We start from the raw sequence: 114,234 nt of genomic DNA, 5'->3' as shown, positions 1-114,234 counted from the left end.
GATCGCGCCACCGATAGACTGGGCACCGACCAGCAGCTGGGTCGGTAACTCGAGACGCTGGGCGACTTCGAACTGGAACGCGCTGAAGGTAATGTTACTGACCGTAATCGAACCGGCGATGAAGGCACCGAGCGCGCCGACAGCCGGGGCGATCATCGGGTATGCGGGCCCGATCACCGTCGCGGTCGCTTCCGCGAGCACGACGATCATGCTCCCGTCAGGGACCGAGGCGGCCGCCACGACGTCAGCTTCGACGTGGGCGTCGGTCTCGAGCATGATCTCGACCATCGCGATGACGAACACGAGCGCGATCAGTGGCGAGACGATCTTGCTGCCGGCGTCACGCCATGCGCCGACGACCTCGTCGCCGTCCATCCGGAACAGCACGACGGCGATCAGCGCGCTGACCACGAGCCAGGTGCCGGGGACGTACGCCCACTCGATCGTGCCGTCCAGTTCGGTCCCGAGAATCGCCGTCCACTCGAGGACCGGACCGATCGAGAGGGTACCGAGGCTGGTTTCGATCGACACGACAGGGGCTCCCTGTAGCCGCTCGGCGATCGATTCGATCACCCGGGTGCCGATCAGCAACACGACGAGGATCAGGTACGGCGACCACGCGCGCAGTAGCGACATCGAGTTCTCGCTGCCGGTTGCGGTGGCCGTCCCGTTACTGCCCGGTTCGATGGTCCCGACCCAGTGGTCGGGCCACTCGTCGCGGGGTGGGAATTCCCAGGCGTCGTCAGGCTCGAGGAAGCCGGCCCTAAGCAGGCCGACGACGACGGCGCCGCCGACCATCCCGGCGATCAGCGACGGGAACTCGGGACCGATGAACCACGCCGTCAGCGCGTACGGGACGGCGAAGACGACGCCGGAGACCAGACAGAGCGCCACCACGCCTCGAAGCGGGGCCAGCGACCGCTCGTCTGGATCGCCGAAGAAGTAGACGACCATCCCGACGGCGAAAAGCGGCATCAACACGCCGAGGATGCCGTTGAACACGGCGGCCCAGCCGGCCGCCGAGGCCGAATAGCCCGCGACCGACATCCCTTCGGCGGCTATCGTCGGCTCGACGCTTTCGAGGGGCTGTTCGTAGCCGACGATGATCGGCGTCCCGACCGCCCCGAACACCGTCGCGACGGCGTGACCGACGAGTGCCGCGACGACAGCGGCAAGCGCCGGAAAGCCGAGTGCGAGCAACAGCGGTGCGACGACGGCTGCGGGCGTCCCGAAGCCGGCGACGCCCTCGATGAAGGTCGCGAGAAAGAACCCGAGCAACACGACCTGGACGCGCCGATCCTCGCTGATCGAGGCAAACGCTTCGTTGATCGTATCGACCGCTCCGGAGCGCATCAACGTGTACAACAACACGAGCGCACCGAAGACGATCCAGAGAATCTCGAGTGCGGCCAGTCCGCCACGGATACTCGCGGCGGCGATCCACTCGACGGGCATCTCCCAGCTCGCGAAGCCAACGACCGCCGCGACGAGCCACGCGACCGGCATCGCTCGCTCGGCCGGCCACAGAAATCCGACCAACAGAACGGCGACGACGACAAGCGGGAGTAGCGCCAGCACTGCACTGCTAAGCATCGCTATCACCGGGATTCGTCCAGGCCATCACGACATCGGGTCCCGTTCCGTCGTGAATTCGATCTGGCATCGTCAGAGGATGATAGCACAGTACACATAATCGTCGTGCAGGCGAGTTCAGAACGGGATACTCGAGCCGTTTTCGGCGGCGCTTCCGGTGGAGGGGTGTCGGAAGTCGGATTCGACTCGGCCGAAATCGTCGACCGGCGTTGGTTGGCCAACATATTTATTCAAAACCATTCTCGAGAAGAGAAGGTGATGCAGCAGAACAATAATCACGATGGGGGCGAACGCTCGAGATATGAGCGCCGAGTCAGGGTCGGTCCGCAACCGATTCGAGGAGGCACTGGCCGACCGCGACGTTGCACTGACCCGAACCACCCCGGCCGCGTTCGAGGCGACGCTACAGGCGGTCGTAACCGAACCAGTCGTCGGAACACCCCTTCCGTTCGGGGACGTCTCCCTCCCCGAGTGGGTCGACGACGAACCGACGCCGGCGACACTCGAGGCGGCGACGACGGGCGTTACCGCCGCCTCGTTTGGAATCGCCGACTACGGGAGCGTCGTCTTGCCGTCGACGCCCGAGGGAAGCGAGCCGGTCAGTCTCTTTCCGGAACTGCACGTCCCGGTGCTCCACGAGCGCGACCTCGTGGCCGACATGCCGACGGCCATCGAGCGGCTCGGTCCGGAACTGCGGGACGGCGGCAGCGCCATCGTCGCGACCGGCCCCAGCGCAACTGCCGACATGGGCGCGCTGGTCGAGGGAGCCCACGGCCCGAACGCCGTTCACGTCGTCTTCCTCGAGACCGACGGTGATGGCGAATGAGCGGTGGCACACGCGAGCGAAAGGCCGACCACATCCGGTATCTCCTCGAGACGGAAGGCGACGCCGTCGAGGCGAACACGCTCGGGTTCAACGAGGGCCGCTACGAGTCGGTCGCCGACCTCGAGAACTACGAGGCGTTGAAAAGCGAGGCCCGCGCGATCAAAGAGGACGCCATCGAGCGACTCCCGGAGCTGATCGACGAACTCACCGAGACCGTCGAGGCCAACGGCGGGACGGTGTATCTCGCCGACGACGCGGCCGACGCCAACCGGTACATCCGCGAGATCGCAGACGAGAACGATGCCGAGCGACTCGTCAAATCGAAGTCGATGACCAGCGAGGAACTCGAGGTCAACGAGGCCCTCAAGGCCGACGGCGTCGACGTCGTCGAAACCGACCTCGGTGAGTGGGTCCTGCAGGTCGCCGACGAAGCGCCGTCACACCTCGTCGCCCCGGCGATTCACAAGTCCGAAGACGAGATCGCTCGCCTCTTCAACGAGCAGTTCGAGCCCGACGAACCGCTCGAGACCGCCGAGGAGTTGACGACGTTCGCCCGGGACCGGCTGGGAGCGCTGATCGTCGACGCCGATATCGGGATGACCGGTGCAAACTTCATCACGGCCGACTCAGGGTCGCTCATGCTCGTGACGAGCGAGGGCAACGCCCGGAAGACGGCCGTCGTTCCCGACACCCACGTCGCGGTCGCGGGCGTCGAGAAGATCGTTCCATCCGTCGAGGACCTCGCGCCCTTTATCGAGCTGATCGGTCGCTCGGGGACGGGTCAGGACATCACCTCGTACGTCTCCCTGTTGACGCCGCCGGTCGACTCCCCCGTCGTGGATTTCGACGAATCCGACGTGGCGCTCGCCGACCGTGACGACGACCGCGACTTTCACCTCGTGTTGATCGACAACGGCCGCATGGCGATGCGCGAGGACGACCACCTTCGGGAGACGCTGTACTGTATCCGGTGTTCGGCGTGTGCAAACACCTGTGGAAACTTCCAGTCCGTCGGCGGCCACGCCTTCGGTGGCGAGACCTACACCGGCGGGATCGCGACCGGCTGGGAAGCCGGCGTCCATGGCCAGGAGAGTGCCGCCGAGTTCAACGACCTCTGTACTGGCTGCTCGCGGTGTGTCGAGGCCTGTCCGGTCGAGATCGATATCCCGTGGATCAACACCGTCGTCAGGGATCGGATCAACCGCGAGGGCGACGACGGCCGCTTCGAGTTCGTCTACGACGAACTGGTCCCCGACGAGGAAGATACCGGGAGCATCGACCCCCAGAAGCGACTGTTTGGCAACTACGAGACGCTGGCGAAACTGGGGAGTGCAACGGCACCCGTCTCGAACTGGCTGGCCGATCTCGGGCCCGTCAGGTCGGTGCTGGAACGGACCGTCGGGATCGATCGCCGCCGCTCGCTGCCCGCGTTCGAACGCGAGACGCTCGTCGACTGGTTCGAGTCGCGCGGGCCCCGCGTCTCCGCCGCCGACGCCGAGCGCGAGGCCGTCCTCTACCCCGACACCTACACGAACTACATCGACGTCGACCGCGGGAAGGCGGCCGTCCGCGTCCTCGAGGCCATGGACGTCCACGTCCGGGTTCCAGCGGTCGGGGAAAGCGGCCGGGCGCCGCTCTCACAGGGGATGATCGCGACCGCCGACACGAAGGCGAGTCGCGTCTACGCCGGGCTCGCCGAACACCTCGATGCCGGCCGCGACGTCGTCGTCATCGAACCGAGCGATCTGGCGATGTTCCACAGCGAGTACGAGAAGTTCCTCCCCGAGGCCTCGTTCGAGCGACTCCGGGAGGGCAGCTACGAGATCCTCGAGTACGTCTACGGCTGTCTCGAGAACGGTGCCAACGGGGCACGACTGCGAACCGGCGACGACGGGCCGGACGTTGCCTACCATTCCCACTGCCAGCAGCGGACGATGGGCGTCGACCGCTACACGCGGGCCGTCTTCGAGACCCTCGACTACGACGTCCTCGAGAGCGACGTCGAGTGCTGTGGGATGGCCGGCTCGTTTGGCTACAAACAGGAATACTACGAGCTGAGCATGGACGTCGGCGACCGACTCGCCGAGCAGTTCACCGAACCGGAGGCCCAGGACCGCCTGGTCGTCGCCAGCGGCACCTCGTGTGAAGACCAACTCGAGGACGTACTCGAGCGCGACGCGGTTCACCCGGTCGAGGTGCTCGATCCACGCTCACGGCTTCGCTGACGCCTCCGGCCTGACTCCCGAAAACGTAGTACCGTTCCACCCGTCGACTGCTGGGTGAACGCAGCCGACCGCCATCGAGTTCACCCAGCAGTGCAGGTGTGGACCACCACTTAGTTGAACGCAGCGGCCACGAGCAGCGGGAAGACGAGCGTCGCCTCGGCTTCGATCTGGGTGTAGTTCTTCTCGGCTTCCTTGATCTTCCCCCACGAGACGGCCTCGTTCGGCGGGGCACCCGACAACGAGCCGTCACCTTCCATGCCCGTCGAGATGTAGACGACGTAGTCGGCACCGCCGCGGAACAGGTTCGTCATGATCGCGTGATGTTTCGGCACGCCGCCGCCGACCGCGATGAGACCGGTCGTATCGGCCAGCATGCCGTCTTCGATCAGCGAGTCGTAGTCGTCTAAGATCTCGATGCCGACCTCCGAGTCGTACCCCTGTCGGTAGTAGTAGAGGAAGTTCCCGACTTCGGCGTCGGTCAGCGCGGGACAGTAGACGGGGACGTCGTTGTCGGCGGCCTGTTTCAACACCGAGTCCTCGTCGTCGAGCGTCTCGCCGAGTTCGCGGGCGAACGCCGTCGGCGTCCGGATCTTCTCCTCCGCGAAGAAGTCGTCGAAGAAGTCATAGAGGTACTCCTCGAGCCAGACGTAGCGGTCGGAGGGGACGAAGATGTTGCCGAGGCGGTTGATTCCACGCTCCCGAAGTTCGGCCTCGTCGGCGTCCCACTCGCCCATCTTGAACGGCTTGGCCGTCTTGATGACGTCCTCGGTGAGCGAGCCGGAGGTGGTGATCAACACGTCGACGTACCCTTCGCGGACGAGCGCGGCGACGACCTCGCGCAGCCCCGAGGAGATGATGTTCGAGGTACAGGTCAGATAGATCGTCGCGTCCTCCGCTTGCATCCGCTCTGCGATGTCGATCGCCTCCGCGAGCTGGGTTGCCTGGAAGCCGGTCGTCTCGTAGGACTCGAGCAGTTCCCGAAAGTCGAACTCACCGCGGAAATCGTAGCCGCGAACGTCGGCCGTCGACAGCTCCTCGTCGCTGCCCGGCACGACGTTCTCGTGGGACTCGTCGTCGGTCATACCCCTAGATACTCGAGCAGGGCTTTGAATGACTCGAGATCGATCTCGGAGTGGGAACGCGTGGCTTGGGGGCCAGAAACAAAACGGGTACAGGAGCGGCGTCGTCCCGTGTTGGTGGCGTTATTTGGCTGCCTCGAGTTCCTCGAGTGCCTCGGGGTTCTCGATGCTACTCATGTCGCCGAGATCCTCGCCGGTGTAGGTGGCTTCGACGGCCCGGCGGATGATCTTGCCCGACTGGGTCTTCGGGAGGTCGTCGACGAACAACACCTCGCGCGGGCGGAACGGTTTGCCCAGTTCCTCGCCGACCTGTGCGCGCAGCTCCTCGCGGAGGTCGTCGGACGGCTCGTAGTCGCCCTCGAGGATGACGTAGGTGACGACGGCAGTGCCGGTCGTCTCGTCCGGGGCACCGATCGCGGCCGCCTGGTTGACGGCCTCGTGGTCGATGAGCGCGCCCTCCACTTCGGCGGGGCCGACCTTCCGTCCCGCGACGTTCAAAGCGTCGTCGGCACGGCCGTGGAGGAACCAGAAGCCGTCCTCGTCCTTCTGGGCCCAGTCGCCGTGGTTCCACATGTCCTCGAACGTCGACCAGTACTCGTCGAGATAGCGCTCGTCGCCGGACCACAGCGACTTCGTCATCGAGGGACAGGAGTCCTTGGCGACGAGGAAGCCACGCTGGTTGTCCTCTTTGACCGACTCGCCGTCGCGGTCGACGATATCGATGTTCATGCCAAGCCCCGGACCACCGAGTGTACAGGGTTTCAGCGGCTGGGTCGGCATCGGCATCAGGAAACAGCCACAGATCTCGGTGCCGCCGGAGATGTTGATGATCGGGGCCTCCTCGCCGCCGACGTTCTCGTAGAACCACTGCCACGATTCGGGGTCCCACGGTTCGCCCGTCGAGCCGAGCAGCCGAAGCGAGGAGAGGTCGTGACCCTCGAGCCACTCGTCGCCGTGCTTGCGAAGCGCCCGGATCGCCGTCGGGGAGATGCCAAACTGGGTCAACTCGTGGCGGTCGATCATCTCCCAGAAGCGATCGGGCTCGGGGTGGTCGGGCGCGCCCTCGTACATGAAGACGGTGCCGCCGAAGGTGTGGGTCCCGATGAGGGTCCACGGCCCCATCATCCAGCCGATGTCCGAGACCCAGAAGAACCGGTCGGACGGCTTGAGGTCCATGCCGAAGTAGACCTCCTTGGCACACTGGACCTGCACGCCCGCGTGTGTGTGGACGATTCCTTTCGGTTTGCCCGTGGTCCCCGACGAGTAGAGCAGCATCGACTCCTGACTCGAGTCGAGAGATGTCGTCTCGTACTCGTCGTCCGCCGTTTCGACGGCGTCGGCCCACCACTCGTCGCGGTCGTCGGTCCACGGAATTTCGTGCTCGTTCGCTCGGTCGCTCGAGCCTAATCGGTCGAAGACGATCGTGTGCTCGACGTGGCCGGCCTCCTCGATTGCCTCGTCGGCCGACGACTTGAGGAAGACCGGGTCACCCCGCCGGAGGAAGCCGTCGCCAGTGAACAACACGGAGCACTCGGCGTCCTCGATCCGAGTCGCGGCCGCGTCGACGCCAAAGCCCGAGAAGATCGGGACGGCGATCGCGCCCACCTTGAAACAGCCATAGAGGATCGAGACGACTTCGGGGACCATCGGCATGTAGAGTCCGACCGTGTCGCCGGTCTCGATGCCCCGTTCCTCGAGTGCGTTGGCGACCTGATTCGACTGCCGGCGGAGTTCGTGGTACGTAATCTCTCGGATCTCGCCGTCTTCGCCCTCCCAGATGGTCGCGACCTTGTTTCGCCGTTCCTCGTCGCGGGCCGCGTGACGGTCGACCACGTTGTGGGCGATGTTGAGTTCCCCGCCGGGGTACCAGTCGGTAAACTGCGGCCCTCCGTGGCTCGCGGCTTCACCGCCCGCGTCTTCCGGGGCGCGTCGCGCCCCGCTGTCGTCTCGGATCTCGTCGTAGTCGTCGTAGAACTCGATGCCGAGGTAGTCGACGAGTTCGTCCCAGAACCAGTCGACGTCGCTCGTCGTTCGCTCGATGAGTTCGTCATAGTCGTCGATCCCGTACTCCTGCATGAAGTCGTAGACGTTGGTCGATTCGACGAACTCCTGGCTCGGTTCGTGGACGATCTCGTCGACGTCCTCGAGAGACGGATCGGTCGTGTTCTCTGACATTGTCATTCGTATGTAAGAGTCATGCCCCCATCAAACATGAGGTCGCCGCCGTTCAGATGGCGACCGAGATCGGAGAAGCCAAATAAAAAGAGGTTGGCGACGTCGATCGGTTCCATCATCTCGTTGACCCGCGACTGGCCGAGCATGACGTCTTCGATCACCTCGTCGACCGAGATGCCGCGTTGCTCGGCGGTATCCGTGAGTTGGTCGGTCACCAGCGGCGTCTGTACGTAGCCGGTACTGACCGAGTAGGCACGGACCTCCCCGTCTCCCTCGGCGGCGATCGACTGGGTGAGCCCGCGCAGCCCGAACTTCGAGACGTTGTAGGCGACCTTGTCGCTGGTGACGTAGTGGCCGTGGACCGACCCCATGTTGCCGACACAGCCCCGTCCGTCCGCAGTCTCCCGGAAGTGAGGAATACACAACTTCGAGAGATACAGCGGCGCCCGAAGCATGATCTCGTGCATCCGGTCGTAGGTCTCCATCGGGAACTCCTCGATCGAGTCGATGTGTTGCGTTCCGGCGATGTTCGCGAGATACTTGATATCGCCCAGTTCGGCCGCCGCCTCGACGAGGCGCTCGAGGTCGTCGTCACGCGTGAGATCGGCGACGATCGACTCGATCTCGCCTTCGAGACCGAGTTCCGCGCCGCGGTCGACCGTCCCTTCTAGTCCCTCCTCGTCGACGTCGGTCGCCGCGACCGTCAGTCCGTTACCGGCGGCCGCCAGCGCGGTCGCGCGACCGATCCCCGAACCAGCGCCCGTCACGAGACAGACGTTCCGGTCGGTGAACGCGTCGTCGTCGATGCGGTGGATGTCGTCCGCCGTCACCGTCGGCGGTGTCACGTCGTCTCGAGTCATGCCGTCTCGAGTATCCCTTCGCTCGAGACGTGCTAATAGTCGTGTGTTAACATGGGGACAAATGATAGCTCTTAATACCGAGTGTGAGGGGCATTACCTAGGGATGATCGATCTCGATATCGACATGCGCCAGTACGACTGCCCGTTTATCGACACGACCGACGATGTCGATATCGCGTTCTCGGCCGTCCAGTGGCAACTCGACACCGACGACGAGCAACTCGAGACGCGTCTCGTCGCGAAAGCCGACTCGACGGACGCACTCGAGCAGGGACTCCACCAGCTCCGGGACCACCCGAACATGCGGGAGTGTTACATCCTCTCGAAGCGCGACTCAGTCGCCCAGATCGGGACGAAAATCGACGAAACCAACGCGATGCGGACGATCCAGGACAACGGCGGCTACATCACTGGTCCCTTCCGGATCGAAGACGGTCGCGAGCGGTGGCACGTCGGCTTCGACGCCGACGACGACGAGGACCGGGCGCTGGCCGAACTCGAGCGCCACAACGAGTACACCGTCGAGGATCGGGACTCGTTTGGCCCGACCGAGCTGTTCGACCTGCTCGAAAACTCCGACAGCGCGATCCGACTGCTCGAGGGGTGTCGGTCACTGACGCCGACCGAACGCGAGACGTTCGCGACGGCCTCCAGGGAAGGCTACTACGAGACGCCCCGCGAGACGACTCTCGAGGAGCTGGCCGATCACTTCGACGTCTCGAAGACGGCCGTCTCGATGAACCTCCGCCGAAGCGAACGGAAGGTGCTCAAGGCGGCGTTGACGGCCCTCGAGAACATCGACGAGAGCACGACGCAGTGAGCCGAAAACAGTACAGCAGTCCGTATCAGGCCTCGAGAATATCGTCGTCTTCGGCTTCTGGCACGACCAGCGAGCCGTCGAGAACGGTCACGCCCAGGCCGCCGACACGGACGTCACCGTCGATTCGGACCCGAACCAGTCCGGGACGGTCGACGTAGTGACCCTGCTCGAGACGGAGTTCGTCGGGGAAGTCGGCGTCGAACGCACCGAACCGATCGAGATAGGCGCCGACGGCGCCACTTGCGGTCCCCGTAACCGGGTCCTCGGGGACGCCGGCACCCGGTGCGAACATTCGTCCGTGGAGGGTCGACTCCCGGCCGAGCGCATCGAACGTGAAGAGATACACGCCCGTCGCGTCGACCGATTCGGTCAGTTCTTCGACGGCGCGCATGTCGGGGTCGGCGTCGCCGAGATCCGAGAGGTACGTGATGGGAACGATCAGGAACGGGAGTCCGGTCGACGAGACGGCGATCGGGATGTCGTCGCTCGCTCCCTCGAGTGCGGCCTGGTCGACGCCGAGGGCGTCGGCGACGCGGTCGTAGCCGACGTCGACCTCGCGAATCCGGGGGGTGTCCTGGGTCATCCAGACCGTCCCGTCCGGATCGACCTCGATCTCGAGCGTACCGACGTTCGTCTCGAGGGAGTACGTGCCGGCTTCGAGGCCCTCGTCGTGGAGGTGGGCAAACGAGCCGACGGTCGCGTGGCCACAGAGGTCGACCTCCTGGGTCGGCGTAAAGTAACGAACGCGATAGTCGGCCTGTTCGCTCGAGCGAAGGAACGCGGTCTCGCTGACGGCCATCTCGGCGGCGATGCGTTGCATCTGGTCCTCGGAGAGTCCATCGGCCTCGGGGACGACGCCGGCCGGGTTCCCGGCCAGCGGGTCGTCCGTGAAGGCGTCGACCTGTACGACGCGAGTCGTGTCCATACGACGGTGGTGGAGCGACCGCCGTATCAATCCCCGGGCCTCGAGTCGGGTCGGCTGCCGACCCCGTGTGGCGATCGGCGGAATATCGGTACAGGGGTCCGTCTCAGTCGTCGCCCGGTTGTTCGACGCCCGTCGGCTCGTCGCCGACCGCCGACAGCCCATCCGAGTCGTGGGTTCCGACGGGCGGTCGGTTGACCTCCGCAGCCGGTGAGGACTCGAGGTCGGTTCCGTCGCGGCCGTCCGTCAGCGACGCCATCTCACCGTCCTCACGTGCGTCCTGATCGATTCGCATCGAACAGAACTCGGCGCCACACATCGAACAGAAGCGAGCGTCCTTGTAGTTGTCTTCGGGCAGCGTCTGGTCGTGGTAGTCACGGGCCCGGTCGGGGTCGAGCGCGAGGGCGAACTGCCGGCGCCAGTCGAACTCGTAGCGCGCTTCGGAGAGGGCGTCGTCCCAGTCGCGGGCGCCCGGCCGTTCGTTGCCGACGTCGCCGGCGTGGGCCGCGATCCGGTAGGCCGCCAGTCCGTCGCGGACGTCTTCCTCGTCCGGTAAGCCCAGGTGTTCTTTCGGCGTCACGTAACAGAGCATCGCCGCGCCCGCCTGGGCCGCCATCGCGGCGCCGATGGCGCTCGTAATGTGGTCGTACCCCGGCGCGACGTCGGTCACGAGCGGGCCGAGGACGTAAAACGGCGCGCCATCACAGACCGCTTGCTGGCGCTCGACGTTCTCGGCGACTTTATGCATCGGGACGTGACCCGGTCCCTCGACCATCACCTGGACGTCGTACTCCCAGGCCCGCCGCGTCAGTTCGCCGAGCGTGTCCAGTTCGGCGTACTGTGCCTCGTCGCAGGCGTCGGCCAGCGAGCCGGGCCGCAGACTGTCCCCGAGGCTGAACGTGACGTCGTGCTCGGCGAAGATCTCGCAGATCTCGTCGTAGACCTGGAACAGTGGGTTCTGTTCACCGTGTTCCTCCATCCACGAGGCCATGATCGAGCCGCCACGCGAGACGATCCCCGTCTTGCGGCCGTCGGTCAGCGGCAGGTGTTCAGCGAGAATGCCGGCGTGGATCGTCATGTAGTCGACGCCCTGTCTCGCCTGTTTCTCGATGATCTCGAGCAACAGCTCCGGCGTGATGGCCTCGGGACTTCCCGCTTGTTTGACGGCCTCGTACAGCGGCACCGTCCCGATCGGAACCGGCGAGTGCTCGATGTGGGCCTCGCGGATCTCGTCTAGGTCACTGCCGGTTCCGAGATCCATCACCGTATCCGCTCCGTAGTGGACCGCCGTGTGGAGTTTCTCGAGTTCCGTCTCGAGATCGCTGGTCGTCTCGCTGTTCCCGATGTTCGCGTTGACCTTGGTCGCGAACTCGCGGCCGATGATCATCGGATCGAGCGCGTCGTGGTTTACGTTCGCCGGGATCACGGCTTGCCCCTCGGCGACCTGTTCCCGGACGAACTCCGGATCGCGGTTCTCGCGCTCGGCGACTCGTTCCATCGCGTCGGTGATCGTTCCATCACGGGCGGCTTCGATCTGTGTTCGTGCCATCGATAACTAGGTTGTAATAGCCGATTATATATTGCTTCTGTTGCTCGAGTGCCCTCCCTCCTGAAGATCGAATTCCTCTGGTACAGCCCTCGAAACGCAAATGAACGATCGTTATGGATCGGATCGTTTCATATGGTTTTTTATAGTACGGTGTTGCCCTCCCCGCAAGGAACGACAATGGCGATGAACCAGCAGACTACTACAGGGGGCAGTCCAATGGACGAACGAACGAACACGTTCTCGGGGGAGAAGAGTCCGACGCTGGCTGTCGTCGAGACCGTCGCGTCAGTTTCGGGACGCGATCCGACGGCGCTTCCACCGCTCTACAACGCCGTAAACCCCGACGCGCTCGACGCGTTGTTCGCGTCGTCCGACAGTCGGGACACGAGCGATCTGCGGGTGTCGTTTTCGTACAACGGCTTCGACGTCGTCGTCGAGGGCAGGGAGACGATCACGGTCCGACTCGAGGACCGAGCGGACTGAACCGAACCGATAGCAGTCGACGATAGGACATCGGGACAGGTATCCGTACCAGTCGCTCCACCCCGTGTTTCCGTCGAATGCTCCTGTCTGCAGTGATACTGTCGGACAGTATGAGTCTCGCTTGCTCGACTCGAATACACACCGTTTAAACACGCGAGTTCCTGAGTTCGTGCTGAGGAACATACGATGTCCGACTTACCGGACGACTTCGACTGTACGATCACTAACTGGGAGTACATCTACGGCCTCTGTCGGGACGTCAGCACGGAGGTTCGCGACGACGAGTTCGAACCGGACGTCGTCGTCGCACTCGCCCGCGGGGGCTGGTTCGCGGGCCGGTGTCTCTGTGACTTCCTCGGTCTGGACGACCTGACGAGCCTGAAGATGGAACACTACGTCGGCACCGCCGAGAAAAGCGGGGAGCCTACCGTTCGTTACCCCATGCCGGAAGGCAGCGTCGCCAATAAAGACGTCCTCATCATCGACGACATCGCGGACACTGGCGGCTCGATCGAGCGCGCCCACGAGTACGTCACCGATCGCGACGCCAACGAAGCTCGAACCGCGACCCTCCAGTTGCTCGGCACCAGCGAGTACGAACCCGACTACGTCGGCGAGCATCTCGAGGAGTGGACCTGGATCGTCTACCCGTGGAACTTCATCGAGGACATGGTCGATCTGGTCTCGAGCGTGATGGAACAGGCCGACCAGGAGACGTTTACACAGGAGGAGATCCGCCACTACCTCTCGACAGTCCACGGGATCGACCGCATCGAGATGGAGATCGCCCAGCCGGGACGGATTCCCGAGGTCTTAAGCGAGATGGAACGACGTGACGTCCTCGAGTCGGCGGGTCCCGGTGAGTGGCGGCTGGCCGACAACTAATACTGTCGAGGCGTTTCATACGGTCTCCTGTAGTCAATTACCGCCGATCGCCGACCTCGTCCTGGCGATCGGCGGTACATCGTTACAGCAGTCCGTATCAGACGACGTCCGACTCTGCGAGCACGCAGTTCGGTCGCTCGAGAGCGGTTGCGCTACGCCATCGCCTGTCGTCAGTACGACGAACGACCGAGTGACGGCGGCACCTCGACAGCGACGACGTCGTGGCGCGTCTCTGTCTGGTGATCGGAGCCGATCACCGTCGCTTCGTCGCGGCCATCGACCGTGTGTTCGAACGCACAGGTCTCACATTTTACGAGGTACCGTTTCGTCTCGTCGTCCGGATCGGTCGGCTCCCTATTCGCGAGCATACCCGCCCGTTCGGCGCGATTTCGCTTGAGGCGTTTTCCAAAAGGATTTGGGTCTCTCACAGCCGGTGAGTCTCTCTCGACGAAACGTTTGGCTGACGTCCAGCCACAGTCTCCCGACTGTCGACTGTCCGAGCACGGACCGATCACGAGCGGAGACGGTCACTGCTCCGCGACGGAATCTGTCTCGCTCGATTCCGTCGGCTCGTCTCTCGAGTCCGAATCAGTTTCCTCACTGTCGACCACTGATTCGGTCCAGGTGCCGCGTGTAAACCACGCGACGGCGGCGAGTGCGCCGACGACGTCGCCGACGACGACACCGGTCCAGATGCCTGTCGTTCCCCAGCCGGCGACGAAGATCAGGTAGTACGTCACGGGGACGCGGACGATCCACAGCCCGAGCACCGAGAAGGCGAGTGCCGTCTTCGTGTTTCCGGCGCCCCGGAACGCACCCAACACGACCTGCATGACGCCCATGAAAACGAAGGCGAAGGCGGCGAACTGGAGGTACGTGACACCGTACTCGAGCGTCTCGGCGCGGCCGGCCTCCTCGGCCGTCAGAAACACCGCGACGAACGGCTCGGGAAAGAGAAACGCGAGCGAGCCGGCGACAGCCATGATCGCGCCGATGACGCCGGAACCGACCCAGGTCGCCGTCGCCGCCCGGTCGGCTCTCCCTGCGCCGAGGTTCTGGCCGACGATCGAGTCCATCGCCTGTCCCATCCCCAGCGCCGGCAGGAACGCAAGCGAGATCAATCGATTCCCCAGGCCGTAGGCCGCGACGACCGCCGGCGGGAACGTGACGACGATCGCCGTCATCGCGACCAGCGCCAGCGCCGTCATCGACTGTTCGATCGCCGTCGGCACGCCGAGGCGCGTGATCTCCGAGACGAACTCGAGTCGCGGGCGGAGATGTCCGAACTCGATCTCGGGGCCAACGTCGGTGTAGTACAGCAGGTAGAAGCCGATCACCGTCGCCAGACCCCGCGAGATGACGGTCGCGACGGCGGCGCCGGCGACCTCGAGGCGGGGCAGCGGGCCGACGCCGAAGATGAGCAACGGATCGATGGCGAGGTTGACGACGACGCTGACGACCATCACACGCATCGGTGCGCGAGTGTTGCCGTAGCCTCGCATCAGTGCGGCAAAGACGAAGAAGCCGAAGACGAAGGGCGTCCCGAGAAAAAAGAGTTGGAGATAGTCGGCGGCAAGCGGGAGGATCGCCTCCTCCGTAGCGCTGTCGGCAGGGAGGACCTCGAGCATCGGCACCGTCGCGACGTAGCCGACGATCCCGAGGGCGACCGCGACGAGCGAGACGAACGTGATCGTCTGGCCGGCGATCAGCCCACCCTCGCCGCTCTCGGCGCCCGTGTGCTGGGCCAGCAGGATCGAGCCGGCCGTCGTAAAGCCGGCGCCGACCGCGATCACCAGAAACAGCAGCGGAAAGGCGAGACTCACGGCGCCGACGGCGTCGGGCGAGAGCGCGCCGAGCCAGAACGTGTCCCCGACGTTGTAGGTAACCTGCAACAACTGGATGACCACGAGCGGCCACGCCAGCTTGAACATCGGCCGGAGGAGCGATCCGTCGGTGAGATCGCTCTCGGGCGACTCCGGACTGGAGGACATACTCGTACAGTATCACCTGATCTACTTGATGGCTCGTGAGGTTTGATAGCCCCGACCAATGAAGGAGCGAGTATTCCGGACGATGGTCCGGTGCACCCAGCAGGTCGCGGCTGTACTGGTACCGACGGATAGCGGTCGGTATCAGTCCGCGATCGCTTCGCTCGCGTCCGTCTCGACGGTCACGTCCTGTATCCAGAGATCGCCGAACAGTTCGTCTTGCTCGAGGCGGACCCGGCCGCGATGTGAAAGAAAGAGCAGGGCGAGGTAGGTCATCACGCGCGAGCCGCCGACGTCGTCGATCTCGGCGTACAGCACCTCCTCGCGACCCGCCTCGTACTGGCCCTCGAGTTCGGCCTCGACGTCGTCGATGACGGCCTCGATGTCTTCCTCGTGGGTCGTGTGAGTGACGTCGTCGCTGGTCGGTTCGTCGTCGACCCGGAAGTCATCGTCCGAATGGTAGTTTAGCTCCTGGACGCCCCGGTCGTACCCCTGCGGGGAGTCGCTGGTGTCGTAGCTACGCGATTCCTTCCACCAGGAGTCACGCTCGGCCGAGCGCAGTTCCCGGACGAGTTCGTCGAGCGTTTCGGGCTTCCCGCGGGCGTGTTTACGCTCGAGACGCCGTTCCATCTCTGCCTCGAGACTCTCGACGGGATCGAAGCCGGGTTCCGATTCGCTGTCGTCGCCACCGCCCATCGGTCCCTCGTCGGCGAAGGGAGCCTCCCAGGGTGGCAGTTCCGTCTCGTCGTCGCCGTCGTCGGTCGCGAACAGTTCGTCGCTTTTCATCCGCAGGAGGACGCTCGCGTAAAACAGCGCCCGACCCGAGGTCCGGAGGTCGACTTCGTCTAACGCCTCGAGGAACTTGTCGGTCACCTGGACGACGTCGATGTCCCAGGGATCGATCTCGCCGTCCTCGGCGAGTTGGACCAGTAGCTCGACGGGTTCGACCTCCTCGTCGTCGCCGTCGTCGGTCGCGTCCTCGTCCTCGCCCTCGAGGTCCTCGTCCTCCGAGAACTCGAGGACCGAGTCCCCGGCCTGGATGTCGTCGTTTCGCTCTCCGCTCGCCCGTTCGGAGCCACTTGCCGGACGTTCCCGTTCTTCGTGGCCGGTGATGTCGAGGGGGATCTCGTCCCCGCCGTCCGTGTAGAACGCAGCCCTGTCGTCGTCTGACTCGGGTGGCTTCGAGTCGTCCGGCGTCTCGTCAGTCACCGACCGGCACCTCCTCTCCGTCGGGCGCCTCGTCGCTTAGATCGATGCCGGTGACGGCGCTGACGTTGTCCTGTTGCATCGTGACACCGATCGCGCGCTCGGAGCGGTCGAGCATCGCCGAGCGGTGGGAGACGACGACGAACTGGGCTTCCTCGGCGAGTTCGTCGACCATCTCGCCGATGCGCTCGGCGTTGACGGCATCGAGGAAGGCGTCGACCTCGTCCAGGGCGTAGAACGGCGCGGGGTTGTGCCGCTGGATCGCGAAAATAAACGCCAGCGCGGTCAGGGACTTCTCGCCGCCGGACATCGCGTCCAGCCGCTGGATCGGCTTGTCGCCCGGCTGGGCCTTCATCGTCAGCCCACCGTCGAAGGGGTCATCTTCGTTCTCCAGGTGGAGGGTGCCGGTCCCCTCCGAGAGCTGCTCGAAGATCTCCGTAAACTGAGCAGCGATCTCGTCGTAGGCGTCCATGAACGTCCGTTTCTTCTGGGTTTCGTACTGTTCGATCCGGTCGCGGATCCCGTCCGCCTCCTCGACTAACGTCGCCTTCGCGTCCTCGAGTTCCTCGAGGTCGGCCTGGACCTCGTCGTACTCGTCGATCGCGAGCATGTTGACCGGCTCCATCGCCTCCATGTCCGCGGTCAAGAGGTCGATCATCTCGAGGACGGTCTCGTGATCGGGCACGTCCTCGGGGTCGTAGTCGCCGACCTCCGACTCGAGGCTCTCGATCTCCCACTCGAGGTCGCTCACCCGGCTCCGACGGTCCTCGAGTTTGCTCTCGACGGTGTTGACCCGATCCTGTTGCTGGTCGCGTTTCGTCCGCGCCTCGGTGAGTTCCTCTTTGAGGTCGCTGCGCTCTGCCTTCAACTCGGCGAGTTCGTCCTCAAGCTCCGCGACAGCCTCGCGTTTTTCCTCGAGGGCAGCCTGCTGGTCGTCGATCTGGGCTTCGTACTCCTCGATACGCTCCTCGTGTTCGGCTGCCCGGTTCTGGGCCGTCTCGATCTCGTCGTGGAGGTCGTCGATGGCGTCCTCGGCGTACTCTTTCTCGAGGCTCAGTTCGTTGAGATCGCTGTCGATCTCGGCGATTCGATCCTCGCGGTCGTCGATTTCAGCCTCCAACTCCTCGATCTGGGCGGTGAGCTCGGGGATCTTCGAGTCGGCGAGTTCCGACTCGAGTTCCTCGATATCGGCTTCGATCTCCTCGATTGTGGCCGTCTTGGTCTCGATCTCACTCGAGATTTCGGTCATCCGCTCGTCGACGGACTTCCGTTCGTCCTCGAGTGCTTCGAGATCGTCTTCGAGACGTTCGATCTCGTCCTCGACCGACGCCCGTTCGTCCTCGAGTCCCTCGAGTTCGCTCTCGATCGAGCGGACTTCCTCGGCCGCGTCCGTCTTGCGGTCGCGGGCGTCGTCGAGTCGTCCCTCGACGTCCCGGAGTTCCTCACGGAGGGACTCGCGTTCCTCCTGGAGTTGGGTGATCTGTTTGGCGACGCGCTCGAGTTGGCCCTCGCCGCCGCCGGTAAAGGAGTACCGCGAGCCGCCGCCGGAGCCGCCGGTCATCGCGCCCGTCTTCTCGACCAAGTCGCCGTCGAGGGTGACCATCCGGTAATCGCCCGTATAGGAGCGAGCGGTCTCTAAGTCCTCGACGACGAGCGTGTCACCGAGCACGTAGGAGAAGACGCCTGCGTACTGGTCGTCGAAGTCGACGATGTTGTACGCGAAGTCGACGACGCCCGGATCACGGGGGGCGTTTGGCAGGCGCCGGTTTTGCATGTCCGTCAGCGGGAGGAACGTCGCTCGGCCGGCGTTTCGCGATTTCAGGTGTTCGATACACTGCTGGCCGACGACGTCGTCGTTGACGACGACGTTCGCGAGTCGCCCGCCCGCCGCAGTCTCACAGGCGACGGCGTACTCACCAGACACCGATCCCAGCTGGGCGACGGCGCCGTGAACGCCGTTGATCCCGGCGTTGAGGATCGTCGTCACCGCACGGCCGAAGGAGGTGTCGCCGCTCTCGCCGGCTTTGGCCTCGAGTTCGGCGTACTCCTGTTGTTTCGCCTGGATCTCGTCGTCTAGCTCGTCGATATCGGACTGCAGGCGCCGTTTCTCGGCCGTGAGGTCGTCGACGACGGCCGCGATGTTCTCGCGGTTTTGCGTTGCCTTCTCGAGTTCCCGCTCGAGATCGTTTCGTCGGGCCTCGAGTTCGGGGAGTTCCTCGTGTTTGGCCTCGATCGTCTCCTCTTTCTCGCTGATCTCGTTCGAGCGACGCCGGGCCTCGTCGAGCAAGCGATCTTGCTCGCGCTGGAGGTCGTTTTTCTCCGTTTTGGCCGCCTCGAGGTCGTCCTTTCGCTCGGCCAGTTCGGCCTTCAGCTCGTCGAACTCGGTGTCGACGGCCTCGATCTCGGCCTCGAGGTCGTCGCGTTCGGCCTCGCGTTCCTGAATCTCGCTTTTGACCTGGGCCTTCTCGAGTTTGTGCTCGCGGATCTCGTCCTCGAGGTCGTCGATCTGTTCTTGTTTGCGATCGATCTGGACGAACGCCTCGCGGCGTTTGGACTCGGCCTCCTCGATCGCTTCCTCGCTGGCCTCGATCTTGTCCTCGAGCCGGGAGATCTCGCCTTTGATCTCCTCGATCTCGCTTTTGATCCGGAGCTGTTCGTCCTCGCCTTTCCGCTCGATCTCGGCGTTTAAATCCTCGAGATCCTCCTGGAGGCGAACGACTCTCCCCTCGCGCTCGTCGAGTTCGCGCTGGAGGTCCGTGAGTTCCGCGGCCAACTCGTCGACTTGCTCCTCGGCGGCCGCGAGCTCGTCGCGTTTCTCCTCGAGTTCGCTGGCCTTCTTGTAGCTCTCGTACTCCTCTTTCTCGCGGCGCAGCCGGCGGTAGCGCATCGCTTCCCGGCGCTCGTCCGCGAGTTGCGCCAAGCGATCCCGTTTCTCCTCGATGCGGAGTTGTGCCTCGTCGATGCGCTCTTCGACGACCTCGAGTTCCTCGAAGGCGTCTTCCTTTTTGGCATCGAACTCCGCGACGCCGGCGATCTCGTCGATGATCTCCCGGCGGGCATGCGGCGTCATGTTGATGATCTCGGTGACGTCGCCCTGCATGACGACGTTGTACCCCTCCGGTGTAACGCCCGCCTGCGCGAGGAGATCCTGAATGTCCGAGAGGTTGACCGAGCGATCGTTGAGATAGTAGTAGGAGTAGTAGTTGTCCTCGGTCTCTTTCACGCGGCGGCGGATGCGGATCTCGTCGACGTCGCCGACGTCCTCGCTGCCGGCGGCGTTGACGACCTGTGACCGGGTCAGTGTTTCGTCGCTGTTGTCGAGGATGACCTCGACGGTCGCCTCCCGCGGGCCGTCTGACGCCCCACCGTCCTCGTGACCGGGATTGTAGATGAGATCGGTCAGCTTCTCGGCGCGGATCCCGCGAGTCCGGGCCAGGCCGAGTGCGAAGAGTACGGCGTCGATGATGTTCGATTTGCCCGAACCGTTCGGGCCCGTGATGACCGTGAAATCCTCGTAGAACGGGATCTTCGTCTTCCGACCGAAGCTCTTGAAGTTGTCCAAAACGAGTGCCTTGATATACATACTCTTACGCGCTCCGTCCCTCCAGGGACTCGTGGTCGCCGGCGCGAATCGACCGCCAGCGCGGCGACGTCACGTAGTTATGCGACAATAATGTCGTCGCTACCTGAGTCTTCCGCTTCGTCCTGAGAATCGTCGTCGGCCTCGGCGTCGGCGGCAGCCTCGGCAACGTCGTCGGGTTCGGCTTCCTGTGTCGTTTCGGGTTCGGCTTCGGCTTCGTCTTCTGCCTCGGCTTCGACGCGGCGGTCGGGAACGCGCGTCGGCGTCTCGGCGTCGAGTTCGGCCTCGAGAACGCGGATCCGCTCTTTGGCCTCGATGAGTTCGTCCGTCAGTCCCTCTACCGTCGACTCGAGTTCCGCGACCGTCGACTCGAGTTCTTCGACACGGTTGTTCGACATATTTCCTAGCGGTCTGTCCGGATATATAAACGTACGTCAGACATTCCTCACAGCGCTGGTAACTTTACCGACACGAGTCGCGAACGCTCTCGAGTCGAGTTTGGGATAGAATCGCGAGTCGAAGACGAGACGTCCGCGCGAACGCGGTCGACAGTGGTACTGCCGGGCAGAACGAGTGTGTGCAGTCGCCGCTTTCTCCGGCGAATCCGCTTCAGTGACTGCTGTCCGGCAGTATGAACCTAGTTATCGTCTTCGCGCCACTTGTACTCACACTCGGTGCAGATGAAAAAGCGCGTCTCGGATTCGTCGGCCGCCCGGATCTGTTGCATATACCAGTAGGCGCGGTCGTTGCCACACTCCGGACAGTTCGCGTCCGTCTCCGGCAGGGACGTCTCCTCGGAGGACTCGATGATCTCACTGGCTTCCTGACTGTCAGTAACGACGTACTGATCGGCGTCACCTTTCGGCTCCGTGTAGCCACAGCTGCCACACTCCCAGATCCCGTCGTCGGCTTTCATCATCGAACCGCATTCGTCGCAGAATTCCATCGTTGTCCGGGCTACGTCCGCCGAGTAACTTAAGCGGCCCGTTTGGGTCCCGTCTGCCGATTCGGTCGGGCCCGCCCGGCGGTACCACGTCTCAAAACGCCGGAGGAGAATCCGATTTTTATATACCCGTTCGTCCTACGACTCGCCTATGTTCGGAACGAGCGGTATCCGCGGAGAAGTCGGTGACGAAGTAACGGCCGAACTGGCACTGTCCGTCGGTCGTGCGCTGGCTGCCGAGGGGTACGAACGCGTCGTCGTCGGCCGGGACGTCCGTGAGAGCGGCGCGATGCTGGTCGACGCGCTGACCGCGGGGGTCCGGGAGTGTGGCGGCGACGTCGTCGACGTCGGGATCGCGCCGACGCCGACGGTCGCCCGCGGCGTCGACTGGCTCGACGCCGACGCCGGCGTCGTCGTCACGGCGTCACACAACCCCGCCACGGACAACGGGATCAAGCTCTGGTCGCCCTCCGGACAGGCATTCGACGGCGAGCGCCGCGAGGCAATCGCCGACCGCGTCGAAAACGAGCGTTACGACCTCGAGTCCTGGGATGGGCTCGGAACGCGACGCCACCACGAGGGACTGCTCGAGCGCCACGTCGAGACGATCACGGACACCGTCGCTGGGCCGGACACCGGTGTCGAAAGCGCCCTCGAAGGGCTCGACGTCGTCGTCGACGTCGGCAACGGCGCCGGGAGCGTAACCGCCGACGCGCTGGTCGAGTTGGGTGCGTCGGTCCGGACGCTGAACGCCCAGCAGGACGGCCGGTTCCCGGGTCGACCCAGCGAGCCGAACGCGGAGACGCTCGCGGACCTCCAGCAGCTGGTCGGCGCGACCGACGCCGATCTGGGCGTGGCCCACGACGGCGACGGCGACCGGATGATGGCCGTCGACGAGCGCGGCGAGTTCGTCCCGAAAGACCTCCTGCTGGCGCTGTTCGCCCGCAAGGCGGCCACGGACGGGACCCGAGTCGCCGCACCGGTCGACACCAGCCTTGCCGTCGACGACACCCTCGAGCACGTCGGCGCCTCGGTGACGCGGACGGCCGTCGGGGACGTCTACGTCGCCGAACGCGCGACCGAAGACGACGTGGTCTTCGGTGGTGAACCAAGCGGGGCGTGGATCTGGCCCGACGAGACGCTCTGTCCCGACGGTCCGCTTGCGGCCTGTAAGCTCGCGGCGATGGCTGCCCACGAGGGCTCGCTCGCCACGCTGGTCGACGACCTCGAGACCTATCCCATCCGCCGGACGTCGATCGAGGTCGACGACAAGGCAGCCGTCATGGACCGCGTCGAGGCGACGGTCCGCGAGCGCGACCTCGAGGTCGACGCTTTAGACGGGGTTCGGATCGACCACGGCGACGGCTGGACGCTCGTTCGCCCAAGCGGCACCGAACCCGTCGTCCGCATCACCGCCGAAGCGCGCGATCCGGAGCGGGCCGAGGCGCTGTTCGAGGACGCATGTGGGATCGTTCGCGACGCGGCCGAGGAAGCCACGCCAGAGGCCGAGTAGTCAGATCGATCAGCGCTCGCCGGAAAGCGCCGAGAAGAGCCGTTCCTCGAGTTCGTCTTTGCTGATCCCGTCGGTGGGGCCGATCCCGTTCATGTGATCGACCGAGACCTGGCCGCCACCCATTCGGGCGTGACCGCCCGCGTCGGCCATCGGGATGTCGCTGGTGGCGTGGCACAGGGCCTCGCCCATGTGAACGCGGTCGTCCCGTGAGCGGCCCGAGAGGTGAATCGTCCCGTCGTATTCGCCGTAGACGACGACCGCTGTCACCCCCTCGAGCTGCATGAGTTCGTCCGCTGCCTGGGGGATCGCGTCGACGTTCGAGATCTCGCCGACGTCGCTGACTGCGAAGGGGCCCTCGACGCGCTTTTCGGTGATCGCCGTCGCTTTGACCTGCAACACGTCGTCGCTGACCTGCGGGTTGGCGATCCGATCGAGCAGGTCCTCGTCGATCCCCCCAAACAGCGTCGCGCAGGCGTCGAACTCGGCGCGCGAGCAGCCGTTGGTCAGGTGGTTCGTATCCGAGAGGATACCATAGAGGAGGCCGGTCGCGAGTTCAGCGGAAACCTCGAAGCCGCTTCCGTCCTCGTCGGCCATCGTGGCGCCGAGATCGTCCAGGTACTCGACGACGATCGTCGACGCGGCGCCGTACTCCGTCCGAACGTCGGTGAACTCCGTTCCGGTGCCGTTACCGGGGTGGTGGTCGACGACCGCGATCGGTTCGACCGACTTCGAACCCGCAAAGCCACGTGGGGTGTTGTGGTCGACCAGAACGACGGCGTCGGCCGCAAGCTGTGTGTTCGAGTCGATCGACTCGAGGTCCAGATCGAGGACGGTCCGGAACGCCCGGTTCTCCTGATGGCGGATCTCGCCGGCGTGTTGTAGGGTCGCCTCCGTGTCGGCCGCGTCGGCGATCCGCGCGATTCCCATCGCACAGGACATCGCGTCGGGGTCCGGGTTCGGATGTGTCAACACGGCGACCTCGTCGTAGTCGCTTAGCAACTGGCGAAGCCGAACGCCGGGCGGTCGTCGGAACCAGCGGACGACCCACCAGCCGCCGACCCCGACTGCGACCGCCGCCAAAACGAGAAGGGAAAGCACCAGCGGCTCGAGCGACTGGAGTTCGTCGACGACGGCCTCGATCAGGAGGGCGCGCTCGCCGAGCGCACTGCCGCTGGAGCCGCTCGCGTCGCGCATACCCTTGTATCAGATCGAGCGATCAAGAAATTTGTCCCTCAGTTTCCCAGGAATGACCAGTCGTCCGTGCTGTCGACGGTCCGTCTCACTCGCTTCGGTAGTCCGCGATCGCGTCCCGATACCCGTCCCGGTAGGTTGGATACGCGAACTCGTAGCACAGATCGCGGAGTTTCGCGTTCGAACACCGCTTGCTCGTCAGAATCCGACGTCTGGCGGCCTCGGAGACGTCGTCCTTGAGTCGGTCGGCTTTCGTTTGCTTGGGCGGGCGCTCGACGCCACACTCGTCGGCCAGCCAGTCGGCGAACGCCCACTTCTCGACGGGTTCGTCGTCGACGACCTGGACGACTTCGCCGCGGGCCAGGTCCTCCTCGAGGAGGTACCGGACGGCGCCGGCGGCGTCGTCGCGGTGAACCATGTTCAGGTAACCCTCGGTCACGGGGCCCTCGAGGTAGCGCTCGAGACGGTACCGGTCGGGACCGTAGAGGCCGGCGTAGCGGGCGACCGTGCCGTCGAAGCCGTGCTCGGGCGGCCGCTCGAGGGCGATCCGTTCGGCTTCTGCGAGCACTTCGGTCTTCTCGGTCGTGGGTTCGATCGGCGTCTCCTCGTCGACCCAGTCGCCGTCGTGGTCGCCGTGGACGCCCGTCGAAGAGGTGTAGACCAGCCGTTCCGGTGGGGTCTCGCGCTCGCCGAAGTGCTCGATCGCCGTCTCCAGGCCCTCGACGTAGACCTCGCGGGCCGCCTCGGCGCCGCGACCGCCGCTGCTGGCCGCGAAGACGATCGCGTCGACGTCGGGGACTGCCTCGAGCGAGTCGGCGTCGGTGATGTCGGCCTGTACGGCCTCGAAGCCGGCGTCCTCGATCCGTTCGATACCTGCGTCGGACCGGCGAACCCCGATCGCGTCGTGGCCGCGGTCGGTGAGTTGGCGACCGAACTCGAGGCCGACGTAGCCACAGCCCAGAATTGCGACGTTCATACGCGACCTCGTGGACGCACGGACATAATTTCGGCGTTCGGAGCGAAAATCGTTCGCGTCCCGTCCGAATCGACGCCGCTTCGTCGTCTCCGACCGGAACCATCGGCCGCTCGCGGTCGAATCGCCGACTGATCCGACATACACCGGTACCAGCTATACGAACCCTGCGACTGTAGAAGATGGGCAGTTGCGATATAATCGCTAAGACTGGAGCTTCTCTCCCCGCAACTCACGAGGAAGAGAACTACAGACCGGCCCAGTATTGGTCGCGATCGCGGGATCGACGCCGAACCGATGGCTGCCCTCCCAGGGACGACGCCGCGGGAGTACGTTCGCTGCTATCACGAACTCGTCGCTGCCGACGCCGTGACCGGTCGGCTCGCAATCGGATCGCTGAAAGGGCACACGACCACGGAGACTGTCGACATTATCACGACGGTACGGGAGGCGATCAACCGGGACACGACCCACGTGAACGGCGAGATTGAGTTGCACGGCTTCAGCGTCGGGCCGGCGACGCACTCGCGAGCGACCGGCTGGCACTCGAGGGCGTGTCGGTGACGTGGCCCGACGACGAGTTCAGCGCAGGCGAAACGGTCCCGATCGATGTCGACGAGGATACCGTCCGGGTGCCGTTCGACGGCGACGAAATCGATACACTCGGGACGCAACAGAAGTTGGTAGGACAGTTCCTCTATTCAGAGCAGATTGTGAAAATAACGGTAAGTACTGTAGACGTACAAAATATTATTAATAGTTCTTAATCGAAAAATGTGGTTCAGATATATAACTTTAATAAACAGTTAGGATGAAAATCCAGTTAGTTCAACATGAACTGAAGAAGCATCATAGCGGCTGTCGGCTCCCTCACAGCAATGGGAACGATTGGCACTGTCACCGCTCAAAACCGGAACGGAGAAAGGAGCAGAAGACAAATCGTGGAAAGCTTTCATGAAGATGGACTAGAAGGTGTGAAGGGCGAATTTGAAAAACAAAACTTAGACTATACTGTAACTTCGACTACGTTAGAGGAAAAACAGTCAGAGGAGTCGGAAGTCACACCAGAATACGGTTATGATGAGGACGAGTCTGAGGTGCAACTAATGCTGGCTGAAAATAGCAACCACCCGGATAGGATTTGGGCCACAGCATCAATGGCACTTGAGGAGGTAGACCCGTTTGCTGATAATTATGATGGCACAGATGATGCTATCGGCATTTCGTTTGACGACGATCATTGGTCAGTTGTTGGTTCAACATCTAAAACAGTTAATTACCCAGACGGTGTTGAAGAAGAAGGAGAAATATCGTTCTACTCTAATAGTTTGGAGGATGGAGGTTTGGCTGCAAACGTTGACTTGCCGGTTGATTTCTATATTAGGGGCGTCCCCTATCCACCAGAGACGACGAATGTGGCATTGATGACAGAGTTAAGGAATCTGGACGGCGTAGCAGGTAATATATTTGCCACCTACGTTCATAATGGTGGCTCAGGGTCTATCGATAGCATCTCTGGAGGTGCTGGACCAATTGACGTTGCGCTTTCCGGATGGGATAGCACTGAGAATTTTGACATAGCAGATGATGAAAATCCAGACCCATATATGTAAATGTCAAACAAACACTTAACAGCATAAAGATTTAAACCCGAGAGAACAATAGTATTTTATATGAAGACTAGAGATATTATAATCTCGGTTCTTGGATTACAGATAACAGTACTGTTTGGAATTTTGTCTTTGATAGGTCAAATAGGATCGGTCATATGGACAGAGGTTATGTACATGGGAATAGGTGTACTTGTGACGATCTTCGCGTTGGTCTCTAGTAGATCCGATCAGTAATGGGTAAGTTGTATTTCAATATAACCATAATTCGATCAATTATTTCTGTATGATGAATATTTCGACTGAGATTACCACAATCGAATAACGAAACCGCGCCTCGAGAGCTCCTAGGTGCCCGCACGCCGTAATGGAGCGCTAGATCGACGCGAACAGTCCCGAGAAAGTCGAGGATTCGAACGTCCTCGGCGTGGACTGCAACGTTGACGACCACATTGCACACATAGCACACATATCGCGTTCGAGAACTTGGAGCGGATTCGAGAGCGGATTAGCGATGGCAAGAAGTTCCAGCAGTGGGCGTTCCGCGAGCTCCAAGAACAAACCGAGAATAAAGCGGAACTGGCCGGCATCACGGTTGAGAAAGTCGAACCGGCGTACACGAGTCAGCAGTGTTCAAAATGCGGGTGTGCGCTTGAAGAAAACCGCGACGGGCAACAGTTCGCTTGCTCGGAGTGTTCGTACACGGTGAACGCCGATGATAACGCCGCAAAGAACGGTGCTCGGAAACTCGCGCTCAAACTCCAGCGGGGGCAGAAGTCCCCTGCTGGAGGGGCGTTCTGTCAGTCCGCCCTGAAGTCGGGGGTGATGACCGTGAACGCTACTGACGTGGCGTCCGACACACCTGTGTCGGCAGAACGAGAGTCCACTGACAAGCCCACCGCCTCAGCGGTGGGTAGCTGACTTCGATCGAATAGACGACGTAGACGTCGTCGACTGGCGCGAGTACTAGTTCAGGGAGCGCCGTCGGCGATCACGTACTGGATGTGGACGAACTCCGCCAGTGTCATCGGCGCGCGCTGTTCGATCTTCTGTTGGATCTCCTTTGCCTCGAGATCGATCTCGATCTCGGTCTCGATTCCGTCGACGTCGAGGACAGCCGTCGACATGCCGAGCAGGAGGTGTTCGCAGGCGATGGTCACCATCTCGTCGGGGTCGGGTTCGCCGTCCTCGAGCGACTGGATCTGGGCGGCTTCCGCGATCGTCAGCTCAGGTGACTCCCCCTCGAGGAGCGCGTCGGCGGTCTCGCGGTCGACGTCGGTCTCCTCGGCGACGGTATCGACGCCGTGTTGGTCGACGACCGCCCGGAGGTCGTCCTCGTACTCGGCACGGAGGTCGGCGGGCGTGTCGGGGACGCTCATCCGCTGTTCGTAGAACATACGCGACGAAACGGGTATCTCGCTGAAAGATATTGTTATCGAGTTCGCCGATCGACCGGTCCGCTCCCAAGAGATCGCCATCACCGGAACGTTGAAAGTCTCGCCCTCTCATGAAAGACACATGAAAGTTGCCCTGATCGGTGTCGGGCAGGCCGGTGGGAAGATTACCGAACGGCTCGCCCGCTTCGACGCGGAGATGGACTTTGGAGCCGTCCAGGGTGCGCTGGCAGTCAACTCCGCGAAGCCGGACCTCCAGTCACTCGAGTACGTCGACACGCAACTGATCGGTGCCGACCGCGTCAACGGCCACGGCGTCGGCGGCGATAACGAACTCGGCACCGAGGTCATGCAGTCGGACATCCAGCAGGTGATGACCGCTCTCGACGGCCGCGTCACCTCCCGGGCCGAAGCGATCTTCGTCGTCGCCGGTCTCGGCGGCGGCACCGGCAGCGGCGGCGCGCCGGTGCTCGTCCACCACCTCCAGCAGGTCTACGACGTCCCCATCTACGCGCTCGGGGTCCTCCCGGGGCGCAACGAGGGAGCGCTCTACCAGGCCAACGCAGGACGGTCGCTAAAGACCATCGTCCGCGAAGCCGACGCGACGCTGTTGGTCGACAACGACGCCTGGCACGAACAGGGCGAAAGCATCGAAGGGGCCTTCGAGACGATCAACGAACGGATCGCCAAGCGAGTGGGGCTGTTGTTTGCGTCCGGCGAGGCCGTCGAGGGTGTCGGCGAAAGTGTGGTCGACTCGAGCGAAGTAATCAACACCTTACGAGCCGGCGGGATCGCGTCGCTTGGCTACGCAAGCGAGATCGCAAGCGAGGACAGCGCCGAGAACATCCGGACTGCGATGAGCGTCTCGCGACAGGCTCTTCTGACCGGGACGAGTCTGCCCGACGCGACGACGGCCGACTCGGCGCTTTTGGTCATCGCCGGCCACCCCGACCGCATCCCGCGGAAAGGCGTCGAACGCGCCCGCCGCTGGCTCGAGGACGAGACCGGGAGCATGCAGGTTCGGGGTGGCGACTTCCCGCTCGAGAGCGATCGGCTCGGTGCGCTGGTGTTGCTCGGCGGGACGGAACGCTCCGACCGGATCCAGGATTTCATGGAGCGCGCACGCGAGGCGAACCGTGAACAGAAGCGAGCGGAGACGAAAGCGGATCCCGCCGAACAGTTCGCCAACGATCAACTCGACGATCTGTTTTAGGCCTGTGTGTCGACTCGGCGACGGCGAACTGATTTATATACTGTCCCGAAACCATGTCATCCCACGACACAGTACGAGGGCTCCCCTGTCAACGGTTTTCGGGGGGTTGCGGACCGGTACATTTAAATTGAAAGCGCCAGTAGGTAGGGTTACCAGAACGCCACCGGGGCGCGTATCGCTCGACGATCGATGACAGGAAATCTTATTCACCGAGGTTTCGCAGATCGTGAGCGGACGCTGTGTGTCCGCTCTGACGCTTCCAGAGACACTCGACCGACGGGTGTCTCCTGCGAGACGGGCGATCGCTCCCGGTGCGGTATGGCACAGAGGTTTGACTAATACATGGTAGACGAATCGCAAAACATCGAACTGACGGAGGACGACCTCGAAAACAAATCCAAAGGCGAGCTCATCAAGATGGCCGGACAGCTGCGAGACCGGCGAAACGAGCTCAACCAGATGGCTTCCGAACGCGCATCCAAGCGCGACGACCTCAACGCGAAGACACGCGAGAAGGTCGACGAAGCCCAGGAGCACCGCGAGAAACGCGACGAGCTCAACGAACAGGTCCAAGAGCACAAAGAAAAACGCAACGAGTTAAACGCCGAGGCCAACGAGCTGTTCGACAAAGTCGAGAAGCTCAAGTCGGACATGGAGCTCGACGAGGGGAAAGACCTCGAGGAACTCGAGGAAGAGATCGAACAGCTCGAGTTTAAACAGCAGACCGAGGTTCTCTCGAGCGAAGAGGAAAAAGAGCTCATCGAGAAGATCGAGTCCAAGCGCGAGGAGTACGAAGAGCGCAAGGAAAAGCTCGAGCAAAACGAGGACCTAGAAGAGCTCGTCGAGGAAGCCGAGGAAGTCCGTTCTGAAGCCTCCCAGCACCACCAGAAAGTCACGGAGCTCGCGGACAAGGCCCAGGAACATCACAATCAGATGATCGAGGCCTACCGCGAGGCCGACGACATCCGTGACGAGGCCGACGAGATGCACGAGAAGTTCGTCGAGGCCCAGGAGGCCGCCGACCAGCACCACGAGGACTTCGTCCGCGTCCAGAAGCGCCTGCGTGAACTGGACAAGAAAGAGGAAGAAGAGCGCAAGTCCGAGCGTGACAAGAAGAAAGAGGAGGCCAAAGAAGAGGCCGAAGAAATCTATCAGAAGTTCAAGGAAGGCGAAACCCTGGACACCGAGGACCTGATGAAGCTCCAGAAGACGGGGCTGCTCTAAGTCGATTTCGTCTACCGACGCGGACTCGAGGTTCGTTCTCTCGCGTTCGATTTCGGCTGCCGTCTCGAGGCAGTACCTCTCCAGCTACTGCTGTGACGAGTGAACGCACTCGGTCGCGCGTCGAGAGCGGAGACGCTACCGCGGTTTCCTGGCCCGACGTTTCGGAGCCTCCGCACTCGGATCGGGCCGGGACATCGGGACATCGCTCTGTATAATCGTCTCGCTGTTTTCTCCCCACGACTCGTCAGTTTGCTATGATCTCTCACACTGTGTGAACGACGTGAGCGCTTTTGTCCGTCTACGTTATCGGCTTGACCCTAGAAGGGGTATGAAAGTAGACCCGTGTGTGTCAGCTGTTGGTACGGCTGTACGGGAATACGTGGTAAACACGTCGACTGGCCGTTCGTTCACGTCTTTGAACCGGAAGGCGAAACGATTCCGTACTGGATGCCATGCGGTATCTCATACCAGGGAAGCAGCGAGCCACGTCGCGACACACGGGTTTCGTAGCGACTCGTGAAACCGAGCGGCGACCCGCAGTATCGCGGTATCCACTCACTACTGATGACGACTGATAATCAGCCTTCGACTATGCACCGCCACAGTACAGATCCGGGCGTACTCGTGCCTGGAATCGACGCGCCGAGTACTGTCGCCTGTCTCCGTTCGCTCCGTCCGCGCGGCGTTCGAACGCTCGTCGCCTCGGAGTCGTCGGATACGCCGGCGACGTGCTCGACACATTGCGACGAGTTCGTCACCGTCCCGGATCCGACCGAGGACCTGACCGCCTACGGCGACGCATTACTCGACCTCGCGGAGCGACCCGACGTCGAGACGATCGTTCCCGTCCGCGAGGAGGACATCTACGTCCTCGCCGACCGCAAGGACGCGTTCGCCGAGGTTGTCGAGACCAACTGGCCCGACTTCGAGACGCTGCGTCGGGTTCAGGACCGCGTCGAACTGTTCGCCGCCGCCGAGGCGGCCGACGTCGCAGTTCCCGAAACCGAACTGGTCGATCAGTGGACCGACTGGGACCGCGAGACGATCGTCAAGCCACGGTACACGGTCGCCGCTTCCACCTATCTCGGCGCCGACGCCGAGACGGTGATGATCGGTTCGACGGAGTACCAGCGGCCGGGATCGCCACCTGACCTCGAGGAGATCGAAAACCGACGCGGACACGTACCGCTGGTCCAGGAACGGATTCCGGACTCGAGGGAGTTCGGCTTCTTCGCGCTCTACGACGAGGGTGAGCCGGTCGCGACGTTCCAGCACTGTCAGCGCCGCGGCTGGAAGTACTGTGGCGGCCCCAGCGCCTATCGCGAAACGGTGTACGATCCCGACCTCGAGTCGGCCGGCCGGGCCCTGCTCGACGAACTCGAGTGGCACGGGCTCGCGATGGTCGAGTTCCTGCGCGATCCAGACGACGAGGAGTACAAGCTCATGGAGGTCAACCCGCGGTTCTGGTCGTCGCTGCCGTTTTCGGTCCGGGCGGGCGCGGACTTTCCGTACTACTACTGGCAGCAAGCCATCGGCGAGTCGGTCGAGGCAGGCGATTCCTACGAAATCGGGATCGGCGGCCATCTGCTACGGGGCGAGCTCAGCTACCTCCACAGCGTGGCGACGGAGGAGTATCCGATGGTCGAGCGGCCGTCACTCGTAGACGCGACGCGTGAAGTCGCGGCCTCGATCGTCAGCCAGCCGCGGTTCGATTACGCGGTCACGGGTGATCCGCTGCCGTTCCTCCGTGACGGACTCAACCTGCTCTCGGCGTTTCGGGAGCGTCGGTCGAAACGAGCAGCCGTCGACGCCGAAGAGACGGCAGCAGACGAGAGCGATTCGACGACTGACGGACAGTCCGATCCGTCGGCGGCACAGCCCCAGGGGGCGCCACCATCACAGGCGTCACAGCAACTCGACGACTAGTTTTTTGCCATCGAACGACCGCTCTCGGTCGTCGGCAGACACAGACGACGGTCGAACACGGTCGATTCCCGTCTCGAACCACCAATCCTTACCGGATGCCACGCACAGATACGGCTATGACGCGAGGTGTCCGGTATGGTTAGTAGCGAAGGTATCGGTCGACTCCTGGTCGTCGTCGTCGGTGCGGCCGTCTTCGCCGTCGCCGGCGTCGCACTGTTCGTCGTCCATCCGGAGACGCTGACGGATCTGTTTGGAGTGATCGCCGCGCTCGTCGTCGTGATCGTGGGACTCCGTATCGCCGGCAATATCGCACAGTCGCTGTTCCCCGGCTACAACGCGGCCGAGGTCGCCGTCGAGGGACCGATCACGCGCGACGGTGGCGGGGGCCGGTTCCCCTCGAGTCCCCAATCGACGCCGGCCGACGACATCGTCGAACAGATCGATCGAGCCAACGAGGACGACAGCGTCGATGCGCTCTTGCTGAAGCTGAACACGCCCGGCGGCGAGGTCGTTCCCAGCGACGACATCCGACTCGCCGCCGAGCGCTTCGACGGCCCGACGATCGCCTACACGACCGACGTCTGTGCCAGCGGCGGCTACTGGATCGCAAGCGGTTGTGACGAACTCTGGGCACGTGACGGCTCTATCGTCGGCTCGATCGGCGTCATCGGCTCCCGGGTCAACGCCAGCGACCTCGCCGAGAAGGTCGGGCTCTCCTACGAACGGTTCGCCGCCGGCGAGTTCAAGGATGCCGGAACTCCGCTGAAGGAGATGGAGGAGGACGAACGCGAGTATCTACAAGGGCTAATCGACGACTACTACGAGACGTTCGTCGAGCGGGTCAGCGACGGTCGCGACCTCGACGCCGAGTTCGTCCGCGACACCGAGGCCCGGATCTACCTCGGCGAGCAGGCCCACGAGCTGGGGCTCGTCGACGAGCTAGGGACGCGTCGCGACCTCGAGGACGAACTGGCGGACCGACTCGAGCGCGACGCGGTTGCCGTCGAGGAGTTCGAACCCGAGCGGCCACTGATGGCACGTGTCGGGACCGGTGCCCAGCAGATCGCCTACGCCTTCGGCGCTGGGATCGCCGGACTCGCCGAGGACCGGGAGTTCAGACTGCGGACCTGAGACGGACTGCTGTCTCGCTGTCTCGTCGATCGACAGGACGGGATCGGCGATCGGCAGAACGTGACGACAGAAGACCATACGAGCCTCGAGGCGTCGCTCGAGGCCGGAATCGCCCCTCGAGTAAGTGGTTTTATCGTTACACAGAATGGAACGGCTACCGTGACAACGCTGGTCGTCTGTCTCGACCGGACCGACGACGTCGGTCGTAAGACCGGCCTACGGTCACCTGTCGTCGGCTGGGAGGCCGTCCGCGCGCTGGTGACCGACGTCGGACTGGCGGACCCGGAGGACTCGGGGGTCAACTCCCTGCTCGAGACCTTGCGCGTCGCCCAGAACTTACGCGACGAGAACGAGGACGTCGTCGTCGCGGTCGTCTCGGGCGACCGGGAGTCGATGGTCTCGGCAGACCGATCGGTCGCCACCCAGGTCGACGAGCTGGTCGCCGAGTACGACCCTGACTCCGCGGTCGTCGTCATCGACAGCGCCGAGGACGAGCGGCTGGTGCCGATCGTCGAGAGCCGTGTCCGGGTCGATTCGGTCGACCGCGTCGTCGTCCGGCAGGCACGGGATATCGAGTCGACGTACTACCTATTAAAACAGTTTCTCGCCGACGAGGAGCTCCGTCAGACGGTCCTCGTTCCCATCGGACTGACGTTGCTGGTCTTTCCGATGCTTGCGACCCTCGTTGGGCCTGCGGAGGGCGCTGCAGCGATCACGACCGTCATCGGCGTCTTCCTCCTCTATAAGGGGTTCAACGTCGACGAGCTGCTGACGAGGCTGGCCCACCAGGTCCGGGAGTCGCTGTACTCCGGGCAGGTCTCGGTCGTCACATACGTCGTCGCCGCCGGACTGACACTCGTTGGTTTGTTCGTGGGCGCGCTCGGCGTCTCGAATCTGGACGGCCACTCGGGGATCGTCGTCCCGGCGTTACAGTTCGCCTTCGACAGCGCGCCGTGGCTCGCCGTGGCCGCGCTGACAGCGAGTGCCGGCCGGCTGCTCGACGAGGCGATCGGCGACGAACCGATCCGCAGCTCCTATCTCAACCTGCCGTTCATCGTCGTCGCAGTCGGCCTGGTCGTACGAGGGTTCTCGGCGTACCTCCTCGAGCAACAGGGCGTGATCGACTCGCTCGTCGTACCGGCCTACGAGTTCGGCGTGGTCTCGAACGAGAGTTTCGTGGTGACGGCGAGTGAACGACTCGCGATCTTCGTCGTGACCGCGATCGTCGTCAGTCTCGTCGGCGCCCGTATCGCGTCGTCGTTCAGCGCGTCCCGGTCCGACGACGCCGAAAATGGGGACGACGATTCGAAGCCGGAATCGGGACTGGAGACGGCCCCGGCGTCGGCATCCGAACTCACCGACGGCGGACCGCCGACGAAGCCGGATGGATCGGACCCTCGGTCGACGAACGAGTCCGGGACGCTACAGGACGACCATCCGAACCACTCCGAGCCACGTTCGGACGACGATACGGGCCCGAACGCAGACAAATAAGCGGACACGGACTCGGTATCCCTTTACTCCTCCGGGCGTATCCCTACCCATGAGCGACGCAGACGGCACGTGGGTCGGTCTCTTTTCGGGCGGCAAGGACTCTGCGTGGGCCGTATACCGGGCCCTCGAGGAAGGGCTCGACGTCTCCCATCTCGTCACCGTCCACCCGAGCGACGACTCGTATCTGTATCACGTCCCCGCGACGGAGCTCGCGGCGCTGGCGGCCGAAAGCATCGGGATCGAACTGGTCGACGTCGAACCCGCCGACTTCGAGGCCGAGTCGGTTCGCGACTCGAGCGTGCAGGGCGACGACGAACTCGAGCCCCTCGAGGCCGCCCTCGCGGACCTCGACGCCGATCTCGAGGACGGTATCGCCGGCGTCACGGCCGGCGCCGTCGAGAGCGAGTATCAGACGAACCGTATTCAGGGGATGTGCGACCGACTCGGCTGTGAGCTGTTCGCTCCCCTCTGGCAGGAAGACCCACGGGAGCTGGCCGACGCGATGCTCGAGGCCGGCTTCGAGATAACGATCATCCAGGTCGCCGCCTACGGCCTCGACGAGTCCTGGCTCGGCCGCACTCTCGACCGAGACGCGATCCGAGAACTCGAGGCGAAACACGAGGAGTACGGCGTCCACATCCTCGGCGAGGGCGGCGAGTTCGAGACGCTGGTCGTCGACGGGCCACACATGGATCGACGGATCGACCTCGAGTACGAGACCGAGTGGGACGGGACCCGTGGTCGGTTGCGAATTACGGACGCACGACTCGAGTAGCCGACCGTCGGCGGGTGTCGGAAGGGAGCGTTCAAGACGCTCTATACGCCTCTTCTTCCCGATGAGCGTTTTCCTCGGGATCGACGCGGGTACGCGAACCGTCAAGGCCGTCGCCTACGACAGGGACGGACAGCGAGTGGCGTCGGCGTCGGAGACGCAGTCGGTCCACACCCCGGACTCCGGCTGGGCCGAACAGGAGATGACCGCGGTGTGGTCGACCACCGCGGCGGCGATTCGGGGCGTCGTCGACGCCCTCGAGGAGGAGTTGTCGATCGAAGCCATCGGACTGACGGGCCAGGGCGACGGGTGCTGGCTGCTCGACGCCGACGGCCAGCCGGTCCGGAACGCGATCCTCTGGTCGGACAGCCGCGCCGCCGGGATCGTCGACGCGTGGGAGTGCGATGGCACGCTCGAGACGATCGTCGACACCTGTGGCTCGAGACCGTACCCCGGGATGAGTCTACCGCTGTTGCGATGGCTCGCCGAGAACGAACCGGACACGCTCGAGCGGGCGACGACGGCGTGTTCCTGTACGGGCTGGCTCGGCTACGCGCTGACGGGTGAGCGGTCGATCGACTACGCGGAAGCGACGGTTCCGTTCGTCGACCGCGAGACGACCGCGTTCGCCCCCGACGTTTTCGAAGCCGCTGGCGTCGCGGGACTCGAATCGCTGATTCCGCCGCTTCGTCGCCCGACAGACGTCGTCGGTGGCATAACGGAGTCGGCGGCCCGCGAGACGGGGCTGCCGGAAGGAACGCCCGTCGTAGCCGGCACGATCGACGTCGTCGCGTCGGCGATCGGCAGCGGTATGATTCGGCCGGGCGACAGTGCGGCCTCGATCGGCACCTCGCTGTTCACACAGGTAATCGGAACCGGACCGGGCGAGACCGAGACGAGTATCGGGATGGCCCTCGGCGTCGACGGTCGCTGGACGACCGCGATCGGCTCGAACTCGGGCACGCGAAGCCTCGAGTGGGTACAGACCGAACTCACCGACGGCGCGTCGTTCGAAACGCTCGAGGAGCGGGCGCGGTCGGTTCCGGCGGGAAGTGAGGGACTGTTGTACCTCCCGTACTTGAGTGACACCGGCGAGCGAGGGCCGTTTACCGATCCGACGGCTCGAGCGGGGTTTCTCGGACTCGCACCGACACACGGAAACGCCCATCTCGTTCGGGCAGTCTACGAAGGGCTCGCGCTCGCAGTTCGGGACTGCATCGAGCACCTACCCGTCGATCCGGATCGGATCGCGCTCGGTGGCGGCGGCTCCAGGTCGGCGTTTCTCTGTCAACTTGTCGCCGACTGTGTCGGCACCGAAATCGTCGTCCCGGCCGCCGACGAACCCGGAGCAAAGGGGGCAGCGACGCTGGCGGCGGTCGGACTGGACGTCTTTCCCGACCTCGAGACGGCGACCGACGAACTGGCGGGCGACCGAAGTCGGTACGAACCGAGGGCCGCGGCTGTGACGACCTACGACGAACTGTACGAGACGTACGTCGCCACACGAACGGAACTGGATCCCGTCTGGAACGCACTGGCCGCGTTTCGAACGTGAGCGCGTGATCGTGACGCCTCGTCGAACGCGAGCGGCGCCTCCGACGTTACTGGGGCGACCCGTTCGTGATCGTCGTGTGGGCGCCGATGAGCGCGCCCGCCAGATCCAGATCCTCGAGATGAGTACCCTCGTCGATGATCGATCGGCGAACGTCGGCGTTGCGAACCGTCGCCTCCGGGAAGATCACCGCGTGGTCGATCGCGGTGTTCTCGAGGGTGACCTCACCCATCACGTGGACGTTGTCGCCGATCGTCGCGTCCTCGAGGGTCGCCGAGTCGGCGACGAGTGAGTCGCCATCTAAGTGCCAGGCGACGGCGTCGAGATAGCTTTCGGGCGTGCCGATGTCGAACCAGGCACCCTCGAAGGTGTATGCGTAGGTCGACTCGCGGTTCTGGAGCCACTGGACGAACCAGCCGGGTTCGTCGGGGTTGTTCCCCTCCTCGAGGTAGGTCGGCAACAGCGACAGCGAATCCTGCGGGAACGCATAGCAGGCGATCGAGACGAGCGTGGAGTTGGGATCGTCGGGTTTCTCCTGGAAGTCGACGACGCGTTCGCCCTCGAGTTCGACGAGACCGTAGGACTTGGCCTTCTCCCGGGAGCCGACGTCGTAGGCGGCAAGCGTCGGCGCATCCTGGGATTCGAAGTAGTCCAGAAAGTCCGCGACGTCGAAGCTGATCAGGTTGTCCCCAGCGATCACCAGCAGATCGTCGTCGACGTTCTCGCGGTCGATCAGCTGGGCGAGCGCGCCGACGACGCCGAACTTGTCGTCCTCTTCGGTCGTCTCCTCGACGGACAGCTGTGGCTTTTCGAACTCGCTGTCGGCGAGGTGGGCCTCGAAGTCGGCGGCGAAGCGCTCGTTGGTGCTGACGTAGACCTCGTCGATCCGGTCGTCTGCCTCGAGTTCCGCGAAGATGCGATCGATGACGGTCGAGTCACCGATCGGGAGGAACATCTTGGGCCGATGTTTCGTGATCGGCCACATACGAGTCGCGTACCCGCCGGCAAGCACGACGGCTTTCATGGCCCGTTGTTCACCGTCGGCTGATAAGTGGTTTGTCCTTTCGGGGATTTTCGTCCGACAGTATAATACCCCGACGCCCGTTTCTCTCCGTATGCGCGAGGCCGACGAAACGACGCGACAGCGACTCGCCGACGCGCTCCGTACCGAACCCGCCACGCCGAGCGAACTCGCTGTGGAACTCGATCTGACCCCACAGGCAGTGCTTCGCCACGCCGAACACGTCTCCCGGTCGGTCGACAGTTCGGAGACGGACGAACAGTTACTTGTCGCACCACCGACGTGTCGGGACTGTGGATTCGACGACTTCGACGACCTCCTAAACCTCCCATCGCGTTGCCCTAACTGTAAAAGCGAGTCGATTACGGAGCCGACACTAACGATCGAGTCGTGATCAGTCGGATCGTATAACAGTCATATCAAGTGGGGTATCTGAAACGGATTCGATACTAATATTTACGGGCGTACCGAGAACCCGGTACGAACCCTCGAGCGAACGGGCGGTCGACCCCGCTTCGTCGACTGCTACCGTCTCTCGTCTCCTGAACGCGGGTTACCGTCCAGTTCGCGAGGTCTACAGAGATACGAATGACTGCTACGTCCCATTCCGAGTCCGACTGTGCCGACTTCGTGTTGGCGGTCCTCGAGCGACTCGACGACTGTGAGGCGTCGGCCGAGACGGTCGACGACGCGTTCGGATTGCTCGCCGACAAGCGACGACGGCTGTTGCTACAGGTCATGCGTACGTACGGCGAGGCGATGACGCTGCCCGATGCTGCCGAAGAGGTCGCCGTCCGCGAGACTGGACGGAAGGTAACGGAAATTTCCGCCGAGCGTGTACACGAAACCTATATCTCCCTCTACCACGACCACCTCCCGCGACTGGTCAACGCGGGGTTGCTCGAGTACGACCAGGAGCGAGACCTGGTCTCGCCGCGGGCGTTCCGAGAATCCGATACTCGAGAGGACTAGCGCGTTGCAAGCACTAGTGGCGGTCCACGCCTGCACTGCTGGGTGAACTCGATGGCTGTCCTCCGGTGTCATCCAGCAGTCGACGGGTGGAACGGTACTAGATTTTGACGTTCGAACTCGAGGTCAAATCGCCGTCGTCCTCGAGTGGGCCATCGCCGACGTACTCGTAGTCGTCGTCGGTCAGGTAGACGTCGCCGTCGTCGACGGTAACGTCGAGTTCGGTGAGATAGGCGCCCTCACAGGGGCCGAACGTACACTTCCCGGAGTCGGCGTCGAAGTATGCGCCGTGGTTGGCACAGACGAGTTCGCCGTCTCGCATCGGCGCACCCGATCCCTTGTCGATCTTGATGTGGGTCATGTGTTGGCAGTAGTTGAGCCAGCAGGCGACCGTCGTCTCGTCGCCGTCGGCGGTCGCGACGAGGATCGCCTCCTGTTCATCGTCCGACCCGTTTCGCACGCGAAAGAGCACCGTCGAGTCCGCCGGCACTGCCTCGAGTGCGGCGATTCGCTGGGACGCGTCCATCGGCACGCGGGTTACAGATCGGTCACAGTGAACGTTACGATCCGTCGACCGTCTGACGCGGATTTAACACCCCGAGACCCAAACGACGGCTATGGACTCCCTTCTCGTCTACGGCTCGTACGGCTACACCGGTCGACTGATCGCCCGCGAGATCGTCGCTCGAGGAGGGGCGCCGACCGTCGCCGGCCGGGACGAACGCGAGGTCGAACGGCAGGCCGACGAACTGGGTGTCGAAGGCCACGCCATTTCCCTCTCGGAGGACGTCGCCGCCTCTATCGGCGAGTACGACGCCGTCCTGAACTGTGCGGGCCCGTTCGTAAACACGGCCGAACCGCTCGTCGAGGCCTGTCTCGAGACGGGGACGGACTACCTCGACATCACCGGCGAGTTCCAGGTGTTCGAACGACTCCGACAGCGCGACGACGCGGCTCGAGACGCCGGAATCACGCTGTTGCCGGGCGTCGGGTTCGACGTCGTTCCCACGGACTGTCTGGCGGCGTTTCTTCACGACCAGTTGCCGTCGGCGACCGACCTCTCGCTTGCGATCGACGCGAGCGGATCCCTCTCGCGGGGAACGGCCCGGACGCTCGTCGAACACCTCGGCGACGACGGCGTCGTCAGACGGAACGGGCGACTCATCAGCGTGCCGCCAGGGTTTCGGACCCGCGAGATCGACTTCGGCGACGGCCCTGAACACGCCGTCACGATCCCGTGGGGTGACGTGGTCACTGCCGCCCACAGTACGGGAATCGATTCGATCGAAGTGTACGCAGCCGCGCCGTCGTGGGCGACGTCTGCGATGGGCGCCGCCGACTCGCTGGAGTGGCTACTCGAGCGGAAACCGGTCGAAGACGTTCTGAAGCGGCTGGTCGACGCCCGAATCGACGGCCCCGACGAGCGAGAGTTAGCAACTGGTCGAGCGACGGTCTGGGGCGAGGTCGTCGACGAGTCGACCGATCGGCGCGCCCGCGCTCGACTCCGGACGCCAAACCCCTACGCGCTGACGGTCGCAGCCGCAGTCGACGCCGCTGAGCGTGTGATCGATGGCCAGAATCGGGGCCGTGACCGTGTTCCGGACGGGTTCCAGACGCCGTCGACTGCGTTCGGTGCCGACTTCGTCCTCGAGTGTAGCGACACGAAACGGGAGTTGCTCGAGGGGCCGTTCGAGGGCGGCGCCCTCGAACTGTCGGTGCGTGGCTCCGACGTCGACGGCTGAGACGGGCTGCTGTACCGTTCTACCGGTAACAGGCCCGCTCGACACGTTCGTCGTACAGCTGGGTGAGTCGCTTCGTTACCGGTCCGGCGCCGATCTCGGTGCCGTCGAGCGTCTCGATCGGCCGGACTTCCCAGGTTCGGTTCGTGAGAAACGCTTCGTCGGCATCAGTGACGTCCGCGGGTTCGTACCGCCCCTCTCGAACCGGAATGTCGTCCGCTCTCGCCGACTCGAGGACGAACGCCCGTGTGATCCCTGGCAGGACGGGACCGTCGGTCGTCGGGGTGTGGAGGACGCCGTCGCGGACGAAAAACAGGTTGCTCGTCGCGCCCTCGGCGACGTGGCCCTCGAGGTCGCACATGAGTGCCTCGTCGGCCGCGGGTTCGCCCTCACCCTCGTTCTCGCCGTCGCCGACAGCACGGAGCTCCATCCGTGCCAGGATCCCGTTGAGGTAGTTGTGTGTCTTCGCCGCGGCGGGGATCGCGTCGTCGGGTATCCGTCGTGTCTCGACTGTTCGAACGGTTGCGTGCTCGTCCCAGACGGAGTCGCCCTCGAGGCCGCCACGCGGAAGCGGTTTGACGTAGATCACGACTGTCGGATCGACCTCGGACTGGGGCGTGAGTTTGCCCGGCTGAACGCCGCGGGTGATCGAGAGTCGGACGTAGGCGTCCTCGAGGTCGTTCGCCGCGAGGGTCTCGTCGATCCGCGCCCGGAGGTCGGCGGCCGCGAGGCCGTGCTCGAGGGCGAGCGCCTCGCAGGTGGCCGCAAGCCGTTCGACGTGGGCGTCCCACCCGAAGATCGTCCCGCCGTAGACCCGAAGCGTCTCGAAGGCACCGTCGCCGTACCGAAAGCCCCGATCGTCGACGCTGACCGTCGCTTCCTCGGCGGGGACGAGCTCGCCGTCGACGTGGTAGTAGCGGTCGTCAGTCATCGCGTGTCTGCGGCGAGCCGACAGAAGTTCGCGATGGTTCGCTTGCCGACCCGAAGCGAGATGCCGTCGTCGCCCGCCGCGTCGTCGTGGCCCCGCGTCAGGATGCTCTCGGGGTGGAACTGGACGCCGAAGTGGGGGTTCTCGCGGTGGCGAACCGCCATCAGGACGCCGCGTTCGTCCGTCGTTCGGGCCGTCTCGACTAACGACTCGGGGAGGTCCGCGCGGTCGACCGCAAGCGAGTGATACCGCCCGACCTGGAACGTCTCGGGGAGGTCGGCGAAGAGGCCCTCACCGTCGTGGCTCACCGTCGACGGCTTCCCGTGGACGACCTCCTCGGCGTGGACGACCGGCGCTCCGTGTGCCGCACACAGCGCCTGGTGGCCCAGACAGACGCCGAGAATCGGATACTCGGTCTCGGAAAACAGCGGAATCGAGATCCCCGCCTCCTGGGGCGTCCCTGGCCCCGGCGAGACGACGATCCCGGTCGGATCGAGGTCGCGGACGTCCTCGAGGTCGATCTCGTCGTTTCGCCGGACCACGACCTCGTCGGCGACTTCGCCGACGTACTGGACGAGATTGTACGCGAAAGAGTCGTAGTTGTCGACGACGAGGATCCGGCCCTCGCCGACTGCGGGCGTCTCACGCATCGTCACCACCCCCGTCGCGGCCGTCGAGAGGGGCTGCGTCGCTCGACTCCGAATCGGCGGTCGTCTCGAGGGCCATTCCAGCCCGTTCGCCAAGCGCCTCGTCGACGGCCGTAATCAGTGCGCGGGCCTTGTCCAACGTTTCGTCGTACTCCAGATAGGGCTCGGAGTCGTGGACGATGCCCGCACCGACGCGGAGATGGTACCCGTCGCCGTAGCAGACGAGCGTTCGGATAACGATGTTGAGCGTCGCGCGGCCGTCGAAGCCGAAGATGCCGACGCTGCCGGTGTAGGGCCCTCGTCGCGTCGCCTCGAGTTCGTCGATGATCTCCATCGTCCGGGGTTTCGGCGCGCCCGTGATCGTCCCCCCTGGGAACACTGCCGCGACGGCGTCGGAAAGCGTCGCGTCGTCGCGCAGCCGGCCGGTCACGTTCGAGACGAGGTGCATCACCTCTGAGTAGCGGTCGATCCGCCGGTACTCGTCGACCGTCACGGAGCCGTACGCACAGACCTTCCCGAGATCGTTGCGTTCTAGGTCGACCAGCATGGCGTGTTCGGCGCGTTCTTTCTCGTCTGAGAGGAGGTCCGCCTCGAGTCGCTCGTCCGCCTCACGGGTCTCCCCGCGCGGTCGCGTCCCCGCGATGGGCTCCGTTCGGACGGCATCTCCCTCGCGCTCGAGTAACAGTTCGGGACTGGCACTCACCAGATCGGCCGCACGCAACTCGAGCAGCCCCGAGTACGGCGCCGGATTGACCCGCCGCAGGGCGTCGTAGGCCGCGACGGGGTGGACCGCCGCGGGGGCGACCAGCCGCTGGGAGATGTTCGCCTGAAAGGTGTCGCCGTCGCGGACGTACTCCTTGACCCGATCGACGCGGTCGGCAAAGGCCTCGCGGCCGCAGTCGCTCTCGAAGTCGGCCTCGTCGGCCTCGACCGGTGGGTCGCCGATCGATGGATCGCCATCGAGGGACGCCCGCGCGAGCTCGAGGGCCCGATCACGCCCGCGTTCGTAGGCGGCCACGATCGCGTCGTCCGTGATCCCGTCGTCTCCTCCTGCTTCGAGTCGCGGACAGGCGGTCACCCGAAGCGTGACGCCGTCGTCGTCGATCGGCTCCTCCCAGGCCGCCAGACGGTCGTAGACGCCGACCTCGAGTCGCGGCAGGCCGCGATCGTCGACGGCCGATTCCGGGAGCGCTTCGAGTTCCCGGGCGACGTCGTAGGAGAGCCAGCCGATCGCGCCACAGGGGTAGGGAACGTCACAGTCGGCCCGAACCAGCGTCTCGCCGGCAAGCAGCCCCTCGAGTGCCTCGAGCGTCGGTGAGCCCGACGCCGTTTGTGAGACCGCATCCGGACTGACCGTCAACCGATCGACGGGGTCGACGCCGAAGTAGCCCCAACCGGGCTGGCCGCCGGTCGTCTCGAGATAGACGTTGCCGGTCGACTCCGGGAGTCGTGCACGCCGATACGCCGAAAACGGATCGTCGACCGTGACGCGAACTTCGACGGGGAGTCGGCTTTCGGCCGGCGTCCCGCCGCGGTCACCGTCACGTGAGTCGTCCGCCTCGAGGTGCTCGCGGACGGCAGCGCGAAACGCCTCGAGGGTGGTGATGACACGCGGATCGCTCATACCGTCCGAAGGAAGCGAAGCACCTAATCGTTTTGTGATCCCGAGAACGGAGAACTGACGGAAACGGCCTCGAGAGAACGGAACGTCGCTGGGGGAGTCGAGGATCGGGAAGAACGGACTATCGGACGTTGGCGCGGTCGATCCAGCCCTGGATGCGCTTCTCGGAGATATCGGTCTGTTCGGCGAGGTCGGCCGCGTCCGAAGCGGCGAGTTCGCCGACGGTCTCGACGTCGGCGCCGGCCAGACGGTCGGCGTAGGCCGGGCCGATCCCCTTGATCGAGTCGACCGGCTCCTGGCTGGCTTCGTCACCAACGTCCGGCGCAGCCGCCGCGGACGCGTCGGGTTCTTTGTCGGCTTCCGGCGACGCGTCCTCGGTACTGGGGCCGGTCGCCTCCGCCGGTTCGGCCGCTTCCTCGGGACCGTCGCTCGGCTGGGTCATCGAGTCCGTCGACGCCGCTGCGGTCGTCTCCGCAGCAGCCGACTCGTCGGCCTCGGCGTCGGTCTCCGGTTCGGCCGCTTCCTCGGGACCGTCGCTCGGCTGGGTCATCGAGTCCGTCGAGGCCGACGCGGTCGCGTCGGCGGCCGCCGATTCGTCCGTCTCGGTCGGGCCGGCATCGGCGTCGTCCTCCCGCGATCCTTCCCGCTCGACCGTGACGCCGACCTCTCGACTGCGCCCTCGCTCTGGGTCCGACTCCCCGAACCCGAGCAGCGACTTCAGCTTTTGGAGGATTGCCATTAACTCGATATAGTCGGCTCCAACACTTAAATTCGCCTGATACTTAAACAACAGCTATCCAGCAGCCGACAGTATATCCGCCCAACCGAAATGCCGTCTGGCGATTGGATGTACACTGGACCAGTGAAGTCGACCGTCTAAAGGCGAGATCGCAGCGCCTGGTTCATCGCGTCGACCGGTGCGTCCCGACCGGTCCACAGCTCGAACGCCTCGACACCCTGGTAGAGCAACATCCACGCGCCGTCGACCGTCGTCGCGCCGGCGTCGGCCGCATCGCGAAGCAGCCGCGTCTCGAGCGGGCTGTAGACCGCATCGAGGACGGCCAGATCGCCGTGAAGCGTCTCGGCGGGGACCGGCGTCTCGTCGTCGTCCATCCCGACGCTGGTGGCGTTGACGAGGACGTCGGCCTCGGAGAGCAGTTCCGCGAGCGTCTCCTCGGCGAGGTCGTGTCCCGTCGCGTCCGGGACCTCCGCGGCGAGGTCGTGGGCCTTCGAGGCGGTCCGGTTGGCGATCGCGACCGACGCGCCCGCGTCCGCGAGGCCGAAGGCGATCGCCCGACCGGCGCCGCCGGCGCCGACGACGACCGCGCGTGCGCCCTCGATCGTCACGTCGTGGTCTCGCAGCGCGCGCAGGGCGCCGACGGCGTCCGTGTTGTGGCCCGTCACCCGCTCGCCCGTAAAGTCGATCGTGTTGACCGCGCCGATCCGGCTCGCAAGTTCGTCCGCCTCGACACAGTCGAGGACGTCCTGTTTGAACGGGATCGTCACGTTCAGCCCCGTCACGCCAAGCGCTGCGGCGCCGTCGATCGCGTCCGCGATGGCGTCGGGTTCGGGCTCGAACGTGACGTACCGCGCCTCGAGGTCGAGTTCGTCGTAGGCCGCTTCGTGCATCGGCGGCGACAGCGAGTGGCCGACGGGGTTGCCGACCAGTCCGAAGACGTCCATAGCCATACCGGACAGTCGGCCGGGCGGGACTATAATCGGTGTGGCTTCGAACGGCATCGTTACAGCAGTTCGTACGAAGCGCCGACCGTCACGGACTGGGAATTCCGCCCGGGCTTATACTCGTGGCCATCGAAGAGAGCGTATGGACGTCCTCGTTCCAGTCAACGACTCGGAGCCGGCTCGAGCGGCGGTCGAACACGCTCTCGAGGAGTATCCGGATGCATCGATCACGCTGTTACACGTCATCGACCCGAACCTGTCGACCTACGGTGAGGGCGGCGTCTACGCCTACGAATCGCTGATCGAGAGCCGCAAGGAAGGAGCCGAAGAACTACTCGAGGAACTCGGCGAACTCGCGTCGGATCACGACGGGACGCTCACCGGAGAGATCGTCGTCGGACAGCCCGGTCGGGAGGTCGTCGAGTTCGCGGAGGAAGGCGGACACGACCACATCATCATCGGGAGCCACGGCCGCTCCGGCGCGAGTCGGGTCCTGCTCGGCAGCGTCGCCGAAAGCGTCGCCCGGCGGGCTTCGGTCCCCGTCACGATCGTTCGGTAGAACTCGAGTGTCACGACGCGGTCGACGCGGTCGATCTCCGGATCTCTTTAACCCTACCGGGAGTACCAGCGGCTATGCTCCCCGAGATTGGGCTCTTTGTCGGCCTCATCGCGGCCGGCGTCGTCGCGCTCTATGTCGGCGCCGAGATACTCGTCGCGGGCGCCGGCCGGCTCGCGCTGGGGGCTGGGCTCCGTGCGGCGACCGTCGGCGTGACGGTGATCGCCTTCGCGACGACGGCGCCGGAACTGTTCGTCGCGACCATCGGCGCGATAGACGTCTCGACGGACATCGGTCTCGGTGCGGTCATCGGCTCGAACATCGCCAACATCGGACTGGTCCTCGGTCTCGCCGCGCTCGTCAAGCCGCTGCCGGTGAGCGGAGTCGTCATGCGACGACACGTCCCGTTCATGCTCGGTGCGGCCCTCCTGCTGGTCGGCCTCGGTGCCGACGGAACGATCGGTCGGCTCGAGGGTGGACTCTTCCTGCTCGTTCTCGGCGGGTTCTCGGCGTATCTGCGCTACGCCGTCAGTGCCGATGCAGCGCCGACGGTCGACGAACCGGGTGCCGGTGAGGGAGTGTCGCTTCGGGACGTAGCGTCGGTCGTCGGCGGACTGGTCGCACTCGTCATCGGCTCGCGCTGGCTGATCTCTGGCGGAACTGGCCTGCTCTCGGAGCTTGGGTTTTCGGATCTCTTCATCGGGTTGACTGTCCTCGCAATCGGGACTGCACTGCCCGAGTTGGCGGCCTCGGTCGTCGGCGCCGTCCGTGGTGAGACCGAGTTCGCCGTCGGCAACGTCGTCGGTTCGAACATCTACAACATCCTCGCCGTGTTAGGAATCGTCGCGCTGATCACGCCGATCGAGATCGCCCCGAGTACGCTCCGTCTCGAGTTGCCCGCTCTCGTCGTCTTTACCGTCGTACTGGTCGCCATGATGTGGTACCGCCGTCGCCTGACGCGATTCGACGGCGCCGTCCTCGTGATCGGTTACGGCGTGTTCGTCTCTTTCTTGCTCCCCTGATACGGACTGCTGTCCCGATCTCTCGTCGATCGCCACACAGGGTCGGCGATCGGCGGGACGTGACGACAGGTGACCGTATGAATCGCTCACAGCGGCAGCGGCGTCGACTGCTGTCCGTCGGATCCGTCTTCGTCCCGCTGTTCGAGACGGTCCAGCCGAGGAGCGACGTGTTCGCGGATGAACCTGACCAGTGGACTCGAGGCTCCAGTTGCGGTGAGTCCCGCGGCACACGGTTCGCAGTCGGTAGCGGCCGGCTCACAGTCGGTGTCGGCAGTCACGAGCAACACCTGCTCACGGTCGGCGAAGACGACGCGGCCGGGCTGGACGCCGTCGACGGGAAAGTTCAGACAGTCGAACTGCGGTTCACAGATCGTCGCCTCGGGGATCGCTTGTCGGGCGATGTCACGGACCGCCTCCGAACAGGAGCAGACACAGACATCGACACCGCGATCGGCAGCGTCTCGCCAGCGGTCGAGACAGCGGTTCTGGAGCAGCCCCGCATCGGGCACCGCCACGAACAGTTCGTCCGTGGCACTGTCGGCGATCTCGTGGCCTCTGGCGATGACGTCCTCGCGGCCGGTGACCGTCCAGCAGTCGTCGGTATCGGCCGTGGCGTCGGCGCGGTCCGGTTGTGGTTGTGAGTCGGCCTGGTTCGAAGACGGGGCAACGTCGCCAAGCGGGCCCGCAGTGAACCACTCCGCCTGCCACTGTGGCGCGTCGTCCACGAGCGAGACCGTCGCCGCCGAACGGTCGTAGTCGACGAGACCGGCGTCGGCGAGGGCGGGTAGATCGCCGTGGACGAGGCGGACCTGGACGCGTTTCCAGTCCCGCTCCTCGAGGTCGACGAGTCTGACGTCGTCGCGCGTCTCGGCGACGAACAGGGCGGCGAGGTCGGCGACAGCCAACTCGTCGTCGCGTCTCGAGAGGATCCGCAGCAGCGTCCGTCGGCGACCGGATCGAAGGACCTCGAGCGTCCGATCGAGAACCGCCTCGTCACAGGCCGCGCCGCCGCGTGGCTGCTCCAGCAGCGACCGGACCCAGTCAGCCTCGAGCAGCGGGTGGTCGGCGAGGGCGAACCGACGCGTGTCGCTGCCGTCGGTCACTTCGGTTGCGACGCCGAGATCACACAGTCGCGGGATGTGGTTGTGAACGAGCTCGACGGCGACGTCTTCGGACTGCTCCTCGGTGACGATCGGTAACTGGTGTTCCCTGACTGCGACGTCGGTCGCGAGCGTCTCGAGATCGACTGGCGACGTCCGGTCGTACAACACTGAAAGCAGATATCGCCGTCGGGGAACGGCGAGGACGTCTGACGCGATAGTCGACCGATCAGTAACAGGGGGCGAACTCATTGGTCGATTAAAGTACCCGGCGGGGGAAAGCACTGTACCAGCGTGCTCTGGTATAACTGATTGATACCGCGATCGAATATACTGTCGGACGACAGTGTCCCGTACTCAGTTGGGACGATACCGCCTCTCAGATCAGGACTCCCGCTCGCGTTCGCGGTCCTCGAAGTACGCCGTAAGGAGCTTCTCCTGTGCGACCCGCAAGTGTTGGTGGTACGTCTGGCGGGCGATTCCGAGCCGGTCGGCGATATCGCTCGCGTCGCTGCGGCGAGTCGGCCACTCGAAGTAGCCGCCGTAGTAGGCTGCCTCGAGGGCAGCCCGCTGCTTTTCGGTCAACTCCTCCTGGACACGCCGTCTGAAGTCCCCGGGCGTTTCGACTGGCCGCTCGACGGTTCGTTTCGACAGGAGTTTCGTCTCGGGGTAGGCCTCGATGACTGCGTCGACGAGTTCGCGAACGTTCGCTTCGGGGCTAACCTGCACGACGGTAGTCGAGACGCCGTCCTCGACGACCTGTGAGCGGATCCGGGCGCCGTAATCGGAGAGCAGTCCCGTGATCGTCGGTCCGGCGACGACGAGTTCCCAGTGACTCTCCTCGCCGCCAGCGTCGATCCGACGGCACTCGCCGATCGATGGGTGATCGGCAAACGACGAGCGAACCGCCGACGGATCGGCGCCGACGACGGTGACGTAGTAGACGAACATCTCGTCGGTCAGTGGCAACACGTGATCGAGCGTGATCCGACAGTCGTTTTCCTCGGCGAGGTCGATACAGATCCCGCTGGGGTCGGTCGACTCGAACTCGAGTTCGACGACGGTATCCTGATAGAGGAGTCGACGCACCACCATCGCGTTAATCGCGTGGCCGATAGTGCCGCCGAACTCGAAGAGGACTTCCCGCTCTTGTTCGGTAAACGCCGACGATTCCGCGGCAGCGACGACGAACACGCCGTACGTCCGACCGCTGGCGATGATGGGGACGACGGCGACCGAACCGTAGTCACGCTCGCGGGCGTCGACCCGCCAGACGTCGACCTCGCTCTCTTGCAGGTCGTGATAGCGTTCGACGGTTTCGGTCTCGAGTGCCGAGGGACCGGCGCCGGCCGGCGGATCGACGTACGACGGAAGGACGCTCTCGACGCCGTCGGCGTCGATCCCTGCCCACGCCTGTGGCTGCCACGAGTCTCCCTCGTCCGTGGCCGCCGAATCGACCCGTCCGATGGCGGCGAATCGATAGACGTCTGCGTCCGCGAACGCGTCGACGACTGCGGTCTCGATCTCCTCGCGACTCTCGGCCGTGACCATCGTCTCGTCGATTCGTCGGATCGTCGCGTTGAGCCGTTCTAATCGCTCGAGTTCCCGTTCGCGAGCCTTGCGATCGCTGATGTCTCGACCGGTGCCGGTAAACCCGAGCAGGGACCCGTCGTCGTCCGTGATCGGTGCGCTGTTGAACTCGTATGGGACGTACTGCCCGTCGGCCGTCACGAGCCGTGCTTCCGCGTCGACACGTTCACCCTCGAGCAAGAGCCGTTCGATCGCGTCGGCGATCCGATCACGGTCGGGTGGGGCGATGAACTCGAGCGGGCGCATCCCATCGAGTTCGGCCGCGTCGTATCCGGTGACCTGTTCGAACCGGTCGTTCCACTGGACCAGGTTCCCGTCGGCGCTGTAGGCGTAGAGCAGGTCCGGCTGGGCCGCGAAGATGCTCTCGGTCAGGGCCTTCTCCTCGCGCAGTTCACGTTCCTGGGCCTTGCGGTCGCTGATATCTCGAGCGACACCGGTAAAGCCGAGTACGGCCCCGCTCCCGTCGGAGATCCGCGCGCTGTTGAACTCGTGTGGGATCCGCCTCCCGTCTTTCGTGAGGAGATCGGCTTCGACAGCGACGCGCTCGCCGTCTTCGAGAATGCGAGCGATCGCGTCGTCGACTCGGTCCCGGTGCTCCGGTGCGATAAACTCGAGTGGCCCCATCTCCGAGAGTTCGGCCTCCGTATAGCCCGTCACGTCGGGGACTCGGTCGTTCCACTTGAGGTAGTTGCCGTCCGTATCGAAGGCGTAGACGAGGTCCGGCTGGGCCGCGAAGATACTCTCGGTCAGAGCCTTCTCCTCGCGGAGCTCCCGTTCGCGTTCGTGCTCGTCGGTCCGGTCGTGGAGGAGACACACGTAGCCGACGAGGTCGTCCCCGTCCCCGTCCCCGTCCCCGTTCTCGTCGCTGCTACCGATATCGGCGTTCCGTCCGTCGTTGCTCTCGATGTCGGTCTCACGAACCGGGACGATCATCTCACGGATCCAGAGCCGACTGCCGTCGCTCTGAAGACGCCATCCTTCGTCCTCGGCCTGTCCCGTCGTCCGGGCCCGCTCGAGGAGCCGTTCCGGATCGCCATCCTCGCGGCGAGCAGGCGGGAAGTGCTGTCGGAAATGCCGGCCGACGATCTCGTCTGCCGTGTAGCCGAGCAGGGCCGCCGCGCTCTCGTGCCAGGAGACGATCCGTCCATCGGGACCGAGCAGTGAAACGGCCTGGTCACCGACGAGACCGGCGAACTGTCGAACGTCGAGACGACAATCCGATGGATCGTCGTCGGAGACCGACGGATCCGATTCGCTCGGGCCGTCGTTATCCTCCCCCGATGAACCGTTCATATCTGAAATGGGATACTCACGTATGGGCGTTCGGGGTACCTATTCCTTGTTGCCGATTACAATATCTGTGACAATATATCGTGGTATGTTCACTCACGGTATCTAGTGACAATCAGTGATGGAAAAGTCGACGGTAGCTTACGCCACCATTTTATATCCTAGCGGGATCTGCGGCAGCGTTTCTCGTCGAAAACCGACGGCGTTACCGGCGCCGCCCTCGCTCACTCGTGTATGCACGAGTTGGCGATCGTCGAGAGTCGAGCCGACCGCGCGTCGGTCCACATCTGTGACCGTCTCCGCGAGCTCGCCGACTGGGAGGTCCACGAGGACGAGTCCCGGTCCGCGGCCGACGGCGGCGGCACCTACTACCGCCTCGAGACCGAGTCGACTGGCGTCGAACTCCGCTCGTTCGAAGCATTTCACCTCGAGCTCGAGTCCCCGGTCGACGCGTTCGACTGCGAGCCGGATCTGCTGGTTTTCGCCTCGCGACACTCCGGCGAGACGGGGCCGCTGCTGACGGGTCACTTCACGGGCAACTTCGGTCCCGCGGAGTTCGGCGGCGAGGACAACGCCGTCGCGGCGGCATGTCCGAACGCACTCGCCCGACTGCGTTCCGCCTTCGACGAGTACGCACCCGCGGGCTACGACGTCGGCATGGAGTGTACCCACCACGGCCCGACCGACGTCGGCTGCCCGTCGCTGTTCGCCGAACTCGGCAGCGACGAAGCGCAGTGGGACGACCCCGACGGTGCCGAGGCCGTCGCCCGCGCGATCCTCGAGCTTCGGGGCGTTTCCCCCCACCGCGAGGAGCAGGTCGTCGGCTTCGGCGGCAACCACTACGCACCGCGGTTCGAACGCATCGTCCGTGAGACGCCGTGGGCGGTCGGCCACATCGCGGCCGACTGGGGGCTCGAGGCGATGGGCCACCCCGACGCCCACCGCGACGTCCTGGCGGCCGCTTTCGAAGCCAGCGAGGCCGACCTCGCCGTCGTCGACGGCGAGTGGCCGGTCCTCGAGGAGACCATCGCAGACCTCGGCTACCGGACCGTCGGCGAGACGTGGCTGCGCGAGGTCGGTGACCGACCGCTCGAGCTGGTCGACGCCGTCGAGTCGGAACTTGGCACCGTCGAGGACGGGACCCGCTTTGGCGAGATCCGTGAGTCGTCGTGTACTGTCCTCGAGCTGTCTGGCGAGCTGATCGACACCGCAGAGGGTATCGACCCCGATCGCGTCCGCGAAATCGTCGCTGGCCACACCGTCGCCTTCGCGACCGAGAACGGCGGGAGCCGCGTCGGCACGCAGGTCGCGGTCCCCGACGCTGACACGGACGACGCCGCCGACGCGCGCGAGGAAATCGTCGCCGAGCTGGCGGCCGTCCTCGAGGCAAAGTACGACACTGTTCGCCTCGAGGACGACGCGGTCGTCGCCGAGCGGACGGCGTTCGACCCGGAGCTCGCGCGCGAGGTCGGCGTCCCGGAGGGGCCGAAGTTCGGCGCGCTCGCCGACGGCGAGTCGGTCACCGTCGACGGCGAAACGGTCAGTCCCGAGAGAGTTTGCCGTCGCCAAACCGACCGGTTCCAGAAGTAACCGGACAGTATACCTGCAGTAAGCGCCCGATATCCCGGCCGAGAACGGGACACGTTACTCGCTCGAGGTGACAGCTACACACCCCCGACGATGTCGGACAGGCGTCTGACGTGTAGGGGAAAGGTAATTATGCTCCATCTTCTAGACAGGGTCAAGAATGGACTCCATCATCGACGACGCCATCGACGAGGCCGAAGCCGGGGACGGCGAGACGGTCCCCGACGACGCCCCACCACAGGGCGGGCAGTCGGCGAACGGAGCGGAATCGGACGACCGAACGGGTACGATGACCGACGACGAACTGCAAGACGTCCTCCAGGACCTCCAGACCGACATCACGGTCGTCGGCTGTGGCGGTGCCGGTGGCAACACCGTCAACCGCATGCACGAGGAGGGAATCCACGGCGCGAAACTCGTCGCCGCCAACACGGACGTCCAGCACCTCGTGGAGATCGAGGCCGACACGAAGATCCTCATGGGCGAGGAGAAAACCGGCGGTCGCGGCGCCGGCTCGCTCCCACAGGTCGGCGAGGAGGCCGCCCTCGAGAGCCAACAGGACATCTACGACGCCATCGACGGCTCCGACATGGTCTTCGTCACGGCCGGACTGGGCGGTGGTACCGGAACTGGCTCCGCACCCGTCGTCGCCAAGGCCGCCCGCGAGGCCGGCGCGCTGACGATTTCGATCGTCACGACGCCCTTTACCGCGGAAGGCGAGGTCCGGCGGACCAACGCCGAAGCCGGCTTAGAGCGCCTGCGTGACGTCTCCGACACCGTCATCGTCGTCCCCAACGACCGTCTGCTCGACTCGGTGGGCAAACTGCCCGTCCGCCAGGCGTTTAAAGTCTCCGACGAGGTGTTGATGCGCTCGGTGAAGGGGATCACGGAACTGATCACGAAACCCGGCCTCGTCAATCTGGACTTCGCCGACGTGCGGACCGTCATGGAACGTGGCGGCGTCGCCATGATCGGCTTAGGCGAGTCGGACTCGGAAGCGAAAGCGGAGGACTCGGTCAAGACCGCGCTGCGCTCGCCGCTGCTGGACGTCGACATCTCCGGGGCCAGCTCCGCGCTGGTCAACGTCACCGGCGGCAACGACATGGCCATCGAGGAGGCCGAAGGCGTCGTCGAGGAGATCTACGACCGGATCGACCCCGATGCCCGTATCATCTGGGGGACCTCCATCGACGAGCAACTCGAGGGTAGCATGCGGACGATGATCGTCGTCACGGGCGTCGAGTCGCCACAGATCTACGGCCAGCCCGACGGCGAGGCCGTCCAGCCCGCGGGAGTCGGAGGGGGCGGCGACGACATCGACTTCGTCGACTGATCGGCAGTCACTGACGACGCGAGAGCAGAAAACTCGGGAGGGAGTCCACCGGTTCACTGCTCGGCACCGTTTTATACTGTTGGCGGTACACGCAGCGGCCGAAATAGATCGAACGTCGCGTTCGACAGGTCGGAACCGACACTATCGTGCCCCTTCGTAGCTGCCGATCGTCGGTGGAATCTATTTATGTCAGTAAGAACGCGAGTCCAGTATGCCGACCTACGAGAGGGTCTCGGTGATCCCGGCCGACTTCGAGACCGTCTGGGAGTTCTACGACGGCGTCGAAGAACTCGAGATTCTAACGCCGGACTGGACGGGGATGGCGGTCTCGCATACGGTCGGTCCCGACGGAGACCTCGATCCTGACGGGTATCGCGTCGGGACGGAAGTCCACCTCGAGTTGCAACCCTTCGGACTCGACTCCGCCCCCAAACGCGAGTGGGTCGTCGAAATCGTCGAGCGCGAGGTAAACGACGATCGCGCGTCTTTCGTCGACGAACAACTCGAGGGGCGCGGTCCGTACGAGACGTGGCGCCACACTCATCGGTTTGCAGGTCTCGGTGACGAGACGGTCGTTCACGAACGCGACTAACGGCCTCGTCGTCACACCCGGGATGATCGTCGGTCACACCGCGTCGTTCGACTCGCGTATGACGATCGGCGGGAAATCGGGACAGCAGTCCGTCTCATACTACCGGACAAAACGATGCACACACCGATCGCACTCGAGACGCTGTCGCGGAACGCGACAGGCGTCGAGGCGCGATCGGGTGTTTACTGACTTTTGTCCGGAAGTATCAGCCGAGCAGTCCGTCGTCGACTCTGAGCACCTCGCCGTTGACGTACGACGCGGCATCGCTGGCCAGGAACGCGATCGCGTCGGCGATCTCGTCGGGAGTCGCGACCCGTCCGCTCGCGGTTCGGTCCTCGACGAGTGTCTCGTAGTCGGCGACGTCTTCCAGCAAGCTGGTGTCGGTGTACCCCGGCGCGACGGCGTTGACGCGGATGTCCTTGCCACCGAGTTCTCGCGCCGCCGCGCGGGTCAGTCCGATGAGTCCGGCCTTGCTCGCGGCGTAGTTGGCCTGTCCCGCCCAGCCGCGCCGTGCCGCAACGCTTGCGACGTTGACGATCCGTCCGCCGTCGTGTCGAAGCATCGACCGCGCCGCCTCGCGTGTACAGTAGAACGGTCCGAAGAGGTTCGTCTCGAGGACGCGTCGCCACTGCTCGGGGGCCATCCGGACCAACAGGCCGTTGTCCATCACGCCGGCGTTGTTCACGAGGATCGTCGGCGGTCCGTATCGCTCGGCGACCGTCTCGAACACCGCCGCGACGGCGTCGAAGTCAGTCACGTCACACCGCTCGACTGCGGTCTCGGTCGGAGACGTCGCCAGCGCGTCACGCGTCCGGTCGGCCGCCTCCTCGTCGGCGTGGTAGGTGACGATCACCGTCGCACCGCCGTCGGCGAATCGCTCCGCGACGGCGCGGCCGATCCCGCGGGTGCCGCCGGTGACGACGGCGATCTCGTCACGAAACTCGGCCATCAGGCAAACACCTCCCGGGCGTCGGCAGGCGTCTCGAGTGTGTAACACTCCGCGTCCGGATGGATCCGTTCGATGAGACTCGAGAGGACGCCGGTCGGCGGGAACTCGACGTATCGGTCGACGCCGCGGCGCTTCAGCGTCTCGACGACGCCCACCCAGTCGACGGGCGCGGTGATCTGTGTCGTAAGATCCCGACGGGCGACGTCCGGGTCGGTGTAGACCGCCCCCGAGACGTCCGAGACGATCGGGATCGACGCCTCGCGCATCGATAGCGACGCCATCACGTCTTCGACGGGGTCGACTGCCGACGCCATCACCGGTGAGTGAAACGCCGCGCCGACCTCGAGTTCGCGAAACCGCGCGTCGGTGTCGTCGAGTGCGTTCCGGACGGCTTCGATCCCCTCGAGCGTCCCGCTTACCACGGTCTGTCGCGGCCCGTTGTACAGCGCGACGCCGACGTCGTCGCGGTCGCTACAGGCGTCGGCGACCGTCGCTCGGTCGACGAGCAAGACCGCCATCATCGTCCCGGGCCCCGCGTCGCGTTCGGCCCGTTCCATGAACGTGCCACGCCGACGAACGACGTCGACGAGGTCGGTCGGCGACGCCGCGCCCGCGACTGCAAGCGACGTGAAATGGCCCAGGCTGTGGCCGGCGACGTAGGTCGGCTCGACGCCGAACCGAGACGTGATGCCGGCATACGTCGCGTATCCGGCTGCCAAAAGCGCCGGCTGTGCGTTTCGTGGTCGCGTGAGTTCCTCGAGTTCGTCCCGAAAACACCGATCGGAGAGATCGATCTCGAGGGCCGAATCGAGGTCGTCGAACGTGGCTCGCGTCTCCGGCCACGCGTCGTAGAACTCCTGTCCCATCCCGGGGCGTTGGCTCCCCTGCCCGGGGAAGACAAAGGCCGTGTCCGTACGTGTCGTCGCTTCGTCCGTATCCATCATCTCTCAGTATTCTCGTCAGTAGGTCGATCACATCGGGATCCGGTTTCGATCCCGACGACGGTCACCGAACCGACGGCGTAGCCGACGCGCCGATCGTGGCTGAGCGAAACGTCGATCGCCACCGCGTCGGGGTCGACGCCCTCCCGTTCGAGGGACGCGGCGAGCGTCTCGGCGGCGGGCGACTCGAGGGCGAGTCGCGGACCGGTCGCCTCGCGAACGACTTCGATCGAATCGAGCGGGATCGCCGGCGATTCCTCGGCGAGAACCTTGCAGAAGGCCTCCTTGGCCGCCCACCGGGCGGCGTAATGTTGTGCCGGCTCGCCTCTGCCCTCGCAGTAGGCACACTCCGCGTCCGTAAACGCCCGACCGCGAAACGACGCGCCGAACTCCGCGAGCAGGTCGGCGATGCGGCCGATCGAGACGACGTCGATGCCGTGTCGAACGATAGGTGCGGGACCACCGGTTTCGACACCGTGGGACTCGAGTGCGGCGTCGGCCGCCAACGCACGGATATCGTCGGTAGTGGCGGCGAATCCGTCGTCCGGATCGTCGTTGTCGGTGCCGTTCATCGTCACGGGTGTTCGAAGACGAGCGCGCCGTTGGTTCCGCCAAAGCCCGCCGACGTGGTCACAGCGACCTCGAGGGCGGTCTCGCGCGTTTCGGCTACGACCGGGACGTCACACGCCGGATCCGGCGTCTCGTAGTTCGCCGTCGGCGGAATCGTTCCCTCGGCGATCGAACGCGCGAGGATCGCACTCTCTATCGCTCCGGCACCGCCGAGGGTGTGGCCGAGCGACCCCTTGACGCTCGTAACTGGCGGCACCGTATCGAAGAGCGTCCGGAGCGCGTCGGCCTCGCAGGCATCGCCCGTCGGCGTACTCGTCCCGTGAGCGTTGACGTGGTCGACGGCGGCCGACTCGCGTCCGGCGTCGGTGAGCGCACACTCGAGACACCGTCGGAGGCCGCGACCGCCTTCGGCTGGCCGCGTCGGGTGGTGTGCGTCGCCGGTCAGCCCGGTTCCCGTGACCGCAGCGTACGGCTTCGCGCCGCGTTCGGCAGCGTGATCCCTGGCCTCGAGGACGAGAATCCCGCTGCCCTCGGCGAGGACGAATCCGTCCCGGTCGGCGTCGAACGGTCGGCTCGCCCGCTCGGGCTCGTCGTTGCGGGTGCTAAGCGCCCGCATCGCGTCGAAGCTTCCGACGCCGAGCGGAGAGATCGGCGCGTCGGTTCCGCCGGCGACCGCGACGTCGGCGCGGCCGGTTCGGATGTCCGCAACCGCGTCGGCGATCGCGTGCGTGCCAGCCGCACAGGCCGTCGCAGGCGAGCGATTCGGGCCGCGGAGATCGAAGGCCATGCTGACGTGGCCGGCAGCCAGGTTCGCGAGCGCGGTGATGAGAAACCGCGGCGACGGACGGTCGCCAGCGGCCGACTCGATCTCCGGCAGGCCGGCGAAGGCCGACGCGATACTGGTCGCGGCCCGCTCGGACTGCCAGGCGGGATCGTCGGGCTCGAACCCGGCGTCTTCGATCGCCTCCGCGGCCGCAGCGACGGCGAGTTCGGCGTAGCGGCCCATCGCCCGCTCGTCGACCCACTCGCTTCCAGTCGCCACGGGGTCGTCCCCGATTTCACACGCGATCCGCGACCGGACCGCCGCCTCGTCGGGATCGAATCGCGTGATCGAGTCCGCGGCAGTGACACCCGAACGGAGTTCCCTCCAGGTTTCGTCGGCGGTTTCGCCAAGCGGTGTCACCAGCCCGACGCCGGTTACGACGACGTCTCGAACCATTCAGACGCGTTCCGTGACGTACGTTCGGAGGTCGCCGACGGTTTCGATCTCGGCGAGGTCGTCGTCGGGGACGTGGACGCCGATCTCGGCCTCGATCGCTTCGGCGAGTTCGACCATGTCGAGCGACTCCGCATCGAGCGGTTCGGCCTCGAACTCGGTCGTCTCGTCGAACGCGTCCCGGTCGACGCGAAGTCTGTCGGCGATGATCTCCTCGAGTCGATTCACTACGTCGGTCGCGTTGGACATATCCGTCCACTCTCTCGTCAACTATAAAAAATTGATCTGTTTACGGGCTCCCGTCCCGCGAGGCCACGGATCACGGCTCGAGGACGACCTTGCCGACGGTCTCGCGGTCTGCCAGCGCGTCGTGAGCCCGCGCTGCCGCCGACAGGGGAACCGTCTCGTCGACGACGACTTCGATCCGACCGGCAGCGAGATGGTCGGTCAGTTCCGGTAGCGCCGTGTGGACGCGGTCGGGAACGTGTTCGAGCGCGTGCTCGAGGTGATAGCCGACGACCGACTGGTTCTCGAAGAACAGCCGCGGCGTCGCCACGGTCGGCACCGAGCCACTGGCCATGCCAAAGGAGACGATCCGTCCGGCGGGAGCGAGTGCCTCGAGGCTCGCGGCGAAGGCGTCGCCGCCGACGCCGTCGAGAACGAGGTCGACGCCGTCGCCGTCGGTCCGGTCGTCGATCGCCGCCGCGACGTCGGTTTCGGTGTAATCGATCGCGTGATCGGCGCCGAGTTCGACGGCGAGGTCGCGTTTCGCGTCGGTGCTTGCAGTAGCGAAGACGTCCGCATCCGCGACGGCAGCCAACTGGACGGCGAGCGAGCCGACCCCGCCCGCAGCGGCGTGGATCAAGACGCGCTCACCGGCCTCCAGCCCGCCCCACTCGTGGAGGGCGTTGTGGGCGGTCAGTCCCTGGACCGGAATCGCGACCGCCTCACGGAGCGACAACGAGTCCGGCACCGGGAACGTTCGCTCGACCGGCGCGGTCGCCACCTCGGCGTACCCGCCACTCGAGGCCAGTGCCGCGACCCGATCGCCGACGTCGACGGCCGCGTCGTCCGGGGCTGCTGCGACCGTTCCGGCGACCTCGAGGCCGGGGACGAACGGCGGAGACGGGCCGTCGGGATAGGTTCCGCGGCGCTGTTCGACGTCGGCGAAGTTCACGCCGGCGGCACGGACGTCGATCCGGACGTCACCGTCGCCGGCCGCGGGTGGCTCCCGTTCCGTGACCGTGAGTACGTCGCTGTCCCCGTACTCGGCGACCTCGATAGCGTCCATCCTATCGGCCCCCGTTTCGCGACGTGGAGTTCGTCGTGGCGGTCGACGCCGCCTCCGCCGTCAGCTGGGCCAGACGCTTCGCTCGCTGGTCGGCTGCTTCGGCCGCGAGGTCGTCACTCGACGGTCCCGGCAGTCGTTTCCATCCCATCCGTTCGGCGATAGCGTCGACCGGCGGAGCGAGCGTCGTGACGACGTCCTCGATCCGCTCTTGATCGACCGCGCCGGAGGCGAGCAACCCCTCGAGTTTCGCGAGACCGAAGCCGACGTGTCGGCCCTCGTCACGCCGGATGTGTTCGAACCCCTCGGTGAGCCCGTGTAACACCGGTCCGTCGGTTTCGGAGCCGAACGTCTCCCGGACAGCCCGGAAACCGACCTGTGCGAACACGCCTTCGATCGTCAGGTGATAGTGTGCGTACGCTGCCGCGCGATGTTCGGGCGTATCGGCCTCGAGAAGTCTCTCCATCGCGGTCTCCGTTCGATCGAGGATCTCCACGTAGGCGTCGGGAAACCAGCGGTCGGCGGTGGGATCGGTCGGTTCGAGACCGCGGGTTTCCTCGACGGGATTGATCACGTCCGTCCAGTAGCGATCGAAGAAGGCCGCGTGTTTGGCCTCCTCGTAGAGGTGGCTGGCGACGAACCGCTGATCGTCGTCGGCCTCGAGTGCCGTCGCCAGCGGGAGCAGATCGTCGACGACGGCCTCCTCGCCGGCCCCGAACATCGCGACCGTCGCACGAAACTGGGTGAACGGGCGTCGACCGAGGTCGACCAGCGTCTCGCGGTCCTGTTCGATATCGATCGCGTACGGATCCCAGTGGCCGCTCGTCGCGTGTCGGAAGTACCGCCCCGCCCTCGAGTCGGTGTCGGAGAGTTCCTTCGCTTGGGCTTTGCCGGGTTGCATGCGTGGTCGTTCGATTGTCTCAGTCGTCCGCAGGCGCCGCACCGCTCGACTCGTCGGCCTCGAGGTCGCCCTCGATGCTCGGCGGATACTTCCCGCGGTCGAGTTTCAGGTCCGACTGCGGGCGCGCCATACAGGTCAACGCGTACGTCTCGGCCTCTTTCTCGGTCAGGCCGCGGGCTGCGGGCTGGGTGACCTCGCCCTCGATGATCTCGGCCGAACAGGCCAGACACATCCCCACGCGACACGAGTACTCCTGGGCGATGCCCTCCTCGAGACACCGACTGAGAATCGTCTCCGTGTCAGAACAGGTGATCGTCTCACCCGTTCCGACGAATTCGACCGTATACTCCGTCATGGGACTCGATACGGAAGACCCCATCAAAACTCTTTATCAACCTGGTTTACCAGATTCGACGAAAGTCGGCACTCGAGACCTGTCACTGCCGTCGATCGCGCTTCGAGCGCTCGAGACACGGGCCGACCCGACGCTGGGTCCCGATTTCGGCCCCGTGAGACCGACAGATAACACGAAAAACGTTTTCTTCACGTAGTGTGGACAGTGTTGGTATGAGTACGCAGGAGCAGTCTGGCACCACCGCCGCGTCCGAGACGCACTCCCCGGACGTGGTCGTCGTCGGGGCCGGGACGGCCGGATGTTACGCCGCTGCGACCGTCGCACGGGCGGGGTACGACGTCGTCGTCGTCGAGCGAAAGTCCGAGGAAGAGGCGGGCCACATCGCCTGCGGGGACGCGCTGAAAGGCGCCGACGCGTTTCCCGAGTCGATTCCGAAATCTCAGATCGAGTCCGCGTTTACGAACACGGGCGTCGACCACGGCCGCTTCGAGATTCCTCAGGAGGACACTGTCCTCGAGATCCCGATTCCCGGCGAACTGGCCGTCATCGACCGCTGGGAGTACGGCCAGCTGATCATCGAGGGGGCGAAAAATGCCGGCGCCGACGTCCACTACGATACCGTCGTCCAGAACGTCACCCAGGCCGACGACGGACGCGTGACCGGTATCGAGGCCGTTCAGAAGGGTGAGCCTCGAACCTACGAGGCCGAGGTCGTGATCGACGCCGCGGGCTCGCTGTCGGTGCTCCAGGACACCGTCGACTTCTCGACGTCGACGTTCGACACCAACGTCGACTACTCACACTTCTGTTCGGCCTACCGCGAGGTCGTCCACGTCGAGGAGCCCGTCGAGTGGTCGGACGCGCTGGTGTTCAAGTCGACCGAACGCGCCGCAGGTTATCTCTGGTATTTCCCGCGCACCGAGACGGAGATCAACGCCGGACTCGGATTCCAGATGACTGAAGAGCCCATGACACTCGTCGACGACCTCAAACGCGACCTCGAGAACCGCCCCGAGTTCGACGGCGCGGAGGTCGACGACAAACTCGGCGCTGCCCTCCCGACGCGGCGCCCCTACGACTCCGCCGTCCACCCGGGGTACATGGCTGTCGGCGACGCCGCGGGCCACGTCAACCCGACGACCGGCGGCGGCATCGCAGGCGCCGCCTACGCCGGCAAGTACGCCGCCGAGGCTGCAGTCGAAGGCCTCGAGACCGGTGACGTAAGCGAGAAAGTCCTCTGGGAGTACAACGAGCGCGTGATGGACCACTTCGGCGCGCGGTATGCCGCCTTAGACGTCTACAACATCCTCTCGACGGCCGTCGACGTCGACGACCTGATGGGGCTGCTCGCGGCCATGCCTGGCGAGAAACTCGCCGAGGCGCTGTACTCGGGCAGTACGAGCATCGGCCCGAAACTCGCCGTCGAGAGTCTCCTCGAGAGTCGTGGCCACTGGGGCACCATCTGGAACCTCTTCCAGACCAAACGGCGGGCTGACGACCTGCTCGAACTTTACGAGGAGTACCCACACCATCCCGCCGCGCTCGAACACTGGCAGGAACGTCGCGACGACCTGATGGAAGCCGTCTACGAGACGACCGGCGCCGACCCGAAGTACTGATCTCGACCTCGAGCGTCCGTCTCGGTCGCTTCGGTTCTGTGTCTCATACGGACTACTGTCAGTCGTTACCGGCGTAACCGCGACCCGGACTGCGGTTGCGCCGGTAAATCGGTACAGCAATCCGTATCATAGACGCCTCCGAGTGGCCGGCCAGGTATCTTCGAACGATAGTCTCGAAAGACTGTTCAGAAAGCATATCTGTCGTCGATCGAAAACGTAGAGCATGCATCGACGACGGTTCCTCTGTGCGACTGGGACGGGTACCGTCGGCGCTCTCGCTGGCTGTTTCTCGAACGTTCCGGTCACCGACGTCCCCGCCGACGAGTGGCTCTACACCTGTTCGTATGACGCAGAGATGTTCGCACTGGTCGACGACGGGGACGACTATCGAATGGTCTGGAACGAGTCGCGATCGGACCAGACGACCGATATCCAACTCGACCGGAACCACGACGTGTTGGTCTGTAATCGCGGCGACGGACTCGAGAAGTGGGTCCGTGGCGAGGGTCGGCCACGGTTGCGCTGGCGGTACGACGGCCTCAGGAGTTCGATTCGGGGCGTCTCCGTCGACAGGGACAACGACTACTACCTCGGCTCGTGGAACGAACACGGCTTTCACAAGATCGTCGAGGACGACGGGGAACCACGACGGGCCTGGGAGTACACCTGGTCGGGAGCCGACGGGATGGTCGCGAGCGCGCCGCGACGGACCGGTGAGGTCGCCGTCGGTCTCAAGAACAACGAGGTGCATCTCCTCGGCGAAGAGGCCGGCGAACCGTATCGACACTGGCGGTGGTCGCCGGAGACGGGCGAGATCGTTCGGGAACTGCTGTGGGGACCCGACGACGAACTGTACGTCGGCTGTGAGGACCACCGGCTGTACAAGCTGGTCGACACCGATCCGGGATCGGAACCCCGACTCGAGTGGGCCTACGACAGCAACAACATCGTCTTCGGGGCCTCGAGGACGCCCGACGGCGACCTCTACGTCGCGACCAACGCCGGAGAAGTCCACTACGTCCGTGAGGAAGACGGCACGCCGACCCGACAGTGGGTGTATCACCACACCGATCCGGACGATCCCGTGCCGACCGACGATTACTGGTGGGACGGCAAGGCCCATCAGGTCGCCGTCCGCCGCGACAACAGCGAACTGTACAGTTGCGCCTACGATGGAACCGTCCACAGGATCGTCGAGAGGGACGGACGACCGGTCAAAACCTGGGAGTTCGACGGCCACTCAGACAACGTCCGGGAAGTCCGGATCCAGTACGAGGCCATCGGAACGTGGCCCGAGAAGTGGTAGGCCCTCGGTTGACATCCTCCCGCCCTAAAGAGCGGTCGCCCTCGAGATCGGACAGATGAGACACCCACGGGGCAACGGCGAGACTGGGACCGTCTCGCACTCCTCGTCGACTCGCTCGACACGCTCATACTCGTGTCAGAAGTGTTCTATCAGCGGCTGACGCCGACGTTTGAAGCAGATCTGTTCGACCTCGTGGAGTACGGGCTCGACGAGATCGCTGTCCCCAACCCTTTCTCCAAGAACAACTCGCTACCGCCATCAAACCGACTGCTGAGGCCTAACTAAAGACCAATGCTAAGCTAGCCATTCATAGAGATAGTATACTGCACAGATTGCGGTAAAGCCGGCTATCATTGCATCGCCGACCGAAGTGCTAATAACATAATTGGTGGCCATAAGAAGTGACCATCCAGCGAAGAGAACAGCAAGGAACCGTTCTGATTGGAGGCGTTTCGTTGCATATCCAAAGACGAGCATAGCGGCTACGTATACCCCTGTCAGCGATAGAATAACGTTGTTTTCTCCATTGGATATAGATGAATACAAGAGCACCAATTGAAGCCCTAACACGGCGAAAACAACGATGAGACCAACAGTCCATCCAGAGGTTCGTAATAGCCTTCGGAATCCGTTTGCTGTGGGCATGGTGTCATATTCTTGCTTCAGCCACAATAGTTTTACTCCCCTACACAATAGCAATATTATTTATACATAATAAAATTTATAATTAGATTAATTATATAAACTCATATTCCAGATCATCTGTTATTAGATTGGTGAAAGATCACTCCAGGAGGGACGACTTGGGAAGTCGTCAGGGTCTGTGGGAATGTCACTTGGATCAATGGGGATTCCGGATGCTGCTTCACTGAGATCACTAGTACAGAGGTCACAATCTTCTGGAGAAATTCCTTCCTGTTCAAGATCCCAAGCACACCATAGTCCGGAGGCAACAATAACTGGTTTCACTCCTGTGGCAATAGAGGCTGTAAAGATACTACAACTGCGAGACACTTGCTCGTTAGCCTCCACCCAATCGTATGCACACGAGAGGTTGGGAAACTTACCAAATCCACACATTCCTGCTGGTCCAGTCACCTGCTGGGGTGTGAACTCACCGCGACTGGATTGTTTTTGATCCTGGTCTATCGAGACGTTTAGGACATTCTCATCACCGGATTCTGAAGGGAAATATGCTGATACAAAGATGGCTCCGGATTTGTCTTCTTTAGTATGGACTGCAGTCGGTGGCAGCTCTTCGTTGTTGGTCCATACGATCTCTGCACTTTCTGGCTTTTTCTCCGTTCCATCAACAACATATGGAATTCGCACAAAGTATGTTGTTTCATCATCTTTTGTAACTTCAGTTACTTCAGCATCGTCCCATCTTTGTTCACCAATGAAACCATATTGCTCAATTAATTCTTTAACCTTCTTGTCCGAACGTGTTCTTTTAATAAATTCGTCACGCTCTGAATTCGTCAATTCCTTAGCAGTAACGCTCATTGTCGAAGCAGCGAAACCAGTCGTCGTTGCCGCGGCTGATTTTAGGATCGTCCGTCGTCGAATTGATGAATTTGTTTCTCTCATCTTCAGTTAACACATTGACTAATAGTAGCTTAAAAATTTTTATTATTCTAAATAATAACAGATGGTTAAAATAAAGATACTAAACGCTGTCCTGTCGCCGGGTTAACCAACAACTATGTCCATCTGTCTTTAACTAAGAGAAGAACCGCGTGACAGCGGCGGCTTATCGAGGCTGCTTTGCGAGAGGAATAAGGAGGCGGCAAGTGTGCACCAAGACGCCGGCTGAATTGGTGTCCCGGGGTGTGACTCGAGGGACCGATACCGTCGTCACCATCGATCGAACTCGTTTCGAGGAGCGGGACCGTTCGGTCCAAAAAACAGTATCTTCTCGATACTATACGTTCTCGGACAGACGTTGCTTCGGACATGACATAAATACGCACTGGCCGAAATCCTACCTGGTTAGGGGTCTCTGCTATTCTTGTTGGCCGGATACAGTGTCTCGATGGTTCGACAATACACGCGACGGAACGCGGTAACACTCATCGGAGCGACGGGGGTCATCGGACTCGCTGGCTGTCTCAGCGGTAACGGGATGGACGACGACGGAGCGACCGAAGGAACGACCGACGACACTGACGTCGGCTCGAGTGACCGCGACGCCGGCATCCGCGTCGCCCACCTCTCGCCGGACGCACCGAACGTCGACGTCACCCTCGACGGTGACACCGTCCTCGAGGACGTCCCCTACCGGGCGGTCAGCGACTACCTCGAGGTCGCACCTGCGACGTACGACGTCGCGATTGCGGCCGCGGACGATCCGGACACCGTCGTCTTCGACGACCGAGTCGACGTCGGCGACGGGAACTACACGATCGCTGCGCTCGGCGAACTCGCTGCGGAGAACCACCCGTTCGCACCGGCCGTCCTCGAGGACGATCTGAGCGACCCGGGCGACGACGTCCGCGTGCGACTCGTCCACGCCTCGCCGGACGCCCCCGCCGTCGACGTCACGGTTGGCGACGGCGAGACGGTGCTGTTCGAGGACGCGGCTTTCGGCGACGCGGCAGCAGTCGACGTCGAACCCGGCGACTACACCCTCGAGATCCGGCCGGCGACCGACGGCAACGACGGCGACGTCGTCGCGACGTTCGGGTTCAGTCCCGCTGCAGGGAACGTCTACTCCGCGTTTGCCGTCGGCTACCTCGAACCCGAGATGGCGCCGGCCGACGAGGCGTTCGACCTCGAGGTCGTCCTCGACGCCGGACACGACGATGCCCACGACGCAGACGGCGACGAAATGTACGGCGAGGACGGGAACGGTCACGACGACGAGATGCACGGCGAAGACGATGGGAACGGTCACGACGGCGACGATGGAGCTGGGATGCACGACGACCACGACAAAGCAGACGACGACTCGAGCGGCGGCTACTGAGAGGAGACAAATACGTTGGGATCCCGACCGCGCCATCGATCTCTCGAGCGAAACGCATCGGCCGAGAACGCTCGAGACGACCGATCAGACGCGAGTTCGTAACTGCTCGATCCGTTTTTCGGTCCGCGGGTGGGTGCCGAACAGGCGCCGACGGATGAACCGTCGCGTCCGATCGAAGAATCGGTGTTCTTCCCACGGTGGCGGCACGATGGAAAACGCCGCCGTCGATCCGTAGCCTCGCAGGTCGCGTTCGGGTCGTCGGGTTACGTCCCGATCGAGCGTCTCGAGGGCACTCGCCAGGGCAGCAGGGTCGCCGGTGAGGGCGACGGCGCCGCGGTCGGCCACGTACTCGCGGTACCGGGCGAGCGACGCGATAGCCACCGAGGTCACGAGGAAGACCGGCACCATCGGGAAGAGCATGAATCCCTGGTGCGGTCCGACCACCGGCGAATCGGTTTTCGTCTCCGTGTTTCCGTCCTCGTCTGCCTCGTCTTCCTCGCCGAACATCGCTTCGAACTTGGTTGCAGGAAGCGAGAGCGCCGTCAACACCGCGGCATCGCGGTTCGCGACGTGAGCGAGTTCGTGGGCCAACACGGCCTCGAGTTCGCGGTCGGAGAGTCGGTCACACAGCCCTCGAGAGACGACGATCGTCGACGTAGACGGGCGGTAGCCGACGGAGGCCGCGACGGGAGTGGTCGATCGGCCGAGGGCGACGGTTGGAGCGGGAACGTCAGCCTGGGCTGCCAGCCTGTCGACGCGTGCCTGGAGGGCCGTTCGTTCGGCCTCAAGTTCGTCGTCGGGATCACCCTCCCGCGGCACGCGAGCGGTCTTCGCGGCGCCTTCGCGGACGGCGCCGTCGGCGGTCCACTCGTGGTAGAGCAGTCGACCGGTCCCGTAGCAGACCAACCCCGCGCCGATGACGAACCCCAGCAGAAACGGCGTGATAAACGGCAACGCGTCGATCGCCAGGTAGCTTGCGAGTGCGAGGGCGGGCCCGCCGGCGGCGATCGCGAAGTCCCGACGCGTGAGTGGGACGGACGGGTTAGTTAGCCCTCGAGCGATGGATTCGACTGCTCGGGCCAGCCCGTCGTGACTGATCCGACCGACGACAAGCGGTACGGGCATCAGACGCCGGTAAGCCGTCCCGAGCGCGATCCAGAGTCCGAACACGACTGTCCCGACGGCCACGAGTCCGAGCAACATCGTGGCGAATCCTGGAACTGCGGCGATAAACGCCGCTGCCATCATCGATGCGATCGCGAGCTCGACGACGAGGAGGCCGACGATGCCGACGACGGCGACGACGCTGGCGACGAGCATCCGGAGCCACAGGCCGAGGGTGAGTCGATCGAGTCGCATTGGAGGGTAGTCGGGAGACGCTGGGACCGATCGGAGCGTCGTATACGACGCTACGTGTCAATAATAATTATACTTTCGGACAGCAGTAACGAAGAGAGTTCACGGGAGCCGGGACGGCGATCCGTATCAGTCGTCGATCGACGAGGCCCGACCTCGAAGCCGCTCGAGTCGGTTCGTCGTTGCCGGGTGTGTCCCGAATATCCTGCGGGCGACGAACCGCCGGGTGCGATCGAAAAAGCGGTGTTCCTCCCACGGCGGCGGGACGATGGCGAACGCGGCGGCCGTATCCCTCTCACGGAGGTCCGTCGACGGACGGGACTCGAGGTCGTCGTCGAGTGTCTCGAGGGCACTCGCCAGGCCAGCAGGGTCGCCGGAGATCGCGACCGCGCCGTCGTCAGCGGCGTACTCCCGCCCCCGCGAGACGAGGGCGACGTACCACCGGCTCGCGAGACGGACGACCATCGCGAGTGGCTCGACGACGGGGTTGTAGCCGTACCGACTGCGGGCGAGATTCGCGACGGCGCCGGGTGCAGACAGCGCCGTGAGCACGGCCGCGTCCCGATTTTTCACGTGGGCGAGTTCGTGTGCGATCACGGCTTCGAGTTCCCGGTCGGAAAGCGTCTCGATCAGTCCCCGGGAGCAGACGAGCGTCGACGCGGCGGGCCGGTAGCCCACCGTCAGCGCGAGGGGGATCTGGTGCTCGAGTACCCTGATATCGGGGGCCGGGAGGTCGGCCTGTCCGGCGAGTCGGGTGACGGTCGACCGAAGCGAGGTGTGCGCCGAATCGGGCCCATCTGGATCGTCGACACTCGAGGCCGCGCCGGCGACCTGCGTCGCCGACTCGCTTGACGTGGGGCTCTCGCGGTCGAGCTGTCCATCGAGAGTCCGGAGGACGGCGGTGTCGCCGGCGAACTCCGCACGGATCGCACCGCCGACATGGACGCCGACGAACGCGATGGCACTTATCGCGGCAAGCGAGACGGCAATCGCCTCGGCGGAGACGAGGGTTGTCGCCCAGTAACTGGCACTGACCGCGACGAGCACGCCGACGGTCGCCGGAACGGTCGGTTGGAGACCCACGGTCCGCTCGAGTCGGCCGCGAAGCCGTCGAATTTCGTCGGTGATCCCGTAGACGTCGTCGGGATCGACGGGTTCCTCCTCGGCGCTTTCGGCAGCGCGGCGCTCGACGGCGTCTCGCATCCGATCGACGTGGTCGGGTGCGAGGATCGAGCCGACGACGAGCCAGCAGAGCGCGGCCACGATGAGCAGGGCGAACCCGGACCAGTAGGCGGCGCTGAGGTAGCCGACGGCGAGGACGCCGAGGACGAGCCAGTTGCCGCCGGTCGTGCGCTCGTCGTCGACGTCGTCTCTCGAGCGGATCCACTCGTGGGCGGCCCAGGTGTAGCCGACCGTCAACAGGTAGAAGAACCCGAGCAAGACGAGGAGCGCGAACACCGGTTCGGGCAGCGCCGGCCACAGGAACGGCAGCGCGGCCAGCGCGATCAACAGCGACGAGAGCAACAGCACGTACGAGGCGAGTTCCACTGTTCCCTGAGCGAGTGCACCCGCCGGTGCCGAGCGGTCGCGGGCGGTCCGGACGGTCCGCAGCGACAGTTCGACGGCCGCCAGACAGGGGATGGCGACGGCGACGACGAGCGCTGCGGCGAGTGGCTCGCCGACGAGACCGGAGTCGGCGCCGGGAAGGTACTGGGGTGACGAAAGCGCCGTCACGCCGTAGTGAACGCCCGCGTAGACGGGGACGGCGACGAGCAGAAGGGCCGCACCGACGACGGCACTCGAGAGGACGAGACAGCAGATGGCGGCGACGATCGTCCGGACGAGGAGGCCGGCGCGAGTACGGATCGACGTCACGACGGGACCACCTCGAGCGGGCGCGGACTAGTACCGTTCCACCCGTCGACTGCTGGGGCGAATCGGACGACACCGCAGGATTCGACCCAGCAGTGCAGGCGTGGACCGCCACTAGACGGGATGGAGGGAGGCTGCGGGGGACGCATGTCGTTTGAATGAGTGGTCTCGAGGATAAAATAGGTGACTCTGGTTTCCGACACGGTCTGCTGTACGTCAATTCCGGTGCGACCGTGACCTGTCCTGCGATCGCACCGGAACATCGATACAGCAGTCCGTATCAGGGTCGCTTGCGGCCGATCCGCTCGATCGCACCGGCGATCACGTCGACACCGTGGGTGAGGCTGGCCTCGTCGACGTCGAACGTCGCGGTGTGGTGGCCGCCGGGGTGGTCGGTTCCGATACCGACGTAGCAGGCGCTGCCGCCGTGGTCCTGGACCGCCTGCATCAGGAACGTCGCGTCCTCGCTGCCGCCGAGTTCGTCACGCTCGAGGACGTTCTCGACGCCGTCGGTCCCGCTGGCGACGTCGGCGACGATATCGACGAGTTCCTGGTCGCTGGTGGCACTGGGTGCCTCGGCGCCGACGTCGAACGTGACTTCACACTCGTGCATCTCGGCGGCGTTGCGGACGACGTGGCGGGCCTTCCGATCCATGTACTCCATCAGCTCGGTCGTTTCACCGCGGACTTCGGCGAGGATCCTGGCGGCTTCCGGAATGACGTTGGCCGCGCTCCCGCCTTCGACGACGCCGGCGTTGACCCGCGTTTTGCCGTCGTTGTGACGGGGGATCCCGTAGAGGTTTTGGACGGCCGTTGCCATCGCCTGGACGGCGTTGCGCCCCTGTTCGGGATGGCCGCCGGCGTGGGCGGGCTCGCCGGTGAACTCGATCTCGAGGTGACGCACCGCGAGGAAGCCGTCGATCCCGGCGACGATCTCGCCGGTCGGGTGGTCGAGGCCGATGTGAAGCGCCAGCAGGTGATCGACGTCCGCGATGTGGTCGCTTTTGGCCATCGACTTGCCGCCGCCGACGACTTCCTCGGCGGGCTGGAAGAAGACCTTCAACGTCCCCGAAAAGTCGCTCTCTGCGATCCGCTCGAGGACGCCGACGCCGATCGTCGCGTGGGCGTCGTGGCCACAGGCGTGCATCGCGCCCTCGTTCTCGGAGCGAAAACCCTCCGCGGCGGGAACGTGGTCTGGGTCGTCGCTCTCCTCGCGTGGCAGGCCGTCGATGTCGACGCGCAGGCCGACCGTCGGTCCCTCGCCGCGCCCGAGGACGGCGACCAGCCCCGTCTGTCCCCCGTCGAGGCGCTCGAGGATCGTCTCGTCGACGCCTGCCTCGTTGGCGCGCTCGTACCACGCGGCCAGTTCGGGCTCGTCGGGGACGGCCAGTCGATGGTCGGTCGCGATGGCGTCGGGACCCACGTGAAGGTCGTCGAGATCGACGCGGTCCTCGAGTTCCGCGACGAGTCGTGCGGTCGTGTAGAACTCGCGCCACGCCGGTTCTGGTCGGCGGTGGAGGTCGCGGCGCAACGAGACGAGATCGTCCGTGCTCATACCTGCGTCTCGTCGGGACAGGTGAAAAACGCTGTGTGCCCATCTACGCACGTGGCGACTCGCGTGTGAGCGTCGGTAAGAAACGAATCAGTTACCGCGTCCGGCGCCGTGGATCTGCTCGACTTCGGCCTCGATGTGGACCGAGTCCGGAAAGTTCTGTTCGGCGATGTTGCGCGCGAGGTTGTCGTGGCCGTGGATCTCGAGTTCGCGGGTGAAGACGGTGTACTCCCACGAGGAGAACTGCCGATCGTCGTCGGCGTGGAGCCGACACCGCTGTGGGACGGAGATTTTCTCGGGCGGATGGGAGTGGGGCCCTTTCAGCGCGGCGCCTTTGCGTTCGGCGGTCGTTTTGATGTCGTCGACGATCCCGTCGAGGGCAGCGCGATCGCCGCTCTGGAGCGTCAGGCGAGTCACGAAGGTCATAGTTGGTCGTCCATTCGTCAACGGCCGGTGCGTAAAAACTTGCTGAGATAGGCTCTCGTCGACCCGTTCGAGCAGGTCCCCGAAGCCGGTGGGCGAACGATTCGGAAACACCTTCTTTGCGCCGTGAACGACGATATTTTCACCACGAGGGTCCGCAAACCGGTACAGCAAGCAGTGTACGCTGGACGAACAGTCCGATATTCTCTTAACGTCGCGCCTATTAGCCCAGTTAATGGCAGTCGAAGCTACGAGCGCAGGCGCGATCCTCTTCCGCGATACGCGGGGCCGGCGCGAGTATCTTCTACTCAAGAGCCGCCCAGGCGATTGGGAGTTTCCCAAGGGCGGTGTCGAAGGAGATGAAGAGCTACAGCAGACGGCGATCCGCGAAGTAAAGGAAGAGGCAGGTATCGATCAGTTCCGTCTCCTCGACGGCTTTCGCGAGGACTACGACTACGTCTTCGAGGCCAACGGCAAGACGATTCACAAGACCGTTCACCTCTTTATCGCGAAGTCGTTCGAGGCGAGCGCGGAACTCTCAAACGAACATCGCGACCTCCAGTGGCGCGACTACGAACAGGCGATAAACACCGTCACGCAGGACGGTCCCCGGGAGATCTTAGAGCAAGCCCACGAATTCCTCGACGAGCGCGAGGACGAACTGTAGGGCGCTGTCACCACCCTGCAGTCGGTTCGTGTCGGCTGTGTCGAGGTGAGGAGATCATACGGTCCCTGTCTCGACCCCCGGTATACTCGCGACTTGGCCGCGGGTGTGTCGGCGCTGACGACAACGGTCCATATTAGTGACGTCTCCGTCGACCGCCGCTCGAGTCTCCCAGTCGACTGCCACCCGCCGAGACCTGTAGAACGCGGTGTTTTTCCTCGATCGGTTCCAACGGAGGTCGTGGACCGCTATCCGAGCGAGTTCGCGTTCGAGCTTCGAACCTGCCGCTGGGCCGAGCGCGCCTGGCCGCCCGCGGACGCCGGCGACGTCGATAGCGACCGTGCGATCGTCGTCGCCCGCCAACTCGGCACCAAACGGCGCCGCTGGGACACGATCGTCCTCGAGTGTGATCGCGACGGCCTCCGTAAGCGAGCGCGGTTCGGCCCGGAACGACTCGATAGCGACCTCTTAGATCTCGTTCGCAACGCGCCGACGGAGTGGGCGTACTATCGGGACTGTCTCCCCGAACCGGACTATCCGTGGCGATACGTTCGCGAGGCGATCCATCGCGCCGACGACCGCGGCATCCTCGAGACCCGCAAACCGGGCAACCGCATCGAGATCCGCCGCAAGTGGCCCTATCCAGACTGGCTAGAGCGGATCGTCGCCATCGAGAACAAACCCGACCTCGACGCGAGCGCGGCCACCGCGTTAGGCGCGCAACTCGAGTACGACGTCGCCGTCGGGCTGGCCGACGAGGTCTGGATCGCCACTCAACGGACCGACGAGCGGATCGAACCCGTGCTGTTCGAGGATCTGCCGGTCGAGGCCGGGATCCTCGCACTCGAACCCGAGACGCTGACGGCGGAGGTCGCGTGGTACCCCCGCTCGCTGGCCGTCGACGAGCCCGGCACGCGCATCCTCGAGCGTCCCGACGGCGGCCGCCACGATGGTTCGGCGGCCCGCTTCGAATACATCGATCCCACAGCGAAACGCGAAACACGGTTGGCAATCGCCGAGCGTGCCTACGAGCGTGGCTGGCGATCGTTCGTCGACACGATGCGTCACGACTGTCGACACTTCCAGTTGCACACTCGAGACGGCCACCAGCTAGAACCCTATTGTGTCGCCAAGGGCCGGTGTCAGACGGCCGCGGAGTGTTCCGGCAACTGTGGCGACTTCGAGCCGGAGCCGCCGGCCTGGCGGACACGAGGATGGCCGATCGAAGGCGGGCCGGGAAAACGATGCCGGCAGTTACTCGAGGATCGGCGACGCCGGCGGCGGCCTGGGTTGTCGCCTCTCGACTGATCGTACCACGGTTTTGTGGCTCGAGAGACGAGGTGCTATCAAAACGGAGCTTCGAGACCGTATCAATCGGCAACCGTGACCTCGAGGTCGTCGCGCTCGACGGCCAGACGGAACGTCGGAACGGTGCGGTACTCGACCTCGACGGCCCCTTTGCGACGCAGGCTCTGGAGGCCCGACCGGACGTCTTCGGCCTCGGGATCGACGTCGAACTCGTCTCGGAGCTTGTGTAACACCGAGACGACGCTCTCGGACTTCTCGTCGGGACCGGCCAGAACGGCGACGATCTGGCGCTGGAGTTCCGGGACGCGGATCTTCGAGGGGACGCCCTCGTCCTCTGGGTCGCTCTCGATGCCGGGCTCGACGTCGACGAGATCGGCTGCCTCCGCGGTCGCGCGGATCAGACTGTTGTCGTCGCGAAAGTAGTAGTCGCCGAGTTCGTTCTCGAGGTACTGGTGGACCTCGCTGCCGCTTTCCATGTCCCACCGTTCCTGAAGCTCGGCGTTTTTCGTCGGCTGTAGTTCCACCACGTCCGCCAACCGTTCTGTGGCCTCCTCCGAGAGCGTCATCGGCGAAACGTATGGGGATCCGGTACTTTTACGTTGCGTCCCCGGTCGCGACCGATCACGCGGGTAGCGGGGTCGATCGCCCGGGACTCGAGTCCGTTTCCGGACGACCGTCTCAGTTGATCGTCGTGTGTTCGGACTCCTCGTTGAGCGCGAGGTTCGCCGAAATCTCCGCGTTTCGCATCGCGTACTGTGCGGTCTGCTGGAGACTGACGAGCACTTCACGGACTCGCAGCAGATCTTCGTTTTCCATCTCGGGCAACTCGTCGAGGATCGACTGCTCCTTGTTCGAGACGTCGTGGAACAGCGCCCGTACCTGGTTGGACTTGTTGTAGTCGCGCTCGACGGCCGCCTCGACGGCCAGCGACGTGATTTCGTCGACCAGTTCGTTCAGTTCGCGGATGTCACGCATCACCGAACTGTCGACGTTTAGCGAGTGGCCTTCGGTCTCGATGACGATGTCGGCGATGTCCTCGGCGTTGTCGGCGGTGAGCTCGAGGTTCTTCGCGATCGACCGGTAGCCGATCAGCGGGAACCCACTGTTCAGACCGACCGCCCGCGCCAGATTCGGGTTCTGATAGGCCGTAAAGATCAGCCGCAACAGGAGGACGAAGATCTTGTTGGCCTGGCGCTCACGGTTGAGCGCGCGTTGGGCCAGATCGGGGTTGCCGTGGGCCAGCGCCTTGATCCCCTCGCCGCGCATCGTCTGGCCGGTTCGCTCGAGTCGCTCGAGGAGGTTGTCGAGTGTGAAGTCCTCGGGGTCGACCGAACAGCGGATCGCGATGCTCTCGGGGGTCTCTTCGATGACACCGAGTCCCATCAGTTGGGTCTCGGCCTGGTAGACGGCGTTGATATGGTCGGATTCCAGGGCGCCGTCTTCGGTGTCGATCCGGATGACACGTCGACCGAGGACGTACTGGGCGACGATCGCGCGTTCGACGGCATTGGCGTCTAAGTCGTCGGCGTGGATGATCGCTTCCGTCTCCTCCGAGCTCGCGGATTCGGGCATGACGGTAAGCGTCCCCTTGCCGCTAGTTCGTAGGGAGACCTCGTCGCCTTTCTCGACGGCGTGTTCGGTCGCCCACTCGGCGGGAAGGGTCATGGCAAGCGTCGACGGCCCGAGTCGTTGCACTTTCCGCGTTTCCATACGCGCTCAAAGGGGTGTCACCACCTTAATTTTGACTATACATCCCTTATATCGCCGCCGGCTAGTTATATGCTTGACTGTCTCGCACATACCTACACGATCCCTTAAACAATACTCGAGTCGTTCCCGCAGAAGGGGTAGTGTCGTCGGGCAGGACGCTCGTCTAGACGACTTTTACCATCCGAGTCGTGAACCGACCCGTTCGAACCCGTTCCCAGCCACGAAGCCGTTCGTCGAGTTCGGCGTCGTCCGTGTCGACGCGTAAGGCGTCGATACCGTCGAGTTTCTCGCCCGAGGCGACGATCTCGATCTCGTCGGCCCGGCGGATGACCGCCGGCGAAATCTGGTGGTTCCCGCGTCCGAAAATAAATCCCTGACCGCCGATCGGCGAGACGACGATCGTTACCGGCTCCTCGAGGACCTCGAGGAGTTCCGATTCGGCGGCATCGTGGGCGACTACCTCGCCGTCGCGCCAGACGTCGACGCCCAGCGGCGAGGGATCGATTCCGAGCTCCGATTCGATCGCCCCGACGGTGCCTCCCGGCCCGAAGACGTAGGTCCGGTCCGACTCGATTTCGCGGGCGACGCCCGCTGCCAGCGAGTCGACGCTGCCACTCGAGACCTGTTTGCTCGATTGGACGTCCGGGGCGACGGGGACCGGAACGATGGCTTCGAGTTCCGTTCGAACCTCGCCCTCGCGGTAGGCGTCCTCGTCGATGTCGTTGACCTCGCGGTCCCCGACGCGGTCGAACTCGGCGGCAATCCGTCCCGCGTCCGCAGGTGTGACCGCAAACACCGAGGAGTAGACTTTGACGCCGGCGGGCACGCCGAGCATCGGCGTCGATCCGGAATCGTCGGCCTCGAGTGCCTCGGCGACGTCGACGGCCGTCCCGTCGCCGCCGACGAAGAAGACGAGATCGACGTCGTGCTCGAGGAAGGCTCGGACGGCCGCCCGCGTATCGGCCGCGTCCGTTCCAGCTGTCGCAGGATCGACCGGAGGTGCCGAACGTCGTCCGTCCGAATCGGTATCGGTCGACTCCTCGGCGTCGGTGCCGTTGGCCGGATCGTAGACGACGTTTGGCTCGTAGCCGGCGTCGCGGGCCGCGTACTCGCCCATCACGTTCGCCGCGGTGTAGACCGTCACGTCGGGGACACGTCGGTGGAACGACTGGAGAGCCTCTCGCGCCCGGTCGGGCGCCCGCGGTTCGGCGCCACGCCGGCGTGCCTCCTCGACTTTCCCGTCGGTTCCCTTCAGACCGACCCGACCGCCCATACCTGCGATCGGGTTGACGACGACACCCAGCGATTCCATGGCGGACGTACGGTGAGCCGACGCAAAAGGCGTGTGGTGTTTTCTTGCGAGCGCAGTCGATTCGTCGCCGGTCGGCTGGACTGCCGACGGATCGACGCGATACGTTTCTGAAAAACTAAGAGGGATGGGCACAGACCGCCGACCATGCAACAACTCCCGCAGATCACGCAGGTCGTTCTCGAAGAGGAACCCGCACTCCCGATGGAACTCGCCGGCTGGGGCGTGTTGATCGTGAGCATCCTGCTGACGGTCGTCTGGCTCGCCTATCTCTACCGATAGGTTCCTGGGCCGCCCTTACTCTGCGACGTCGACGCGCTCGCGGAGCCACGCGGCCGCTTCCTCGACGGTTTCCGCGTCGGTTCCCTCGAGGACGAGCCGGACCGATCCGCCGGGATAGCTCCCGACGGCGACGTCGAACCGTTCGCGGACGTCGGTGATCCGATCGAGTAACGCGCTTTCGGGCTCGTCGGCGACGACCGTCTCGCGGACGGTCTGAATACCGGTAAACTCCGATTCGATCGATTCGAACATCGCTTTCATCTCCGAGGGGACACCCGGGAGGACATAGATGTTTTCGACCGCTGCACCCGGAGCGACACCGTTCTCGTTGTGCAACGGCCGCGAACCGGTCGGTAACGCCGCCGTTCCGTCGGTCAGGTCTCCCCGCGAGTAGCCAGACTCCTCGAGCCAGATGAGCGCTTCTTCGTTTTCCTCGAGGTCGCGGTCCAGTGCAGTAGCGACGGCCTCCATCGTGACGTCGTCGTGGGTTGGGCCGAGGCCGCCAGTGACGACGACGGCGTCATAGGCGGTGTGATACTCGTCGACGACGCAAGCGATGTCGTCGATCCGGTCGGGAACCGTCGTGACGCGCTCGACCGAGACGCCGCGATCGTCGAGTCGCTCACAGAGCCAGGTGGCGTTGGTGTTCGTCGTCCGTCCGGCGAGCAGTTCGTCACCGACAGTGACGATTGCGACGTTCATACTGGATCGTTCGGGCCGAGCGTTGAAACCGGCATCGAGAGTAAATGATAAGCAGACAATAGGTATATTCTAGAGAATTAGAATAACCACAAGATTAAATCTTCATACTTCGCTATACGATGAACGATGTCTCAGAGTCGGACGGACGAAACCGGGTCGGACCCGACGACGGTCCTCTCGGCGCTCGGAAACAAGTACAGCGCGGAGATCCTCTGTGCTGCGGGTACACCGAAGTCGGCACAAGCGCTGAGCGACGATATCGAAATCCCGATCGCAACGTGTTACCGACGGATCGAAGAACTCGTCGACGCCGGGCTGTTGACCTGTGAGGGGCGACAGCTCTCCGAGGAGGGACGACGCACGAACATCTATCGCCGGACGCTGGACGAACTCGAGGTCGACTTCTCGAGTGAGCAGCCGAAACTCTCCCGAAAGCGCCGCACCGAAGCCAAAAACAGACTTCAAGACCAGCTTTCGGATTAGGCTCTGCTCGCCGAAATCGAGCGTGGTAAACCGATCGCGGGAACCGGGTCTCCGCCGACGGACGCTAGTTGACATCTGTACTGATACGTCGTCTCGAGTATACACCCCAACACATATCACAAATATGGTGTGGGGACCGTTACCCCACCGTCGGTTCGCCGTCAGGTTCCGATGTTCGGCTTTGGTACCAGATCTTCACCGCAAGCAGGACGAATACCCAGGCGAGGAGCAACGACACGTCGAACGATCCCGTCGAAACCGCGACCACGGTCAGTCCGGCCAGCGAAGCGACGACGACCAGGAGAAAGGCGGCGACACCCCAGGAGAGGAGTGCCCGAACAATACTCATCGCCCTTTCCTCGCCGTTTCGAGTCTCGTTTTCGATACCAGGTTGCTCACATCGGTGTGCTGTCGAAGCATATCAATCTCTCCGAGACCATTCGTACACCAGCGAATACGGCGATCAGAAAGCCTCGTTCTACGGTACGTCTGCGAGAGATATATACTCGTATTGGCGACGTCCTTATATGTCACTGACTAGCAATAGAGTGCGCTAACTGCCGCCTCGGGTCGGACATTCTTAAGTAATCCCACGAGAATACTGCAGTATGACTGAGCGAGCTACCGGCACCGATCGGTCCGCTGCGATCGACCGCGACGGCGAGAGCGAGTCGATCGTCGGCACCGAGCGCGTCCTCCGTGTCGGACACGACCGACCGATCAGGATCAGTGCTGGCCACCGGATCCGCCACCACGACGGCAAGTGTTCTCGGCCACACGGCCACAACTACGAGGTCGCCGTCACCGTCGTCGGGGAACTGACCGAAGAGGGGTGGGTCGCCGACAAGGGTGATATTACTGCAGTAATCGACGAGTGGGATCACATGTTTCTGCTCGAGGCCGGCGACCCGCTCGTCGAGGCCTTCGAGGCGGCTGGCGACGACGATGGAGTCATCGTCCTCGAAGAGCCACCGACGGCGGAAGTGATGAGCGTCGTCTTAGAGCGGAAACTCGAGGCCGCGCTGGGCGACAACGTCGTCGACGTCACCGCCGAGGTGAGCGAGACGAGCGAACTCTGTGGCGGAGGCCGATTCTAAGATGCCGGTTTCGGACTCGACGGACCGCGAAGCGCTCGCCGACGACACCGATGAGAAGGCAGGCGACGGGCTTCCGATCAACGAGCTGTTTTACTCTCTGCAGGGGGAGGGACGGCTCGCCGGCGTACCGTCGGTGTTCGTCCGCACGAGCGGCTGCAACCTCCGCTGTTGGTTCTGTGACTCGTATCACACCTCCTGGGAACCAACCCACGCCTGGATGGATCTCGAGACGATTCTCGCGGAGGTCGAGTCCCACGACGCCGATCACGTCGTTCTCACCGGTGGCGAGCCGCTGCTTCACGAGGAGAGCGTCACCTTGCTCGAGGCGCTCGACGAGCGTGGTTATCACACCACCGTCGAGACCAACGGGACGATCTCCCGTGACGCGCCGATCGACCTCGCCTCGATCAGCCCGAAACTCGCGAGCAGTACGCCCACGCCCGAACGAGACCCGAACGGCGAGGGCGAGCACGCAGCCCGACACGAGGCCGACCGGATCGACCTCGAGGCGCTTGCGGAGCTAGTCGAATCCTACACGTTCCAGCTGAAGTTCGTCGTCACCGACGCGGACGATATGCCGGAGATACTCGACGTGCTTGAGGACCTCCGAGCGACGGCCGCCGTTCCGATCCGCGACGACGACGTCCTCTTGATGCCAGAAGGGGCGACCCGAGAGCGACTCGCGGAGACCCGCAATCGTGTCGCCGACCTGGCGATGGAATACGGGTTCCGGTATACGCCGCGGCTCCACGTCGACCTCTGGAACGACGCGCCCGAAACGTAGACGATCGATACGACTGCCACCGAGATTTCACACTACAATGACCAACGACACCACCACGACCGACGCCCAGTCTCCCGACGAATCGACTGCCGACGAACCGGCCGCGAAACGCGCCGTCGTCTTGCTGTCGGGCGGGATGGACAGCGCTACTGCGGCCTATCTGGCCCGTGAGCGCGGATACGAGCTCTACGCCCTGCATACCTCCTACGGCCAGCGGACCGAGGATCGCGAACTCGAATGTGCCCGCCGGCTGGCCGACGAACTCGACGCGGCGAACTTTCTGCGGGTCGAGACCGGCCACCTCTCGCAGATCGGCGCCTCGAGTCTCACCGACGACGAGATGGCCGTCGACGACGCCGACATGGAAAGCGACGAGATCCCCACATCGTACGTCCCGTTTCGAAACGCGAACCTGCTCGCGATGGCGGTCTCTTACGCGGAGGCCAACGACTGCGAGGCCGTCTTCATCGGCGCTCACAGCGAGGACTTCTCGGGATATCCCGACTGCCGTCCCGAGTTCTTCGAGGCCTTCGAGTCGGTGGTCGACGTCGGCACGAAACCCGAGACCGAGATTTCGATCGAAGCACCGTTCGTCGAGTGTTCGAAGACCGAAATCGCCGAACGCGGGGTCGACCTCGAGGTCCCCTACGAACACACCTGGAGCTGTTACCGCGAGGACGAACCCGCCTGCGGGACCTGTGACGCGTGTGCGTTCCGTCTACAGGCGTTCCAGAACATCGGTGTCCGGGACCCGATCGAGTACGCCGAACGCCCGTCGTACGACGACACGTAACGGGACTCGGTACGAGACACTGTCGTCGACGGTTTCGTCGGCCGTCCTCGAGAGGGAGTTCGCCGTCTCTACTCGGACCTGTCGGCGATCCGTCGAAGCACCGCGAGGGAGAGAACACCCCCGACGAGGCCCGTCCCGACGGTGAGTCCGGGGGCACCGTCGGCGGTTTCGTCTGCGTCGTCTGCGTCCGTCTCGGTACGTGCGTCGGACGCTTCCTCCACGGCAGATTCAGCGTCTTCGTTCGGACTCTCGTCCGTATTCTCGACTTCGTCCGTACTCTCGGCTGTGCTCTCGCTTTCGTCCGTGTTCTCACCCCGTATCGCAAACAGACCGTCACCGCTCGCGTAGACGGTCCCGTCGACGACGGCGACCTGTCGGATCGCCGTGTCAGTCTCGAGACGCCACGTGCGGCTCCCGTCGTCGCGATCGAACGCGGCCACACCAGTCTCGTCACGTGCATCGAATCCCGCGTAGACGGTTTCGGCGTCGACGGCGAGCGCGTCGAACGAGACCGCGTGTTCGAACAGCTGCCAGGTACCGTTTCCCGTCTGCCAGTCGTAGCCAGCGACGATCGCTCGTTCATCGTCGTCGCCGTCGATCCTCTCGTCTTCGGTCCTCTCATCTTCGGTCATCGCGTACAGGCGATCGTCCGCGAGCACGTCCACCGAATCGGTGGCTACCGTCGCGCGTTCGTCGCCAGTTTCCGCATCGAGGACGGTCACCGTACCGGCTTTGACGATAGCGACGCCCTCCTCGACGGCGATCGGCCGACCGGAGAACGTACTCGCCGTCCGGTCGTCTACGCTGTCCGTCCACTGTTTGGCTCCGGTTTCGGCGTCGCGAGCGAACAGCCGATTGTTACTGGTAGCGTACACCGTCCCGTTGGCAACGGCGACCGCGTTTCGGGTGAGAGGGTCGCCACGCTCCCGCTCGTCGTTGAGCGTCATCGGTTCCGGGTCGAACTGCCACCGCTGCTCGCCGGTGTCCGCGTCGAGCGCGTATAGCTTCTGATCGGCGACCACGAACACCAGCCCGTTCGCGACGATCGGTGTCCGGTTCGTCGCCTGACCGAGATCAGGGTTCTGCCAGCGACGCTCGCCGCTTGCGGCGTCGAGTGCGGTTACAGCCGCACGCTCTCCCGTACTGGTCACGTAAACGGTATCGTCGGCCACCATCGGCGATCCGACCGCATCTACCGGCTCCGTACCGTCGGCCAGCGTAATCGCGGTATCCCACTCGAGGGCACCATCGGCGGCGTCGAACGCGTACACGCGCCCGTCGTCGGCGACGAGAAAGATCGTCCCGTCGACAGCGGCGAACTGTCCACCGTGATCGACCGCCCAGTCGACGGCAACCGGTGCTTCTGGACCGTGTGTTCCCTGTACGGATCCGCTGTTGCCGGCGTCCCCCCGAACCGACGACCAGTCGTCAGTCTCGGCCGTCGCGGTCGACTCGGCGGCGACCGAACCCGTCGTCACTGTCCCGGCAGTCACCGCGAGTCCGGTGTACTTCAACACGTCTCGTCGTTCGCACTCGAACATGATCTCGCTCGAAGAGAGCCATCCGTCCCTGTTACTTATCGATGCGGTAGCACCGTTTCTATCCGGAAACACGGACTGATTCACTCAGTGCAACAGTCCACGGATCGATCGCTAACGTTCCTCTCATGTCACCTCGAGGACGCCTTCGATCTCCACGATCGGCGACTCGAGCGCTGACATACACACACAGTCATCGTTGACAGTACGTGAACGTGATAGCTACCGTATAGTTTGATTGTGATTGACAAACAAGGTATTCGTATGAGGCGGCGCACCGTCCTCACGTCGGTGGGAACGGGCCTCGGTGTCGCCGGTTACGTGGGTGCCGCGAGCGCGCAGGATCCGGCCCTGTTCGAGGTATCGAACGTCTGGACGAACTCGCCGGTCGGTCCCGGCGAGATACTCGAGGTAGACGCGACTATCGAGAACGTCGGCGACGAGACCGGCACGACTGACGTCGAGCTCGTCGTCGGCTACGACCCCCAGATCGAGGACAGCGTACTGCTAACGCTTGGACCCGGTGATCGAGAGACGATCACCCTCGAGTTCCGGGCTGGTGATCCGGCAGACGGGTACGAGGAGTTCCCCGTACGGGTCGATACGGGTGCACATACCGTTACCGAGATGGTAGCGGTGATCGACTGAACACCGTCGGCTCCGACGTTTCGGTCACCGACAGAAAAATCGCGGTATCGTTCGCTTGCGGCCGTTAGTCGTCGGTTGCGACGTCTTCCTCGTCGACGTCGACAGCCGTCGCCTCCTCTTCGGCGACTTCCTCGGGGTGGGCCTCGAGCGTGGCCTTCTGAATCTCGACGCGGCGCAGCGGGTAGATCGTCTTCGCCTCGCCGTAGATCGCCGAGGAGAGTCGGCCCTCGACGACGCCGTCGATGAGTTCCTCGAAGGAACGCTCGGCGGCAGCCTCCTCGACCATCTGGACCATCTGCTCGCGGATGGCCTTCTCCTGGCTCGCGTCGGCCTTCTTGGTCGTGAAGGCAACGGGCTGGATCTGGACGCGGTAGTCGTCCGTCGTGAGGACGGTGACGTAGGCCTCGATCTTCGAGGCGCCGCGACGGACCAGCGATCGCAGGTAGTCACGGGTCAGGGCGTGTTCCTGGAACTCCGTGTACGCCGAGTCGCTGCCGACGTCGGTGATCTTGAAGGTCAGCTTCGTGTTGTTCTCGCTGGCGTTGTCGTTGAGTTCGCCGAGCGTCGTTTCGATTGTTCGGTCGTAGACCTTTTCGGGTTCGTCAGCTGGGGTCTCGCCGAGCTCCTGCCGGTCGAACTGCTCCGGCGCCAGCACGGTGTACCACCGCTTCTCCTGTTTCGCGCGTGAAACTGATCGTTCACTCATTGTTATCGTGTATGTTGCTGTCTGTGTCGGACACAGATCCCGTGTCCGTCGGTTGGTGTTCGGTTCGCCCGGAGTGAGCGACGTCGACCGCGACCTCGAGGTTGACCACGTAGTCGTCGACCGTCGAGTGGAGTCCGCTCGTCGTCTCGCGTTCGATCCGCGTGACGACCTCGCCGTCGTCTCCCTGCGTCCGGTCGCTCGAAGGACGCTGATTCTCGTCTTCGACGACGGTCTCCATCTCGTCGGTGTTGTCCGGACTGAGCGCCCGGGCGACGAGCCGTGGGTCCTCGTGACTCGTTCGGATAGTCGCGCGCCGACTCATCGTAGCTCCCTCACGATCTGGACGATCGTCGACTGGTCCACGTCTGGGTTGTACCGCAGATAGCCCCGCCGGCGCCCCCCATCGTAGGCGACGTCGTCGATGCCGACGTCCTCGAGTTCCCGCGCGACGGCTTCGACGGTGGCGTCGAGCGCGTCGTCTTCGCGGGTTACGATCGCGGCTTCGCCGACAGCGTCGTCGGGCCGATCGCTCGTCGGATCGGCCCCCTCGCTGACGGCGAGGACGGTCGGTTCCGGCGAGCAGTAGCCCACGCCGAGACGGGCAACCGTCTCGACCGGCCCATCGTCGATTCCGACGACGAACAGACCGTCGTACCGGCCCGTCGAGGCGCTCTCGAGAGCTGTGTGTGCGGTTCGGCCGTGTTCTCGCCAGGCGTCGATGGCCGGCCCGCGGGCCGTATGGCCCATCGCGAGTGCGGCGCCGGTTCCCGGCTCGACGCGGGCGGTCGCCTCGAGGACGTCCGCGTAGCCGCCGACCGTCGCGAACGGGCCGTCGGGCGTCGCGTACGGACGGAGCGCGTGGCCGATCGTCTCCGCAGCGGCCGGCGCCGCGTCCGCGTCGCCGACGACGTCTATGGCGACGACGGAGCCGATCGCCCGACGGTCGTCGGCGTCGACGGTCTCCGGCGCGTCGAGGTCGACCTCGAGCCCCGCGAGCGCGTCTCGAGTCGCGTCGGGATCGCCCGACCACGGCGCACGAAGGCGCGTCGAGTGGGCGAGGCCGTCGACCGGATCGGCCGTCGGAACCGCGACACCGGGGCGACGCTCGACGAGTCCCTGCGTGCGGGCAGTCTCGAGGACCCACTCGCTCTCACCGGCGCCGGGTTCGACGCCGGCAGCCACGAGCCCCGCGAGCGCGAGGCCATAATCCGGCGTGGTCTCGAGCGAGAGCGCGTCGGCGATCTCGAGTGCCACAAGCGTCGCGGGTCGATCGTCTGCGTCGAGTCGAGCGACATCCGCGTCGCTGCCGTCGACGGCGCCGACGGCGATCGTCACGTCGTCTGGCGCGTGGTCGCGATCACGGACGCGTTCAGTTCGGTCCGCGACGGTCCGACCGACGCTAACCTGGTAGGGCGTCCCGCGGTCGGCGAGAGTACTCGCGAGGAGGCCACTCGCCGCAAGTGCGTCGCCATCGGCTCGCGTGACGACGTGGACGAAGCCAGCGCTCTCGATCGGCTCCGCACGGGCGGGCGACGACTCAGCGGACCGACCCTCTGTGGACATGTCGTTAGATTACTCTTCGAGGAGCTGCTTCGCGACGTCGTAGGAGTACGTAAAGTCCGGCTCGAGTTCGTCGCCGCGGTAGTAGTCGACGAGTCGTCGGACCTTCGACTCCGTGTTCTGCAGGGCGCGTTTGTTCTGGTAGTCCTGTGGGTTCTCCTGGACGTGCTCGCGCAGGCGCACGGCACGTTCCATGAGGTTCCGCAGGTCCTCGGGAAGATCCGACGTGGCGTCGTTCTCCGCTAAGATCTCGGTGATCTTCTTCCCGGTTGCCAGCTTGACGTCCGGGATGGGCGTGCCCGTGACGCCTTCGTCACGCAGCTTCATCCCGATCTGACTGGGCTCGTAGCCCTGCTCTGCCAGTTCGACGACGCGGTCTTCGATGTCGTCCGCGTCGACGTCGCTCCACTCCGGTGGGTCGTCTGCCGCCGGCTTGTCCGAACCGGACGAGCCACGGCGGCGGGTGTGCATTCGTGCCATTGGTGAGGATAGGAACCGCACTGACCGCTCCGAGTGTACGACAGTCGGTTGGCCGACTGTCGGTGCACTTCCGCAATCCCAAGTCGCCCGAAATAGTGGACGACACAGTCAGATTTGCGGCCGTGCGCTTCCCACCAGGGCTTTCGGTCGGACCGACTAAAGGGTTTCTAGAGCGGTCGAACCAGTCGTGTGAGATCGTCTCGAGGGTCGGTTCGCTCGAGGTGGACTCACGTCGGATACGTTATGTACCGGGATTGTGTGGTAACGTGTGGGTTGGCTCGAGAATTTCGAGGGGTTTATCTATTCCCACCAGAAAGGGATGAATGCGAACGAGGGCTCGTAGATCAGAGGTAGATCACTCCCTTGGCATGGGAGAGGCCCCGGGTTCAAATCCCGGCGAGTCCATGATTTTTGCGCGGCTCACACGTTCGTGAGTCGCGCGAATCGTCGTCGAAGCCCGGATTTGAGCCCCTGGAAGTCGCAGCGCGAGCGAAGCGAGCGACCGTCTTCCAATGGTTCAAATCCCGGCGAGTCCACTTCTTCACGTCGCTTCGCTCGTTCAGTCGTGAACTCGCCGAACAGTGCAAACCCGTAGGGTTTGCTCGATCCCGGCGGATCCATTCCGAGCACGCCGCGACCAGACAGAACAGACGGCGTCAACGCCCTTTTACCGAACCCTCACTCAGAGACGGAGAGTTGCACCTGTCTCTCGACAATCACTGGGACGTGATGGCAACTGCCACAGGAACGGTGGCCTGGGCCACTCTGCCTGTTACCGATGTAGAGCCGGGCCTGACCTTCACCGTGGCTCGAAGATGTGGACCGGCCAGTCGGTCTCGTAGTCGAGCGCGACCTCCCGCTCTGCGGCCGTTGGCTCGTGCACCGTGAGTTCGACCGAGTCACCGATTGCGACGTCGCTGTAGTCGGCGGCCACGCGCCCAAGGAGGCGGCCACCGTCCGCGAGTTCCACGACGGCGACCGTGTAGGGCGCGTCCGCCGCGAACGCCGGCGGCGGCGTGTGAACCTCCGTGTACGAGAAGACCGTGCCCTCTCGCGACTGCGGTTCGACGTCGACGGCGCGACTGCCGCAGGCGTAGCAGGCCGGCCGCGGCGGTAACAGTACCTGTCCACAGTCCGTACAGACCCCGCCCAGGAGTTTGCCGTCCGCAAGGGCGTCGAAAAAGCCCGGCAGTGTCCGCGGATCGGTCGCATCGAGGTCACCGTCAGTCATGGTGCCTCCGCCGTCGTGAGTACGTGACCGACGGTGACGGCGTCCGCGACGCCGCCTTCGTTGAGCAACAAGGCCGTCTCGGCCCCTTCGATCGCGCGGTCGCCTGCGGCCCCAGTGAGCTGTTCGTAGGCTTCGAGTGCCTGCAAGAGCCCGGTCGCGCCGATGGGATGGCCGCGAGCCTTCAGTCCGCCGCTCGGACTCAACTGCACGTCAGTCCAGCCGTCTGCCCGCTCCGCTGGCGACTGGTAGCTCTGATAGCCCGTTCCCGCGGGGGCGAAGCCGGCGGCCTCCGCAAGCAGCGCCTCACAGACGGTGAAGGCATCGTGAACTTCCGCGATATCGACAGCCGCGGCGTCGATGCCCGCTTCCTCGTAAGCCGTCTCGGCGGCGATGCGAGCACCCGCGATGTCGGTCATGTCCCGCTCGGCGACCGCGATGTTGTTCGCGGAGGCCCCACTGCCTGCGACGCGCACCTGCGGGCGGCCGAGGTCGGCCGCCAGCTCGGCGGTCGTCACCAGGACGGCCGCGGCACCGTCCCCGACCGGCGCACAGTCGTAGAGCTTCAACGGCGGGGCGATGGGGTCAGATTCCAGGACCGTCTCCACGTCGATCTCCTTCGGAAACTGCGCCCGGGGATTGCGAGCGGCGTTTGCGTGGTTCTTCACTGCGATCTCAGCGAGGTCGTGTTCCGTGGCATTCGTCTCGTGGAGGTAGCGCTTGGCGAGCAATGCGTACTGGCTGGGCGCGGTGATGCCAGAGCGCTGCTCGATGGCACGGTCGAACGCCGCCGACAGTGCGTCCGTCGCGCCGCTGGTGCCCGCCGACGTCATCTTCTCGACGCCGCACGCGAGCACGGCCTCGTGTTCGCCGTTGCGGACGTCTTTGACCGCGTGGCGCAACGCGAGCGCGCCCGCGGCGGCACACCCTTCGACCCGCTCGGCGGGGACGTGACGGAGGCCGGCCCACTCGGCCAAAAGCGTCCCGTACATGATCTGGTGTTCGTAGCTCTCCGACTGGTTGCCGACGTACACCGCCTCGACGAGATCGGCAGGGTCGGGCAGTTCGTCGAACGCCTCCTCGAGGGCGACCGAGAACAGGTCGCGACCCGGGAGGTCCGTGCGGCCGAGCGCCGAGGCGCCGACCGACGCGATGACTGGCTCTGGCATGCGCACCTACCACAGTCTCGACGAGTCTTGTTAACTGTTCCCATCACCCACTGGACAAGCGATCGAATCATCGGCCCAGTTAAATATCATCGCAGATGCTGTTGGAATCCACACCCCGTTCAGCATCCACAGACTCTGTGACTGCTCCATTAGATTTGGGTAACAAATATATTGAATAAAGAGTGATTATATCAGTATATTTTCCTCTGGATAACCATACACGACGCATCCAATGACGCCCTGACTATCGATACGGATCCTTCGGAAGGATTAGATTACGGACTCAAATTCCGTTAGCAGACCGCTTTTTCCACTGAATACACCATGAGCTGTGGTTCGATCTGTGAGAGATGTCAACCCCCACAGGCGGGTGAGCCATGACTTGCCAGTGGGTTCACCGCGTCGTACCCGAAGAGCGTTCGGGCGTTCACAGATCGGCATCCCTAACTTCGAGAGTTGGTTGACGGCGAACCGTAGCCGACCACAACTGTTGGCCGCCGACCACTACCATCGAGTTGGGATGCCACACAGTAACTGATCTGTGTGGCGTAGCGAGTGTCGGCTTCCTCCCCGCCTACGGTGGGGCGGGAAATCCGTCTCGCTACCTCGTTTGAATCGGAGGGGCGCCTTACTCCGACCATGAGTAAACCGATCAACGTTTCACACGCAGCGATATGAAGAGTGAAAAACCGATTACTGTCGTCCAAATCAGTGAGTTGTCCCGCTACGATTGTGATTGAAGCTGTCCATTCTACAATCAAATACTCGTACTATCGCCATTCTGCTAGCAAAGAATGCCACATTATAGCAGAATAATACAGTTTATAGATGATTCAATACGGCTAAAATAACAAAGATAGAATCGGGCAACGTCTCTCTCGTAATGTCAGAAAACAGTTACGATGACGACGCAGTAAACCGACGATCGTACCTCGCAGGAAGCGCTGCGGCGCTGGGCGCGGTCACATTCGGTACTGGTCTGTTGGCGCAACGGAGAAAAAAGACGAGCGACCTAACGACGAGAGAGACCGAACGGCAATCACCGAGTGTACGACGATTACCGAACCCGGATCGTACGTCCTCACGGAGGATCTCGAGGCGGAACCGGGCGAAGCCTGTATCGTGATTCGATCGAGCGACGTCCTCTTGGATGGATAGGGCCAGACGATCACCGGACCGGATGAGTTCGGTGCCGAAGGGGCCGCGTCTTGGTGCAGTCTCCCGATGGCGAACCGATCTCGGACGTCACGGTCACGAATCTCTCCCTGGAGGCGCTCTTCGCCGGCATCGTATTCGATACCGTCACCGATGGGCTTATCAAAGAGGTTCAGAGCACGATTCCGGATCTGGTAGGCACCCACATCGCGCTCTTCGATTCTGATCGGAACCAACTCATCGAAAACAGTATCGAAAGCGGTGGGTTAGGGATACTACTCTCGCAGTCGAACGAAAACGTACTCACCCAGAATACGTCCACTGATACGTTCTTCCCGGGAATTGAACTCGTCGAATCGAACGACAACTGGCTTCTCGGAAACACCGTGATCGGGGCCGACGGACTCGGGATTTCCCTTCGGGGCGCGGATGGTAATCGCTCATTCAGAACACCGCAAACGAGAATACAGCCGTTGGTGGCGGCCCCGGGTATCTCCTGTTGGCATCGAACCGTAATACCGGACGTGGCAACACTGCCGGGGAGAATCCACTTGGCCCGACCATCATCACTGGAGACGACAATCAGATCGAGGTAAACGGGATCCTGTTTACCGAAGGGACGGCAGGATCCCCAGATGCAGCGGGGGTCGAGGCTGCGGAGGAACCCGAGACGGCAGAAGCGAGGACGGAACTCGCCGAATTCGTCGACGCGACCGGATCCTGAAACGGCCGCCGTGCTCGTTTCACAGACGATACGAGGCGGATGCCCCGACCCTCGAGGTCGGCGAAGAAGCCGACAACCGGGCGCGTGAAGACCCTCGATACGACCGCTATATTTTCGGAGCGCTTGGCACGAACGATCAGGCGGCTCGCCTTCTCGAGAGACGTTGAACAGAGCGAGATCGTGTCGACATCACCGTGTACATGGTGCAGGACGCTCGGACCCGTTCGATCGAGCACCGGGCTAACAGCGAGAGAACGAGACGATCTAAAGATGTTATTGCATCGTCCATTCCGAAATATAATTATATACTAAATTATTATTACTTGATGTATGTCAGGAAATACTCTATCGCGGAGGCGCGTACTACAAGGTGCTGGTGGGGTCGGTGTAAGCAGTGTCGTCAGCATACAGCCGGTTAACGCAGAACAAAAAAAGCCACCTGAGCGCTATATCGTTGGGGTGAAACCTGGACAGGCTGGTCTGGCCCGCCGAGAGGCCGACGATGTATATCGAGAACTCGATTTCGGTGATGTCGGTCAGGTCGTTTCCGGGCGGTTTCCCCAGCAAGCGTTGAGCGCGCTACGGAACAACCCAAACGTCCGGTACATCGAGCCCGAGGTAGAGGTGAAAGCTCTCGGTGACCAATCGGTACCATGGGGAATTGATCGAACCAACGCCGACGTAGCTATCAATGACGACGATATCGAGGCATCAGGTAGCAAAATCGCGATTATCGACACGGGTATCGATCCCGACCATGAGTCCTTACGTGTCGCTGGCGGCCAGAATTTCACTGGTGAAAGTACAGACGATTGGACAGACAGGAATGGGCATGGGACATCTGCCGCTGGTATCGCGACCGCTCTCGACAATGATGTCGGTGTTGTCGGCGTCGCACCCGAAGCCGAACTGTACGCAGTAAAAGTTCTGGACGACGACGGGACCGGTACAAACACTGACGTTGCTGCCGCAATCGAGTGGGCCGTCAACCAGGGGATCGACGTCGGGAATCTCAGCCTCGGTAGTAGCGTCGACTCCGATGCGATCAAAGACGCCGTCAGGTATGCGGCCAAGGAGGGGACGGTGATCGTTGCAGCGGCAGGAAATAACGGTCCGGACGAGGATACCGTTCTATATCCTGCCGCTTATGAGGAGTGTATTGCTGTCAGCGCAACCACTGAAGATGATTCTATCGCTGACCTATCTTCACGTGGTGAGGAGGTCGACATCGCTGCGCCGGGAGAGCGAATCTACTCTACACATCTGGACAACCAGTATACTACCCAAAGTGGAACATCTATGGCAGCGCCGCACGTCGCGGGTGCTGCTGCATACCTGATGGCAACCGGAAAGGATCACACGGAGGTAGAGACGGAACTGACTGACACCGCGGTAGATCTCGAACTTAAAGAAACAGAACAGGGGAGCGGTCTTCTAAACGTTGAAGCACTCGTTACTAACGGCGAAGAGGACGACGCCGGTGGGAAAGACCTTGCAATTGAAACTACCAGTAGTAACGACGTAACCGACTCATCGGCTACTCTCACTGGGAAGGTAACAAAATTGAAAGGATACGATGAAGTGACGGTCTACTTCGAATGGCGTGAAAGCGACAGTGATCGATGGACCACGACTGAGAGACAAACTCTAGAATCTTCGAGTGAGTTCGATTCGGAGGTGACTACCCTTGGAAGCAGTACGGAATACGAGTTTCGTGCTGTCGCCGAGGCGGGCGACACTACGCAAGTGGGCGAGACGGATACGTTCACCACTGGCAGCGGGGATGAACCGACTGACACTGACTCCGTGATCGAAGAGTTCACAGTCCAGCCACGAAACACGGGGCCGTGGACCCGTGCAGATGTCGAATGGGAGGTCTCAAACGAGGATGGTGACCTCTACGAAGCCACGACAGAACTGATGGATGGGGACGGTGCTGTCTTGGACGCTGAAACAACGGATATCCGTGACACTACCAGTTCGGACAGACACTCCCTCAGAACCCGTAACAAACCGGAGGCGGTCCGACTTACCGTTATTGACGAAAATAACAACGAGGCCGATTTGAAGTGTACGGATCTGTAACGGCACAGTGAATCGTCTCTGGGTCAAGTGATTCGAGAATCGGAGATTCTCGTGATCATGGAAATATCCCATTTCCGAACGACCCTGGGGCCTTCTCCTATACCGCTTGCGGAAGCGCAGACCCAGCAACCGCCGAAGCATGGTTGCAAAGCGACGCATACTATGGACTCAGCTAATCTGAACAATGGCGCTTTCCGCTACAGTAACGTTTATTTAGCGTGTCATGTTACCTATTACCACAGGAGTGGTTCACACGATACGACTACACATACCAATCCGACCACTGTGGGCCGATCGTGACCTCCGAGGCTGTCCACATTACGAGAGTATGGATCCTCGCCATCCTTCTGTTCTCATGCCATTCACGACCGTCGACGAACTCGATCAGTAGTCGGTCCGCTCGAGACAATACAGCTACCGTACTAGGCGACGACCGAGAGGTTCTCGAGCTACAGCGACGGTCATCGCTTACCGTAACGACGCCTCTCGAGCGGCGAGAGGTGGGCGTTCGCCTCGCTACCGCTGTAAACTGTAGTCGGTACCTCGTTGGAGCACCGACTTCCGACTGATCAGCGGCGCGACCAATTACGGAATCTCTTCGGGGACGGTCTGCGAGAACTGATCGTCGAGACCGGACCGTTCGTCTTGATTCTCGACGGCGCGATTGGCACCGCTTCCGTCACAGAGTTCACGATACGTCGAACAGTTCGGACAGCCGTAGACCGTGCCGTCGATTCCGAACACTCGAACGAAGTCCCGCGTCACGTATCCGTCGCAATTGCCACACGTGGGCATGAGTCAGGTCAAGTATTCGAATAAACACTGATAAATCTACTGACGGTTGTCAAATGCTGTGACGGTACCGCCACGAGATGAGTCTGCAAATGCTAGAATAGCCACTGACCGTCAGCACACCCGATCGCCGGACGGTATTGTAAACGGATTCAGTTGGTACTAGAGACAGCAGTCCGTCACTCCTCTCGAGCTTGGGCTGCTTCGGTCTTTGCGGTCTCGATCTTCTCGTCGAGTTTCTTCACGACGGTGTATTTGAAGTCGTCGGGCATCTGTCCGTAGTTGATATCGACCGTCACCATCGCATCGCAGTCGTCGACGATCTCGGGGGCCCACTTGCCCTGGGCGAGTTTCGATTCCTCGGTCACGACAGCCTCGCCGTCTTCGACGTCGATGAACGCCGTCACGGTGTTCCAGAGGTTCGGATTGCTCGTGGTCGCTTCGTCGAACAGCCCCTCGAGTCTCGAATCACGGATCTGTTCGGTCGCGACTTCCTCGCGTAAGTCTTCGAGCGCGGTAGCAAGTTCCTCGTACTCCGCGGCGGGACGGTCGGAATCGTCGAGGATCATCGCCACCACCGCCCGTCGAGGTTGAGATACATTGGTACTCGATACGAGGAACTGGATCCTCAAGACTGCCACGTTACCGACCCGTGTTCTGTCGGGGCGACTCGTCGTTCGACGATTATCTGAATTTGACTCCAAGCCGTCACCACGGTAGGAGTACCGGCTTCGTGGCAGAGCCAGCGCCGTCGGTCGCAAACCGTAGATTCCCACCCTCCCGAGCTGACGGGAACCGCCACCTGTGCGGTTCGGGAAGCCCCCTCCTTTAGGCGGGGAGGATGTCACCCCGTCTATTCGACCCTCACAGGGTTGGCGTATTTTGTCCTTGAGGGCCCTACGGCACGTTTAGCGACATCTTATTTAATAGGGGTCCGATGGACGGTTCGGCCGTGACGATGTTCGATCAGCTTTGGGGTTGCACACGGGTGTCCGGTCGGATATCAGGTCTCGAAGTGCCACACGACGACCGACGAGGGTGTTGTGGCAGTCGGCGATCGACGGCCGCTGTCGGACGCGACCGGGGTCGCATGCGACTCGCTGTCGATGACGGCGGTAGCAGCGCCGATCGTCGGTCGATCACCGGAGAAACGGCTCGCGCGGTGGGAAGACAGTTCCAGCGAGGCTCGAGCGATGGCTGATCCGTACGCACGGACACGACCGATGGCCACACGGCGACGCGAAGACGCGCTCATCGTCGAGGTCGTACAGGCGCTTGCCGACGCCGACAGGCTCGAGTTAGACGAGGTCGAGTACACTCTCTACGAGTACATCAACCCGGCCGTCCTGACGGAGTTGGCCGACCACGACAGCGGTAGCTGGGAGTTCACGTTCGAGGTTGCGGACCACGACGTGACGCTTACTAGCGACGGTCGACTGTTCGTCGACGGTGTGCTCTGTCGGACCGACCTGACCCTCGAACGGTCCGCGTCGCAACTCGCCCGCAACTGATACTGTCGGACAATGTATGAATTCGCCGCTCACGTCCGGCGAATGCGCTCCATCGACTGCTGTCCGACAGTATAAACTGCCCCGCTACTGCCCCTACAGCAGTAGCGAGACGATCGCGAGGACGACGAACAGCAACACGAGCCACTTCGCGACGGACATCGACAGTCCGGCGACGCCGCCCGCACCGAGCGCACCGGCGATGATCGCGATCACGAAAAACAGCAATGCGAGTTCTAACATACTCGTATCAACGGCAGTCAGCGGGAAGTGAATTCGGCCTTAATACGCCGTCTAGACGGGACCCTGAACGGATACCGATGGCAAAGCGGATACTACTCGAGATCGGCAGGCGTCGACGACAGTCACGGAGAGATATCTATCGAATCGATGCTGTGGGACGATCGCCTGGAGCTTACGATTATCGGCGTCCTATCGACGCGTTCTGTGGTGTTGCTCGCTTCGTTTGCAGCCGTCACTCGTTGAGGTGGGATCGATACCCCTTCGGCTCGAACCCGCGTCGGCAGATGACACGCTTTCGGCCGACGGTGATCGCACTGACCTGCCCGTCGTCTTCCATAGTGGAGATAACCCTCTCGAGGCGGTCGTCGGACCAACCGGTTTCCTGCTGGACGGTCGACCGGTCGACGCGACCGCCGCGTTTGACCAGGAGTCGCAAGATCTTGTCTTCGTCCGGAAGGTCCCGTTCGTCGACGCCGTACTCGATCTCTTCGGCGTAACTGAGTGTTTCGTCTTCGTCGTCGTCCGACTGCTCGGTCGTCGACTCCTCGTTCGTTGGTTCGTTCGTCGAACTGCTCGACCAGAATGATGTGAGGCGAGTCCAGAGTGTTTTAAATACCATTTCGTTGTCACCCTCGATGGAACCGATCGTTAGTCGTGTGAGTTGAACGCCCGTCTACCTTGATTTTATGTCCCATTCGTTATCTATCCCTGTCGCTGCTAATTACGGTCTGATTATCCTAACGCTACCATCGGCGAATAGCGCCGGCCTTGCGACCCGCAAGTCGATTATCAGATCACCGAACAGACACGCCCCGTCTCGGTGGTCGTCAGTCATGGCCGATTCGGGAACCGTTGTCGTCGCCGACTCGGCGTTACGGCCTCGAGTCGCTGGCCGACCGCCGACGAGCACACACCGCGGCCGTTCGCGCCCCGCGTGAGGTGAGAACGCAGGACGTCGGGTTCGGTTTCGGTCTTCGGCATATTCAAGCGTTCACCGGCCTGATACAAATCAGTTCGGTAGCGCGTGTTTTCCTGTCGACGGTCCATGGCGTTACTATCGATAATCCGTACTAACCTGCTCTGAGTACGTTTCAGCGAGCTCTGACAGCGCTTCGTGGTGGTTCGTCGAGTGGGGGGCTGTCAGTGGCGAGACGCTGATACGACCGTCGACGACAGCGCGACGGTCGGTCCCCTCGGGGTCGGGGATGGTTTCGGGGTCCATCGTCTCCCAGATACGGTCCCTGAGATGAACCTGGTCCCCGTTGCGTTCGGCGTCCATCTCGTAGCGCTTCGAGGGGCGGGTGATCTCGATCGGCGCGGGCTCGCCGTCAGCGACGGGAGCGTTGATATTGAGATAGGCGGCGTGGTCGAAGACACCAGCCTCGAGAGCGTTGTCGACCAGAAAGCTCGTCACGCGGGTCGCCTCGGCGAAGTCGTCGGCATCCAACTCGATCGTCGAGAGCGACGCTCCCTCGGCGGGAATGTACATCGACGTCGCGATGGCAGGAACGTCGAAGAAGGCGGCCTCGACGGCGGCGCCGATCGTCCCGGAACGGCCGAGAACGTACTCACCCAGGTTCGCACCCTTGTTACAGCCCGCGACGACGATGTCGGGAAACGGACCGAGTTCGGCCAGACCGGCGACGACGCAGTCCGCAGGGGTGCCGTAGACGGCGTACCCAAGCTCGTGTTCCTCGACATCGACCTCGTGGGAGATCGACCGGCCGCAAGCGCTTTTGTCGTTCGCAGGAGCCACGACGGTCACATTACCGTGCTCGGAAAGCGCATCGTACAGCGCCCGAAGCCCGGTACTGTCGATCCCGTCGTCGTTGGTCAACAGGATCTCGAGGGGGTCGCTCATATCTGTGGGTCGAAGGCCGATGCGAAAAGCCCTCCGCTTCGATAAATCGGTCGGACCCCTCGAGTTTGTGGGTATATGTGTCGTACTCGACGTTCGATCGCGAAACGCTACCCGATCCGGTCGACGACCGTCTCCTCGTCGACGACCAGGTTGTAGGCCTCCTCGTCGTCGTTCCACAGCGCGAGCAGTTGCTCGAACGAACAGACCTCGCCGTAGTCGGCCTCGAGCAGCGGTCGGTTGAGGCTGGTCTCGTTGGTGACGACCGCGTAGTGGTCGATCGACTCGCTGCCGTCGCTGATCTTGAACAGGGGGTTGGAACTGCCGCCCCGGTCGGAGCCGTCCCCGCCGCCGTCGCTCAGCGAACGGCTGAGTTTCGCCGCGACGAGGTCGATCCGGTTGGTGACGTGGTGGTCCATCTCGGCCATCTTCGCCCAGTCACCGGTGTCGAGCGAGAGATCGAGTCGCCGTGTTCCGTCCAGTCGCAGCATCGAGTAGGAGAACTGGACGTCGACGTTGACGAACTCGCCCGGCTCGTGTTCGGCATCGTCGTCCGGCGTCGCCTCGTCGAGTTTCCGCTGGAAGGAGGGAACGGCGAGGTCGGGGCGAGCGTCGAACGACCAGCCCCGGTCCGACGGGCGGTCGCCGGGCCACAGCCGGACGGTCGGCCCGTAGACGGTCACCTGGCCGTGTCGGTCGGCGGCGTCGCCGTCGTCCTCGGTTTCGTCGTCGACCCCCATCTCCGTTGGCGTCCACAGCCGCTCGTCTTCGAGTTCGCGCTCGAGGTCGCGGAGTCCGACGCTGGTGTTTTTGTCCGCAGGCGCCATCGCCAACAGCGTTCCGTCGGGGGCGAGGGTCTCGAGTGCCGAGCGCATGACGGTCGCCGGCTCGTCGAGTTCACTCACGACGTTGGCGGCGAGTATCAGATCGAAGCCGTCGTCGGGTGCGGTCGGCTCGAACGCGTCGTCGGCGTCGACCGCGGCGTCGGGATCGAACGCCTCGACGGTCGTCCGGTGGATCGTCGAGTGTACGTTCGGACCCGTCTCCTCGAGCAGTTCCTCGAGGACGTCGGCGGCTGCGCTTGGCTCGATGGCGTGGTAGTCGAGCAACGCGTCCTCGGGCAGGTACTCACAGAGCCCGAGTGCGGGGCCGCCGACGCCGGCGCCGATGTCGAGGACGCGAAGCGAACGCCCCAGCAGGCCGCGTTCGGCGAGGTCGTCGAGCGCGTACTGGATCGCAGCGTAGTACCCCGGCAGATGATAGATCGCATAGCCTGCGGCAACGTCGTCGTCGTACTCGACCGGCCGGCGCTCGAGATACCGGGTCTTGAATCGCCGAACCGTCGACCGCAGGAGTTCGCCAGTAGCGTCTTCGTGCCAGTTTACGCCGTAGCGGTCGACCAGCAGGTCCTCGAGTCGCTGTTCGTAGACCGTCGGGAACCGGTCGACGGTGTCGCGGTTCGGTGTCACCGGCTCGTCGTCGACGGGGACGAACGTGCCGTCCTCGCGTTCGACCAGTCCGAGTTCGGGCGCCAGCTCGCGGAGGTGCTGGCGCACGACCGCGGGATGGGGATTGCCCTCGACGTACTCACAGATCTCGTCGGGGTCGATCGGCCTGACCTCGCGCAGGTATTTGGCGTTCGAGCGGACGGCCTCGCGTTGGTCACTCATTCGTAGATCCTCCGTTCGTATCGGTAGCGTCAGTCGTGTCGTCTGCAGGGGCTTTGATTTCGCTGTCGTCGGGCTGCCACTCCCGTGCGGCCGCCTGATACAACGACTCGAGTTCGGCGGCGTCGGCGTCGGCGATCGTCGCGGCGGCCTCGGCGACCCTGTCGGCGCCGTCGAAGGTCCCCTGAATGTCCGCGTAGACACGGGGCGTCCCCTCGGTGAGCTTCTCGACTAAGGTCCGCAGCCCCTCGAAAATCGGCGTCTCGAACCCGTCGGGAACCGGTTCTGCTGCGAGAGCAAACGAGAGGACGGCGGCGTGGGTCGCCGCCTGAACCGTCTCCATCGCCTCGTCGTGTTCGGTCGCCGTGGTCTCGATCGGCTCGTTGCCGCGGTCGGTGAGATCGCCGAGTAGCGTCTCGATCGTCGGACCGGCGTCCTCGGAGACGACGGCAATAGAGCCGGGCGCTCGTTCGGGGGCAAACAGCGGGTGGAGACTCGCACGCTCGAGATCGGGAGCGTGAGTCGCCATCGCTTCCAGCGGCGGTCCCATGACGCCGGAGACGTCGACGATCGCTCGTTCGGCTCGGTCCGCGTGATCGGCAACGGCGTCGGTGACGTGGGTCATCGGCACCGCGAGACAGACGACGTCGTAGCTGTCCGTCCCCTCGAGTGCGGTGGTGTCGGCCCCGCTCCCGACCGCGTCGGCGGCTGTGGCTGCGGCGTCGGCGTCGACGTCGGTGAACGTCACCGCTGCGTCGACGGCCCGGCCGAACCACGTCCCCATCGCCCCCGCGCCGACGATCAGTACGTCCATCGGTTTCTGCTACCGCCCGGCGTCGCAAAAGGCGTTCGATCGATCGGCTCGCGTGAGTATCAGGAATTCGAGCGGTTACCGCGGAAACCGAACATGCTGTGTGATACCAGTACACAAGACCTAAATCAGGTGTTTCCGTACTGGGCGTATGGGCGTTACCGAGCGACCGACGTTTTCCTCGGAGGCAAGCAGACAGATCTACGAGTACGTCGAACGACACGGGACGGTCAAGCGTCATCGACTGCTTGATCTGCTCTCGCTGCCGGCCGAGGAGTTTCAGTCTCACCTCGAGTCACTGAAAGCCGACGGCTATCTGGAAGAGGACGGCGGGACCTTACAGATCGCCCTCGAGTTCGGCGCGATCACCGAGTACGAGACCGACGGCCTCGAGTTTATCATTCGGCCGGGGCGACAGGCCGACTTCGACGGCCTCATCGACACCATCCGGGACGTCACCGCCGAGGAGACGTACGTCGTCGCCGAGACCATCGCCGAGGAACTGCTCTACGAGGACACGGTCAGCAGACACAACACGGTCAAATCGCGAATGTTCTTCGTCGCGACGGTCGACGGCGACGTCGTCGGCTGGACACACCTCGACCTTCCACAGGTCGATCAACTCCAGGGCACCGCCCAACAGACCGTCGGCGTCCGTGAGGAGTACCGTGGACACGGCATCGGGAGCAAACTGCTCGACCGCGGGATCGAGTGGGCCGAGGCCAACGGCTTCCGGAAGGTGTACAACAGCGTCCCGATCACGAACGATCGAGCCCTCGAATTCCTGACCGAACACGGCTGGGACACCGAGGCGATCCGGCGCAACCACTACGAGATCGACGGCGACTGCGTCGACGAGGTGATGATGGCACGGGAACTGTAGCGTTCACCGCGATCGCGCCGGTCGCGGCGGGACACGCATCACGACCGCTCGAGCCGATCGGCGATTCCGGGTTCGGAACTGCTGCTCCGTGTGTCGGAACCGCTGCTCCGCGTGTCGGCCCCGATGCCGGCAATCCGGACCACCGGCGCCGAAATACTTGGCCCGTCGGCGCTGAGTGTCGACCATGACTCGAATCGGGATCGTCGGCGCTGGCGCGGCGGCCGCGGCTGCGGCGTACACACTCGAGACACACCGCGAGGACGTGCAGGTGACCGTCCTCGAGAAATCCGGCGGCCTCTGTGGCCGTGCGGCCACCCGCCGTCGGAACGATATCACCTACGATTACGGCGCGAACTACGTCAAACCCGACGACGAGCGCGTAGTCGAGTTGCTCACGGAGACGCTCGCGACCGACGGGCTCGTCGACGTCACCGAGCCGATCTGGACCTTCGACGCCGATGGCACGGTTTCGGAGGGGAGAGACGCCGACGAGCACAAGTGGACCTACGAGGGCGGACTGACGCAGCTCGCCAAACGCCTGTTCGGGCGTACCGACGCGACGGTCCACCGGAAGACCCGAATCGTAACGATCCGTCGAGACCCCGCGGCGGACACGTGGCGACTCGAGGACGCCGACGGCGATCAGTGGGGCCCCTTCGACGCGGTCCTGTTGAATCCGCCGGCACCGCAGACGGCCGAGTTGCTACGGGCCGCGGAGTGGGATCCGGACGGCAACGTTCGAGCGCGGCTGCTCGAGGCCGTCGACGCCGTCCCCTATCGAACTGTCTGGACGGGGGTCTTCCACTATCCGTTCGAACTCGAGGTTCCCTACTACGCGCTGGTCAACACCGACAACGCCCACGAGGTGGGGTGGCTCGCCCGCGAAGAGTGTAAGCCGGGCCACGTCCCCGACGGCGAGTCGCTGCTGATCGTCCAGGCCAACCACGAGTGGTCCGTCGATCACTACGACGACGATCCGGCCGCGACCCTCGCAGAACTCGCCGAACTGACCGCCGAACTACTGGCAGACGAACGACTGCTCGAGCCCGACTGGACGGACCACCAGGGGTGGCGCTACGCCCAGCCCGAGGCCGAGATCGATCCGGAACCGCTTCGGGCAGCCGAACGCGAGGGGCTGTACTGTCTCGGCGACTGGGTCGCCGGCGAGGGACGAGTCCACGCCGCGTTAAGAAACGGCCTCGAGGTCGGCGAGCGCGTGGCCGACGACGTGTAACCGTCTTCGTGTGGTGCCGACTGTCGAGCCCGCCGTAGTACTCGAGTTGCCGAATACATGTACTCGAGTTGCCGAATACATGTGGTGGCGCGCGCTGTGCCGCGGTGAACGACCAGTGAACCGCGGCGCAAAATCGTGCGAGGGCTGAGCGAACGGAGTGAGCGAAGCGGCTGGGGAGGGCGTGGAATCCCTCGTTGCCACGAGAATCGAGGGACCGACACGTCCGTGAGTCGGCGGACTCCGAACTGAACGGTAAACCGGTTCGTTCTCGGGACCGCTGGCGTTCAGCGTTCTCGGGACCGCTAGCGTTCAGGCAAGAGCGATCCGTTCTTTGAGATCGCTGACGCTCAGGCAAAAGTGGTCCAGAGGTCGGGCGAGATCGGCTCGAAGAGGAGGCGAGACGAAGATCTGGCGAGACGAAGATCTGGCGAGACGAAGATCTGGCGAGAGTACTGTCCGCTCACACCGGGTATCGTCCGCTCGCACTGGCAACGAGGGCTTCCTCGTCCTCCCCAGCCGATTCACTCGCTCCGGGAGTCGCTCGCTCATCCCTCGCGTGACTTCGATCCCCGGTTCGCTGGTCGCTCACCGGGGTTCAGCACGCGCCACCGCAGAGCGAATCGACTCCGGCGCAACGATCGGCTGTCGAACGTCGACCGCTCGAGTCGCGGCCGTCACTCCGCCGTCGGCTCGAGACCCACGCGGTAGTCGGTCAGGTTCTCGTAGCCGTCCTCGGTGACGACGACGAGATCCTCGATCCGAACCCCGCCGACGTCGGGATCGTAGATTCCGGGCTCGATCGTGATCACGTGGCCGGCCTCGAGTTCGCCGCCGGACGGGGAGACGCGTGGCTCCTCGTGGATGTCCAGCCCGACGCCGTGGCCCGTGCTGTGGATGAAGCCGGTCTCTGTGCTCGGATCGCTCCGGAGCGTCTCGTAGCCGGCGTCCTCGATGACGTCACAGGCCGCGTCGTGGACGTCCGCGCCGGTGACGCCTGCCTCGACGGTCTCGAGAGCAGCCTCGTAGGCCGCCTTCGTCACGTCGTAGCGGCGTCGGGCCTCCGCACTGGGGTCGCCACGGGCGAACGTACGGGTCATATCGCCGAAGTAGCCCGTCTCCTTGTCCGTCGGGAAGATGTCGATGACGACGAGTTCGTCGGCCTCGAGCGGCCCCGAGCCGCGGTCGTGGGGGTCGGCGCCGTCGGCACCACAGGCGACGATCGTGTCGTCGAGTCCGCAGCCGTGACGCAACAGGGTGATCTCGATCGCCTCTGTGACGCGCTCGCTGGTGAGCGGTTCGCCGTCGATCTCGAGGGTGCCGTCGGCGGCGACGTCTGCCGTCGCGAGTAGCTCCTCGGCGCGAGCCATCGCGGCCTCGTTGGCTCGCTGGGTCGCCCGAATCTGCTCGCGTTCCCACTCGGTTTTCGTCGCCCGGATCTCGGCGACGACGTCCTCGGTCTCGACCGTCACCTCGACACCCTGCTCGCGGAGGCCGTCTGCCGTCCCGGTCGGGAAGGTCCGCGGGACGGCGATCGATTCGACGTCGTGGTCTGCGAGAAACGCCGCGAGGACACGGCACTTGGCCTCGTAGGGGCCGTGTTCGGCGACCAGCTCTCGGTACTCGTAGTCCGACCGCCGCGTCACGGAGTCGGCGCTCGCTTCCTTCTTCGCGCGGCCGTACTCGAGTCCCGAGACGAGCAGGTGGACGCCGTCGTGGGTAACCAGCGTCTGATAGGGGTCCGGCGCCGTAAAGCCGGAGACGTACCGCTGGTCGGCGTCCGACGCATCGTCGTCGATACAGTAGCCGTCTACCCCTGCGGCCTCGAGCGACTCGCGAAGCGGGGTGAGGTCGACGTCGAGCTCCATAGCGGGATATCCCGCGGGTGGCCACATAACCTCGGGGATCCCGGCAGCCGATCTCTGTCTTGTGAGTCCCGGCAGCCGGTCTCTGCCTCGTGTTCTCGGCAGCCGATCGTGACTCGAGATTCCCGTCGGTCTACGGACAGTCTTCTATCCTTTGCGAGAAGGTCATCCATAGATTTATAAATTTCAATAGCTGTCACGCGAGTATGAACCGGCGACGGTACCTGGCGGTCGGATCGGGGGTCGTACTAGCCGGCTGTGTCAGTTACACCGACGACGACGGCGACGACGATCCCTCGAGCGAGGACCTCCTCCAGGATGCGATCGAGACACGCCGGGGAATGTCGGATCTCGCTGGTCGTCGGGCGGTCACGGTCGTGACCCCCGACGGCGAAGTCGAACGCACGGAACGTATCGCACGACGGCCACCGTCCGAACAGCGTATCGAGGTCGTCGAGTCGACCGACCCCGCCGTCCCGTCCGGTTCGGTCACCGTCACGAACCGGGCGGAAACCTGGGAGTACAACCCGACGACGGAGACCGTCGACAAGCGCTATCACCCGACCAAAGTCGACGACGACCGAACGCTGCGCGTCCTCGAGGCGCTGCTCGAGGACCACCGAGTGGCATACGAGCGGACGGCGACCGTCGATGGCCGCGAGACCCACGTCCTCGAGACGCGGCCGCCGGTCGACGACGTCGGTCCCACGGTCGATCTCGTCGTCGGAGATACGACGTACGTGATCCCGCTGGCCGCGGTGGGCGACCTCGAAGAACTCGAGGTCTCCCGGACCGTCTGGATCGACGACGAGTACCGATATCCCGTCAAAGAGCAGTATACGGTGAGCGAGGACGGAGACGTCCGCCACGAGACCGCCGTTACGTACACGGATCTCGCGATCGACGAAGGGCTCGAGGCCGGGACGTTTACGTACGAACCGCCCGACGACGCCACCGTCGTCACCGACGGTCCCGAACCCGACGGGATCTTCGAGTCGCCGACGAACGCCGCCGAAATCACGCCGTACGATCTCCCCGATCCCGACGTTCCGGAAGCGTACACCCTCGACCGGGTAATCGTCGTCGAGAAGGACCCGTCGTTCGGAACGACGACGAAACTGTGGTACGACGATCCAGACGTGGTCGCCCGCGAACTCTACGTGGCCGTCCGGGAGGAACGACGGTTCAGCCCGGACGCCCTCGAGGAGATCGAACTCGACGGCCGGACGGCCTACTCCCGCGATGGGGGCATACAGAGTATCTTCTGGGACTGCGGCGAGCTAAACTACGAGGTCTCGAGTCTCGTCGACGACGATCCGCTACGTGAGATCGCGGCCTCGGTCGGCTGTCCGTGACCGCTCGCCACCGTTGTGCCACCCCAGGTGTCGAGTGAAAACGTTCGCGGGCCCGACCCCAGGTGTCGAATGAAATTGTCGGTTGTTCCCACCCCACGTGTCGAGTGAAATCGACGTGGTCTCCCTCACCCCGGCTGTCGAGTGAAACATCGCGATTTCGTGCGATAGACGGCGTCTCGAGTTCGAATGTGAACTGGACACCCCGGCTGTCGAATGAAATGTATTCTCATCATCAAAGTGGGAGCGGACGGGAGTGGGAGTGAGAGCGGACGCTATGGATGGTGGCTGAGTAGCAGATGGCCACGCGGATCATCGAGCGAACTCCTCTGTCGTACGAACGGTCGAGTGTACGCGGACACCCCAGGTGTCGAGTGAAATCCGACTGCTCAGTGGAGGTGCGAACGTAATCACTCCGATCGGTGTTTCACTCCGACCGGTGCTTCTCGAGTTCCGAAAACCGACTGTCGTCGTGGATCACGGCCTGGACGACCGACGGGTCTTCTAACAGGTAGTAGTAGTTCGTCACGCCGCTTCCGTACCCCCGTCCGACGCGTTCGACCCGACCAAGGATATCGAGGAACACCTGTTCGTCGAGTTTGTCGCTCATTCGGCGCTGTGAGAGCGTCTCGATCCCGAGTGCGCTATCCGCGGTGATGGTCTTGTACATCTCGTAGATCTCCCGCGTCGCGAACTCCTCACGGTCGCTGTGTCGATCCGCGAGGACGGACAGCGCATAGACGGTCGCTTTGATCTGCGTCGGCTGCCCCTCGAGGAGCTGTGAGAATCGGTCGATGTTCGCTTTCTCCCGCGCGTTACGGACGTGGTCTTCGACCACTCGCTGTGCGCCCTCGTCTTTGGCCAGTTCGCCGGCGTTTCGGAGAATATCCAGCGCCTTCCGTGCGTCACCGTGTTCCTGGGCGGCGAAGGCGGCACTCAGTGGAATCACGTCATCCGAGAGGACGCCGTCTTTGAACGCGTCCTCCCGGTTGTACATGATCTCGCGGAGTTGGTTCGCATCGTAGGGCGGGAACACGAACTCACGGTCCTGTAAGCTACTCAGTATCCGCTCGTCGAGCGACTCCTTGAACGAGATCTTGTTACTGATCGCGATGATCCCGACCTTACACGAATCCAACTTCCCGGCTTCGCCCGCCCGGGAGAGTTGCATGAGGATCTCGTTGTTCTGGAGCTTGTCGATCTCGTCGAGGATGATGATCGCGACGTCGTAGAGCTGGTCGAGGATCGACCAGAACCGTTCGTAGTAGACGTCCGTCGAGAGTCCGGTGACCGGAATGCTGATCCCCGTCTCCTCGGGTTCGTTCAGTGCTCGAGCCAGGTTGATCACGACGCGGGTTTCGGTCTTCGTCTGAGTACAGTCGATGTAGGCCCGCCCCATCTTCGTCCCGTTGTCCAGCGAGTAGTTCTGTGCGCTTCGGGTGACGTGTTTCGCGACGAGCGATTTGCCGGTCCCGGTCTTCCCGTAGATGAGCGTGTTCCGGGGCGACTGGCCTTTCACAGCGGGATGGATGCTCGAGGCGACGCTCTCGATTTCGCTATCGCGGCCGATGATCCGGTCCTCGGTCGGGACGAGGTCGATATCGAGCAGTTCCTTGCGATCGAATATCGGATCCTCCGACCCCCAGAAGTCGTCCAGCGACCCGTTTTCGCGTTCGGAGTCGTTTCCCATATACACCGAAAGCGAACGTTCACATATGAAGACTAGTGGTCGACGGACACCGGGAGTCGTGTGTAACTGCCGATAATAGTGCCATACAGAGTCTCTACACCACGGATGTGAGCGGTGAACGAGTCCAGCCGTCGAGTGAAACTCGAGAGCAACTGGGGTGCCGACTTCCGTTTTCGAATCGTCGTCTCCTCGAGGCCCCACACCCCAGGTGTCGAGTGAAATCGGACCGCTGGGGAGGGCGGGGCGAACGACGGGGCCCACACCCCGGGTGTCGAGTGTAGATTCCAGATAGCGGACGGTATGGTTCCTGAGATGCCCCATTAGGATTGCATATGTAGCCTCGTTTTCGCTTCTTCCGAACGCTCAGGGAAACGTGTCCTCGAACGTGAGAGACCCAGGGATCGAAATGAGAGACCCAGAGACCGAAATGGGTAATTCAGGAACGAGACGAGCTAATGTGTTAGCGTCCAACATAATGGGGCTAACGTATTAGCTGACTCTAGTTCTAGCTAAAGATCCACTACGGGTTTGGTTTCTATTTGGTGTAAATAAACCTTTCTGATATCAATAGCTCCGTTCAATGGTGATATCACACGAAACCGCCGCCTGTTCATGATCTCGCGATACTGAAGCTCTCACCCACTCTTTCAGGCATCTACACTCGACACCCGGGGTGTGGGGGACCGTACTCGAAACGGCAGTCGATCGAGACAGCCGAGTCGACCCGAGCCGGCTAGTTACCGCGCGACGGCCGACGAGCTACCGCGCGAACTCGAGTCCGAACCGCCGTCTCCGCCCAAAACAGGACAGCGGTATCGGTATCGGTAAGACGGGGCCAGTACACAGGACGATCATGAACGTCAGTATCACGCCCTCGAGCGTCGAGGGGACGGCACGGGCACCTCCGTCGAAGAGCTACACCCACCGAGCGATCCTCGCGGCGGGCTACGCCGATCGAGCGACCGTCCGCGACGCACTCTGGAGTGCGGACACACAGGCGACCGCCGGCGCTGTCGAGCGCTTTAGCGGCGACGTCGAGCGCGCCGACGACGGGACCCTCGAGATCGACGGCTTCGACGGACGACCCGCGGTCCCGGCCGACGTCATCAACTGCGAGAACAGCGGGACGACGATGCGTCTCGTCACCGCGGCGGCCGCACTCGCCGACGGCACCTCGGTTCTCACCGGCGACGAGTCGCTGCGCTCGCGACCCCAGGGACCGTTGCTCGAGGCCGTCTCGGACCTCGGTGGGGAAGCATACAGCACCCGGCGGAACGGCCAGGCGCCGCTGGTCGTCACCGGCCCGATCTCGGGCGGTGAGGTCTCGATTCCGGGCGACGTCTCCTCACAGTATATCACCGCCCTGTTGATGGCCGGTGCCGTCACCGACGAGGGGATCGAGATCGACCTCGAGACCGACCTCAAGTCGGCACCGTACGTCGACATCACTCTCGAGGTGCTCGAGGACTTCGGCGTCGAGGCTCGCAAAACGGACGCCGGCTTCGCGGTCGACGGCGGCCAGTCCTACGCCCCTGCAGGTGGCGAGTACGCGGTTCCGGGTGACTTCTCGTCGATCTCCTACCCGCTGGCGGCGGGCGCCATCGCGGGCGATAACGACGAGGGCGTCCGAATCGAAGGCGCCAACCCGAGCGCACAGGGCGACACCGCCATCGTCGACATCGTCGACCGGATGGGCGCCGACGTCGAGTGGGACCGCGAGGCGGGCGTGATCGACGTCTCGAGCGCCCCGCTTACGGGTATCGAGGTCGGCGTCGAGGACACGCCGGACCTGCTGCCGACGATCGCGACGCTCGGGGCCGTCGCCGACGGCGACACCCACATCACCGACGCCGAGCACGTCCGTTACAAGGAGACCGACCGCGTGAGCGCGATGGCCGACGAACTCGGGAAGCTGGGCGTCGTGACGACCGAGGAACACGACTCGCTGACGATCCACGGCGGCGAATCGACCCTCGAGGGGGCGACCGTCTCCGGTCGTGGCGACCACCGGATCATCATGGCGCTTGCACTCGCCGGACTGGTCGCCGACGGCGAGACGATCATCGAGGGCGCCGACCACGTCGACGTCTCCTTCCCCGGCTTCTTCGGGTTGCTCGAAGACCTCGGTGTCTCACTCGAGCGCCGATAGCGAACCCTCGATTCTTATCCGCTCCGCGTCGTAGGTCACGCCATGCGCACCGATCTCGAGCGCCGCCTCCGCGATCGGCAAACCGAGAACGGCTACCTGTTTCCCGACTACGACGGCTACTGTTTCGCCGGCGTTCCGGACACAGTCGCCTCGGTACTCGGCGCGGACGGCGTCGCTCGACGGCCGCTGCCCGACGACGTCCTCGAGGGCGTCGGTGACGTCTACGATCGGGTGCTCGTCGTCGTGGTCGACGGCTTCGGCCTCGAGTTCTGGAAGCGCCACAGTCACCCGCTGCTCGAGCGACTCGAGTCCGAAGGGACCGTCTCGCCGCTGACTGCGACCTATCCCTCCGAGACGGCGGCGGCGATGACGACCTTCCACACCGGCCGCCTTCCCGCGTCCCACGGCGCCATCGGCTGGGACATCTACGACCCGGTTGCCGACGCCTCCTACGAGGCGTTCACGGGCGAGGTCAAGGCCGGCGACGAGTCGGTCGATCCCGAACTACAGGCGGTCTTCGAGGGGGAGCCGATCTATCCCGCCCTCGCCGACGCCGGTATCGACTCCCATCACGTCGTCCCGTTTGCCGACACCTACGACGGTGCGGTGGCCCACTCCTACCAGTGGAACCGCGACGTCCAGAACACGGACGATACCGGTTCGCTCTCCGATCGTGACCACCAACACGAGTCGCGTCGCGATCACGTGATCGAGGGGTTCGGCGACGCACTCGAGGACGCGTTCGCGGCCGCCGACGATCCCGCTTCCCTGTTTGCGTATCTCCCCCAGATCGACGCCGCCGCCCACGCCTCCGGGACCGACAGCACGGCTTACCGAGAGACCGTCGCGACGACGTTCGACACGCTCGAGCGCGCCCTCTCGCGGCTCGACCGTAACGACACCGACGCCGGTGAGACGCTCGTCGTCGTCACCGCCGACCACGGCCACGTCGACACCGATCCCGATCGAAACGTCGATCTCGAGCGCTACGATGGGGTTATGGCCCGCCTCGAGCGCCACGCCACGGGCGAGCCGGTTCGGTACGCCGGGAGTCCACGGAACCTCCACCTCCACCTGCGTGACCCCGACCGGACCCGCGATCGCGTGCAGGCGATCCTCGAAGAGCAGCTCGAGGCCAGAATCTTCACCCGTGAAGACGCCCTCGAGCGTGGTCTCTTCGGTGACGGTCCCACAAGCGAGACGTTTCGGCGGCGACTGGGTGACCTCGTGGTCTGTCACCGCGACCGCTCGGTCTGGTTCGGCAGCGACCGGGACCACCTCGAGTTGGTCGGCGTCCACGGTGGGCTCCATCCCGACGAGATGCTGGTGCCGTTTGCGGCGAGCGATCTCGCATCGCTGTGTCACTCGAGTCGCAACTGATACTGTCGGACAGCACGAGTCGGCGATCTGTCGCGCGATTGTGACCGCCCCGAGGGTGACGGCCGCGATGTCACGACCGACTGTTCACTGATTGCCGTCCGACAGTATGAACCACGGAAAATTCGGTTTCGCGGCCAGCTGAGAGTTCACGGTAGCACTGACCGCGCGAACTGGCCTCTAGAATCGCTCTATGCGCACTTCATCGCCTGTAACCGACTCTACATTATTCTCGTCGAGTCTGTAGGTTTCATCGTCAGCCTCTCCCCACCCAAGCTTTGATTTGATCGTATCTGTCACTCCTGGATCAGGAGCAACGTGGGGAGTTCCCGCTTCGACTGACTCGATGATCCCGACCGTTTCTCCGTCTGCGTCGACAACTCGTTTCCCTTCGTCGTCTTCTGTGAACGTAGCACACATACAGTGACCGCTACTGACCAACAAAATAGACGTATCACCTACATGTGCCGGCAATCTCCACACTTATCATTCTAATTTTGACACTTATCGGATTAGACGAAAAAGACGTCGGTAACTGCTTGCCTGTACGTGGATTTCGAGTTCCAAACGAGTAGTACGAGAGGAAGTGACCGACGATGTCCGAGCAGGACTCGACCCGCAAGCGACGAACGGGACCCAAGCGTTGATCACCGTCGAGCGGCGATCGCTGCTCGTCCCGTCGAAGAATCCTGCACCGCTAAGTGTCCCCGTCTCCGAGGAACCCGTAATGAACGGCAACCGTTTCGGTCGCCTCTTCCAGGTGACCACGTTCGGTGAGAGCCACGGCGAGGCGATGGGCTGTACCATCTCGGGCTGTCCCGCCGGCCTCGAGCTCTCGGAGGAGGACATTCAGGAGGACCTAGATCGGCGCAAGCCGGGCCAGTCGATGATCACGACCAGCCGCGGCGAACCCGACGACGTCTCGATCAAGTCGGGCATCCAGGACGGCTACACGACCGGGACGCCGATCGGGCTGGTCATCCAGAACAAAGACGCCCGCTCGGGCAAGTACGAGCCATTCATCACCGCACCGCGGCCCAGCCACGGTGACTTCACCTACTCGGCGAAGTTCGGCACGCGAAACTGGGGCGGCGGCGGTCGCTCGTCGGCCCGCGAGACGGTCAACTGGGTCGCTGCGGGCGCCATCGCGAAGAAACTACTCGCACGAGAGGGAATCGAACTCAAGGCCCACGTCAACTCCATCGGCGACGTCGAGGCACCGGAGGTGAGCTTCGAGGAGATGCTCGAGCACAGTGAGGAAAACGACGTCCGGTGTGCTCACCCCGAGACGGCCGAGGAGATGCAGGAGCTGATCGAGGAGTACCAGGAGGAAGGCGACTCGATCGGCGGCAGCATCGAGTTCGAGGCGCAGGGTGTCCCTGTCGGGCTCGGTGCGCCCCGTTTCGATTCGCTCTCTGCGCGGCTGGGCCAGGCGATGATGGCGATTCCGGCGACGACGGCCTTCGAGTTCGGCCTCGGGCGCGAAGCCCGCGAATGGACGGGTAAAGAGCGCAACGACGACTGGGAGTTCGACGATAGCGAGGCGCACCGCGCCTCGGACGACGAGAGCGGCGACGAGCCGCGAACGTGGGGCAATCCGACGCCGGTCGAGAACGACCACGGCGGCATTCAGGGGGGGATCTCGAGTGGTGAGCCGATCTATGGCGAAGTCACGCTGCACGCGCCGACGTCGATCCCGAAGAGCCAGCAGACCGCCGACTGGGAGACAGGCGAACTGAAAGAGGAGAAAGTCATCGGCCGCCACGACCCCGTCTTGCCGCCTCGTGGCGTTCCCGTCGTCGAGGCGATGCTCGCACTGACGCTAGTCGACTTCATGCTGCTGTCGGGACGGATCAATCCCGACCGCGTCGACGATCAGCCCGGCGAGTACGACACTGACTACCACCCGAGTAACCCGCGCAACGAGTAGCGCGTCGGCGCTGCGGTTTCCGATTTCTCGAGTAGCACGGTACGGGTTGGCGTTTGTTGTCCCGTCGCCACAGATATCCGGACATCCCGATTCTCGTTCGTGCAATACTCCGGATATCTCCCTTCACGAACACTGACCGCATCGTCACAAATACAAACCCGATTGCCAATACCGATGGATGATCATGGTCTTTCATCCCATATATTGTGTGGTTGTTCATTCTTAACGATCGATATATGGCAATATATAGCAAAGGCTTTAGTTCACATAGGGCGAAATCGAGGTACGGTTGGCCACTGGCCACTGATTTACCTATGAGCGACGACGAACTCATCTGGCGAATCGCAGGCGGTTCCGGTGACGGGATCGACTCGACGAGCCAGAACTTCGCGAAGGCACTGATGCGCTCGGGGCTCAACGTGTTTACCCATCGACACTATCCGTCGCGGATCCGCGGCGGCCACACGTACGTCGAGATCCGAGCCGCAGAACACGAAGTACAGTCCCGTGGTGACGGCTACAACTTCCTGCTGGCGCTTGGCGACTCGTTCGCCCGCAACCCACAGGAGGAGGCCTACTACGGTAACGAGGAGATCAAGCCGCTGTCGGAGAACCTAGACGACCTTCGCGAAGGCGGGGTTATCATCTACGACGAGGGTCTGATCAGCGAGGAGGACGTCGAAGAGATCGACCTCCACGAACGCGCCGAGGAGAACGGGTGGCACGTCTATCCGATGGACCTCCGCGGCCTCGCGAAAGAACACGGCCGCGAAGTCATGCGCAACACCGCCGGCGTAGGTGCCACGGCGGCGTTGCTCGACATGGAACTCGAGCACATCAAGGACCTGATGGCCGACGCCATGGGCGGGGACATCCTCGAGGCCAACATCGAGATCCTCCACGAGGCCTACGATACGGTCTCCGAGGAGTACGACTTCGAACACGAGCTGCGTGCACCCGAGGGCGAACACGAGAACGAACAGGCGCTTCTGTCCGGATCGAACGCGATCGCCTACGGCGCGATCGACGCCGGCTGTCGCTTTATCGCCGGCTACCCGATGACGCCGTGGACGGACGTCTTTACGATCCTCAGCCAGAACTTCCCCGATATGGGTGGCGTCTCCGAACAGGTCGAAGACGAGATCGCCGCGGCCGCGCTCGCGGTGGGTGCCAGCCACGCTGGCGTCAAGGCCATGTCCGGTTCCTCCGGCGGTGGCTTCGCGCTGATGAGCGAACCGCTCGGACTCGCCGAGATGACCGAGACGCCGGTCGTGCTCGTCGAGTCGATGCGTGCTGGCCCCTCGACGGGGATGCCGACCAAGCCCGAACAGGCCGACCTGGAACACGTCCTCTATACGAGCCAGGGCGACTCCCAGCGTGTCGTCTTCGCGCCGGGTACCATCGAGGAGGCCTACGAGCAGACGCGTCTGGCCTTCGACATCGCCTGGGACTACCAGATCCCGGCGATCGTCATCTACGACCAGAAGCTCTCCGGTGAGAACAAAAACGTCGACGTCGACTTTTTCGACCGCGAACCGTCGCCGGACCTGGGTTCGACGATGACCGAGGAGGAACTGAAAGAGGCCGCCCACGACGCCTCCGGGAAGTTCAAACGGTTCAACTACGAGACCGCCGAAGACGGCGTCGCAAAGCGCTCGATCCCCGGCCAGAAGGGCGGGCGCTATCTCGCGACCGGCAACGAGCACTCGCCGGTCGGGCACATCAGCGAAGACCCCGACAACCGCGTCGCTCAGATGGAACGGCGCCTCGAGAAACTCGAGGCGATCCGTGAGGAACTCGACGAGGAACGCGACTCCACGCAGACCTACTTCGGCGAGGAGGATGCCGAGTACGGCATCATCACGTGGGGCTCCTCCCAGGGTGCCGTCGAGGAGGCCATCGAGCGCCTGAACGAGAACGGTCACTCGGTCAAAGGACTCAGCGTCTCGGATATGATGCCGTTTGCCGAGAAGGAAGTGACGGAGTTCCTAGAGAGCGTCGACGAGGCGATGGTCGTCGAGATGAACGCCACCGCACAGTTCCGCGGACTGATCCAGAAGGAGCTGGGCCGGTTTGGCGACAAGATGACCAGCCTGCTGAAGTTCAACGGCAACCCCTTCGAGCCCGCCGAGATCGTCGAGGGCTACGAGGTCAACCTGGCCGACGAGGACCGCCAGCCAACCGCACAGGTACGAATCGAACCCGCTGCAGGTGACTGAACAATGAGTGCATTCAACGCAATCGGTGAGGAACGGGAGATCGACCGGGACGAGTTTACCCCTGGTGTCGAACCGCAGCCGACCTGGTGTCCGGGCTGTGGCGACTTCGGCGT

Annotated in this window: 107 protein-coding genes and 1 tRNA gene (2 of these 108 running past the window's edge); 47 read left to right on the top strand and 61 right to left on the bottom strand. The window is 63.7% G+C overall.

Translation table 11 applies throughout. The features are described from left to right. Positions 1-1,593: the 5' portion of an L-lactate permease gene (locus RBH26_RS02215; RefSeq protein ID WP_306756252.1), read on the bottom strand. Its footprint begins 171 nt before the window's first position; 1,593 of the gene's 1,764 nt are visible here — the first part of the coding sequence; the start codon lies at positions 1,591-1,593; the stop codon falls past the left edge of the window. Between the two features lie 301 nt (positions 1,594-1,894). On the opposite strand from RBH26_RS02215, the gene RBH26_RS02210 reads away from it, so the two are divergent. Both RBH26_RS02210 and RBH26_RS02205 read left to right on the top strand, forming a co-directional pair. Further along, positions 1,895-2,419: an LUD domain-containing protein gene (locus RBH26_RS02210; protein ID WP_306756251.1), complete on the top strand. Its 525-nt coding sequence runs from the start codon at positions 1,895-1,897 to the stop codon at positions 2,417-2,419. Next, positions 2,416-4,644: an LUD domain-containing protein gene (locus RBH26_RS02205; RefSeq protein ID WP_306756250.1), complete on the top strand. Its 2,229-nt coding sequence runs from the start codon at positions 2,416-2,418 to the stop codon at positions 4,642-4,644. The genes RBH26_RS02210 and RBH26_RS02205 overlap by 4 nt, the downstream gene beginning before the upstream one ends. 110 nt (positions 4,645-4,754) lie before the next feature. Here RBH26_RS02205 and RBH26_RS02200 read toward each other — a convergent pair whose 3' ends face one another. The 3 genes from RBH26_RS02200 to RBH26_RS02190 all read right to left on the bottom strand — a co-directional run bounded on the left by RBH26_RS02200 (position 4,755) and on the right by RBH26_RS02190 (position 8,758). Further along, the gene (locus tag RBH26_RS02200) at positions 4,755-5,726 is read right to left on the bottom strand and encodes a deoxyhypusine synthase (protein ID WP_306756248.1); all 972 of its coding nucleotides are present in this window, start codon (positions 5,724-5,726) and stop codon (positions 4,755-4,757) included. Positions 5,727-5,846: 120 nt separating this feature from the next. Next, positions 5,847-7,898, bottom strand: coding sequence for an AMP-binding protein (locus RBH26_RS02195; RefSeq protein WP_306756318.1), 2,052 nt, complete (start codon positions 7,896-7,898; stop codon positions 5,847-5,849). Between the two features lie 2 nt (positions 7,899-7,900). Continuing rightward, on the bottom strand, positions 7,901-8,758 hold the full coding sequence (locus RBH26_RS02190; RefSeq protein ID WP_306756247.1) for an SDR family oxidoreductase: 858 nt from the start codon (positions 8,756-8,758) through the stop codon (positions 7,901-7,903). Positions 8,759-8,861: 103 nt separating this feature from the next. Between RBH26_RS02190 and RBH26_RS02185 the strand changes: the two genes are divergently transcribed. Then, complete coding sequence (locus RBH26_RS02185; RefSeq protein ID WP_306756246.1) at positions 8,862-9,578, top strand: helix-turn-helix domain-containing protein; 717 nt, start codon at positions 8,862-8,864, stop codon at positions 9,576-9,578. Positions 9,579-9,603: 25 nt separating this feature from the next. On the opposite strand, the gene RBH26_RS02180 is transcribed toward RBH26_RS02185, so the two are convergent. Next, positions 9,604-10,503: a PhzF family phenazine biosynthesis protein gene (locus RBH26_RS02180; protein ID WP_306756244.1), complete on the bottom strand. Its 900-nt coding sequence runs from the start codon at positions 10,501-10,503 to the stop codon at positions 9,604-9,606. A gap of 103 nt (positions 10,504-10,606) precedes the next feature. Continuing rightward, entirely contained in the window at positions 10,607-12,049 is a 1,443-nt protein-coding gene (thiC, locus tag RBH26_RS02175; RefSeq protein WP_306756242.1) for a phosphomethylpyrimidine synthase ThiC, read from the bottom strand. Between the two features lie 216 nt (positions 12,050-12,265). On the opposite strand from thiC, the gene RBH26_RS02170 reads away from it, so the two are divergent. Together RBH26_RS02170 and RBH26_RS02165 are read left to right on the top strand one after the other, a co-directional pair. Further along, positions 12,266-12,532, top strand: a complete 267-nt coding sequence (locus RBH26_RS02170) for a HalOD1 output domain-containing protein (protein ID WP_306756241.1) — start codon at positions 12,266-12,268, stop codon at positions 12,530-12,532. A 186-nt stretch (positions 12,533-12,718) separates the two neighbouring features. Continuing rightward, a complete protein-coding gene (locus RBH26_RS02165; protein ID WP_306756240.1) occupies positions 12,719-13,417 on the top strand; it encodes a phosphoribosyltransferase in 699 nt (232 codons plus the stop codon). 170 nt (positions 13,418-13,587) lie between these two features. On the opposite strand, the gene RBH26_RS02160 is transcribed toward RBH26_RS02165, so the two are convergent. From RBH26_RS02160 to RBH26_RS02135, 6 genes are all read right to left on the bottom strand, one after another. Beyond that, positions 13,588-13,785, bottom strand: coding sequence for a hypothetical protein (locus RBH26_RS02160; protein ID WP_306756239.1), 198 nt, complete (start codon positions 13,783-13,785; stop codon positions 13,588-13,590). A gap of 159 nt (positions 13,786-13,944) precedes the next feature. Continuing rightward, positions 13,945-15,408 (bottom strand): MATE family efflux transporter, encoded by a 1,464-nt coding sequence (locus RBH26_RS02155; protein WP_306756238.1) that lies wholly within the window; start codon positions 15,406-15,408, stop codon positions 13,945-13,947. A 141-nt stretch (positions 15,409-15,549) separates the two neighbouring features. After that, positions 15,550-16,530, bottom strand: coding sequence for a ScpA family protein (locus RBH26_RS02150; protein ID WP_306756317.1), 981 nt, complete (start codon positions 16,528-16,530; stop codon positions 15,550-15,552). Positions 16,531-16,606: 76 nt separating this feature from the next. Beyond that, positions 16,607-20,194, bottom strand: a complete 3,588-nt coding sequence (gene smc / locus RBH26_RS02145) for a chromosome segregation protein SMC (RefSeq protein WP_306756237.1) — start codon at positions 20,192-20,194, stop codon at positions 16,607-16,609. Between the two features lie 77 nt (positions 20,195-20,271). Further along, complete coding sequence (locus RBH26_RS02140) at positions 20,272-20,589, bottom strand: hypothetical protein (RefSeq protein ID WP_306756236.1); 318 nt, start codon at positions 20,587-20,589, stop codon at positions 20,272-20,274. 239 nt (positions 20,590-20,828) lie between these two features. Beyond that, positions 20,829-21,137, bottom strand: a complete 309-nt coding sequence (locus RBH26_RS02135; protein ID WP_306756235.1) for a transcription factor S — start codon at positions 21,135-21,137, stop codon at positions 20,829-20,831. A 148-nt stretch (positions 21,138-21,285) separates the two neighbouring features. Between RBH26_RS02135 and glmM the strand changes: the two genes are divergently transcribed. Beyond that, positions 21,286-22,647, top strand: a complete 1,362-nt coding sequence (glmM, locus tag RBH26_RS02130; RefSeq protein WP_306756233.1) for a phosphoglucosamine mutase — start codon at positions 21,286-21,288, stop codon at positions 22,645-22,647. Between the two features lie 9 nt (positions 22,648-22,656). Here glmM and RBH26_RS02125 read toward each other — a convergent pair whose 3' ends face one another. Beyond that, the gene (locus RBH26_RS02125; protein ID WP_306756231.1) at positions 22,657-23,841 is read right to left on the bottom strand and encodes a DHH family phosphoesterase; all 1,185 of its coding nucleotides are present in this window, start codon (positions 23,839-23,841) and stop codon (positions 22,657-22,659) included. Positions 23,842-23,926: 85 nt separating this feature from the next. Then, positions 23,927-24,814, bottom strand: a complete 888-nt coding sequence (locus tag RBH26_RS02120; RefSeq protein ID WP_306756230.1) for an SDR family oxidoreductase — start codon at positions 24,812-24,814, stop codon at positions 23,927-23,929. 294 nt (positions 24,815-25,108) lie between these two features. On the opposite strand from RBH26_RS02120, the gene RBH26_RS02115 reads away from it, so the two are divergent. From RBH26_RS02115 to RBH26_RS02105, 3 genes are all read left to right on the top strand, one after another. Continuing rightward, entirely contained in the window at positions 25,109-25,375 is a 267-nt protein-coding gene (locus RBH26_RS02115) for a hypothetical protein (RefSeq protein WP_007257837.1), read from the top strand. Positions 25,376-25,689: 314 nt separating this feature from the next. Continuing rightward, positions 25,690-26,424, top strand: a complete 735-nt coding sequence (locus RBH26_RS02110) for a hypothetical protein (protein ID WP_306756228.1) — start codon at positions 25,690-25,692, stop codon at positions 26,422-26,424. Between the two features lie 483 nt (positions 26,425-26,907). Next, complete coding sequence (locus RBH26_RS02105; RefSeq protein WP_306756227.1) at positions 26,908-27,342, top strand: transposase; 435 nt, start codon at positions 26,908-26,910, stop codon at positions 27,340-27,342. A 50-nt stretch (positions 27,343-27,392) separates the two neighbouring features. On the opposite strand, the gene RBH26_RS02100 is transcribed toward RBH26_RS02105, so the two are convergent. Continuing rightward, positions 27,393-27,818, bottom strand: a complete 426-nt coding sequence (locus RBH26_RS02100; RefSeq protein ID WP_306756226.1) for a DUF5791 family protein — start codon at positions 27,816-27,818, stop codon at positions 27,393-27,395. 121 nt (positions 27,819-27,939) lie between these two features. Here RBH26_RS02100 and RBH26_RS02095 point away from each other — a divergent pair, with 121 nt between their 5' ends. The 7 genes from RBH26_RS02095 to RBH26_RS02065 all read left to right on the top strand — a co-directional run bounded on the left by RBH26_RS02095 (position 27,940) and on the right by RBH26_RS02065 (position 37,130). Beyond that, positions 27,940-29,028: a tubulin/FtsZ family protein gene (locus RBH26_RS02095; RefSeq protein ID WP_306756225.1), complete on the top strand. Its 1,089-nt coding sequence runs from the start codon at positions 27,940-27,942 to the stop codon at positions 29,026-29,028. Between the two features lie 342 nt (positions 29,029-29,370). Next, positions 29,371-30,252, top strand: coding sequence for a phosphoserine phosphatase (locus tag RBH26_RS02090; RefSeq protein ID WP_306756224.1), 882 nt, complete (start codon positions 29,371-29,373; stop codon positions 30,250-30,252). Between the two features lie 591 nt (positions 30,253-30,843). Then, positions 30,844-32,178 carry an ATP-grasp domain-containing protein gene (locus tag RBH26_RS02085; protein ID WP_306756223.1) on the top strand — a complete coding sequence of 445 codons (1,335 nt, stop codon included), beginning with the start codon at positions 30,844-30,846 and terminating at the stop codon, positions 32,176-32,178. Between the two features lie 135 nt (positions 32,179-32,313). Continuing rightward, positions 32,314-33,309: a signal peptide peptidase SppA gene (gene sppA, locus RBH26_RS02080; protein ID WP_306756222.1), complete on the top strand. Its 996-nt coding sequence runs from the start codon at positions 32,314-32,316 to the stop codon at positions 33,307-33,309. A gap of 159 nt (positions 33,310-33,468) precedes the next feature. After that, positions 33,469-34,803, top strand: coding sequence for a DUF373 family protein (locus RBH26_RS02075; protein WP_306756221.1), 1,335 nt, complete (start codon positions 33,469-33,471; stop codon positions 34,801-34,803). A gap of 49 nt (positions 34,804-34,852) precedes the next feature. Then, positions 34,853-35,578, top strand: a complete 726-nt coding sequence (locus RBH26_RS02070) for a diphthine--ammonia ligase (protein WP_306756219.1) — start codon at positions 34,853-34,855, stop codon at positions 35,576-35,578. A gap of 61 nt (positions 35,579-35,639) precedes the next feature. Beyond that, positions 35,640-37,130: an FGGY-family carbohydrate kinase gene (locus RBH26_RS02065; protein ID WP_306756217.1), complete on the top strand. Its 1,491-nt coding sequence runs from the start codon at positions 35,640-35,642 to the stop codon at positions 37,128-37,130. Positions 37,131-37,176: 46 nt separating this feature from the next. On the opposite strand, the gene RBH26_RS02060 is transcribed toward RBH26_RS02065, so the two are convergent. Continuing rightward, positions 37,177-38,151, bottom strand: a complete 975-nt coding sequence (locus RBH26_RS02060; protein WP_306756216.1) for an NDP-sugar synthase — start codon at positions 38,149-38,151, stop codon at positions 37,177-37,179. A 91-nt stretch (positions 38,152-38,242) separates the two neighbouring features. Between RBH26_RS02060 and RBH26_RS02055 the strand changes: the two genes are divergently transcribed. Together RBH26_RS02055 and RBH26_RS02050 are read left to right on the top strand one after the other, a co-directional pair. Beyond that, positions 38,243-38,542 (top strand): transcriptional regulator, encoded by a 300-nt coding sequence (locus tag RBH26_RS02055; protein ID WP_306756215.1) that lies wholly within the window; start codon positions 38,243-38,245, stop codon positions 38,540-38,542. Between the two features lie 194 nt (positions 38,543-38,736). Next, on the top strand, positions 38,737-39,120 hold the full coding sequence (locus tag RBH26_RS02050) for a hypothetical protein (protein ID WP_306756214.1): 384 nt from the start codon (positions 38,737-38,739) through the stop codon (positions 39,118-39,120). A 97-nt stretch (positions 39,121-39,217) separates the two neighbouring features. Here the strand turns inward: RBH26_RS02050 and RBH26_RS02045 are convergent, their stop codons facing one another. After that, a complete protein-coding gene (locus tag RBH26_RS02045; RefSeq protein ID WP_306756213.1) occupies positions 39,218-39,643 on the bottom strand; it encodes a Rieske 2Fe-2S domain-containing protein in 426 nt (141 codons plus the stop codon). Positions 39,644-39,734: 91 nt separating this feature from the next. Between RBH26_RS02045 and RBH26_RS02040 the strand changes: the two genes are divergently transcribed. Continuing rightward, the gene (locus RBH26_RS02040; protein ID WP_306756212.1) at positions 39,735-40,859 is read left to right on the top strand and encodes a saccharopine dehydrogenase NADP-binding domain-containing protein; all 1,125 of its coding nucleotides are present in this window, start codon (positions 39,735-39,737) and stop codon (positions 40,857-40,859) included. 19 nt (positions 40,860-40,878) lie between these two features. Here the strand turns inward: RBH26_RS02040 and RBH26_RS02035 are convergent, their stop codons facing one another. The 5 genes from RBH26_RS02035 to RBH26_RS02015 form a co-directional block, all read right to left on the bottom strand. Next, positions 40,879-41,787 carry an aminotransferase class IV gene (locus RBH26_RS02035; RefSeq protein ID WP_306756210.1) on the bottom strand — a complete coding sequence of 303 codons (909 nt, stop codon included), beginning with the start codon at positions 41,785-41,787 and terminating at the stop codon, positions 40,879-40,881. Next, on the bottom strand, positions 41,784-42,434 hold the full coding sequence (locus RBH26_RS02030) for an aminodeoxychorismate/anthranilate synthase component II (RefSeq protein ID WP_306756209.1): 651 nt from the start codon (positions 42,432-42,434) through the stop codon (positions 41,784-41,786). The genes RBH26_RS02035 and RBH26_RS02030 overlap by 4 nt, the downstream gene beginning before the upstream one ends. Next, positions 42,427-44,055: an aminodeoxychorismate synthase, component I gene (gene pabB / locus RBH26_RS02025; protein WP_306756208.1), complete on the bottom strand. Its 1,629-nt coding sequence runs from the start codon at positions 44,053-44,055 to the stop codon at positions 42,427-42,429. Before pabB ends, RBH26_RS02030 begins: the two co-directional genes overlap by 8 nt. 118 nt (positions 44,056-44,173) lie before the next feature. Continuing rightward, positions 44,174-44,791, bottom strand: coding sequence for a helix-hairpin-helix domain-containing protein (locus RBH26_RS02020; protein WP_306756207.1), 618 nt, complete (start codon positions 44,789-44,791; stop codon positions 44,174-44,176). A gap of 137 nt (positions 44,792-44,928) precedes the next feature. Then, positions 44,929-45,735 (bottom strand): shikimate dehydrogenase, encoded by an 807-nt coding sequence (locus tag RBH26_RS02015; protein WP_306756316.1) that lies wholly within the window; start codon positions 45,733-45,735, stop codon positions 44,929-44,931. A gap of 142 nt (positions 45,736-45,877) precedes the next feature. On the opposite strand from RBH26_RS02015, the gene RBH26_RS02010 reads away from it, so the two are divergent. After that, positions 45,878-46,294 carry a universal stress protein gene (locus tag RBH26_RS02010; protein WP_306756206.1) on the top strand — a complete coding sequence of 139 codons (417 nt, stop codon included), beginning with the start codon at positions 45,878-45,880 and terminating at the stop codon, positions 46,292-46,294. A 74-nt stretch (positions 46,295-46,368) separates the two neighbouring features. Continuing rightward, positions 46,369-47,313: a calcium/sodium antiporter gene (locus RBH26_RS02005; RefSeq protein WP_306756205.1), complete on the top strand. Its 945-nt coding sequence runs from the start codon at positions 46,369-46,371 to the stop codon at positions 47,311-47,313. 86 nt (positions 47,314-47,399) lie between these two features. Here the strand turns inward: RBH26_RS02005 and RBH26_RS02000 are convergent, their stop codons facing one another. Both RBH26_RS02000 and RBH26_RS01995 read right to left on the bottom strand, forming a co-directional pair. After that, positions 47,400-48,665: a hypothetical protein gene (locus tag RBH26_RS02000; RefSeq protein ID WP_306756204.1), complete on the bottom strand. Its 1,266-nt coding sequence runs from the start codon at positions 48,663-48,665 to the stop codon at positions 47,400-47,402. A 132-nt stretch (positions 48,666-48,797) separates the two neighbouring features. Beyond that, the gene (locus tag RBH26_RS01995) at positions 48,798-51,296 is read right to left on the bottom strand and encodes a PAS domain S-box protein (RefSeq protein ID WP_306756203.1); all 2,499 of its coding nucleotides are present in this window, start codon (positions 51,294-51,296) and stop codon (positions 48,798-48,800) included. Between the two features lie 231 nt (positions 51,297-51,527). Between RBH26_RS01995 and RBH26_RS01990 the strand changes: the two genes are divergently transcribed. From RBH26_RS01990 to RBH26_RS01980, 3 genes are all read left to right on the top strand, one after another. Further along, positions 51,528-52,883: a D-aminoacyl-tRNA deacylase gene (locus RBH26_RS01990; protein WP_306756202.1), complete on the top strand. Its 1,356-nt coding sequence runs from the start codon at positions 51,528-51,530 to the stop codon at positions 52,881-52,883. A gap of 157 nt (positions 52,884-53,040) precedes the next feature. Continuing rightward, positions 53,041-54,213, top strand: coding sequence for a cell division protein FtsZ (gene ftsZ, locus RBH26_RS01985; protein WP_306756201.1), 1,173 nt, complete (start codon positions 53,041-53,043; stop codon positions 54,211-54,213). A gap of 211 nt (positions 54,214-54,424) precedes the next feature. Beyond that, positions 54,425-54,805 carry a cyclase gene (locus RBH26_RS01980; protein WP_306756200.1) on the top strand — a complete coding sequence of 127 codons (381 nt, stop codon included), beginning with the start codon at positions 54,425-54,427 and terminating at the stop codon, positions 54,803-54,805. Positions 54,806-55,010: 205 nt separating this feature from the next. Here the strand turns inward: RBH26_RS01980 and fabG are convergent, their stop codons facing one another. The 8 genes from fabG to RBH26_RS01940 form a co-directional block, all read right to left on the bottom strand. Continuing rightward, positions 55,011-55,754 (bottom strand): 3-oxoacyl-ACP reductase FabG, encoded by a 744-nt coding sequence (fabG, locus tag RBH26_RS01975; RefSeq protein ID WP_306756199.1) that lies wholly within the window; start codon positions 55,752-55,754, stop codon positions 55,011-55,013. Next, positions 55,754-56,698, bottom strand: a complete 945-nt coding sequence (locus tag RBH26_RS01970; RefSeq protein ID WP_306756198.1) for an ACP S-malonyltransferase — start codon at positions 56,696-56,698, stop codon at positions 55,754-55,756. Before RBH26_RS01970 ends, fabG begins: the two co-directional genes overlap by 1 nt. Next, positions 56,695-57,267 carry a holo-ACP synthase gene (locus tag RBH26_RS01965; RefSeq protein ID WP_306756197.1) on the bottom strand — a complete coding sequence of 191 codons (573 nt, stop codon included), beginning with the start codon at positions 57,265-57,267 and terminating at the stop codon, positions 56,695-56,697. Before RBH26_RS01965 ends, RBH26_RS01970 begins: the two co-directional genes overlap by 4 nt. A gap of 2 nt (positions 57,268-57,269) precedes the next feature. Then, positions 57,270-58,484 carry a beta-ketoacyl-ACP synthase II gene (locus RBH26_RS01960; protein WP_306756196.1) on the bottom strand — a complete coding sequence of 405 codons (1,215 nt, stop codon included), beginning with the start codon at positions 58,482-58,484 and terminating at the stop codon, positions 57,270-57,272. Next, entirely contained in the window at positions 58,485-58,730 is a 246-nt protein-coding gene (locus RBH26_RS01955; RefSeq protein WP_306756195.1) for an acyl carrier protein, read from the bottom strand. A gap of 70 nt (positions 58,731-58,800) precedes the next feature. After that, complete coding sequence (locus RBH26_RS01950; protein WP_306756194.1) at positions 58,801-59,772, bottom strand: NADPH:quinone oxidoreductase family protein; 972 nt, start codon at positions 59,770-59,772, stop codon at positions 58,801-58,803. Between the two features lies 1 nt (position 59,773). Then, positions 59,774-60,670, bottom strand: a complete 897-nt coding sequence (locus RBH26_RS01945) for a ribonucleoside-diphosphate reductase (protein ID WP_306756193.1) — start codon at positions 60,668-60,670, stop codon at positions 59,774-59,776. 19 nt (positions 60,671-60,689) lie between these two features. After that, entirely contained in the window at positions 60,690-61,025 is a 336-nt protein-coding gene (locus tag RBH26_RS01940; protein ID WP_306756192.1) for a 2Fe-2S iron-sulfur cluster-binding protein, read from the bottom strand. A gap of 212 nt (positions 61,026-61,237) precedes the next feature. Between RBH26_RS01940 and RBH26_RS01935 the strand changes: the two genes are divergently transcribed. Further along, positions 61,238-62,644: a geranylgeranyl reductase family protein gene (locus RBH26_RS01935; protein ID WP_306756191.1), complete on the top strand. Its 1,407-nt coding sequence runs from the start codon at positions 61,238-61,240 to the stop codon at positions 62,642-62,644. Between the two features lie 223 nt (positions 62,645-62,867). Next, positions 62,868-63,950, top strand: a complete 1,083-nt coding sequence (locus RBH26_RS01930) for a hypothetical protein (RefSeq protein ID WP_306756190.1) — start codon at positions 62,868-62,870, stop codon at positions 63,948-63,950. 294 nt (positions 63,951-64,244) lie between these two features. Here the strand turns inward: RBH26_RS01930 and RBH26_RS01925 are convergent, their stop codons facing one another. Both RBH26_RS01925 and RBH26_RS01920 read right to left on the bottom strand, forming a co-directional pair. Further along, on the bottom strand, positions 64,245-64,595 hold the full coding sequence (locus tag RBH26_RS01925) for a hypothetical protein (protein ID WP_306756189.1): 351 nt from the start codon (positions 64,593-64,595) through the stop codon (positions 64,245-64,247). A gap of 123 nt (positions 64,596-64,718) precedes the next feature. Then, entirely contained in the window at positions 64,719-65,540 is an 822-nt protein-coding gene (locus RBH26_RS01920) for a hypothetical protein (RefSeq protein WP_306756188.1), read from the bottom strand. Between the two features lie 445 nt (positions 65,541-65,985). Between RBH26_RS01920 and RBH26_RS01915 the strand changes: the two genes are divergently transcribed. Next, positions 65,986-66,918 carry a DUF4397 domain-containing protein gene (locus RBH26_RS01915; protein WP_306756187.1) on the top strand — a complete coding sequence of 311 codons (933 nt, stop codon included), beginning with the start codon at positions 65,986-65,988 and terminating at the stop codon, positions 66,916-66,918. Between the two features lie 84 nt (positions 66,919-67,002). Here the strand turns inward: RBH26_RS01915 and RBH26_RS01910 are convergent, their stop codons facing one another. From RBH26_RS01910 to RBH26_RS01895, 4 genes are all read right to left on the bottom strand, one after another. Further along, the gene (locus RBH26_RS01910) at positions 67,003-68,277 is read right to left on the bottom strand and encodes a M48 family metalloprotease (RefSeq protein WP_306756186.1); all 1,275 of its coding nucleotides are present in this window, start codon (positions 68,275-68,277) and stop codon (positions 67,003-67,005) included. A 126-nt stretch (positions 68,278-68,403) separates the two neighbouring features. Beyond that, entirely contained in the window at positions 68,404-70,149 is a 1,746-nt protein-coding gene (locus tag RBH26_RS01905) for a M48 family metallopeptidase (RefSeq protein WP_306756185.1), read from the bottom strand. Positions 70,150-70,426: 277 nt separating this feature from the next. After that, complete coding sequence (locus RBH26_RS01900; RefSeq protein ID WP_306756184.1) at positions 70,427-71,701, bottom strand: amidohydrolase; 1,275 nt, start codon at positions 71,699-71,701, stop codon at positions 70,427-70,429. Between the two features lie 87 nt (positions 71,702-71,788). Further along, entirely contained in the window at positions 71,789-72,124 is a 336-nt protein-coding gene (locus RBH26_RS01895) for an uS10/mL48 family ribosomal protein (RefSeq protein ID WP_306756183.1), read from the bottom strand. Between the two features lie 232 nt (positions 72,125-72,356). On the opposite strand from RBH26_RS01895, the gene RBH26_RS01890 reads away from it, so the two are divergent. Both RBH26_RS01890 and RBH26_RS01885 read left to right on the top strand, forming a co-directional pair. Continuing rightward, positions 72,357-72,788: a bis(5'-nucleosyl)-tetraphosphatase gene (locus tag RBH26_RS01890; protein WP_306756180.1), complete on the top strand. Its 432-nt coding sequence runs from the start codon at positions 72,357-72,359 to the stop codon at positions 72,786-72,788. Positions 72,789-73,025: 237 nt separating this feature from the next. Then, the gene (locus RBH26_RS01885; RefSeq protein WP_306756179.1) at positions 73,026-74,093 is read left to right on the top strand and encodes a DUF5787 family protein; all 1,068 of its coding nucleotides are present in this window, start codon (positions 73,026-73,028) and stop codon (positions 74,091-74,093) included. A 62-nt stretch (positions 74,094-74,155) separates the two neighbouring features. Here the strand turns inward: RBH26_RS01885 and RBH26_RS01880 are convergent, their stop codons facing one another. The 3 genes from RBH26_RS01880 to RBH26_RS01870 all read right to left on the bottom strand — a co-directional run bounded on the left by RBH26_RS01880 (position 74,156) and on the right by RBH26_RS01870 (position 77,115). Beyond that, a complete protein-coding gene (locus RBH26_RS01880; protein WP_306756178.1) occupies positions 74,156-74,659 on the bottom strand; it encodes a DUF5797 family protein in 504 nt (167 codons plus the stop codon). 112 nt (positions 74,660-74,771) lie between these two features. Continuing rightward, on the bottom strand, positions 74,772-75,803 hold the full coding sequence (locus tag RBH26_RS01875; protein WP_306756177.1) for a phosphate uptake regulator PhoU: 1,032 nt from the start codon (positions 75,801-75,803) through the stop codon (positions 74,772-74,774). A 163-nt stretch (positions 75,804-75,966) separates the two neighbouring features. After that, positions 75,967-77,115, bottom strand: a complete 1,149-nt coding sequence (locus RBH26_RS01870; RefSeq protein ID WP_306756176.1) for an ATP-NAD kinase family protein — start codon at positions 77,113-77,115, stop codon at positions 75,967-75,969. Between the two features lie 144 nt (positions 77,116-77,259). On the opposite strand from RBH26_RS01870, the gene RBH26_RS01865 reads away from it, so the two are divergent. Beyond that, positions 77,260-77,394, top strand: coding sequence for a hypothetical protein (locus tag RBH26_RS01865; RefSeq protein WP_306756175.1), 135 nt, complete (start codon positions 77,260-77,262; stop codon positions 77,392-77,394). Between the two features lie 15 nt (positions 77,395-77,409). Here the strand turns inward: RBH26_RS01865 and RBH26_RS01860 are convergent, their stop codons facing one another. Next, a complete protein-coding gene (locus tag RBH26_RS01860; RefSeq protein WP_306756174.1) occupies positions 77,410-78,096 on the bottom strand; it encodes a molybdopterin-binding protein in 687 nt (228 codons plus the stop codon). 126 nt (positions 78,097-78,222) lie between these two features. On the opposite strand from RBH26_RS01860, the gene RBH26_RS01855 reads away from it, so the two are divergent. Continuing rightward, a complete protein-coding gene (locus tag RBH26_RS01855) occupies positions 78,223-78,579 on the top strand; it encodes a helix-turn-helix domain-containing protein (protein WP_306756172.1) in 357 nt (118 codons plus the stop codon). A 139-nt stretch (positions 78,580-78,718) separates the two neighbouring features. Here RBH26_RS01855 and RBH26_RS01850 read toward each other — a convergent pair whose 3' ends face one another. Then, positions 78,719-78,928 (bottom strand): hypothetical protein, encoded by a 210-nt coding sequence (locus RBH26_RS01850; protein ID WP_306756171.1) that lies wholly within the window; start codon positions 78,926-78,928, stop codon positions 78,719-78,721. 259 nt (positions 78,929-79,187) lie between these two features. Here RBH26_RS01850 and RBH26_RS01845 point away from each other — a divergent pair, with 259 nt between their 5' ends. Genes RBH26_RS01845 through queC form a run of 3 tightly spaced genes read left to right on the top strand, consistent with a single transcriptional unit; the run spans position 79,188 to position 81,253 of the window. Next, a complete protein-coding gene (locus tag RBH26_RS01845; protein ID WP_306756170.1) occupies positions 79,188-79,676 on the top strand; it encodes a 6-pyruvoyl tetrahydropterin synthase family protein in 489 nt (162 codons plus the stop codon). A gap of 1 nt (position 79,677) precedes the next feature. Next, positions 79,678-80,460: a 7-carboxy-7-deazaguanine synthase QueE gene (locus RBH26_RS01840; protein WP_306756168.1), complete on the top strand. Its 783-nt coding sequence runs from the start codon at positions 79,678-79,680 to the stop codon at positions 80,458-80,460. Positions 80,461-80,497: 37 nt separating this feature from the next. Further along, entirely contained in the window at positions 80,498-81,253 is a 756-nt protein-coding gene (gene queC / locus RBH26_RS01835) for a 7-cyano-7-deazaguanine synthase QueC (RefSeq protein ID WP_306756166.1), read from the top strand. A 68-nt stretch (positions 81,254-81,321) separates the two neighbouring features. Here queC and RBH26_RS01830 read toward each other — a convergent pair whose 3' ends face one another. Next, positions 81,322-82,794: a PQQ-binding-like beta-propeller repeat protein gene (locus tag RBH26_RS01830; RefSeq protein WP_306756164.1), complete on the bottom strand. Its 1,473-nt coding sequence runs from the start codon at positions 82,792-82,794 to the stop codon at positions 81,322-81,324. 261 nt (positions 82,795-83,055) lie between these two features. Between RBH26_RS01830 and RBH26_RS01825 the strand changes: the two genes are divergently transcribed. Beyond that, entirely contained in the window at positions 83,056-83,439 is a 384-nt protein-coding gene (locus RBH26_RS01825; RefSeq protein WP_306756163.1) for a hypothetical protein, read from the top strand. 64 nt (positions 83,440-83,503) lie between these two features. Here RBH26_RS01825 and RBH26_RS01820 read toward each other — a convergent pair whose 3' ends face one another. Genes RBH26_RS01820 through RBH26_RS01805 form a run of 4 tightly spaced genes read right to left on the bottom strand, consistent with a single transcriptional unit; the run spans position 83,504 to position 86,185 of the window. Beyond that, on the bottom strand, positions 83,504-84,145 hold the full coding sequence (locus RBH26_RS01820; RefSeq protein WP_306756162.1) for a 30S ribosomal protein S3ae: 642 nt from the start codon (positions 84,143-84,145) through the stop codon (positions 83,504-83,506). Next, the gene (locus RBH26_RS01815) at positions 84,138-84,467 is read right to left on the bottom strand and encodes a KEOPS complex subunit Pcc1 (protein WP_306756161.1); all 330 of its coding nucleotides are present in this window, start codon (positions 84,465-84,467) and stop codon (positions 84,138-84,140) included. The genes RBH26_RS01820 and RBH26_RS01815 overlap by 8 nt, the downstream gene beginning before the upstream one ends. Continuing rightward, positions 84,464-85,708: an exonuclease gene (locus RBH26_RS01810; RefSeq protein WP_306756160.1), complete on the bottom strand. Its 1,245-nt coding sequence runs from the start codon at positions 85,706-85,708 to the stop codon at positions 84,464-84,466. Before RBH26_RS01810 ends, RBH26_RS01815 begins: the two co-directional genes overlap by 4 nt. A gap of 9 nt (positions 85,709-85,717) precedes the next feature. Further along, positions 85,718-86,185 (bottom strand): 30S ribosomal protein S15, encoded by a 468-nt coding sequence (locus tag RBH26_RS01805; protein ID WP_306756159.1) that lies wholly within the window; start codon positions 86,183-86,185, stop codon positions 85,718-85,720. Between the two features lie 333 nt (positions 86,186-86,518). Between RBH26_RS01805 and RBH26_RS01800 the strand changes: the two genes are divergently transcribed. After that, positions 86,519-86,590, top strand: a tRNA-Ala gene (locus RBH26_RS01800). Positions 86,591-86,984: 394 nt separating this feature from the next. Here the strand turns inward: RBH26_RS01800 and RBH26_RS01795 are convergent. Together RBH26_RS01795 and RBH26_RS01790 are read right to left on the bottom strand one after the other, a co-directional pair. Continuing rightward, a complete protein-coding gene (locus tag RBH26_RS01795; protein WP_306756158.1) occupies positions 86,985-87,416 on the bottom strand; it encodes a Zn-ribbon domain-containing OB-fold protein in 432 nt (143 codons plus the stop codon). Next, positions 87,413-88,582: a beta-ketoacyl synthase N-terminal-like domain-containing protein gene (locus tag RBH26_RS01790; protein WP_306756156.1), complete on the bottom strand. Its 1,170-nt coding sequence runs from the start codon at positions 88,580-88,582 to the stop codon at positions 87,413-87,415. The genes RBH26_RS01795 and RBH26_RS01790 overlap by 4 nt, the downstream gene beginning before the upstream one ends. A 1,211-nt stretch (positions 88,583-89,793) precedes the next feature. On the opposite strand from RBH26_RS01790, the gene RBH26_RS01785 reads away from it, so the two are divergent. Both RBH26_RS01785 and RBH26_RS01780 read left to right on the top strand, forming a co-directional pair. After that, on the top strand, positions 89,794-90,333 hold the full coding sequence (locus RBH26_RS01785; RefSeq protein ID WP_306756155.1) for a NosD domain-containing protein: 540 nt from the start codon (positions 89,794-89,796) through the stop codon (positions 90,331-90,333). Between the two features lie 458 nt (positions 90,334-90,791). Beyond that, the gene (locus RBH26_RS01780; RefSeq protein WP_306756154.1) at positions 90,792-92,546 is read left to right on the top strand and encodes a S8 family peptidase; all 1,755 of its coding nucleotides are present in this window, start codon (positions 90,792-90,794) and stop codon (positions 92,544-92,546) included. Positions 92,547-93,131: 585 nt separating this feature from the next. On the opposite strand, the gene RBH26_RS01775 is transcribed toward RBH26_RS01780, so the two are convergent. Together RBH26_RS01775 and RBH26_RS01770 are read right to left on the bottom strand one after the other, a co-directional pair. Continuing rightward, positions 93,132-93,341: a hypothetical protein gene (locus RBH26_RS01775; RefSeq protein ID WP_306756153.1), complete on the bottom strand. Its 210-nt coding sequence runs from the start codon at positions 93,339-93,341 to the stop codon at positions 93,132-93,134. 176 nt (positions 93,342-93,517) lie between these two features. Beyond that, positions 93,518-93,907 (bottom strand): hypothetical protein, encoded by a 390-nt coding sequence (locus tag RBH26_RS01770; RefSeq protein WP_306756152.1) that lies wholly within the window; start codon positions 93,905-93,907, stop codon positions 93,518-93,520. Positions 93,908-94,381: 474 nt separating this feature from the next. Between RBH26_RS01770 and RBH26_RS01765 the strand changes: the two genes are divergently transcribed. After that, positions 94,382-94,849, top strand: a complete 468-nt coding sequence (locus RBH26_RS01765) for a HalOD1 output domain-containing protein (RefSeq protein WP_306756151.1) — start codon at positions 94,382-94,384, stop codon at positions 94,847-94,849. A 93-nt stretch (positions 94,850-94,942) separates the two neighbouring features. Here RBH26_RS01765 and RBH26_RS01760 read toward each other — a convergent pair whose 3' ends face one another. The 6 genes from RBH26_RS01760 to RBH26_RS01735 form a co-directional block, all read right to left on the bottom strand. After that, complete coding sequence (locus tag RBH26_RS01760) at positions 94,943-95,089, bottom strand: DUF1328 family protein (protein WP_306756149.1); 147 nt, start codon at positions 95,087-95,089, stop codon at positions 94,943-94,945. 232 nt (positions 95,090-95,321) lie between these two features. Further along, on the bottom strand, positions 95,322-95,708 hold the full coding sequence (locus RBH26_RS01755) for a hypothetical protein (RefSeq protein ID WP_306756148.1): 387 nt from the start codon (positions 95,706-95,708) through the stop codon (positions 95,322-95,324). Positions 95,709-95,920: 212 nt separating this feature from the next. Then, a complete protein-coding gene (locus tag RBH26_RS01750) occupies positions 95,921-96,070 on the bottom strand; it encodes a hypothetical protein (protein ID WP_306756147.1) in 150 nt (49 codons plus the stop codon). A 73-nt stretch (positions 96,071-96,143) separates the two neighbouring features. Beyond that, positions 96,144-96,950 carry a 5'/3'-nucleotidase SurE gene (surE, locus tag RBH26_RS01745; protein WP_306756146.1) on the bottom strand — a complete coding sequence of 269 codons (807 nt, stop codon included), beginning with the start codon at positions 96,948-96,950 and terminating at the stop codon, positions 96,144-96,146. 107 nt (positions 96,951-97,057) lie between these two features. After that, on the bottom strand, positions 97,058-98,617 hold the full coding sequence (locus RBH26_RS01740) for a class I SAM-dependent methyltransferase (RefSeq protein WP_306756144.1): 1,560 nt from the start codon (positions 98,615-98,617) through the stop codon (positions 97,058-97,060). Beyond that, a complete protein-coding gene (locus RBH26_RS01735; RefSeq protein ID WP_306756143.1) occupies positions 98,610-99,428 on the bottom strand; it encodes a prephenate dehydrogenase/arogenate dehydrogenase family protein in 819 nt (272 codons plus the stop codon). Before RBH26_RS01735 ends, RBH26_RS01740 begins: the two co-directional genes overlap by 8 nt. A gap of 148 nt (positions 99,429-99,576) precedes the next feature. Between RBH26_RS01735 and RBH26_RS01730 the strand changes: the two genes are divergently transcribed. Both RBH26_RS01730 and RBH26_RS01725 read left to right on the top strand, forming a co-directional pair. Next, positions 99,577-100,308 (top strand): GNAT family N-acetyltransferase, encoded by a 732-nt coding sequence (locus tag RBH26_RS01730; RefSeq protein WP_306756141.1) that lies wholly within the window; start codon positions 99,577-99,579, stop codon positions 100,306-100,308. Between the two features lie 184 nt (positions 100,309-100,492). Then, positions 100,493-101,542, top strand: a complete 1,050-nt coding sequence (locus tag RBH26_RS01725; RefSeq protein ID WP_306756139.1) for an FAD-dependent oxidoreductase — start codon at positions 100,493-100,495, stop codon at positions 101,540-101,542. Between the two features lie 674 nt (positions 101,543-102,216). Here RBH26_RS01725 and RBH26_RS01720 read toward each other — a convergent pair. Further along, the gene (locus tag RBH26_RS01720) at positions 102,217-103,407 is read right to left on the bottom strand and encodes a Xaa-Pro peptidase family protein (protein ID WP_306756138.1); all 1,191 of its coding nucleotides are present in this window, start codon (positions 103,405-103,407) and stop codon (positions 102,217-102,219) included. A gap of 203 nt (positions 103,408-103,610) precedes the next feature. Here RBH26_RS01720 and RBH26_RS01715 point away from each other — a divergent pair, with 203 nt between their 5' ends. Beyond that, positions 103,611-104,759, top strand: coding sequence for a DUF2092 domain-containing protein (locus RBH26_RS01715; RefSeq protein WP_306756137.1), 1,149 nt, complete (start codon positions 103,611-103,613; stop codon positions 104,757-104,759). 424 nt (positions 104,760-105,183) lie between these two features. Here RBH26_RS01715 and RBH26_RS01710 read toward each other — a convergent pair whose 3' ends face one another. Then, positions 105,184-106,446 carry an orc1/cdc6 family replication initiation protein gene (locus tag RBH26_RS01710; RefSeq protein ID WP_306756136.1) on the bottom strand — a complete coding sequence of 421 codons (1,263 nt, stop codon included), beginning with the start codon at positions 106,444-106,446 and terminating at the stop codon, positions 105,184-105,186. A gap of 853 nt (positions 106,447-107,299) precedes the next feature. On the opposite strand from RBH26_RS01710, the gene aroA reads away from it, so the two are divergent. Together aroA and RBH26_RS01700 are read left to right on the top strand one after the other, a co-directional pair. Further along, positions 107,300-108,595, top strand: a complete 1,296-nt coding sequence (aroA, locus tag RBH26_RS01705; RefSeq protein ID WP_306756135.1) for a 3-phosphoshikimate 1-carboxyvinyltransferase — start codon at positions 107,300-107,302, stop codon at positions 108,593-108,595. Positions 108,596-108,637: 42 nt separating this feature from the next. Then, complete coding sequence (locus tag RBH26_RS01700) at positions 108,638-109,975, top strand: alkaline phosphatase family protein (RefSeq protein ID WP_306756134.1); 1,338 nt, start codon at positions 108,638-108,640, stop codon at positions 109,973-109,975. Between the two features lie 177 nt (positions 109,976-110,152). Here RBH26_RS01700 and RBH26_RS01695 read toward each other — a convergent pair whose 3' ends face one another. Next, positions 110,153-110,392 carry a PRC-barrel domain containing protein gene (locus tag RBH26_RS01695; protein WP_306756132.1) on the bottom strand — a complete coding sequence of 80 codons (240 nt, stop codon included), beginning with the start codon at positions 110,390-110,392 and terminating at the stop codon, positions 110,153-110,155. 307 nt (positions 110,393-110,699) lie between these two features. Between RBH26_RS01695 and aroC the strand changes: the two genes are divergently transcribed. From aroC to RBH26_RS01680, 3 genes are all read left to right on the top strand, one after another. Continuing rightward, positions 110,700-111,902, top strand: a complete 1,203-nt coding sequence (gene aroC / locus RBH26_RS01690) for a chorismate synthase (protein ID WP_306756315.1) — start codon at positions 110,700-110,702, stop codon at positions 111,900-111,902. Between the two features lie 314 nt (positions 111,903-112,216). Beyond that, positions 112,217-114,121: a 2-oxoacid:acceptor oxidoreductase subunit alpha gene (locus RBH26_RS01685; RefSeq protein ID WP_306756131.1), complete on the top strand. Its 1,905-nt coding sequence runs from the start codon at positions 112,217-112,219 to the stop codon at positions 114,119-114,121. Between the two features lie 3 nt (positions 114,122-114,124). After that, positions 114,125-114,234, top strand: partial view of a thiamine pyrophosphate-dependent enzyme gene (locus tag RBH26_RS01680; RefSeq protein WP_306756130.1) — the 5' end (the start) only. The gene runs 826 nt beyond the window's last position; 110 of the gene's 936 nt are visible here — the first part of the coding sequence; the start codon lies at positions 114,125-114,127; its stop codon lies off the right edge, out of view.

It is taken from the genome of Natronolimnohabitans sp. A-GB9 (assembly GCF_030848565.1).
In the GTDB taxonomy this organism is placed as follows: domain Archaea; phylum Halobacteriota; class Halobacteria; order Halobacteriales; family Natrialbaceae; genus Natronolimnohabitans.
This window is presented reverse-complemented; position numbering and strand designations above follow the sequence as displayed.

Coding starts and splice junctions, on each gene's coding strand:
- RBH26_RS02085 (WP_306756223.1), top strand. CDS start 30,844: ATGCACCGCCACAGTACAGATCCGGGCGTACTCGTGCCTGGAATCGAC.
- RBH26_RS02110 (WP_306756228.1), top strand. CDS start 25,690: ATGGGAACGATTGGCACTGTCACCGCTCAAAACCGGAACGGAGAAAGG.
- RBH26_RS01830 (WP_306756164.1), bottom strand. CDS start 82,794: ATGTTCGAGTGCGAACGACGAGACGTGTTGAAGTACACCGGACTCGCG.
- RBH26_RS01740 (WP_306756144.1), bottom strand. CDS start 98,617: ATGAGTGACCAACGCGAGGCCGTCCGCTCGAACGCCAAATACCTGCGC.
- RBH26_RS01945 (WP_306756193.1), bottom strand. CDS start 60,670: ATGCAACCCGGCAAAGCCCAAGCGAAGGAACTCTCCGACACCGACTCG.
- RBH26_RS01955 (WP_306756195.1), bottom strand. CDS start 58,730: ATGTCCAACGCGACCGACGTAGTGAATCGACTCGAGGAGATCATCGCC.
- RBH26_RS02120 (WP_306756230.1), bottom strand. CDS start 24,814: ATGAACGTCGCAATTCTGGGCTGTGGCTACGTCGGCCTCGAGTTCGGT.
- RBH26_RS02195 (WP_306756318.1), bottom strand. CDS start 7,898: ATGTCAGAGAACACGACCGATCCGTCTCTCGAGGACGTCGACGAGATC.
- RBH26_RS02055 (WP_306756215.1), top strand. CDS start 38,243: ATGCGCGAGGCCGACGAAACGACGCGACAGCGACTCGCCGACGCGCTC.
- RBH26_RS01910 (WP_306756186.1), bottom strand. CDS start 68,277: ATGCGACTCGATCGACTCACCCTCGGCCTGTGGCTCCGGATGCTCGTC.
- RBH26_RS02180 (WP_306756244.1), bottom strand. CDS start 10,503: ATGGACACGACTCGCGTCGTACAGGTCGACGCCTTCACGGACGACCCG.
- aroA (WP_306756135.1), top strand. CDS start 107,300: ATGAACGTCAGTATCACGCCCTCGAGCGTCGAGGGGACGGCACGGGCA.
- RBH26_RS01930 (WP_306756190.1), top strand. CDS start 62,868: ATGCATCGACGACGGTTCCTCTGTGCGACTGGGACGGGTACCGTCGGC.
- RBH26_RS02005 (WP_306756205.1), top strand. CDS start 46,369: ATGCTCCCCGAGATTGGGCTCTTTGTCGGCCTCATCGCGGCCGGCGTC.
- RBH26_RS01840 (WP_306756168.1), top strand. CDS start 79,678: ATGCCGGTTTCGGACTCGACGGACCGCGAAGCGCTCGCCGACGACACC.
- RBH26_RS01995 (WP_306756203.1), bottom strand. CDS start 51,296: ATGAACGGTTCATCGGGGGAGGATAACGACGGCCCGAGCGAATCGGAT.
- RBH26_RS01860 (WP_306756174.1), bottom strand. CDS start 78,096: ATGAACGTCGCAATCGTCACTGTCGGTGACGAACTGCTCGCCGGACGG.
- RBH26_RS01900 (WP_306756184.1), bottom strand. CDS start 71,701: ATGAGCACGGACGATCTCGTCTCGTTGCGCCGCGACCTCCACCGCCGA.
- RBH26_RS01855 (WP_306756172.1), top strand. CDS start 78,223: ATGTCTCAGAGTCGGACGGACGAAACCGGGTCGGACCCGACGACGGTC.
- RBH26_RS01990 (WP_306756202.1), top strand. CDS start 51,528: ATGCACGAGTTGGCGATCGTCGAGAGTCGAGCCGACCGCGCGTCGGTC.
- RBH26_RS02160 (WP_306756239.1), bottom strand. CDS start 13,785: ATGCTCGCGAATAGGGAGCCGACCGATCCGGACGACGAGACGAAACGG.
- RBH26_RS02010 (WP_306756206.1), top strand. CDS start 45,878: ATGGACGTCCTCGTTCCAGTCAACGACTCGGAGCCGGCTCGAGCGGCG.
- RBH26_RS01890 (WP_306756180.1), top strand. CDS start 72,357: ATGGCAGTCGAAGCTACGAGCGCAGGCGCGATCCTCTTCCGCGATACG.
- RBH26_RS02135 (WP_306756235.1), bottom strand. CDS start 21,137: ATGGAATTCTGCGACGAATGCGGTTCGATGATGAAAGCCGACGACGGG.
- RBH26_RS02100 (WP_306756226.1), bottom strand. CDS start 27,818: ATGTTCTACGAACAGCGGATGAGCGTCCCCGACACGCCCGCCGACCTC.
- pabB (WP_306756208.1), bottom strand. CDS start 44,055: ATGAGCGATCCGCGTGTCATCACCACCCTCGAGGCGTTTCGCGCTGCC.
- RBH26_RS02000 (WP_306756204.1), bottom strand. CDS start 48,665: ATGAGTTCGCCCCCTGTTACTGATCGGTCGACTATCGCGTCAGACGTC.
- glmM (WP_306756233.1), top strand. CDS start 21,286: ATGTTCGGAACGAGCGGTATCCGCGGAGAAGTCGGTGACGAAGTAACG.
- RBH26_RS02015 (WP_306756316.1), bottom strand. CDS start 45,735: ATGGACGTCTTCGGACTGGTCGGCAACCCCGTCGGCCACTCGCTGTCG.
- RBH26_RS01850 (WP_306756171.1), bottom strand. CDS start 78,928: ATGAGTATTGTTCGGGCACTCCTCTCCTGGGGTGTCGCCGCCTTTCTC.
- RBH26_RS02030 (WP_306756209.1), bottom strand. CDS start 42,434: ATGCGTGAGACGCCCGCAGTCGGCGAGGGCCGGATCCTCGTCGTCGAC.
- RBH26_RS01685 (WP_306756131.1), top strand. CDS start 112,217: ATGAGCGACGACGAACTCATCTGGCGAATCGCAGGCGGTTCCGGTGAC.
- RBH26_RS02035 (WP_306756210.1), bottom strand. CDS start 41,787: ATGACTGACGACCGCTACTACCACGTCGACGGCGAGCTCGTCCCCGCC.
- RBH26_RS01980 (WP_306756200.1), top strand. CDS start 54,425: ATGCCGACCTACGAGAGGGTCTCGGTGATCCCGGCCGACTTCGAGACC.
- RBH26_RS01755 (WP_306756148.1), bottom strand. CDS start 95,708: ATGGTATTTAAAACACTCTGGACTCGCCTCACATCATTCTGGTCGAGC.
- RBH26_RS01720 (WP_306756138.1), bottom strand. CDS start 103,407: ATGGAGCTCGACGTCGACCTCACCCCGCTTCGCGAGTCGCTCGAGGCC.
- RBH26_RS01815 (WP_306756161.1), bottom strand. CDS start 84,467: ATGAGTCGGCGCGCGACTATCCGAACGAGTCACGAGGACCCACGGCTC.
- RBH26_RS02050 (WP_306756214.1), top strand. CDS start 38,737: ATGACTGCTACGTCCCATTCCGAGTCCGACTGTGCCGACTTCGTGTTG.
- RBH26_RS02200 (WP_306756248.1), bottom strand. CDS start 5,726: ATGACCGACGACGAGTCCCACGAGAACGTCGTGCCGGGCAGCGACGAG.
- RBH26_RS01970 (WP_306756198.1), bottom strand. CDS start 56,698: ATGATGGATACGGACGAAGCGACGACACGTACGGACACGGCCTTTGTC.
- RBH26_RS02185 (WP_306756246.1), top strand. CDS start 8,862: ATGATCGATCTCGATATCGACATGCGCCAGTACGACTGCCCGTTTATC.
- RBH26_RS01805 (WP_306756159.1), bottom strand. CDS start 86,185: ATGGCACGAATGCACACCCGCCGCCGTGGCTCGTCCGGTTCGGACAAG.
- sppA (WP_306756222.1), top strand. CDS start 32,314: ATGGTTAGTAGCGAAGGTATCGGTCGACTCCTGGTCGTCGTCGTCGGT.
- RBH26_RS02115 (WP_007257837.1), top strand. CDS start 25,109: ATGGCTGCCCTCCCAGGGACGACGCCGCGGGAGTACGTTCGCTGCTAT.
- RBH26_RS01940 (WP_306756192.1), bottom strand. CDS start 61,025: ATGACGGAGTATACGGTCGAATTCGTCGGAACGGGTGAGACGATCACC.
- RBH26_RS02090 (WP_306756224.1), top strand. CDS start 29,371: ATGGTAGACGAATCGCAAAACATCGAACTGACGGAGGACGACCTCGAA.
- RBH26_RS01730 (WP_306756141.1), top strand. CDS start 99,577: ATGGGCGTTACCGAGCGACCGACGTTTTCCTCGGAGGCAAGCAGACAG.
- RBH26_RS01780 (WP_306756154.1), top strand. CDS start 90,792: ATGTCAGGAAATACTCTATCGCGGAGGCGCGTACTACAAGGTGCTGGT.
- RBH26_RS01865 (WP_306756175.1), top strand. CDS start 77,260: ATGCAACAACTCCCGCAGATCACGCAGGTCGTTCTCGAAGAGGAACCC.
- RBH26_RS02070 (WP_306756219.1), top strand. CDS start 34,853: ATGAGCGACGCAGACGGCACGTGGGTCGGTCTCTTTTCGGGCGGCAAG.
- RBH26_RS01925 (WP_306756189.1), bottom strand. CDS start 64,595: ATGCCCACAGCAAACGGATTCCGAAGGCTATTACGAACCTCTGGATGG.
- RBH26_RS01710 (WP_306756136.1), bottom strand. CDS start 106,446: ATGGGAAACGACTCCGAACGCGAAAACGGGTCGCTGGACGACTTCTGG.
- RBH26_RS01715 (WP_306756137.1), top strand. CDS start 103,611: ATGAACCGGCGACGGTACCTGGCGGTCGGATCGGGGGTCGTACTAGCC.
- RBH26_RS02155 (WP_306756238.1), bottom strand. CDS start 15,408: ATGTCCTCCAGTCCGGAGTCGCCCGAGAGCGATCTCACCGACGGATCG.
- RBH26_RS02125 (WP_306756231.1), bottom strand. CDS start 23,841: ATGCGCGACGCGAGCGGCTCCAGCGGCAGTGCGCTCGGCGAGCGCGCC.
- RBH26_RS01750 (WP_306756147.1), bottom strand. CDS start 96,070: ATGCCGAAGACCGAAACCGAACCCGACGTCCTGCGTTCTCACCTCACG.
- RBH26_RS01880 (WP_306756178.1), bottom strand. CDS start 74,659: ATGACGCTCTCGGAGGAGGCCACAGAACGGTTGGCGGACGTGGTGGAA.
- RBH26_RS01875 (WP_306756177.1), bottom strand. CDS start 75,803: ATGGAAACGCGGAAAGTGCAACGACTCGGGCCGTCGACGCTTGCCATG.
- RBH26_RS02065 (WP_306756217.1), top strand. CDS start 35,640: ATGAGCGTTTTCCTCGGGATCGACGCGGGTACGCGAACCGTCAAGGCC.
- RBH26_RS01775 (WP_306756153.1), bottom strand. CDS start 93,341: ATGCCCACGTGTGGCAATTGCGACGGATACGTGACGCGGGACTTCGTT.
- RBH26_RS01895 (WP_306756183.1), bottom strand. CDS start 72,124: ATGACCTTCGTGACTCGCCTGACGCTCCAGAGCGGCGATCGCGCTGCC.
- smc (WP_306756237.1), bottom strand. CDS start 20,194: ATGTATATCAAGGCACTCGTTTTGGACAACTTCAAGAGCTTCGGTCGG.
- thiC (WP_306756242.1), bottom strand. CDS start 12,049: ATGGCACGAACACAGATCGAAGCCGCCCGTGATGGAACGATCACCGAC.
- RBH26_RS02020 (WP_306756207.1), bottom strand. CDS start 44,791: ATGGCAATCCTCCAAAAGCTGAAGTCGCTGCTCGGGTTCGGGGAGTCG.
- RBH26_RS02190 (WP_306756247.1), bottom strand. CDS start 8,758: ATGACTCGAGACGACGTGACACCGCCGACGGTGACGGCGGACGACATC.
- RBH26_RS01810 (WP_306756160.1), bottom strand. CDS start 85,708: ATGTCCACAGAGGGTCGGTCCGCTGAGTCGTCGCCCGCCCGTGCGGAG.
- RBH26_RS01700 (WP_306756134.1), top strand. CDS start 108,638: ATGCGCACCGATCTCGAGCGCCGCCTCCGCGATCGGCAAACCGAGAAC.
- RBH26_RS02040 (WP_306756212.1), top strand. CDS start 39,735: ATGGACTCCCTTCTCGTCTACGGCTCGTACGGCTACACCGGTCGACTG.
- queC (WP_306756166.1), top strand. CDS start 80,498: ATGACCAACGACACCACCACGACCGACGCCCAGTCTCCCGACGAATCG.
- RBH26_RS01760 (WP_306756149.1), bottom strand. CDS start 95,089: ATGTTAGAACTCGCATTGCTGTTTTTCGTGATCGCGATCATCGCCGGT.
- RBH26_RS01735 (WP_306756143.1), bottom strand. CDS start 99,428: ATGGACGTACTGATCGTCGGCGCGGGGGCGATGGGGACGTGGTTCGGC.
- RBH26_RS01695 (WP_306756132.1), bottom strand. CDS start 110,392: ATGTGTGCTACGTTCACAGAAGACGACGAAGGGAAACGAGTTGTCGAC.
- RBH26_RS01790 (WP_306756156.1), bottom strand. CDS start 88,582: ATGCCAGAGCCAGTCATCGCGTCGGTCGGCGCCTCGGCGCTCGGCCGC.
- RBH26_RS01845 (WP_306756170.1), top strand. CDS start 79,188: ATGACTGAGCGAGCTACCGGCACCGATCGGTCCGCTGCGATCGACCGC.
- RBH26_RS02170 (WP_306756241.1), top strand. CDS start 12,266: ATGGACGAACGAACGAACACGTTCTCGGGGGAGAAGAGTCCGACGCTG.
- RBH26_RS01920 (WP_306756188.1), bottom strand. CDS start 65,540: ATGAGAGAAACAAATTCATCAATTCGACGACGGACGATCCTAAAATCA.
- RBH26_RS02205 (WP_306756250.1), top strand. CDS start 2,416: ATGAGCGGTGGCACACGCGAGCGAAAGGCCGACCACATCCGGTATCTC.
- RBH26_RS01915 (WP_306756187.1), top strand. CDS start 65,986: ATGGTTCGACAATACACGCGACGGAACGCGGTAACACTCATCGGAGCG.
- RBH26_RS01770 (WP_306756152.1), bottom strand. CDS start 93,907: ATGATCCTCGACGATTCCGACCGTCCCGCCGCGGAGTACGAGGAACTT.
- RBH26_RS01965 (WP_306756197.1), bottom strand. CDS start 57,267: ATGAACGGCACCGACAACGACGATCCGGACGACGGATTCGCCGCCACT.
- RBH26_RS01950 (WP_306756194.1), bottom strand. CDS start 59,772: ATGGACGCTATCGAGGTCGCCGAGTACGGGGACAGCGACGTACTCACG.
- RBH26_RS01725 (WP_306756139.1), top strand. CDS start 100,493: ATGACTCGAATCGGGATCGTCGGCGCTGGCGCGGCGGCCGCGGCTGCG.
- RBH26_RS01795 (WP_306756158.1), bottom strand. CDS start 87,416: ATGACTGACGGTGACCTCGATGCGACCGATCCGCGGACACTGCCGGGC.
- RBH26_RS01825 (WP_306756163.1), top strand. CDS start 83,056: ATGAGGCGGCGCACCGTCCTCACGTCGGTGGGAACGGGCCTCGGTGTC.
- RBH26_RS02045 (WP_306756213.1), bottom strand. CDS start 39,643: ATGGACGCGTCCCAGCGAATCGCCGCACTCGAGGCAGTGCCGGCGGAC.
- RBH26_RS02140 (WP_306756236.1), bottom strand. CDS start 20,589: ATGTCGAACAACCGTGTCGAAGAACTCGAGTCGACGGTCGCGGAACTC.
- aroC (WP_306756315.1), top strand. CDS start 110,700: ATGAACGGCAACCGTTTCGGTCGCCTCTTCCAGGTGACCACGTTCGGT.
- RBH26_RS01935 (WP_306756191.1), top strand. CDS start 61,238: ATGAGTACGCAGGAGCAGTCTGGCACCACCGCCGCGTCCGAGACGCAC.
- surE (WP_306756146.1), bottom strand. CDS start 96,950: ATGAGCGACCCCCTCGAGATCCTGTTGACCAACGACGACGGGATCGAC.
- fabG (WP_306756199.1), bottom strand. CDS start 55,754: ATGGCCGAGTTTCGTGACGAGATCGCCGTCGTCACCGGCGGCACCCGC.
- RBH26_RS01820 (WP_306756162.1), bottom strand. CDS start 84,145: ATGAGTGAACGATCAGTTTCACGCGCGAAACAGGAGAAGCGGTGGTAC.
- RBH26_RS01870 (WP_306756176.1), bottom strand. CDS start 77,115: ATGGAATCGCTGGGTGTCGTCGTCAACCCGATCGCAGGTATGGGCGGT.
- RBH26_RS01960 (WP_306756196.1), bottom strand. CDS start 58,484: ATGGTTCGAGACGTCGTCGTAACCGGCGTCGGGCTGGTGACACCGCTT.
- RBH26_RS02165 (WP_306756240.1), top strand. CDS start 12,719: ATGTCCGACTTACCGGACGACTTCGACTGTACGATCACTAACTGGGAG.
- RBH26_RS02210 (WP_306756251.1), top strand. CDS start 1,895: ATGAGCGCCGAGTCAGGGTCGGTCCGCAACCGATTCGAGGAGGCACTG.
- RBH26_RS02060 (WP_306756216.1), bottom strand. CDS start 38,151: ATGAAAGCCGTCGTGCTTGCCGGCGGGTACGCGACTCGTATGTGGCCG.
- RBH26_RS02095 (WP_306756225.1), top strand. CDS start 27,940: ATGAAAGTTGCCCTGATCGGTGTCGGGCAGGCCGGTGGGAAGATTACC.
- ftsZ (WP_306756201.1), top strand. CDS start 53,041: ATGGACTCCATCATCGACGACGCCATCGACGAGGCCGAAGCCGGGGAC.